This window comes from Streptomyces sp. NPDC036813 (genome assembly GCF_055609245.1).
Window position 1 is genome coordinate 224233 of record NZ_JBVJPV010000002.1, and the last position, 111361, is coordinate 335593.

A 111361-nucleotide genomic window follows, 5' to 3' on the forward strand; every position below is an offset into this window, starting at 1 on the left:
ACCCCATTCACGGGTGTTGAGCAGCACGGTCGTGGTTCTTCCCTTCGTGTGTGCCCGCTCGCGCGGGCGGCTTGTCGCGCCGGGGGGTCAGCGGTGGTGCCCGCTGAGGTACGCCCGCAGCCGGGCGGTGTCCTGGTCGGCGGGCGCGGTCCGGTCGGGTGTGAGGACGCTCAGGGAGACGTGACCCGCGGCGACCGCCGTGCTGTCGGCGTCCTCGCGTGTCTCGGTACGGCACCCGGGGGCCTGCGGGCACAGCGCGCCGCCCACGGTGAAGGTGCCGTCGGCTGCCTGCCGATAGGTGTGCACGGCCACCGTGCCGTCCCCGACCCGGGTCCAGCGCTCCCCCTTCGGCCCCGAACCCGCGGTCGCATCCGGGTAGTTGACGTTCAGCGCGTAGGTGGGGGAGAGCAGGCGGTGCGCGCGCAGCCGGGCCAGCAGAGAGGCGCCGTACCGGGCCGCCGCCTGGTAGGTCGCGTCGCTCGGCAGCGTCGAGCCGTCCGCGACCCAGGCGCTGAACGCCACGGCCGGTACCCGCTCGTCGACTGCGGCCAGCGCGGCTCCGGCGGTCCCCGAGTCGTTCACCTGCGAGCTCACGTTCGGCCCGGAGTTGACCCCGGTGACCACCGCGTCCGGCGCCGTGGTCCAGCCGGTCAGCGCCCGCAGTCCGCCGCGCAGCGCGAATCCGACGGTGTCCGCCGGCGTCGCGCTCGGCGAGGTGGACGTGCAAGCCGGTGTGCCGGCGGTGCGGCACAGGCCGAACACCGCGCCCCCGGTGGGCGCACCGGAGCAGTCTCCGGCGTAGCGGGCGGGCAGCTGCGTACGGCGCTGGGCCGTGAAGGCACCGCTGTTGCTGACGCTCGTGCCGGCGCCGCTCATGTACTGCCACGGCGCGAGCACCACCACATCGGCCCCGGCCGAACACAGCGCCTTGCGTATCTCGTACAGGCCGCGCCCGTCGGCGCCGTCGGCCCGGGCGGCCTGCATCGAGTCGTCGTTGCTCAGCAGGACCCGCATGCCGGTGAGCGGGGGCCGCTCACCGTGCCGGGCAGGGGCGGCGGGGGTGGTGGCCGCGCCCAGCAACAGCGCCGAGCCGAGGGCGGCCGTCACGGCGAGGGCGCGTGCGCCGCGCCGGCGGCCGGCCGGCCGCCGGGGGCGGTGTTTCGTCTGCATGGGTGAGTGTCCGTTCTTGTTCATACGACTGTTTTCCGGGCCGCGAGACCGGTCACCGCACGCTGCGGATCGGGCGCACCGACAGTGCTCCGGCGACGGAGAGGACGGCCGCGGCCACGAACAGAGCGGTGTAGCCGCCGGTGAGGGTGACGATGACCGAGGCGGCGAAGGGCGCCATGATCTGCGGTCCCGCGTTGGCGATGTTCAGCACGCCCATGTCCCGGGCGGCGTCCTCGGCGCTCGGCAGGACCAGCGTGACCAGCGCGGTGTCCACGGCCATGAAGCAGCCGAAGCCGAGGCCCACGACCCCGGCGAAGACGAGCACGGCCGGCCAGGTGGGGGAGAGGGCCGGGACCAGCAGGCCCAGCGCGGACAGCAGCGCCGAGGCGCCGACGAACAGTTTGCGCCGGTCGAGCCGGTCGGATAGGTAGCCGCCGAGCACGGTGGAGAGCATCATCGCGACGCTGGTCACCGGCGTCACCACGGCCACCGCCTCGGCCGGCTCCATCCCGGCGGGCAGGTCGATGTGGTCCTGCAGGATGTAGACCAGGTAGGTGTTGACCAGGAAGTAGCCCAGGACGAGCAGGGCCCGGCCGATGAACGCCCAGCGGAAGTCGGCCACTTTCAGCGCCCCGGCGAACGCCCTGACCTGCGCCGAGACCGGCGTGGACGGCCGCGCGGGCAGCCGCTGTTCCCGTGTACAAGCGGTGAAGGCGACGGCGGTCACGGCGACGAGTGCGCCGAAGAGCAGATAGCCGGTGCGGTAGCGGTCGGTGAAGGCGGCCGCCACCAGCGCGCCGGCGATGCTGCCCAGCGGCAGGCCGAGGCCCACGGCCGCGGAGGCCCTGCCGCGGCTGTGAAGCGGTATCCGGTCGGGGACGACCGAGGTCAGGGCGGCCTGGTAGACGTTCATCACGGCCTGTACCAGGCACCAGCCGATGGTGATGAGCAGGACCGTGTGCACGCTGCCCAGCAGGAACGCGGCGGGCAGCGCGAGCAGTCCGCCGCCCAGGATCCACGGGTTGCGGCGGCCGGTGCGGTCCGACAGGGCCCCGGCGAGCGGATTGAACACGGTCGCGAAGACCGCGGCGATCCCGGTGACGAGCCCCAGGTTGGCCTCCTTGTGGGCCGGGTCGACATGCTCCACCTGGAGGGCGAGCAGGACCCCGGCGACGCCGATGTAGAGCGCGTACATCGCGGTGTTGCCGAGCAGCAGCAGCGGCATCAGACCGCGTGCGGGACGGGCGGGGCCGTCGGGGCGGCCGGCGGCGGTGGCCGCGGGGGACGAAAGGGCCACGGTGCCCTCCTCGATGGTGTGGGCAGGCGGACCCCGGACGTGACGGCAGGCGGGAGACCGTGACGGACCAGGGAGCGGCTGATGAGGGAATTGAACGAGTTACACGTGTCAGTAACTCGTGTGGCTTCATTTCTTAACAGTCGGTCGGTGACCTGAAAAGACCCCCTGCACCCAAAAGATCCGAACGGAAACCAACAAAATGCGAGGTCGCCAGGGAGTGCCGGATCAACGTGGCGGAATGGGAGCGCGCGCGGGGGTTACCCGGCGGGCATGGCGAAGCTGCATCTTCCGGGACGGAAGGAACACGGCGACGGCGAGGCGGAACGCGCGCCCGCACCGGCGCCCGAGGACATGGGTCCCGGGCCCGATGTGGAGCGCCGGGCGCCCGACACCCCGACGAAACTGCCGAAGGGGGCATGGCGGCGGATCCTCAAGGGGAGCCTGCGGGAGTTCAAGGACGACGAACTGACCGACCGGGCGGCCGCCCTGACGTACTACGGGGTACTGGCCCTCTTCCCGGCGCTGCTGGTGCTGGTGTCCATCCTCGGCCTCACCGGCCGCTCGACCACGGACAAGGTGCTGGACAACATCCGCAAGCTCGCGCCCGGTTCGGCGCGCGACATCCTCACCCGGGCCGTCGAGCAGTTGCAGGGGAACGCCGGCATCGGCTCCCTCATGGCGGTCGTCGGCGTGGTGGTCGCGCTGTGGTCCGCTTCCGGTTATGTGGCGGCGTTCATGCGGGCGGCCAACGCCGTCTACGACATGCCGGAGGGCCGGCCCGTATGGAAGATCCTTCCGGTGCGGCTCGGTGTCACGGCCGTGCTGATGGTGCTGGCCGTGGTGAGCGCGCTCATCGTGGTCTTCACCGGAGGCATCGCCCGCAGGGCCGGGGACGCCCTCGGCCTGGGCGACACCGCCCTGACGGTGTGGTCGATCGCGAAGTGGCCGGTGCTGGTCCTCCTGGTCACCGTGATGATCGCGCTGCTGTACTGGGCAGCCCCCAACGCCAAGGTCAAGGGGTTCCGGTGGATCACCCCGGGCAGCTTCCTGGCCCTGCTGATCTGGCTGATCGCCTCCGGCGGGTTTGCCGTCTACGTCGCCAACTTCGCGTCGTACAACAAGACCTACGGCACCATGGCCGGCGTCATCGTCTTCCTGGTGTGGCTGTGGATCGGCAACCTCGCGGTGCTGCTGGGCCTGGAGTTCGACGCGGAGACCGTGCGGCAGCGGGCCATCGCGGGCGGGCTGCCGGCCGGCACCGAGCCGTACACGCAGCCCCGGGACACCCGGACCTGGGACGAGGAGGACCTGCGCCGCTTGGACGACTCCTGACACCGCGGCGGGTGCGCACCTGGCGGCCGGGGCCGCCGTCCGTGACCGACGGGCGGCGGCCTCGTCGTACACATGTCCATGTGCTCACCGTCCGGTGTGGTCCGGCGCGCACCCGCGCCACCGGCGGTGACCACGACCCGTTGGGTAGCTGAGGCGCCGCTTGCAGTGACGGTTCTGCACCCGGGGCGGCCGACCCCCGGGCCGCGGCGCCGACGGTCGCCCATGCCGTACGACGACGGGGAGTCATGCACGTGTGGACAAGTGCCGGCGCGCCAAAGCCGCCGTCCGCGCCCCTGGTCGGCCGCAGCCGCGATGTCGCCCGGCTCACCGGCCTGTTGACCCGCCACCGCCTGGTGACCGTCACCGGCACGGCGGGCCTGGGCAAGAGCCGACTGGCCGCCACCGCGGCCGCCCGGACCGCCGACGCACCCTGGGGACAGGCCGTCACCGTCCGCGTCCAGGGCAGCGGACCGGCCGCCCCCGGCACGCTGACGGCCGCCGTCGTGGAGGCCCTGGCCGGACGAGCACTCACGGCCGCGCCCGGGACGCCGACGGCTACGGTGACGCAGGCCGTGACCGGCCGTCCATCGGCGCACGGTTCCGGGACGCCGGCGCCCGCGGCACCCCAGGCCCTGGCCGGACGAGCGGCCACGGCCCCTGGCCTTGCCACCGTCCTGCCCGTCTCCCCGCTCCTGCTGTTCCTCGACGACGTCGACCCGGCCCACAGCGAGTGCACCGGTCTCGTGCAGCGGTTGCTCATGGCGGCGCCCGCCCTGCGCGTGCTGGTGACCTCGCGCCGACCCCTCGGGCTCGGGGACGAACGCGTCCTGCGCCTCGCCCCGCTGCGTACCGAGGCCCGTGACGGCGCCCCGGCGCCGGCGGTCCGCCTCTTCCTCGACCGCGCCCGGCGGGCAGCACCGGAGTTCGCCCCGGCGGACGGCGACCTGCCGGCCATCGGCGCCATCTGCGGCCACCTGGAAGGCAATCCGCTGGCCATCGAACTCGCCGCGGCCCAGGTCGCCCACCACCCCCTGCGCCGCCTCGCCGCCCTCACCGCGCGTCGCCAGGGCTGGCTGTCCGACGCCGAGGCCACCCTGCGGCGGCACCGCTCGCTGCGCGCGGCCGTTGGCGCCGACTACGTGCTGTGCGACCGGGACCTGCGGATGGTGTGGGGCCGGGCCGGTGTCTTCGCGGGGTCGTTCGCCGAGTCGACGGCGGTGTTCCTGTGTGCGGGCGGTGGCGTGACGCCCGACCAGGTCCCGTCCTGCCTGGCCCGGCTGGCCACGGCCGGCATCCTCACCCCGGTCACCGACCCCGGCGGCGTCGTGCCCGTCCGCTACCGGATGACGCGCGCCGCCCGCGAGTTCGGCACCGAGCGGCTGCGCGAGGCGGGGGAGTACCCGGTCGCCGCGGAACGCCGGGCGATCCACTGCCGCCGCGTGGCCTCCGTCGCCGCGGACCTGTGGCACGCCGGCGGCCAGAGCCAGGCGGCACAGCTCGCGCGGGACGAGCACGCCGACCTCACCGCCGCCGTCCGGCACGCCCTCACCGAGCCCGGACAGGCCGAGACGGCCCTGGAGACGATGCTCGACCTGTGGTTCTGGTGGGGCGTGTACGACCACGCCGAGCAGGGCGGTGACCACCTCGTACGGCTGCTCCCGCTGTGCGACCCCGAGGGCCCTCTCACGGTCCGGGCCCTGTGGCTGACGGCCTGGCTGCGGGCCGGCACCCATCCACGGCAGGCCGGCGAGCTGCTCGCCCGGGCCTGGCCGGCGGCCGTGCGTGCCGGCGACGACGCCACCGTCGGCCGGATCGCCCATGCCCAGGGTGTCCTCGCACTGCACCGGCACGATCTGCGGGCCGCCGCCGAGCACTTCGAGGACGCCGCGCGGATCATTCCGCCCGGAGCCCCCGGCGGCCCCTCGGCGGCGGTCGCCCTGTCGGCCCTGGCCATCGCCCAGGCGGCCTTCGCGCCGGGCGCCGCGCGCCGCAGCGCCCACCGGGCCCTCACCCGGCCCGAGACCCGCGACGACGCCTGGGCGTGTGCTCTCGCCCGCTACGCCCGGGCCTTCGTCGACCACCATCAGGGCCGCACCGCCCGCGCCTGGCGCCGGGCCGGCCGGGCCCTCGCGGACCTGGACGGGCAGCCCCCGCCGCTCGGCGCCGCCGCCCTGCGCCGGCTGCTGGCCGACCTCGAGACGGGAGCCCGGGACACGCCCCGCGCGCCCGTGCCGCGCCCCGCCGGGGAGGCGCCGGAGCGTCCCCCGAATGCAGGCGACATGACACGACCGGCCGCGGAGATGCCCGCTTCATATCGTCACATGATGTAACAGTACGGGCATGAAATCGCTGCAGAGAGTGATGCCCCGTGCCGCCGCCCGCCCGTCCCGCCGCGCGAGGACGGCGCTGGTGCTCGTGACGACCCTGGCCGCGCTGAGCACGGCCGCGACGACCGCCGAGGCCCAGCCGAGGTTCGGAACGGACTGGGACGCCATCGCGGCCTGCGAGTCCGGAGGCAACTGGAGGGCCAACACCGGCAACGGCTACTACGGCGGCCTGCAGTTCAGCCGATCCAGTTGGCGGGCGGCCGGCGGGCTCAGATATGCCCCGCGCGCCGACCTCGCGACCCGGCGTCAGCAGATCAAGGTCGCCCGGCGCCTCGCCGCCCAGCAGGGCATGTCCGCCTGGGGCTGCGCCTGACCCGTCAGCGACGGATCAGGCCCAGATCCGTGGCGACGGCGACCGCGGCGGTGCGCGAGTCCACGCCGAGCTTGGCGTACACCCGCGCCAGGTGCGACTTCACGGTCCCCTCGGTGAGGTGCAGCCGCCCGGCCACGGCCTGGTTCGACAACCCGTCGGCCACCAGGCCCAGCACCTCCGTCTCGCGCCGCGTGAGCGACGTCCCCGGCGTGCGCAGCCGGTGCAGCAGCCGGTCCGCGACCGCCGGGGCGAGCGCCGAACGGCCGGCCGCGGCGGTGCGCACGGCCGCGGCCAGCTCCTCGGGCCGCGCGTCCTTCAGCAGATAGCCGGTGGCCCCGGCCTCGATGGCGGGCAGGGTGTCGGCGTCGGAGTCGTAGGTGGTGACGATGACGACGCGCGGCGCGCCCGGTCGCGCCGTGATCGCGGCCGTGGCCTCGGCGCCGTTCATACCGCCCTTGAACTGCAGATCCATCAGCACCACGTCGATGTCCCCGCCGGCCGCCCGTACGACGGCCTCCTCGGCGGTGGCGGCCTCGGCCACCACGGCAAGACCGGGTTCGGTCTCCAGGACGGCGCGCAGTCCGGCCCGCACCACGGGGTGGTCGTCGGCCAGCAGCAGGCGGATGGGCGCGTCGGTCACGGGCGGGCCTCGGGCTCGGAGTCGGTGGACGGGGTCAGCGGCAGCCGCACGTGCAGGGCGGTGCCCCGCCCCGGCGCGGACGTGAGGGCGAAGGTGCCGCCCAGCTCCTGCACCCGCGCCCGTGCGGCGGCGAGACCGAACCCGCCGCCCTCGGGGTCGGGGACCGGCAGCAGCTGCGGGTCAAAACCGGTGCCGTCGTCGACGACATCCAGGGTCACCTCCGCGCCGAGGTGGCCGAGCGTGATGTCGACACGGGTGGCGCGGGCGTGGCGCACGGTGTTGGACACGGCGGACTGGGCGATCCGCAGCAGCGCCACCTCGTGCCCGGTGGGCAGCGGTGCCGGTGTGCCGGTGCGGTGCAGGCGCGCGGCGAGCGGATGGCGCGCGGACGTGGTGACGCACAGCCGTTCCAGGGCGTCGGCGAGCGTGCTGCCGTCCAGCGCCGGCGGGGCGAGCGCGGCCACGAAACGCCGGGCCTCGGCGAGGTTGTCCACCGCGGCCTGCCGTGCCTGCTCGACATGGCCCGCCGCGACGTCCACGGCGCCGGGCAGCGCCCGCCTGGCCGCGGTCAGCAGCAGCTGGATGCTGGACAGCCCCTGGGCGAGCGTGTCGTGGATCTCGCGGGCCAGCCGCTCCCGCTCGGCCAGCACCCCGGCCGTGTGCTCGGCGGCGGCCAGGTCGGCGCGCGTCGCGGTCAGCTCCTCGATCAGCCTGCGCCGCTGTTCGCTCTCCCGGTACAGGGCCTGATAGCCCCACACCACGGCCACCGCCACGGCCGCGCCGAGCGCCGGACCGATCGCCATCGCGGGGCCGAAAGAGCCCTGGTGTGCGGCGAAGCCGGCGATCGCGGCCGCCGCGGTCGCCGCGACGGCGGCCAGACCCGCACGCCGGGGCAGCAGGTGGAGCTGCAGGAAGTACAGGGGGAACGCCACCCACACCCCGTCGGCGGTCAGCGCCAGCAACCCCAGCCATACGACGCCGACGGCGCCCAGCCAGACCGCGGCCGCCCGGCGCGAGACCCGCACGCGCGGCAGCAGCGGACCGGCCGCGTAGACGAGCCCGCAGAGTGCGGCGACGGCGGTGACCGCCGCGGGACGGGGCCCGCCGGAGGCGACGGCCCGGACGGCGGCCAGTGCGAGCAGCCCGACGACCAGCAGATGCAGGCACCAGGTCAGGACCCGGGTCGTCGGGGTGGTCGGGGGTGAGGTGGTGGCGGTCACGGCCCTTGCGCAGATGTTCACGGTGCTCACGGATCAGGGAGGTCTCCGGGCCACCTTACGGTCCGCACGCCGGGCGCCGCCTCTGTCGAAAGGTGCAAGCGCCCGGACATCTTTCGGCCCGCGAAGTGCACTCCCCGGCCGGATGTGCGCGCACCGGGCCGGGGGAGAAGGTGGGGCCGTTCCCCTTCACCCTCGTGGAAAGGCCTGGCCACAGCCGTGTTCGTCGCCTGGCGGGACCTCCGCTTCGCCAAGGGGCGGTTCGCCCTCATGGGTACCGTCATCGTGCTGATCACCCTGCTGGTCGGCCTGCTGTCCGGACTGACAGCGGGCCTGAGCCGGCAGAGCACCTCAGCGATCACCTCTCTTCCCGCCGACCGCATAGCCTTCGACTCCCCGGCCGGCGGCCGCGGCCTGTCGTACACCGATTCCACCGTCACCGAGGAGCAGTGGCGGCTCTGGGCCGCCACGCCCGGTGTCACGCGTGCCGAACCGCTCGGCATCACCCCGGCCAAGGCCACTGCCGGGACACGCAGCGCCGGGGTGTCCGTCTTCGGCGTGCTGCCCGGCTCCGCCCTCGCACCCGACGGCGACCGCATCGACGACCGCTCGGCGGTGCTGTCGACCGGGGCCGCCGACGATCTCGGTGTCGAGGCCGGCGACACGCTCACGCTCGCCGGGCACCGGCTGACGGTTAGCGCCGTTCGAGGAGACGCGTCGTTCAGCCACACGCCGGTCGTGTGGACCAGCCTCACCACCTGGCGCGGCACCGCACCCCCCAGCGGGGGCGCGGGTACGACCGCGACGGTGATCGCCCTGACCACGGCGCCCGGCACCGACCTGACGGCCGCCGACGCCCGGGCCCACACCGAGACCGTGTCCAAGGACGCCTCCCTGGCCGCGATCGGCTCCTACACCTCCGAGAACGGCTCCCTGCAACTGATGCGCGCCTTCCTGTTCGGCATCTCCGCGCTGGTCGTCGGCGCCTTCTTCACCGTGTGGACCATCCAGCGCAGCGGCGACATCGCCGTCCTCAAGGCCCTCGGCGCCTCCACCGGCACGCTGCTGAAGGACGCTCTCGGGCAGGCCGTCGCTGTGCTGACCGGCGGCACCCTGGTCGGCACGGTCCTCGCCGTCACCGTGGGCGCCCTGGTCGCCGGGCGCGCGGTGCCGTTCGTCCTCACGCCCGCGACGGTCCTCGTGCCCGCCGGTGTCCTGGTTCTGCTCGGTGCGCTCGGCGCCGCGCTGGCCGTCCGCCGTGTCACCTCCGTCGATCCGCTGACCGCCCTGGGGAACGCCCGATGAGCCTGCGTCTCGCCGACATCACCCTCACCTACCCCGACGGCGAGCGCCGCCTGACCGCCCTGGACCACGTCAGCCTCACCGTGCCGAAGGGCAGCCTGACCGCCGTGGTCGGCCCCTCCGGCTCCGGCAAGTCCAGCCTGCTGGCCGTCGCGGCCACCCTGCTGACCCCGGACCACGGCACGGTCACCGTCGACGGCACCGCCACCACCGGCCTGTCCCGGGCCGAGCTGACCGGGCTGCGCCGGCGGCGGATCGGGCTGGTGTTCCAGCAGCCCAGCCTCCTGCCCTCACTGACCGCCGTGGAACAGCTTAAGGTCATGGCGCATCTCGCCGGCCGTCGTCCCGGCGCGGCGCGCGGAAGGGCCCTGGAGCTGCTGGACGCCGTCGGTCTGTCCGGGCAGGCCGCGCGTCGCCCCCACCAGCTCTCCGGCGGCCAGCGCCAACGCGTCGCGATCGCCCGCGCGTTGATGAACGAGCCGACGGTCCTGCTGGTCGACGAGCCCACCAGCGCACTGGACCGGGCACGCGGCGCCGCCGTGATCGACCTGCTCACCCGGCTGACCCGCGAACGGGCCACGGCCACCGTCCTGGTCACCCACGACCCCACCCATCTGGGCCACGCCGACCAGGTCGTGGAGGTCCGCGACGGTCGGCTGCGGGACACCACGCGCACGTGAGCCGCCGTCATGAACGGCGTGTACACGGCCGTCCTGGCCGCCGGGCGTGCTGTGCCTCATCGGCGCCGTACTCGCGGCGGGCGGTGTGCGCCGTAGGCGCGAGACGGGGCCTGGGACGCGCCGTGCTCGCGGCGGCCGGTGCGCGGCGCAAGCGCGAGGCGGCCCGGCATGAGGGACGTCGAGCCCGGTCCCCGGGGCGTGAGCGGTGCCGCGGGAGCCATCGTCAGACCGGGAAGTACGGATCTCAGGCGTGGTCCACCACGACCGCGAGGCCGGCGACGAGCCCCAGGACGGCCAGCCCGGCCAAGGCACAGACGACCAGCACCAGCCAGCCCGTCAGGATGCCCGCCAACGCCAGCCCGCGTCCCTCGCCGCCCGAGCGCCGGCCGCGGTAGCGGCCCACATGACCGGCGGGGATGGCGATCAGCGCGCACAGCACCGCCATGCCGACGAAGACGCCCGGGTTGATCCAGGCGATGCCGGTGGCGAAGTTGCCGAGCGAGGCGACCGCGCCCAGCGCGAAGAAGCCGCTGACGTCAGCGGCCCGGTTGCGGCGCGCGGACGAGGGTGCCGCGCCCCGGGCCGCCGGCCGGGTGCGGTCCGTACTGCTCACGATCGGTTCCCCCTGAGTGTCGTCCGTCTGCCCGCGAGCCGCTCCACCCGTGTCAGACGATGCCATGGCGTCGCGTCGGTCAGAGGTCGAACTCGTGCGGCGGCAGGTCCAGCGCGTAGCACGCCTCGCGGACCACGGCCTGCTCGTCCTTGTCGAAGTCGCCGTCGGCGCCGCCGATGACGATGCCGATCTGGATGACGGCGCGCGCCTCGGCGGGCTTCTTCTTCGCCTTGGCGACCTCCTGCAGCACGCTGACCTTGCCGAAGGCGAAGTCGGCGGTCAGCTTGTTCAGGTTGTCCTCGAACCGGCGGCGCAGGTCGTCCGCCGGGAAGTTCTGCAGCACCTCGTTGGTGCCGATGAGCTGCGCCACCCGCTGGCGCTCCGAGGGGTCGACGGTGCCGTCGGCGGCCGCGACGAGTGCGCACATCGCCATACTGGCGTCGCGGAAGGCGCCGCTCTTCAGGTCGTTCTTCTTCGCCACGAGCTGCGTCTGCATCTGCGACGCCGAGTCCTTGATGCGGTCCCACAGGGCCATGCCGACTCCCTACCAGTGTGAGCTGTCCCCGGCCGGGGAGCGGCCGGAGCTGCACGTGAATTTCTACAACGGTGTAGAAAATATCAGGAGGGAAAGGGGCGGGTCGCGCCGCTTCCCCTCCTTGATACGAACGGCGGTCCCGCGTCGTTCCGGCGTCAGTCCTCGCCGTTGTCGCCTTCGTCGTCGCCCTCGAAGAAGTCCCCGATCTCGTCGACGACTTCGGCCGCGACCATGCCGCCCACGACACCGACCGCGAGACCGGCGGCCCCCGCAGCGACGGCGGTGCCGATGCCGGGACCAGAGTGGTGACCGGTGTGGTGGTGTGCGTCGTGCCCTGGGGCGTATCCCGCGGGTGTGCCGTGTGCGGGCCGCTGCTCGACGAGCCGGCGGATCCAGCCGTCGACCTCCGCGTTCCAGTCCCGCACGTCGTGGTGGCCGACGGTGCAGCGGGTGAGCGCGTCGTGGCCCGAGGAGAACAACCCGCCGCGCTTGTCGGCCTCCAGGACGACTTCCACCCCGGCCGGACCGGCCAGGAAGGTGACCTCGACCTCGTTCACCGCGTGGGCGTACTGCGGCGCCGGTGTCAGCTCGATCTCCTGGTAGAAGGGCAGTTGCTGCCCGGTGCCGCCGATGTGTCCCCGTTCGAGGTCGGCCGAGCGGAAAGAGAAGCCGAGTCGGCCGAAGGCCTCCAGGATCGCCTCCTGGACGGGCAGCGGGGTGACGGCGAGCGGGTCCAGGTCGCCCTTGTCCCGTGCCCCGGCCACCGCCAGCTCGGTGCGTACGCCGAGGACGACGCCCAGCCCTTGCCCGTGCAGTTCGGTGACCGGCGTCTCCCACGGCAGCACCAGGCTGAAGGGCAGGCTGCGCACCTCGTCCGCGCCGAGCCGGAAGCCGCCCCCGACGGTGCGGCGCTCGAAGGCGACCATGCCCTCGCTCTCGCCGTCGGCGTGCTCGGTCTCGACCCGGGCCACCAGCTCCAGGGCGATGTGCTCGACGGTGAACTCGGCGCCACCGCCCCGCAGATGCACCTGCCCGGACAGGACGGAGCCGGGCCGGACCGGTCCGGGGTCGAGAACGGTGTCGACCGTGGGGCCGCCCACGCCGAGCGAACCGAGCAGTCGCTTGAACACCATCGTGGCGTTCACTCCTTCTTGTGCGTCGTTCCTGGCCGGCAAGTTTCTACAGGCGAGTAGAAGAATACGATGCGTGGGCCGGCGCGCGGACGCCATCCGAGGGCGCGTCATACGAACGGCTGGAAAACGACGAGGACGTGCCAGGGGGTGCGCAGGACGGAGCCTGCGCACCCCGGGGTCGGCCGGGTCAGGCGCCGACGGTGATCTGCTGGGCGGGATCGGTCGTGTCGGCCACGGTGTAGGCCAGGTTGACGGTGGAGGTCGTGGCGCTGGTCGGGCAGCCGAACGTGCCGGTGACGGTCACGGGCACGACGGCGTTGGCGAAGGCCAGGCTGGAGGGCGCGCCGTTGGTCCAGCTGCCCGCGATGGGCGCCGGGCCGCTCGGCGCGGAGGTGATCGTGCAGGTGGCCAGGCCGCTCGTCCTGACGACCAGACCGCCCTGGGGGACGGTCAGGGTCGCGGTGCTCGGCGCGCCGTTCTGGACGGAGATGCCCCACGTGCCGCTGGTGGTGACCGTGGGGGTGACGCCGGGCAGGCTGGACGTGCACGAACTGAACGTGGGAGCGGCGAGGGTGGAGGACACCGGGCCGGCGTCGTTGTGGTTGGCGGGCGCGGCGGGGACCTGGCCGGTCGTGGAGGAGACCGAACAGGTGAGGGTCACGGTGCCGGCCTTGAACGTGGCCTTGCCGGAGAGCGTGGCCTTGTAGGCGTGCCCGGCCGGGGTGACCGTGGTCGACCCGGCGGCGGTCTGCGCCTCGGCTGCCGGGCCGGCGAGCAGCAGCGCGCTGGTGGCTGCGGCACCGGTGGCTATGGCGAGGAGCGTCCGGACACTGTGGGGACGTGTCATGGTGTGGATCCCTTTCCGTGCGTATCGGCTGACGGGACGGGAACGGTCGGTGCGATGTGGTGCACGGTGGCGCCTGTGGGGGGTGGCGTACCGGGGGTGCCGAGACGGGACTCGGCGGGCACGGCGGAGTCGGCGGACTCGCCGGAAGCAGCGGAGTCGGCGGGGTTGAGGGACGTGGCGGACTCGCCGGAAGCAGCGGAGCCGGCGGACTCGCCGGAGCCGAGGGGCGTGGCGGACCCGGTGGCGTCCGTGTCCGGCACCGGCTGCCAGGCGAAGATCATCGAGCCGCCGACGATGCCGAGGACGGTGCCGAACAGGAATCCGCCGAGGTTGGACATGACCAGGGCGGCGACGGCCAGCAGGACGGTCAGGACGCCCGCCAGGCCGCGGTGGTGCGGGGCGATCCACGCGGACAGGCCCAGCACGACCATGACCAGGCCGAGCAGGACGGACGGCAGCCCGGCGACGCCCTGTTCGAGCATGACCTCGAGCGGGGCGAGCGGGAGGACGCAGATCTCGGCCCCGGCGACGACGGTGGCCAGACCGCCCCAGAAGGGCCGGCTGCGGCGCCAGGTGCGCCACGCGTGCCGGCTCAGAAACATTCCTTCTTCCCCTTGGCGATCTTCATCTTGAGCCCGGACAACTTGAAGGTGCCGGCGTTGGCCGCCCACGCCACCTGCCTGAGGTTGTCGATCTGCATGTCGTCGGCCTGCTGGGAGAAGGCGTCCTGCATGCCCTGCGCGCCCTCCGGCCCCTTGTCGAGGGTGGAGGCGTCCCGGCCGATCTCGATGGTGTGGAAGGTGGCGTTGCCCTCGAGCTGGGTGGCGTCGAGGAAGAGGTTCTCCGCCTCGACGGGGGTGTCCCCGGCACCGGCGGTCAGGGTGAGCGAGATGTTGCCGAGCACGGGGAGCTTGGTGACCACCGACTGACAGAGGTTGTTGATCTTCGCTGTGCGGATGCCGACGGTCGCGACCGGCAGGAGGTCGCCTCGGGCGTTGGTGTCGATGTTGCCGTACTGGGCGAACCCCTGGCCGGTGAGACTGTCCGCGGACACCTTGAACTGCTGGCCCGAGACGGCGAACGAGGCGGCGACGGCGCCCTGCGCCAGTGCGATGCCGAGCGCGGCGGTGGCCGCACAGCCGGGAACGGCGAGCAGCGCGAACCGCCGCCATCTGATCCGGCCGACCACCTGTCTGCCTTGCTGGTCTTTCATCCTCTTTGTCCTTTCGGTGCGGGTGCGGCGAACGGCGCCCGGGGGCGAGAGGGGTGAGGGACCGGCGGCACGAGCGAGGGCACGCGAAGGCTGTGAGGGACGGTCGCGCCGCAGGCAGTGCGGACTTACTGACGAGTCAGGTTAAAGGCGCCAGCGGCCGTTGGCATAGTTGCCGGAGGAACGCGGTTTCGGTCATGTTTCCGTACGACGAAAACGCGCTGAACGGCCAACTGGGGCCGCTCAGCGCGTAGTTGCTCTCTCGGGTGACCATGGCCGGTTCGCTGCCGCGCGGATCCGGCAAGGTATGCGCTTGCGTCAGCCGAGCGTGGCCAGGGCCTCGCCGACGATCTCCTCCACGGCCGGCAGTGCCGCCTCGCGGTCCTCGGGCACCACTCCGATCCGGGTACGGCGGTCGAGGACGTCCGAGGCGTCGAGCGCGCCCTCGTGGCGCACGGCCCACAGGAGTTCGGCGCCGGTGACCGGGTGGCCGGGCAGGACGGGTTCACCCAGCCGCGGGTCGTGCGCGGCGAGGGCCTGAAGGGCGGCGGCCTCGGTGCCGTACCGCTGGACGAGGCGGCGGGGTGCGGGCAGTGTGCCGAGCCGGGCCGGAGCGGCGGCGCCGACCAGCGGCAGCGCGGCGGTGGGGGAGGGGCCGGCGGGCAGGCGGTGGGTGGCGACGGCGCGGTCGACGGCGTCCTCGGCCATGCGCCGGTAGGTGGTGAGCTTGCCGCCGACGATGGTGACGACCCCGTCGGAGGAGGTCAGCACCGCGTGCCGGCGCGAGATGTCGGAGGTCCTGGCCGACGTGCCGTCACCGGCGGTGTCCAACAGGGGGCGCAGCCCCGCGAAGGCTCCCGCGACATCGTCGCGGTGCAGCGGGGTGTCCAGCGCGGAGCCGAGGATGTCGAGCAGGAAGCCGATGTCCGTCTCCGGGACCTCGGGCACGTCCGGCACCGGCCCCTCGACGGGTTCGTCCGTGAGGCCGACGTAGACCCGGCCGTCGCCCTGCGGCAGGACGAGGACGAAACGGTTGGTCTCGCCGGGGACGGGGATGTGCAGGCCGGCCGGCAGCGGGCCGAGGCGGTCGGCGCGCAGGACGAGGTGGGTGCCGCGCGAGGGGCGGATCCGGATGCCGCCGACCAGGCCGTCCGCCCACACACCGGTCGCGTTGATCACCGCGCGGGCGCGCAGGAAGCCCTCCTCGCCGGTGAGTTCGTCGCGCACCCGGGCGCCCGCACCGGAGAGCTCCAGGGCTCGTACCCGGGTCAGCACGCGCGCGCCGTGCGCCGCCGCGGTGCGGGCGAGGGCGGTGACCAGGCGGGCGTCGTCCGTGAGCTTGCCGTCCCAGGAGAGCAGGCCGCCGCGCAGCCCTTGGGAGCGCAGACCGGGGGCGAGCGTGCGGCTCTCCACCGCGGAGAGGCGGCGCGGCGCCGGCAGTGTGCCACGGGCCGTGCGCGCGGCCAGCCGCAGTGCGTCACCCGCCCGGAACCCGGCCCACGCCAGCGCCGCCTGACCGCGCGACACCAGCGGCGTCAGCGGCAGGACGAACGGCTGGGCGCGCACCAGGTGCGGCGCGGTGCGCTCCATCAGCACGCCGCGTTCCACGGCGCTCTCGTGCGCCACGTCGAACTGCGCGGAGGCGAGGTAGCGCAGGCCGCCGTGGATGAGCTTGGAGCTCCACCGCGAGGTGCCGAAGGCCAGGTCCTGGGCGTCGACGGCGGCCACCGTCAGCCCCCGGGCGGCCGCGTCCAGGGCGACTCCGGCGCCGGTCGCGCCCAGCCCGACGACCAGGACGTCCACCGGCTCGGCGCCGACGGTCGCGGCGAGTTCGCGGGTGCGGCGCGCGGCGGACAGGGACGAGCCGGGATGCGGGGCGTCGGTGATCAAGGCGCTCATGGCGTCAGGGTCCTCTCCAGGATGGTCCGCAACTCCCCGAGGAGGGCGGCGGCGTTGAGGTCCGGGTCGTCCTCGTCGGTCATCGTCCGCAGCGACAGCGTGAACGACTGGACGACCAGCAGCAGGGCGCGGGCCTGGCGTTCGGGGTGACCGGCGCGGACCGACCCGTCGGCGTGACCGTCGCGCACGCCGCCGGCCAGCAGCTCCAGCAGGGCCTCCTGGCTCGCGCCGCGCCGGTCCAGCACGTACGGCAGGAGCAGTTCCGGATCGACGTCGACGATCTTGTTGAAGAGCGGATGGGCGCGGAAGGCCTCGACGCCGTGCACCAGCCCCTCGACGATGAGTTCCCGCGCGCTGCGGCCCGGCGCCCGCTGCGGCATGGCGGCGGTCGCCACGCCGACCCACTCGCGCGTCATCAGGTCTCCGACCAGGGAGCGCACATCGGGCCAGCGCCGGTACAGCGTCATCCGGGAGACGCCCGCGCGGCGCGCCACGTCGGTCAGGGTCGTGCGGCGGACGCCGACGGCCAGAACGCAGTCGCGCACCGCGTCGAGCACCGGATCGTTGTCCCCATCGTTGTGACGAATAGGCGTCATGTGTCACAGTGTAACGCCCGTGCCGCGGTGGCCGCCCCCCGGCGTCCCGCGCCGCGGCGACCGACGCCGACCCGGGCCGACAGATCGATGGATCGACAGATCGATGGATCGAGAGGTCAATCGACCGACAGATGAGGACAAGCGCCGTGGACATGCTGTGGAACGGCTGGGGCGACCCGGCCAAGGCGGCACCGCTGCCCGAGCCGGTGATCGGCCTGCTGCGGGAGATGCTGGGCGTCAAGCCCCGCGAGGCCGAGCCGCCGGGCCTGGCGGACATCGCCGTGCCCGACTCGCCGCTCGATCCGGCCGTACTGCGGGAGCTGGCCGCCGCCGTCGGCGACGAGGCCCATGTCCGCACGGACGCCGAGACGCGGCTGCGGCACACCCGCGGCAAATCCACCCCCGACCTGCTGCGCATCCGTGCCGCCGACGTCACCGACGTCCCGGCAGCCGTCGTACTGCCGGCCGGTCACGACGACGTCGTCGCCGTCCTGCGCGTCTGTGCCGGCCACCGGCTCCCCGTCGTCCCGTTCGGCGGCGGCACCTCCGTCGTCGGTGGCCTCGCCCCCGAGCGGCAGGGTCCCTTCGTCGCCCTCGACCTGCGCCGCATGGACCAGCTGCTCGACATCGACGCCGTCTCGCGCACGGCCACCCTCCAGCCCGGCCTGGGCGCCCCGCACGCCGAAGCCCTGCTGGCCGAGCACGGGTTCACCCTCGGCCACTTCCCCCAGTCCTACGAGTGGGCCACCATCGGCGGCTTCGCCGCAGCACGCTCCAGCGGGCAGGCGTCCGCCGGATACGGCCGCTTCGACGACATGGTGCTGGGACTGACCCTCGCCACCCCCGAGGGCACCCTCGACGTGGGCCGCGCCCCCCGCTCGGCCGCCGGTCCCGATCTGCGGCAGCTCGTCCTCGGCTCCGAGGGCGCCTTCGGCGTGATCACCTCCGTCACCGTGCGCCTGCGGCCCGTGCCGCAGGTCCGCCGCTACGAGGGCTGGCGCTTCGCCTCCTTCGGGCAGGGCGGCGCCGCCCTGCGCCGCCTCGCCCAGGACGGGCCGCGCCCCACGGTGCTGCGGCTGTCCGACGAGACGGAGACTCTCATCGGCCTCGCCCAGCCCGACGCGATCGGCGCGAACGGCCTGCCCGGCGACGCCGGCTGCCTGGCGATCGTCGGCTTCGAGGGCACCGAGGAGGACACCGCGCAGCGCCGCGAGGGCGCCGCCGCCGTCCTCACCGAACTCGGCGGCACCTGCCTCGGCGCGGAACCGGGCGAGCGCTGGGCCCACGGCCGCTACTCCGCCCCGTACCTGCGCGACTCCCTCCTCGACGCGGGCGCGTTCGCCGAGACGCTGGAGACCGCCGCCTTCTGGTCGCGCATCCCCGGCCTGTACGCCGCCGTACGCGACGCTCTCACGGCGACCCTGAGCGACGCGGGCACTCCGCCGCTGGTGATGTGCCACATCTCCCACGTCTACGACAACGGCGCCTCGCTGTACTTCACCGTCGTGTCCGCGCAGGGCGAGGACGACCCGGTGGCGCACTGGACGCGGGCCAAGCACGCCGCCAACGAGGCGATCCTCGCCGCCGGCGGCACCATCAGCCACCATCACGGTGTGGGCACCGACCACCGCGACTGGTACGTACGGGAGGCCGGCCCGCTCGGCGTGGCGGCCCTGCAGGCGGTCAAACGGCGACTGGACCCGGACGGACTGCTCAACCCCGGCGTCCTGCTGCCGACCGACTGACACCCTGTCGGCCGACCCCCTCGGTCACATCCCCTCGGCCCGCCCGCTCGACCGCCCCGGAGGCTCACCCATGCGACAGTTCACCGCCGTCGTCAACCCCACCGCGGGCGGCTCGACCGCCGCGGCCGCGCTGCTGCGGGTCGCCCACGAGCTGCGGGCGGCCGGGGCCGAACTGGACACCGAGTACAGCCGCAGCCTGCCCCACGCGCAGGACATCGCCCGCCGCGCCGGTGAAGCGGGCCGGGTCGTGCTCGCCGTCGGCGGCGACGGCATCGCCGGGGGTATCGGCGGCGCCCTCAGCGGCACCGGCTCGGTGCTCGGGCTGGTCCCCGCCGGCCGTGGCAACGACTTCGCCCGCGCCCTCGGCCTGCCGGCCGAACCCGACGCCCTCGCACGGCTGCTGCTGGAGGGCGAGCCGCGGCCGGTGGACACCATCGAGGTCGAGTCCGCCGTCCATCCCAGGACGGTCGTGCTCGGCAGCGTGTACGCGGGCGTCGACGCGCTGGCCAACCGCCACGCCAACCACTCCCGCCTGCTGCGCGGCTCCGCCTCCTACTACGCCGGCGGGCTGCGCGCCGTGACCACCTGGCGGGCGGCGAACTACCGGGTCACCGTGGACGGTACGGAGCACACCCACCGCGGCTACACCGTCGTCGCCGCCAACTCCCCCTACTACGGCTCCGGCCGCATGATCGCCCCCGGCGCCCGCGTCGACGACGGTCTCCTGGACGTCGTCATGATCGAGCACGCTCCCCGCCGGCTCTTCTTCGCCCTGATGAACGAACTGTCCACCGGCGCCCACGTGTCCCGCCCCCAGGTGCGGGTGGTGCGCGGCCGGGAGATCCGCATCGAGGCCGACCGCGCGGTGCCCTACGGCGCCGACGGCGAGGTGGACGCGGTCCTGCCCGTCACGGCACGCGTGCTTCCCGGGGCGCTGCGCGTGCTGTACTGACGTGTGAGCCCGGTCCCCGCCGTCGTAAGATCACGTCCGTCCTTGATCATCAACGGGAGTCGGCGGGGGAACGGTGGACATGGCCAGGTGGCGGACGACGGCTGCGGTCATCACGGTGGGAGTGCTGGTGGCCGGATGCGGCTCCGCAGCACAGCCGGACGGGAAGGCGAAGCCCTCCGGCACGGCAGCGGCGCCGGCGGCGGAGAAGCTCGCGGCCGATCCCGGTGTCCGCTACACGAAGGTCGTCCCGCCGACGATGGAGGGCCTGGTGTGCGACGAAGGCGACGGCGGCTTCCGGTTCGGCAGCGACCTGGACATCGGTGTCTTCGGCGACGACGGGCTGAAGGAGATCGAGGACGACGGCGGTGACATCGCGGACGAGATCTCGTGCTTCGGCAGCCCGCGGATCATCCTGCGCAAAGGCACACTGACGGCGTCGGCGCCCACCTTCACCGCCCGGACGCGTCTGTACGACAAGGTCGCGGACCCCATGGTCTCCCTCGACACGGCGTTCGAGCACTCCATGAAGCTCGCCGAGGGTTACGGCCGCAACCGCGTCGGCAAGCCCGAGGTCGTCACGAGCCGCACCCTGGCCGTGAAGTGCCAGCAGAACGTCACGGACACCTTCCCCATGACCACGTGCTTCTGGGCGAACTACGGAGCGCTCGGTGCCGTCGACTTCTTCCCGCCCGACGGGCAGTACGTCCCGATCGCGTCGGCCGCCGCGCTGACGAAGGACTTCGTCAGGGGCGCGCTGCCCGGCGCCGGTTCCTGACCTCGCGCCCTAGGGTGGGCCCATGTACACGACCCGGCTCTCCCGGCACGTCCGCGCTCCCCGCTCCTGCGTCTACCGGGCCCTGCTCGATGCGGAAGCGATCGCTCGGTGGCGGGTGCCGGCCGGGATGACCAGCCGGGTCCATGAGTTCGACGCCCGCCCGGGCGGACGCTTCCGTGTGTCCCTCACCTACGACGCTCCCGGAAGGGAGGGCAAGTCCGCCGCGCGCACCGACACCTACCACGGCCACTTCGCCGAACTTGTCCTCGACGAGCAGGTCGTCGAAGTGCTGGAGTTCGAGACCGACGACCCCGCTTTGCGTGGCCGCATGACGATGACGACCACGCTCACCGACGCGGAGGGCGGTGGCACGCACGTGCGCGTCCTGCACGAGGGCATCCCCGACGCCGTACGCCCCGAGGACAACGAGACCGGCACCCGCATGGCGCTCGACCGGCTCGCCCGCCTGGTCGAAGCGGGCAGTGAACCGCCCTCTGGCCAACGCGCGTAGACCTCCGGCATCATCTCCCTGCACCACCTGCACGGTCACCTCACAGGACGCATGACTTCTCGCAGGGAGGTTCCGCGTGGAACACGTGAAAACGCTCATGGGGCTGCGGATCAGATCGATCCTGACCGCCCTCGCCCTCGTCATCGCCCCCGGCGCCGTCGTCCTCGGCACCGCGGGCGACGCGTTCGCCGTCACCAAGATCAGTCACGCCACCGCCACGTCGATGTTCCGCGAGGTCGGCATCACCTGGTCGTCCTCCGGCAACTGCTCCGACCGCAACAACCCGACCTGTACGTCCTTCGAACAGCTCAACCTCGCCACCGCGCAGGGCGCCCAGACCCTGAAGCGGGCCAGCGGATGCGCACTCAACATCACCGGCGGCACCGAGACCGGGCACGCGTCCGGGACGTACTCGCACTGGAACGGCTACAAGCTCGACTACAGCAAGTACACATGCGTCGGGAACTACATCAAGAACACCTTCACCTACATCGGCCTGCGCGGCGACGGCGCCCCGCAGTGGAAGTCCGGCTCCGGCAACATCTACGCCGACGAGGGCAGCCACTGGGACGTCCTCTACTACAACTGCGGCGGCTGCTGACCCGCGTGAGCCCCGGCGCCGTACCCGCCGGGGCTGTCGTCCTTCACGGTGCCGCGATCGGGTGCGGTCATGTCTCCCGTGGCGGGCGTGCCCTCGGCCAGTCCGTAGCGCAGGTACACGGTGCCTTTCGAGCCGGCTGCCGGGGGCGCGAGGAGCGTGACGTTGGTGGGCACCGCGCCGGTGTCGAACACCTTCTTGCCGACGCCGAGCACGATCGGGTGCAGCCAGAGGTCGAGGCGGTCGAAGAGCTTCTCGCGCAGGAGCGTCTGCACAAGGCCGAGGCTGCCGACGACCTTCACGTGCTCATGGCGGTCACGGATCTCGCGCACGGCGCGGGCCAGGTCCGGCCCGAGCTGCGTGGACCCGGCCCACGGGAGGTCGGGCCGGCCGCGGGAGGCCACGTACTTCGGGACGCTGTTGAAGAGCCTGGCGATCTCGTCGTTCTGGCCGCCTACCTGGTGAGGCCAGTAGGCGGCGAAGATGTCGTACGTCCGCCGGCCGAGCAGAAGGGCGTCGGTGCCGTCGTACGCGTCGGCGACCTGCGCCCCGGTGACCTCGTCCAGCAAGGGCGCCTGCCAGCCGCCGAACGGGAACCCCACCGGGTCCTCGTCGGGACCGCCGGGCGCCTGCCCGACGAGGTCGAGGGTCGCGAACAACTCGATGTGGATGAGGCCCATGGCTCAACTCCTGAAGCGCGGGTGTCTCCGTCAAGAGTGGGACCCGCCGACGCCCGCACACTCATCGCCGCGCCTGAATCCGGCCCCGCCCCGCGCCAAGCAAGCCGAGTGGCTGAAAGCAATCCCTCAGCCCCGTACAGACGGCAGGACGTGTCACTGGTGGACGACCGTGCGGCCCCCGATGACCCAGAGGCCGGCCGGGACCGGGGTGCACTTCGTCGCCCGGGCGGGCTTGGTGGGGTCCAGCAGATCGGCGCCCGCCCAGCCGGCCCGGTGCTCGCCGTGCTGGTCGGCCGGGTAGAAGGTGAGCCCTGTCTCGGGGTGCCAGTCGGCCGGCCCGGTGATCGGCGGTCGGCCGACCGGGGTGGCCGTGGCCGTGGCGACCGGTCCGGTGACGGTGACGGCGCCACCGTCGAGGGTCAGGCAGTCGACGTCGAACTCGACCCGGATGGTGCCCTTCCCGATGAACACGTGCTCGACGACGGCGTGCCCGCGTGTGTGGCCGCCGACGGTCCGGGCGTCCACCCGGGCGGTGAGCCGCTCGCCGGGGTTGGCGCCAGGGCCGTGCTCGTTCAGCAGGGTCCAGCTGCGCACGGCCAGGTGCTCGGTGGGCACCTGTGGCGGTGTCGCCGCAGCGGTTCCGGCGATGCCGCCGGTCAGGAGGGCGAGGGCCGCGGTGCCGAGTGCGACGGCGACGACGAGCTTGCGCATGGTCAATCCTCCACGGAAGTAAGGGAGTCGGGCGTTCACCCGCTGCCGCCAAACTCCCATCTCACCCGGGTCCGTGGCCTCACCCTCACGGACGGACCGGCTCCCCCGGACGGCGGAGGCCGTCCTCCTCCGCCCGTCTCGGAGGCATGTCGGCGCATGCCGGGCCGCCGGTGTCACTTGCGGAGCCCCGCGCCTGTCTCGGGAGTGTCGACGGATGCCGGGCCGCCGGTGTCACTCGTGGAGCCCCGCGCCTGTCTCGGGAGTGTCGACGGATGCCGGGCAGGCGGTGTCACTCGCGGAGCCCGCACCCGTCTCAGGGGGCTGTCGGCGCATGCCGGGCTGTCACTCGCGGAAGCCCGCGTCACCGCCCCGCAGCCGGCGTCGACACCGTCGCGAGGAACCGCTCCCGGTCGACGACCGCCCGGTCGATCTCGCCGGTCGCGATCAGGTTGCCCGAGCCGTCGACCGCCTGCACGGCGAAGGTCAGGTGCCGGCCGTCCGCGGTGGACGGCGGCTGTGCGGTGACCTCCACCGGCTCACCCACCCGTGACGCGCGCAGGTGCCTGATCCGTACCGCCGTACCCACGGTCGTACGGCCCGCTCCGGTGAAGGGCGCGGCGGCCTCCGTCGTCGCCGCCTCCATCCACGCGATCAGTCGTGGCGTGGCGAGGACGGGGACATCACCGCTGCCCACCGCCGTCGCGGTGTCGGATTCGGTCACCTCATGGCGCATACCGCCACGCTATCGCGGACGCCCCGCCGAGCCGTACCGCACCGCACCGCACCCAGCCGTACCGCACTCCGCCCGGCCGCACGGCACCCGCTGCGCCGCCCGGGCGCGGCCCGCCAAGACACCAGGCGGCTGAGCGCATCCGCCGGCAGGTGATCGTTCACCACGTGCCCGGTCCCCGGTGGGTGTCAGGGAGCCGATGCCGTGGCCGCGTCGTAGGCGGCGCGGGCGTCGGCGATGTCGGCCCGGTGACGCTCGGCCCACCCGACAAGGCCCGTCAGGGTGGCATGGAGTTCACGGGCCATCGGGGTCAGGCCGTACTCCACCTTGGGCGGCACGGTGGGGTAGACGGTCCGGACGAGCAGGCCGTCGCGTTCCAGCCTGCGCAGGTTCAAGGTGAGCATGCGGCGGCTGATGCCGGCGATCGAGCGTTCCAACTCGGTGAACCGGACCGGCCCGTGCGCGGCGGCGACGAGGATTCCGATGCTCCACTTGCCCGCCACACGGTCGAGGACCTCGGTCAGCGGGCACGCCTCGTTGCTGACCTGGTCGGACACATCGGTGTGACTGCGTGACATGAATGTGCCTCCTTCCGCCACGCGCCATGGTTACAGAAGATGACTGCTGTAACAACTCGTGCACCAATGGAAGGAATCACCGTGCGGAGAACCGACTCATCGGCACAGACGGCACGTTGGCGGGCCCTGGCAGTGCTCTGCGCCGGCCAGTTGATGGTCATCCTCGACGGGACCATCGTGAACGTGGCGCTGCCGTCCATCCAGCAGGACCTCGGCTTCTCCTCATCGGGCCTGGCCTGGGTGGTCAACGCCTATCTGGTCCCCTTCGGCGGCCTGCTGCTGCTCTCCGGACGGCTCGGTGACCTCATCGGGCGCAAGCGGGTCTTCATGGCCGGTCTGAGCCTCTTCACGGCTGCCTCGCTGCTGTGCGGTGTGTCCCAGAGCCCGCAGACGCTGCTCGCCTCCCGGTTCGTCCAGGGCATCGGCGGCGCGGTGACCTCCGCCGTCACCCTCGGCATGGTCGTGACCCTGTTCCCGCAGCCGAAGGAACGGGCCAGGGCCATCGGCATCTACAGCTTCGTCCAGTCCGCCGGCGGCTCGCTGGGCCTCCTCGCCGGCGGCGCCCTGACGCAGGCCATCAGCTGGCACTGGATCTTCTTCGTCAACGTCCCGATCGGCATCGCAGCCGCGCTGACGGCCGGGCGCGTGCTCACCGGCGAGCAGGGTGTCGGCCTCGGCAAGGGGACCGATGCCCTGGGCGCCCTTCTGATCACCTCAGCGCTGATGCTCGGTGTGTACACGATCGTCGGGACCACCGGCCACGGCTGGACTTCCGCACACACGCTGGGCTTCGGCGCCACGGCACTCGCGCTGCTCATCGCGTTCGTCGCCCGTCAGGCGAAGGCGTCCCACCCGTTGCTGCCCCTGCGCGTCTTCCGCTCGCGCAACGTCTCAGGAGCGATGGCCATCCAGGCCCTCATGGTGGCCGGGATGTTCAGCTTCCAATTCCTGTGCGTCCTCTACCTGCAGAAGGTGCTCGGCTTCGACGAGATACACACCGGCCTCGGCATCTTCCCGGTCTCCGTCGCGATCGGCGCGCTGTCCCTCGGCCTCTCGCCCAGACTGATCGCGCGCTTCGGCCCGCGTGCCGCGCTCCTTCCCGGACTCTCGCTGATCGCGGCAGGTCTCGCCGCACTCGGCCGTGTACCGGCGGACGGCAGCTACCTCGGGGACGTCCTGCCCGCGCTGTCGGCCCTCGGCATCGGCTTCGGCCTCGCGATGCCGTCACTGGCCACGCTCGCGATGTCGGCGGCCACACCCGAGGACTCGGGGATCGCCTCGGGCATGTTCAACACCATGCAGCAGATCGGCAGCGCCTTCGGCCTCGCGGTCCTCAGCACGCTCGCCACCTCGCACACGCAAGCCCTGCTGGGCGACGGGGCAGGCATCACCTCGGCCCTCACGGGTGGCTACCGGCTTGCCTTCCGTCTCGGCGCCGGCCTCGTCCTGGTCGCTCTCGTCCTCGGCGTCACGCTGCTGCGCTCGCCCACCGCGGCGCGGCGTCCGGCGGCCGAGAGGAAGCCGGTCGCCGAGCACGCCACCCGTTGACCCGGGCAGCGACACCGGGTCGATCGAGGTGCTGGTGCCCGGCACCGCGGAAGCACCGTGCGCCCCCGCATCCCCCCAGCTCAGGCCCCAGATAAGCGGCGCCTATCACGTGATCGAGAACCCCTCTTTGACACCGCGGCGGCGACGGGACGAAGCTGCCGTGCGGTCATCGCGCAGCCGGCAGAAAGAGGCGGACGACACCATGAGCGGTATCGAGGACCCGAGCGACGATCTGTCGGTCACCCCGCCGAAGCGCTGGGCGACGGGCATGCCCGCGGTGACCCACGCGCTGGAGTACTCACTGGAGCAGACCTCCGTGCGGCGCACCGCGCTGACCCTGCTGAACATCAACCAGGCCAAGGGGTTCGACTGCCCGGGGTGCGCCTGGCCGGAGCCCGCGCCGGGCAAGCGCCACCGCAACGAGTACTGCGAGAACGGCGCCAAGCACATCGCCGACGAGGCCACCACACGCCGGGTCACCGCGGACTTCTTCCGCCGCCACTCGATCGCCGAGCTGGACGCGAAGTCCGACTACTGGCTCAACCAGCAGGGCCGGCTGACCGAACCCATGGTCAAGCGGCCCGGCGCGCAACACTACGAGCCGATCAGCTGGGACGAGGCGCTCGACCTGCTCGCGCGGGAACTGCGGGGACTGGACTCACCCGACGAGGCCCTCTTCTACACCTCGGGGCGGCTGAACAACGAAGCCGCCTTCCTGCTGCAGCTGTTCGCCCGCGCCCTGGGCACCAACAACCTGCCCGACTGCTCCAACATGTGCCACGAGTCCAGCGGCTCGGCCCTGCAGGAAACCCTCGGCATCGGCAAGGGCAGCGTCTCGCTGGACGACATCCACCAGGCCGACCTGGTCTTCGTCGTGGGTCAGAACCCGGGGACCAACCACCCGCGGATGCTCACCGCGCTGGAGGAGACCAAGCGGCGCGGCGGCCGGGTGGTCGCGGTCAACCCGCTGCCCGAGGCCGGGCTGATCCGCTTCAAGCACCCGCAGAAGGCGCGCGGAATCATCGGCCGGGGCACCGCGATCGCCGACCGGTTCCTGCAGATCCGTCCCGGCGGCGACCTCGCCCTCTTCCAGGCGCTGGGCCGGCTGCTCCTGGAGGCGGAGGACGCGGCCCCGGGCTCCGTGCTCGACCACACCTTCATCGACAGCCACACCACCGGCTTCGCCGACTTCGCGGAACACGCGCGCAAGACCGCCTGGGACGACGTCCTCGCCGCGACCGGTCTCACCCGCGAGGAGATCGAGGACGTCCACGACCTCGTGATGCGGAGCAAGAAGATCATCGTGTGCTGGGCGATGGGGCTGACCCAGCACAAGCACGGTGTCCCCACCATCCGCGAAGTCGTCAACTTCCTTCTGCTGCGGGGCAACATAGGCCGGCCCGGCGCAGGCGTGTGCCCGGTGCGCGGGCACAGCAACGTCCAGGGCGACCGCACGATGGGCATCTGGGAGCGGATGCCGCAGTCCTTCCTCGACGCCCTGGGCCGCGAGTTCGGCTTCACCCCGCCGAGCCGGCACGGCCTGGACTCGGTGGACGCGATCCGGGCCATGCGCGACGGCCGGGCGAAGCTCTTCCTCGGCGTGGCCGGCAACTTCGTACGGGCCACGCCCGACAGCCGGGTCACCGAGGAGGCGATGCGCAACTGCCGCCTCACGGCGCACATCTCCACCAAGCTCAACCGGTCGCACACGGTGTGCGGTGAGACGGCGCTCATCCTGCCCACCCTCGGTCGCAGCGACCGCGACGTCCAGGCGACCGGCGAGCAGTTCGTCACCGTCGAAGACTCCATGAGCGAGGTGCACGCCTCCCGCGGGCGCCTGGCGCCGGCCTCGGAGCACCTGCTCAGTGAGGTCGCGATCATCAGCCGGCTGGCCCGCCGCACCCTCGGCGACAGCCCGGACATCCCGTGGGAGGAGTTCGAGGCGGACTACGGCACCGTCCGCGACCGCATCGCCCGCGTCGTGCCCGGCTTCGAGGACTTCAACGCCCGCGTGGGCAGGCCCGGCGGGTTCCGCCTGCCCAACCCCGTCAACCAGGGCGTGTTCCGCACCCCGAGCGGCAAGGCCGTCTTCACCTGCAACGAGTTCACGATGCCGCACGTGCCGCAGGGGCACCTGCTGCTGCAGACGCTGCGTTCCCACGACCAGTGGAACACCATCCCCTACGCGATGAACGACCGCTACCGCGGCATCCACAACGCCCGCCGCGTCGTCCTCGTCAACCCCGACGACCTGACCGCTCTCGGACTCGCCGACCGCGACCTGGTGGACCTGGTGACCGTCTGGCACGACGGGGTGGCACGCCGGGCGGAGGGCTTCCGCGTCGTCGCCTACCCCACCCCCCGCGGCTCCGCGGCCTCCTACTATCCCGAGACCAACGTCCTCGTCCCGCTGGACAGCGTCGCCGACATCAGCAACACGCCCACCTCCAAGGCCGTCCTGGTCCGCCTCGAACCCGCCGTTGCGCATCCCCGCACCGCGGACGGAACGGAGCCCGCATGGGACGCGTGACCGCTCGGCGCAAGGTGCTGCGCATCCGTGACGGTGTCGCCTCGCAGCGCCCGGACACCCTCGCCGCCGAGGAGCCGATGGAGATCCGGGTGGGCGGGCGCCCCCTCGCCGTCACCATGCGCACCCCCGGCGACGACTTCGACCTAGCCGCCGGATTCCTGGTGAGTGAAGGTGTGCTGCACGCCGCCGCGGACGTCGCCGCGATCCGCTACTGCGCCGGTGCCACCGCGGACGGCGGCAACACCTACAACGTGGTGGACGTGTCCCTGGCGCCGGGTGTGCCCGCCCCCGACGCGTCACTGGAGCGCAACTTCTACACCACGTCGTCCTGCGGACTCTGCGGCAAGGCCGGGCTGGACGCGGTCCGCACGTCGGCCGCCTGGACCGTGTCCGGTGACCCGCTGCACATCGGCCCCGACCTCCTGGTGCAGTTGCCCGGCAGGCTGCGGGCGGCGCAGAAGGTGTTCGACAGCACCGGCGGCCTGCACGCCGCGGGCCTGTTCACCGCCGACGGCGAACTGCTGTGCCTGCGTGAGGACGTGGGCCGGCACAACGCCGTGGACAAGGTCGTCGGACACGCACTGCGCGCCGGACTGCTGCCCCTGCGCGGACACGTGCTGATGGTCAGCGGCCGGGCCTCGTTCGAACTGGTGCAGAAGGCGGTGATGGCCGGCATCCCGATGCTCGCGGCCGTCTCCGCACCCTCCTCGCTCGCCGTGGACCTGGCCGAGGAGAGCGGACTGACCCTGGTCGGCTTCCTGCGCGGCGAGTCCATGAACGTCTACGCGGGAGCCGAGCGCTTGGCGCAGCTGTGCTCATGACCGGCCGGGATCGCCGGGCAGGCGTTCCAGGGCGGCGGCGACATCGGTACGCCGGGCGATGTCGAGGAGGGCCCGCGCCATCACCGACCCCGGCTCCCGGGCCATGACGACCAGCCCGACCGGCACCGTCCGGGCCGGCTCGACCAGCGGCACCGCCCGCATCCCGTAGGGCACGCCGAAGACGTGCAGCCAGGCATGTGCCACGATGCTCGCCCACCGGCCCGTCCTGACGTGGGCGAACAACGCCGCCACCGAGTCGGTCTCGACCCGGGGCGAGGGCTGGGTCCCGGCCTCGGCGAACTGCTCGTCGAGCACCCGGCGGCCCTGCATCGACGGGTTCAGCAGACACAGCGGCAGCCGGGACGCCTCCGCCCAGGTCGCGGTCGTGCGATGGGCCAGGGCGTCGGCCGCCGTGAGCAGCAGGACGTAGCGCTCCTCGTACAGCGGGACGGAGTGGAACTGCTCCGGCAGTGCGTCGCGCACATAGGTGAGACCGGCGTCGATCTCGTAGTTCTGCAGTTGCCGCAGGATGTCCACCGACTGCAGGTCCGCGATCACCTCCACAGTGGTCAGCGGATGCGCCGCGCAGAACGGGTCCGTCAGCAGCGAGGCGGCCCCCGACGCGGTCGGCACGGAGCCGATCCGCATCCGCCCGCTGAGCCCGCTGCGCAGGGCGCCTGCCTCGTCCTTGAGGGCGTCGCGGTCGGCAAGGATGCGCTGCGCCCATACGACGATGCGCTCACCCTCCGGGGTGAGGCCCTCGAACTTGCGTCCGCGCCGCACCAGCGGCACGTCGAGTTCCTCCTCCAGCTTGCGGATGGCCTCCGACAGGGCGGGCTGGGAGACGTAGCAGGCCTGGGCGGCACGGGCGAAATGACGTTCCCGGGAGAGGGCCACCAGGTACTCGAGTTGACGAAACAGCACGTCCTCGGTCTACCCGACGCCTCCCCGGAACGCCAATCAGCCCCCCGGCACCGTATCCGTGCTCGCCCCCGCGCTGCCCACACCGACGGCACGGGCCGGGGTCGGCGCGAGCGGTGGAGGGGTGAAAGGGCCCGGAGTATGGTGATTACGGGTACGCCAGTGACCTGTGTGTTCTCCGTTCATGCCGTGGGAGGTCACCATGTCGTCCAAGCGACGCCGGAAGAAGAGGTCCCGCCGCGGTCACGCCGCCAACCACGGGAAGCGCCCGCAGTGCTGACGGTGAGTCAGCTCTCCTGCTGAGTCTCCTGCTCGGCTGCCTTCGTGTCCGCCCCGGTCGTCTCCGGTGCGGCCTCGGAGGCGGTGTAGAACACCGACGAGCCCTGCTTGGAACGCTGGGCATGGTTGCGCGCGACGAGGCTTTCGAGTGTGGTGCGCACGACCGTCGTCTTGATGCTGCGCTCCGGATGCGCCTTGCCGAGCGCCTCGGCGATCTCCGCCGCCGAGCGCGGTTCGTTCTGCTCCGTGAGGTGCTGACGGACGAGGTCGACCAGCTTCGGCGCACCGCCGGCCGCGGGTGTCTTGGCGGCCGGCTTCCTGGCCGCCTGCTTCTTCGCCGTGCTGCGCGTCGCCGCCGGCGCCTCGGCCGTCTTGGCCGCCCTGGCCGTCTTCGCCGTCCTGGTCGCCTTGGTGGTCTTCGCGGTGGTCGCCCGCGCCCGCTTGCCCGCGGCGGGCTTGCGGCTCCCCGCCTTGCGCGGGGCGGGCACGACGGCCGCCTCGGCCGTCTTCTCGGGCGTCACCGGCTCCGTCGCCGCGCGCGCCTCGTCGGCGGCCGAAGCACCCTGGAGCGCCTGGTGCATGTTCTGCAGCACCGCGAAGTCGTGCTGGAGCGCGGCGAGCTGTTCCTGCAGCGCGGTGATCTCCCCGCTGATGCGCTCACGTTCCTTGGTGTTGTGCTCCAGGTCGCTCGTCACCTGGGTGAGGTACTGGGAGGTGAGTTCGGTGGCGGACACACTGCTGTCGGACATGGTGTCGGTTCTCCCTAGGTTTCCTGCGGTGTCACAGCAGGTCTCCCGCCGTGTCACAGCGCGATCAGTTGGGACACAGCATGGGGGGACGGCTCCCCACCCTGCAAGGCCCTCGCCCGAGTCATGATTGTCGTGGTAACGGCTGCCCACATGTCAGGGGGCAACTCATCATGACGACGACACCCACTCTGCGATGACATCGGCGGTCGTCGTCGGCAGTGGCCCAGTACCTGGCGGACCCCTCCCGCTCGGTCGATGACATCCACCCGGTCCGGCCTACGCGCATGTGCCGCACGGCGACCAGGACGCCACGCAGGCGATCCTCGCCCAGCTGGAGCGTGGAGCGCTACCGCCTGCTGTTCGGCGGCCGCGACGACCCCTGCGCCACGGGCCTTGCGGGAGTGTTCCTGTGCTCCGCGACAACCCCGCCGGGGCCGGGCGCCCACGGCATGTGCGGGGCCGGGGTGGCGCAGTCGGCGCTGCGCCACCCCGGCATGCGGCCGTACTGGTGCCGCCCGCGGAGTTCCTTACAGATACGGCCGGGTGATCAGCTCGATCGCATGACCGGCGGGGTCCTTGAAGTAGACGCCCCGGCCGCCGTGTTCGTGGTTGATCTCGTTCGGGCGCTGCATCCGGGGATCGGCCCAGTGCTCGACACCGCGCTCGCGCAGCCGCCGGTACGCCCGGTCGAACAGCGCGTCGTCGATCAGGAAGGCGTAGTGCTGCATCTGGATCTCCACCGGCGGCTCGGCGAACTGCAGCAGGACGCCGTCGGGGAGCTGGATGTTGGTGAACGGGCCCCAGGACGGCGCGGGCGGCACCTCAAGCAGCTCGCGGAAGAAGCGAGCGGATTCCTCACGGTCCTTGGCGGCGATGATGGTGTGGTTGAAGCTGACAGACATGTCTCGGCAGACCTCGTGGTTCGAACGGAACGGATGGGTGCTCGTGGTTCACGAGCACCGGGAGGTCCGCGTGCCGAGGTGTGGGGGTGCCTGTCGGGCACCCGCGGTGGGATCAGCTCTCCACCGGATCGCCGATCCGTGCATGGCGTAGAGCCGGTCCGGTGTTCACGTCCCGGACCCTACGCGATCATGACGCACCCCCACAACTCGGTTTCTCAGACGGCCGGTTCGGCAGCGGGCTCGGTGCCCGCCCGCGGTGCACCGCCCGGCAGTGTGAGCACCGCGAGCACGGCGAGGACAGCCACAGCGGCGAAGAAGTAGAAACCCCACGGATGCCCGATCCCGGCGGCCACCAGCGCCCCGCTGACCGAGGGACCGACGATCGAGCCGATCCTGCCGATGCCGGAGGCCGAGCCGAGCGCGGTGCCGCGCACGGACGCCGGGTAGAAGGCCGTCACATAGGCGTACACCAGCACCTGCGCGGAGAAGACGAACACACCGGTGAGGAACACGACCGTGTCCAGCAGCAGGTCGCCGTCCGTCCTGACGCTCAGCAGCGCCAGCATGACCGCCGCCGTGGCGAACCAGCCCAGCGTGGTGCCCTTGATGCCCCGCCGGTCCGCGACGAAGCCGGCCAGGACGAGACCGACGACTCCGCCGATGTTGAGGACCAGCAGCTGCGTCACGGCCGTCGGCACCGGATAGCCGGCGTCGTTCATCAGCTTCGGCAGCCATGTGTTGAGGCCGTACACCAGCAGCAGCCCCATGAAAGAGGCGAGCCAGACGCCCACGCCCGCCCGCAGGTACGCCGGCTTGAGCAGTTCGGTGAAGGGAACGCGCGCGGTTGCCTCCTCGGCTCTGCGGGCCCGCACGAACGCCTCCGACTCCGGCAGCCGGAACCACTGGACGGCGGCGACGGCGAGGCCCGCGGCACCGAGGACGTAGAAGAGCACCTCCCAGTCGTCGGTGACCTCCAGCGCGAGCAGTGAGGTGATCACGGCGCCGGTGTGGTAGCCGGTCATGGTCAGGGTGCTGGCCCGTGCCCGCCGCTCGGCCGGCATGTGCTCGGCCATCATGGTCAGGGACACCGGCATACAGGCGCCCAGACCCAGTCCCGCCGCGAGCCGCAGCACGGCGAACACGGTGACCGAACCGGCCAGCGGCACCAGGATCGTGAACAGCGAGAACAGCACCACCGAGCCGATGAGTACCGCCCTGCGGCCCAGCCGGTCGGCGAGCGGGCCGACGGACACCGCGCCGATCGCGACACCCACCAGGGACAGCGTGGCGATCGTCGTGGCGTCCCCGGCGGTCATCCCGAGGTGACGGGTCTTCAGAAGGGTGGGGATGATGGCGCCGAGCACCACGAGGTCATAGCCCTCGAGCAGGACGGTGATCCAGCACAGGACGACGGTCCAGGGGCCGCGGCCCGGCAGGGGGGAGGGGTGAGCGGATGTCATGGGGAGGCGTTCTCCTCGAAGGCGGCTGCGGGAGACGGGACGAGCGGGGACGGGTCAGTACGGGTAGTCGGCGATGTCGGGGCGGACGGTGAGCCACTGGGTCTCGGTGAACGCCTCGATGTTCGCGGCGGCACCGCCGAACCGGGACCCCGTGCCGGATGCCTTGACCCCGCCGAAGGGTGCGTTGGGCTCGTCGTCGACGGTCTGTTGGTTGATGTGGACCTTGCCGGAGTCGATGCGGTCGGCGAGCTGCATGGCCGTCCCGACGTCACCGAGGATGCCGACGGACAGCCCGTAGGGGCAGTCGTCGACGATGCGGGCGGCCTCCTCCACCGTGGAGAAGCCCAGGACGGGTGCGACGGGGCCGAAGATCTCCTCCTGCCAGGCCGGCATGTCCGTCGTGAGCGCGGTCAGCACGGTGGCGCGATATCCGGCCCCCACGATCTCGCCGCCCGCCGCGACCTTGGCACCGGCGGCCACGCTGTCCGTCACGATCGTGTGGATCCGCTCCAGCTGGCGGCGGTCGATGATCGGGCCGAGCGCGACCTCCTCGCGCGCCGGGTCCCCGACCTGCAGCGCCTCGGCCTTCGCCGCGAGCGCCGCCACGTAGTCCTCCAGCAGCGACTCGTGCACGATGTGCCGTCCCGTCGTCATGCAGATCTGCCCCTGGTGCAGATACGACCCGAAGGCGCCCGCGGACGCCGCCTTCGCCACGTCGGCACCCGGCAGCACGACCAGTGCGTTGTTCCCGCCGAGTTCCAGGTGTGCCCGCTTCAGCAGCCGCCCGGCCAGCTCGCCGATGGCCCGCCCGGCCCGTGTGGAGCCGGTGAACGACACCACCCGCACCTCGGGCGCCTCCACGACCGCCTGCCCCACCGAGGCGTCACCCGGCAGGACGTGCAGCAGCCCGTCGGGCAGGCCGGCCTCCTCGAAGACCCGCGCGATGACGACGCCGCCGCTGACCGCGGTCCGCGGATCCGGCTTGAGCAGCACCGCGTTGCCCAGGGCGAGCGCCGGCGCCACCGAGCGCAGCCCCAGGACGAGCGGGAAGTTGAACGGCGCGATCACGCTCACCACACCGGCGGGCCGACGGCGGGTCAGGGACCAGCGGGCCTCCTGAGAGGTGAGCACCTCACCCTGCGGATGCGTCGGCAGACCCGCGCACTCGAAGCACTCGCCGATCGCGAGTCCGGTCTCGAAGCCCGCCTTGGCCCGCACCGAGCCGGCCTCCCGCACCAGCCAGCCCTCGATCTCCGCGGTGTGCCGGGTGAACAGCTCACCCGCGCGCCGCAGCACGGCCGCCCGCTGTTGCGGAGAGGTCCGCGCCCACTCCCGCTGCGCCTCGGCCGCCCGGGCGGCGGCCCGGCGTACGTCGTCGGGGGTGGCGACCCCGATCGTGCCGAGCCGGTCACCGGTGGCGGGCTCGAGCACCGGCTGCTCGCAGGCGGAGCTGCGCCAGCCCCCGCTGAAGAACCTTCCGCTCCAGACGTCGCTGTCCAGGAGTGTCATCGGCGGTGCCTTCCTCGTCTTCTCGTCGCGGTCAGTTGGGGGTGGTGAGAGCGGTGTCCACCTGGATCAGCCGCGGTCCGTCGGGGCGTACGGCGAGCAGGGCCCGCAGTTCCTCGACGCCGGACGCGTGGGCGGCCGGGACGCCGTAGCCCTCGGCGATCCGGGTGAAGTCGATGCCGGGGATGTCCAGTCCGGGAGCGTCCGGCACCCCGAGGAGCCCGCTGAACCAGCGCAGTGCCCCGTAGGTGCCGTTGCGCAGCAGCACCACGGTCAGCGGCAGCCGCAGCCGGGCCGCCGTCCACAGGGCGGTGATGCCGTAGTTGGCCGAGCCGTCGCCGGTGACGGCGACGACGGGGCGGTCGGGCCGGGCGAGCGTGACGCCCACCGCGCCGGGCAGCCCGAAGCCGAGCCCGCCGGCCGCCGGGAAGTAGTACGAGCCGGGCCGGCGCAGGTCCATCTGGCGCCACCACGCCGCGTTCGTCGACGTCGACTCCACGACGTACGCCGTGTCCTCGGGCAGCGTCTCGCGCAGCGCGGCGAAGACCTCCTCGGGGTGAAGGCGCGCGTCCTCGGCCTTCCGCGGGGGCGGCACCGGCCGGTAGGGGGCGGCGGGCGCGGCGGGCGCGTCGAGGGAGGCCAGCAGGAGCTCGATCACCGCGCCGGGGTCGGTGACCAGTGCCTCGCCCATCGGCGCGCGTGCCGCGGCCGAGGCATCTCCGGTGATCTGCACCAGGCGGGTGCCCTCGGGCAGATAGCGGCCCGGCAGGTACTCGTGGTAGCGGAAGACGGGCGCGCCGAGGACCAGCACCAGGTCGTGGCCCTCGAAGGCCTCGCGGACCGGCTCGATACCGGCGGGCAGCACACCCCGGAACTGCGGGTGCCGGTTGGGGAAGGGCAGCCGGAACGGCGACGGCGCCGCCCACACCGGGCCGCCCAGGGCCTCGGCCAGCCGCACGGCTGCGTCGAAGTGACCGTCGGTGTCGACGTCACCGCCCAGCACGAGCGCCGGCCGTCGCGCGCGGGTCACCTGGTCCACGAGCCATCGCGCCTGCTGCGCGCCGGGCGCACCGGCCTGCCGCACCTGCCGGTCCAGGACGGCGAGGGCGTTGTCCCCGGCGTCCTCCGCCCAGTCGTCGTACGGAACGGACAGATAGGCCGGACGCCGCTGCAGCCGCGCCTCGAAGACGGCCTGTGCCAGCGCGCGCGGCACGTCCTGCGCGCACGAGGGCTCGGCGGCCCACCCGACGAGGGGCTTCATCAGCGCGGGCGCGTCCACGTTGGTGAGGTGCGCCTCCGGGCCCATGGCCGCGCGCACCTGCTGCCCGGCGACGACCACCAGCGGCGTGCGGGAGACCACGGCGTTCGTCAGGGCGCCCATCGCGTTTCCGGAGCCGGCGGCCGCGTGCAGATTGACCAGCACCGTGCGGCCCGTGGCCTGCGCGTATCCCTCGGCCATGCCGACGACCGCGCCCTCGTGCAGCCCCAGCACATAGCGGAAGCCGTCGGGCAGCTCCGCGAGGAAGGGCAGTTCGTTGGAGCCGGGGTTGCCGAAGATCGTAGTCAGGCCCTGGCGGCGGAGGAACTCGTGGGAGACACGGCGAACGGAGGGCACGGGGACGTTCCTTTCCGAAGTGACGCACGCCACGCTAGGGATCCCGCGACATGGACTCCAATAGATGTTTCCGCGCGTCGATATAGAAGCCGTCGATAGAGTGCCGCGCCATGAGGAACTTCGACCTCAACCTGGCCCGCGTCTTCGTCCTGCTGTACGAGACCGGCAGCGTCACGGCCACCGCGGAGACGCTGCACCTCACCCAGCCGACGGTGAGCTACAGCCTGGCCAAGCTGCGCCGCCACTTCGACGACGACTTGTTCCGGCGCACCGGCCGCGGACTCACGCCGACCGCGGGCGCCCGCCGGCTGTACGAGCCGCTGCAGCGTTCGCTCGCGGAGATAGACGGCGCGGTGCGACAGGCCGACGCCTTCGACCCCGAGACCATGCCGGGCCGCTTCACCCTCGCCCTGTCCGACCTCGGCGAGGCGACCCTGCTGCCCCGCCTGCTCGCGGCGGCCCGGGCGCGGGCCCCGCGCGTGTCGTTCACCGTGCGGGCGCTGGACGTCGAGGAGGCCGAGGACCAGTTGCGCCGCGGCGACCTGGACGCCTTCGTTGCCACCCCGGTGCTGACCTCGCACAGCACCGTGCGCATCCCGCTGTTCGGCGAGCGCTACGTCGCCATGGTCGCCGCCGACCATCCCCGTGTGCAGGGCGACGCCGTGAGCCTCGGACAACTCGCCGCCGAGCACCACGCGACCGTCTACGGGCCCAGCGGCCACGTCGTACCCCGCGAGGTGCTCGCCACGTACGGGCTGCTGGACCGGGTGGCCGTCGACGCCACCCGGTTCTCGATGCTGCCGTACCTGCTGGAGCAGACGGACCTGATCGCGATCGTCCCCGAGTTCGTGGGGGAGGTCTTCACGGCCTCGCGCCGGCTGCGTCTGGTGCGCCTGCCCTTCGAGACCGAGCCGATCGAGGTGGCGCTGTACGCCCGGCACGAGTCCTCGCGCAGCCCCGCACAGCGGTGGCTGGTGCGGTTCATGGCCGAGGTGCTCGGCGAACGCGTCAGCGCGGCCCAGCTGCCGCCGTCCACCGGCCGTTAGCCCGCGGCTCGCCGCACGGTGACGGTCACCTCGCGCCCCGGGACGGCCAGCACCCACGCCCGGCCGGGTGCTGTGCGCAGCACCGTCGCGTCTGCGGTGACGTGCCAGGCGCCCCGGGGCAGGGACAGCTCGGTCAGCCGCGAGCCGTGCCGTGCGGCGCGGTAGACCAGCCGGTACACACCCGCCGCGGGGTCGTACGACGCGGAGCGCACCGTGCCGGCCACGCTCGCCGCGTACGGCTCGGTGGTCAGCTCCTTGTTGACGCGGAACGCACCGGAGTCGTCGAGTGCGCAGTAGCCGCCGCCGTAGCACCACACATAACCCGCCCAGCCGGAGGTGTAGCGGGCCAGGGAGGCCAGCGCGTCGCCGTAGAAACGCCGCATGTTCGGCAGCGAGTTGTTCAGCGGTCCCCACTCGCCCACCACCACCGGCACCTTGTACTGCTTCGGGTACGCGACGACGGCCCGCTCGTACGCCTCGATCCATCCGGCGCTCGGGTCGTAGTCGGCGCCGGCCTCCATGGCGGTGTTGTAGAAGTGCGGGGCGTACACCACCTTCGGGTCGTCGATCCGCCCGAGACCGGTCGGCACACCCTCGCCGACGATCGGCGTGGGCTCGACGAAGACCCAGCCGTCCCGGTCGGCGGAACGCACCGCGTCGGCAAGGCGGTTGTACATCGGGGTGAGCTGCTCGCGCTCGATGCGGCCGGCCGCCGCCGGCAGGTCCTCGCCCTCCTTCAGCTCGCCCATCGGCTCGTTGATCAGGTCGTAGCCGATCACCGCCGGGTGGTGGGCGAAGCGGTGGGCGAGTACCCGCCACGCGTCGGCCTGGGCGCGGCGCAGGTCTGGGTCGTCGTAGAGGTGGGTGAAGGCGCGCTGGACGGCGGGCTCGAAGTACTCGGCGAACCAGTCGCCGGGATGCGGGGTGAACGGCAGGCCGTCGGTCCTGGTCGCCCACTCGGGGATGCCCCGATGGCCGAACGCGGGCCCGAACACGTCCTGGTGGGCGTCGATCACCACCTTGATGTCATAGCGCCCGGCCCAGTCCAGGATGCGCCGGATCTTCTTCAGGTACGCCTCGCTGTACCGGCCCGGCCGTGGCTCCAGATCGTCCCAGAAGACCAGCAGCCGGGCGAAGCCGAACCCGTGGGCGCGCAGGTCACGGAAGTGCCGCTCGGTGATGGCGGACAGCGCCTTCTCGCCCCGGTTCGTCTTGTCCTCGACGTTCCAGCCGCGCAGTGTGAGCACCCGCCCCTGCCGGTCGGTCAGGTGCGGGACGCCCGGCTCCCCCTGCCGGGCCGGGGTGGGGGCCTTGGCGTGTGCCGGGAGGGTGGCGGGGGTGAGCAGTGCGGCCGCAACCACGCTCGCCGTCAGGGTCGTTCGCAGCACGGGCACCTCCGGGGTCGGTGACGCACGAAGCCGCGAAGCGGAACTTGAGACTCCCTCAACTTTACTCGGCAGAGGTATTCCCAAACGCGGCTACCGGCCAGTAAATACCGTGGGTAACCCCACGTCCAGGAGGTGTCATGAGACGCTCCGGGTACCGCATCCGGTGGACCGTCACCACCCTCGCCGCCCTGCTCGGCCTGGCGACGGCCACCCTCCCCGCCACCGCGACCGCCGCCGAAGGCGCCCCGCGGCAGGCGTCCGCCGCCCCGCTGTCCGCCACCCCGCTCCCGCCCGACCTGGAGGCCGTCCGCGCCGCCGAGGCCACCAAGCTCTACGGCGACCCGGCGCAGCGGCCCCTCGCCGACCGCAAGACCGCCCTGATCTCCCTCGGCGACAGCGAGATCTCCGGCGAGGGAGTCGGCACCTACGAGACGCCCACCAACGGCCCCGACAACTGGTGCCACCGCTCACCCGACGCCGCCATCCACCGCACCGGAATCCCCGCCGATCTCACGTACAACGTCGCCTGCTCGGGCGCCTACACCGGCAACATCAGGATCGGCGGCGGCAAGCAGTACGCCGACGAGCTCGTCCAGAGCGACAACCTCGCCGTCAAGGCGCGCAACACCCGCATCAAGATGGTCCTGCTGGTCGTGGGCGCCAACGACGACCTGCAGTTCGGCCCCGTCATGACCGACTGCGTCGAGCGCTACCTGCTCTCCCAGGGCCCCTGCGAGCCGAAGTACGCGCCGGGCTGGCAGGCCCGCGTCGACGCCCTGGTACCCAAGGTCGAGCAGACCGTACGCGACCTGAAGTCCGTGATGCGCGACGCCGGTTACGCCGACGGCGACTACAAACTCGTCCTGATGAGCTACCCCAGCCCCATCGGCCCCGACTTCCGCGACAACCCCGACTTCAGCACCAAGCTCGCCTGCGGCGGCCTCGGTTACGACTCCGACACCGTCTGGGGCCGCAACACCGCCGTCCCCGCGTTCGAGCGCGGCATCCGCAAGGCCGCGGCCGAGACCGGCGCCCTCTACCTGGACAACTCCCGTCTCTTCCACGGCCACGAGGTGTGCACGGAGAACACCTGGGCCCGCGGCCTGTTCATCGACGTGTCCAAGCCCGGCCTGCCCGACGAGAACTCCGTGCGCCAGTCCTTCCACCCCAATGCCCGCGGCCACGCCGCCTTCGCCGCCTGCCTCACCCGCTTCTACGCTGCCGGCCTGCGCGAGGCGTCCTGCGCGGACGTCAACTCCTCCGGCACACCGACGCTCTTCCCCTTCGCCTGGGACGACGTCTACGCCCCGCTGCGCAACGAGGCCACCGGCACCTGTATGGACGTCACGGCCTCCCGGAGCGCGAACGACACCGGCGTGCTCGGCTGGGACTGCACCGGCAACCGCAACCAGCACTGGTGGTACGACGCCGCCCGGCAGACCTACCACACCGAACTCACCCAGGACCGCTGTCTGGACGTCCCCGGCGCCCAGTACCGCGCGGGCGCCGCGCTGATCGTGTGGAACTGCTCCGGCGCGGCGAACCAGAAGTTCGTCCGCGAAGGCGCCACGATCCGCCCGGCCGCCGCGACCGGACTGTGCCTGGCCCAGTCGGCACCGCGCGAGCCGCTGCGCCTGCAGAACTGCGACGGCTCGGCGAGCCAGCGGTTCACGTCGTAGGCCCCGACGGGGGATCCCGGCCGGCCTGGGCAACGCCCCGGCCGGCCACCAACGGCCTGCGCAGGGTGCGGTGTGACCACGAGGCGCACCGCACTCGGCGACGCACCGACGCCCGTCCCCGGGACTCCGCGCGAGCGCCCTCCGCGTGCGCGCCCGGACTCGGGGCATCCGCAAGGCGAAAGAGTGTTTGTTTTTCTCGCGGAAGCGGAAGGGAAGGGCATCGTGCTGGCTGTCGTCTCGGCGGTTCTGTTCTTCATCGCTTTTTTGATCAACGCGGCTGACATCTCCACCAACGACACGTTCACCTCGACCAACATCATGCTGCTCGGCCTCACGGCGCTGGCCCTGCACCTCGCGGGTGTGGGCGGCGGCTGGTCGGTGCGCGGCCGCAGGCGCTGACGTGCCTCGTGCGGCCCGTGTAGCAGCTGGAGCGCCACAACTCCCCGCTCATCACTCCAACGAGTGAATTACAGGATGAATGTCCGGACGTCTCCCGCTTCGTCGGGTGTGCTGAGCCGCGCAGGGTCCGAACCGGACGCGGCCGGCCGACGAGGCAGGGGGAGTGGGGCGTATGCGTCTCATCGTGTGGTGTGCCTGGGTGCTGACGGCCGTTCTGGGCGGCTATCTCGCCACGGTGTGGATCCGCCACGGCGGTCTGCGCCAGCGCACGCCCGGCGTGACCCGGCTGCCGCTGTGGCTGGTGCTCGGACACGTCGCGCTCGCGGTGGCCGGACTCGCCGCCTGGACCGCCTATCTGCTGGGCGGAGTACGCGGTTCGGCGTGGGCGGCCTGCGCGGTCGTCCTCATCGTCGCGGCCTTCGGGTTCATGATGCTGTTGCGCTGGCTGCCCAGCTCCGGCCGGCACTCGAACGCCGGCGGTGCCACCGCCGAGCGGCACTTCCCGCTGACCGCCGTCGTCGCCCACGGCACGAGCGCGGGCGCCACCGTGCTCCTCGTGGTCCTCGTCGTGCTGCGCATGGCCTAGGAGACCGGACGCCCCGCGCGTCCCGGCTCACGCGCCGGGCGCGCGCCGTGAGGGGGCGCCCGCGCGGGTGCGGGAGCGGGTGAACCAGCCGTGGACGGCGTCCCACGCGTGTGCCCGGGCGGCCTCCCAGTCCGGCTCCCAGCCTGGCCGCACCCCGCGCGCCCCCCAACCGTCGGGCCGGCGGCGCGGCACGTCGAGCCCGGCCGCGTGGGCGGCGAGCGCCGCGTCACACACCTCGCGGGCGATCCGCACGGCTTCCCGGCCGCTGTCGGCCTGGCCGGTGAAGACATAGCTGCCCCGCCGCTCGGGCTGGGCCGGGTGCGTGATCGGGACGTCGACCTGGAAGAACGGCTTGGCCACCACGTCCACCTTCCTGTGTCGGTCGGTCGGTGTGACGAACGTATGGGCGATCCGCCGTGCCTGCCATCCGGGGAGGGGGCCCTACGTATACGCAATTAACCCGCTGTGTGCGCCACGGCTCCGGTCGATCCCGACCGGAGTCTTTTGTTCCGCCCCGCCTCGGACGCACAATCGTCGTTCGAACGCTGGCAGATCCGGGGGCCGACGGCTGGAGCAATGTGGTGGCGCTTGGTGACGCTCCGTGGATACACAGGCTGCGGCGGACGCTGGACGGCGAAGCCGGCCGGCCGGTGCTCGTGCTCGTGGAGGGCCCCGCCGGCTTGGGCAAGAGCCGTCTCGTCCGCTGCCTGACCACGGCCCCCTGGGCTGCCCGCACGCCCCGAGAGGTGTGGGCCTGCGGAACGGGCGAGCCGCCCCCGCCCCCCGCCGGGGACGGGCCGCTGCTGCTCGTCGCCGAGGACCTGCACCGGGCGCGGGACCGGGACACGGCATGGCTGCGCGAGGTGCTGGAGGGAGCGCGCCCGGGACTGGCGGCCGTGGTCACCTACCGGCCGGAGGAACTGCCCGAGCCGGGACTGCCGCTGGGCACGCCACCGCCGCACTACCCGCCCCACCTGTCCGTGCGCAGGCACCGCCTGCGGCCGTGGACCGCCGACGACGTGCGCCGGTTCGCCACCGAGGCCCTGGGCAGGCGCTGCACACCGGAGGCGGTCGCGCGGCTGCATGAGCGTTCCGCGGGCGTGCCGCAGGTCGTGGCCGACCTGGTGGAGGCGCTGCGGGACTGCCCCGACGCGCAGTGGTACACCCCGGCCGACGTGGACGCGGCCGGGGTCCCGGTCCGGCTGGCCGATCTCGTGCTGGGCCGTGCCGCCGCGCTCGCGGAGCACCACCGGCCCGTCGTGTGGGCCGCGGCCGTCCTCGAGCGTCCCGCCACCGACACCGAGCTGATCGCCGTGGCGGCCCTCGGAGCGGGGGAGGGCCGTACGGCCCTGGGCGCCGCGCTGGCGTCCGGGTTGCTCGTGGAGGCCGCCGACGGCCGCTACCGGCTGATCTGCCCGCTCGCCGCCCAGGCCCTGCACCAGGTGCTGCCCGGCCCCCTCCGCGCGCACCTGCACGGACGGGCCGCGGACGCGCTGGGCGCCCGGCAGCCGGCGTCCTGGCCGGAACTGGCCCGCCACCGCCGCGCCGCCGGCCGCGTGCGCAGCTGGCTGCGGGCGGTCGAACGGGCCGCGGACGAGGCCCACGCCCTCGGGGAGAGCGCCCGCTACCAGGAGGCCATCGGGCTGCTGGAGCAGGCGATGGCCTCCCCGCTCGTCTCCCCGCAGGCCCGGGCCCGTCTGGCGCCCGTGCTGGCCCGCAGTGCCGTCGACGGGCTGCGCTCCGACCAGACCGTCGAGGCCCTGCAACGGGTGGTGCGGGACGACACCCTGCCGGCCGCGGTGCGCGGCGAGATCCGCCTGGACCTCGGGCTGCTCATGGTCAACCAGGTCGGCGGCGAGGACGGCCGCGCCGTGCTGGAACAGGCCGCGGCGGAACTGCGCGAGGAACGGCCGGCCCTCGCCGCGCGGGCCATGTGCGCCCTCGCCTCACCACGCTGGCCCGGCACCGGCGCCGACGTGCACGAGAAATGGCTGCGGGCCGCAGGCCAGGCCGCCGCCGACAGCGGCGACGAGGCCGCCCGTGCGGCCGTCGCCACGGCCCGGGTCACCCTCGCCACCATGCGGGGCGACCCACGCGGCTGGGCCCTGCTGGAGGACCTGCCCACCACGAGCACGGACGCCCAGGCGCGCCGGCACGCCGCGCGCGGGCTGTGCAACGCCGCCGACGCGGCCGTGTGGCTCGGCCAGTACGAACGGGCCGAGAAACTCCTCGCCGAAGGCGTCGAACTCTCCGTGACCAGCGGCTCGCCGTTCACCGAGCACACGGCGCTCGGGGCCCGCCTGACGCTCGACTGGATGCGGGGACGCTGGCAGGGGCTCGCGGAGCGGTGCGAGACGTTCGTGGCCGCCACCTTCGACATGCCGCTCATCTCCAGCGACGGGCGGCTGGTCCTCGGCCTGCTGGCGCTGGCCCAGGGCGAGTGGGGCCGGGCGGTGTCCTGGCTGTCGGGCGAGCGCGGCACGGCGCCGGAGTACGTCTCGCCGAGCCAGGCCGCCACCATGTCCGGGGCGCTGATCCGCCGCGAACTGGCTCGTGACGAGGTGGCGAACGCGGCCGCCGAGGCCCGCACGGCCTGGGAGAAGGTCGCCCGCAAGGGCATCTGGGCCTGGGCCGCCGAACTGGCCCCCTGGGCGGTCGAGGCGACGGCCCGCGCGGGCCGCCTGCCGGAGGCCCGGTCGATGGTCGACGCCTTCGCCGCGGGACTCGACGGCGTCGACGCGCCCGGCGCCCGCGCCGCCCTGACCTGGACCCGGGCCGCGCTCGCCGAGACCACCGGCGAGGCGTCCGAGGCGACAGCGCTGTACCGCGAGGCGTGTGCGGCCTACGCCGCGCTCGGCCGCCCGTACGCGCGGGCGCTGACCGCCGAAGGCGCCGGACGCTGCGCGCTGACCGCCCGTGACGGCGGCGGCCCCGACTCCACCGCGGCCGAACTCGCCTCCTGCGTCGAGCAGTTCACGCGCCTCGGGGCCACCTGGGACGCCGCCCGCACCCGCGCGCTGCTGCGCGTCCACGGCCCCGCGCCCGAACGGCGCCCGAACGGCCGTCCCGCCTACGGCGACCAGCTCTCCCCGAGGGAGCGCGAAGTGGCCCAGCTCGCCGGCTCCGGACTGACCAACCGGGAGATCGCCGCCACCCTGCACCTGTCGCCGCGCACGGTGGAACAGCACGTGGCCCGAGCCATGCGCAAACTGAACCTGGTCTCGCGGCAGCAACTGGCCGAACCGGGCGACGGCATCTGAAGGCGCGCCACACGGACCGCGACCGCCCGGCCCGCGACGGGGTCAGTCAACCGGCCAGGTGTGCACGGGCGCATTGAGATGCATGTAGTCGATGTACTGCTGTGTCATGCGCCGCAGGGTCTCGTGGCGGCCCATGTGGGCCAGGGAGTCGAGGTGGTGGAACATCTGCGTCTGCCACACCGCACCGTTGCGCCCGGACACACACCGCTGCTCGATGATGCCGAGCAGCGGCTCCCGCCACGCGTCGTCCATGCCGGAGCGCTCCAGACCGCGGTGCGCCATCGGCAGCAGCCGCCGCAGCACCAGTTCCGCCACGGGCACCTCGCCCATGCCCGGCCAGTACAGGCGCGCCTCGATGCCGTCCCGGGCGGCGGTGTGCAGGTTGTCCTCGGCGGCGGAGAAGGACATGCGCGACCACACCGGGCGTTCCTCCTCGACGAGGGCGCGGGTCAGGCCGTAGTAGAAGGCGCCGTTGGCCAGGGTGTCGGCGACGGTCGGGCCGGCCGGCAGCACCCGGTTCTCCACCCGCAGATGCGGCTTGTCGTGGGCGATGGCGTAGACGGGCCGGTTCCAGCGGTAGATCGTGCCGTTGTGCAGGGTGAGCTCGGCCAGGTGGGGGATGTCTCCGCGTTCGAGCGTCTCGGCCGGGTCCTGCTCGTCGCACAGGGGCAGCAGCGCGGGGAAGTAGCGCAGGTTCTCCTCGAACAGGTCGAAGACGCTGGTGATCCAGCGTTCCCCGAACCACACACGGGGCCGCACCCCCTGCACCTTGATCTCCTGCGGTCGGGTGTCCGTCGCCTGCTCGAAGAGCGGGATGCGCGTCTCGTGCCACAGTTCCCGGGCGAACAGGAACGGCGCGTTCGCCGCCAGCGCGACCTGGACGCCGGCGATGGCCTGCGCGGCGTTCCAGTAGTCGGGGAACTCCTGCGGCGAGACCTGGAGGTGGAACTGTGTACTGGTGCAGGCGGCCTCGGGCGTGATCGTGTCCGCGTAGGTGCGCAGCCGGTCGACGCCGCCGATCTCGATGTGCAGGTCCTCGCCGCGGGCGGCGAAGATCTGGTCGTTGAGCAGGCGGTAGCGCGGATTCTCCGACAGCGCGGCAACGCCGACGTCCTGCTGCCGCAGCGTGGGCAGAATGCCGATCATGATCAGGTGGGCGCCGACCGACCCGGCACGCTCCTCGGCGTGGTTGAGCGCGGCACGGATCTCTCCCTCCCAGGCGTCGGGGCCGCCCTCGGTGAGCCTGCGGGGCGGAATGTTGATCTCCAGGTTGAACCGGCCCAGCTCCGTCGACCAGGCCGGATCCGCGATCGCCGCCAGCACGTCGCTGTTGCGCATCGCGGGCTCGCCCCGCTCGTCCACCAGGTTCAGCTCGATCTCCAGACCGACCTGGGGGCGTTCGACGTCGAACCGCGCCTCACGCAGCATCTGCGCGAGGACGTCGAGGCACTGCTGCATCTTGCTCCGGTACCGGCGTCGGTCCTCACGGGTGAAGACCAGCGCCGGGACGTCCCGTCCCATGGGCCCTCCCGGTCGCGCCCTACTGCGCTGCCTCTCACCCCAGAATGGCACCGCGGGCCGAGGGCGACCAAACGGGACGGCGGCGTGCGCACCGGAGCCGGGTACCCCACTGGCTGTACCACCACCGCCCGGCACGGCCCGCCGGTGGAGTACGGCCGGCGCGCGCCGGGGTACGCGTCACGCGTCGGCCGCGCCCCGTCGCACCGGCGCGCGCCGCGCCATCCAGGCGGCCACGAGCGCGCCGGAGACGTTGTGCCACACGGAGAACACGGCGGCCGGCAGCGCGGCGAGCGGTGTGAAGTGCGCGGTGGCCAGTGAGGCGGCGAGGCCGGAGTTCTGCATGCCGACCTCGAAGGCCATCGCGCGCGAGGCCGCCCGGCCCAGCCGGGCGAGGCGGCCGCACCCGTAGCCGAGAGCCAGCCCGCAGCCGTTGTGCAGCACGACCGCCACCAGCACCGTGAGCGCGGCGGACTTCAGCGCGTCGGCGCTGCCCGCTACCACCACGGCGACGATCACCGCGATGGCCAGGGAGGACAGCCACGGCATGGCTCCCAGGACGCGCTCGATCCACCGCCCGGCGACCAGCCGCACCACGAGCCCGGCGACGACGGGCAGCAGTACGGTCTTGAGGATGTCGGTCACCATCGACCCCGCGTCCACGGGCAGGTACTGACCCGCGAGCAGCAGCGTCAGCGGTGGTGTGAGGAGTGGCGCGAGCACGGTCGAGACGGTGGCGACGGACACCGACAGCGCGACGTCTCCCCGGGCGAGGTAGGTGACGACGTTGGAGGCGGTGCCGCTGGGCGCGCAGCCGACGAGGATCACCCCGGCCGCGAGCGCGGGCGACAGGTGCAGCAGATGGGCGATGAGCCAGCCCAGCCCCGGCATGATCACGTAGTGGGCCACGAGGCCGAGGAGCACCACCCACGGCCGGCGGGCCACGCCCGTGAAGTCCTCCAGGGACATGGTGAGCCCCATGCAGAACATGACCACGCCGAGCAGATACGGCACCCAGGGGCCGTAGCCGGTGAACGTGCCGGGGGAGGCCAGAGCGACGGCGCCCGCCGCGAGGACGAGGACGGGGAAGACGGTGACGGCCCGCCGGGCGGCGCGGTCCGCGGGGCCGGGGCCGGTCGTCTGCGGGGCGGGACCGGTGGTCGTGGTCGGAGTGTCAGGGCTCTGCATGGGAAACATGTAAAGGCCATGCATCCCGCTTCGGCAACGTCGTCTCGCGATCCGGGCCCACCGACTCCACAGTTCGCGGCACACCGGAGGCCGGCGGCTTGTCCCGAACGGCCGGCGTGGGAGGGACGAGAATGCAACCGGCGCAAAATACAGGGGAGTTCCCGAGTGACGGGGACCTCGTGACCTGTCCGCTGGTCACGGTGACCGAGAGGGGACGGCAGGACGATGGGTGACTTCTTCGAGCGGATCGTGGACGTCGAGGTGAGCGGCGAGGAGGCCGGCCCGCTCGCGCGGCGGACGGTCGACTGGCTGGTGACCGAGGGGCTGATCACCCGCGAGACGTCCGGCGACGGGGTGTACAGCCTGCATGCGGACGAGGGCCATGTGCCGGGCCCGCACTGGACGCGGGCCGTGGCCGACGCGTCGGACACGACCTGGCTGCCGGGCCCCGTGGCCGTCGTCGTCGGGCGCCACCACCACGTCGGGGGCCAGGGACAGGACGAGGCGGCGTACGTCGTCTGCCCACGCTGCCGGACCCGGACGGTCGTCATCGACTATCCGCAGGCATGGGAGGCGGACGAAACGATCTGGCGGCCCTTCAAGGAGGGCATCGCCGCCTGGGAGGAGACAGGAGAGGGCACCGCGCCCTGCTCCGCGTGCGGCGCCGGTGTCCCGGTCACCGAGTGGCAGTGGGAGGACGGCTTCGCGCTGGGCGCCCTGGCCTTCGAGTTCTGGGGCTGGCCCCCGCTCGCCACCGACTTCGTCGAGCGGTTCGGCCGGCGGCTGGGTCACCGCATCGCCCACCACATGGGCAAGTTCTGACCCGTCCCGCGACCACCCCGCCTGTCCCGCGCCCTTTAGTCGTACTCGAGTTGGTCGTACTCGAGCACCCCGCCGTACCCGCGTACGACGACGGGGCGCGGCCCGGCCGGCCGCGCCCCGTCATCCGGTGGTCCCTCAGCGCACCGCCGCGGACACCACGGCCCCCACCCCGGTGGCGAAGGCCAGGACGGCCGACCCCAGGAGGGCGTGCCAGGTCAGCAGGCGCTGCCGCAGCTGGTCGTAGCGGGCCTCGTACTCGCGCCGCAGCTCGCCGGCCCGCCGCAGCGTCAGGCGCAGCCTCTCCCGGGTGAGTTCGATGTGCTGTTCGGCATAGAGCCGGGCGACCTCCTCGGCCTGCGCGGTGGTCAGCCACGGCAGGCCGGCGCAGAAGGCCTCGGCCGCTCGACGCGCCTGCTCCCGGTCGGCCTCGGCGAGGAGAAAGCCCTCGATCTCGTCGGCGAGCGACGCCCCCTGCTGCCGGGCGAGGGAGCGCGCCGGATCCGTCATCACCGCTCGCCTTCGTGTCCGGCGGCGTCGATTGCGTCACGCCGGCCCGTGAGCTCCTTCTGGTCCAGTTCGGAGATCTCCGGGTGGTGCAGGTCGAACGCCGGGGACTCGCTGCGGATCCGCGGCAGAGTGAGGAAGTTGTGCCGCGGCGGCGGGCAGGAGGTCGCCCACTCCAGAGAACGGCCGTAACCCCACGGGTCGTCGACACCGACGTGCTTGCCGTGCTTCGACGTCTTCCACACGTTGTACAGGAACGGCAGCATGGACAGGCCGAGCACGAAGGACGCGATCGTCGAGATCGTGTTCAGGGCCGTGAAGCCGTCCACCGCCAGGTAGTCGGCGTAACGACGCGGCATGCCCTCCGCGCCCAGCCAGTGCTGTACGAGGAACGTGCCGTGGAAACCGACGAACAGCAGCCAGAAGGTCATCTTGCCCAGGCGCTCGTCGAGCATCTTGCCGGTGAACTTCGGCCACCAGAAGTGAAATCCCGCGAACATGGCGAACACGACGGTGCCGAACACCACGTAGTGGAAGTGCGCCACCACGAAGTACGAGTCCGAGACCTCGAAGTCCAGCGGCGGTGAGGCAAGGATGACGCCGGTCAGGCCGCCGAACAGGAAGGTGACGAGGAAGCCGGTCGCCCACAGCATCGGTGTCTCGAAGGACAGCGCGCCCTTCCACATCGTGCCGATCCAGTTGAAGAACTTCACACCGGTCGGGACCGCGATCAGGAAGGTCATGAAGGAGAAGAACGGCAGCAGCACGCCCTGGGTGACGTACATGTGGTGCGCCCACACGGTCGCGGACAGGCCGGCGATCGCGATGGTGGCGGCCACCAGGCCCATGTAACCGAAGATCGGTTTGCGGGAGAAGACCGGGATGACCTCGGTGACGATGCCGAAGAACGGCAGGGCGATGATGTACACCTCTGGGTGCCCGAAGAACCAGAAGAGGTGTTGCCACAACAGTGCGCCGCCGTTGGACGGGTCGTAGACGTGGGCGCCGAACTTGCGGTCCGCCTCCAGGGCGAACAGCGCGGCCGCGAGGACCGGGAAGGCCAGCAGGACCAGGACACCGGTCAGCAGCACGTTCCAGGTGAAGATCGGCATGCGGAACATCGTCATGCCCGGAGCGCGCATGCAGATGATCGTGGTGATGAAGTTGACCGAGCCGAGGATGGTGCCGAAGCCGGAGAACGCCAGGCCCATGATCCACATGTCGGAGCCGATGCCCGGCGAGCGGATCACGTCCGACAGTGGCGTGTAGGCGAACCAGCCGAAGTCCGCCGCACCCTGCGGGGTGAGGAAACCGCCCACCGCGATCAGCGAGCCGAACAGGTACAGCCAGTACGCGAACATGTTGAGCCGGGGGAAGGCGACATCCGGCGCACCGATCTGCAGCGGCATGATCCAGTTGGTGAACCCGGCGAACAGCGGCGTCGCGAACATCAGCAGCATCACGGTGCCGTGCATCGTGAACGCCTGGTTGAACTGCTCGTTCGACACGATCTGCAGACCCGGGCGGGCCAGCTCGGCGCGCATGAGCAGCGCCATGACGCCGCCGATCAGGAAGAAGCCGAACGACGTCGACAGGTAGAGAGTGCCGATCGTCTTGTGGTCCGTGGTCGTCAGCCACTTCACCACGACATTGCCGGGACGCTTGCGCCGAAGCGGCAGCTCGTCCTGGTAATAGCCCTCTTCGGCTGGGGAACCTTGGGGTTCGTTGAGGATGCTCACAAGCTGTGTCTCTCTCGAAAGACCGGCTTCGCCACGTCAGTCAGGCCATCCTTGCCGGACGCAGACCGGGGCGTCGCCCGGAAGCAGCGACACGCGGCTGTTCACGTGACGATCGCACACGAACGGAGCAGTGGACGCGGGGCGGATGCGGGGGAGCGGGGCACCGGCGACGCGGGCGGTGGGCTGGGCCGCGTGGGTGACAGCCGGCGCGGCCCAGGAGGGGGCGGCAGCGAGATCCGGCGTGGCGGCCTGACGCGGTGCCGCGTCACAGTTCGCGTGCCGGCCAGCGCCGATGACGGCGGTCTGCCGCTTGCAGCGGTGCGCCGGGTCGGCGGGATCGGCGCCGCTGAGGTGGATGCGTTCCAGACGGTACGTCATGGCGCGCACTCCGAAGGAGAGCTGCCGGGCGGCCTCGGCGGCGGCGCAGCCCGAGTCGAAGCAGACCGTCGGACGTCCGCAGCAACGGCTCGGGCCCGGCGCGCGCCGCGGAAAGCGAACCGAGCGCGCTCAAGGACCAGGTCGGCCATGGCCGGCCGGTCACGGGTCGGCACGGGATGGACCAGCAGGTCGGTGGCGTACGGCACCGGTCGTCCAGATCGAGGCGCCGGCCGAGCGGGTGGCGGCGGTGGAGACGGCCCTCAACCGCGCGGGCCAGCCCCGCGACCCGGACTTTTGAACATGTTCAATTCCCGGCGTATGCTGCCGCCATGAGTGATGTGAGCGGCAGAGCCGCCCTGTTGAGGGACGTGCGCGCCTGGCTGGTCCTCTTCGTCGTCTGCCTGGTGCTCAGCGGCGCCACGGCCTTCCCGCTGGTGCACGAACTGCGCTGGACCGAATCGGCGCTGCGGGCGCTGTCCGTGCCGGAGCATCTGCCGGGCCTGATGCGGTGGATCGAGCGGGTGCGCGACGGCCTGGACGCCACCGACGCCCGCTACCCCTTCCTCCTCTACGGCACCGACTGGCTGGCCTTCGCCCACCTGGTCATCGCTGTGGCCTTCTACGGCCCCTACCGCGACCCCGTCCGCAACATCTGGGTCGTCGAGTTCGGGATGATCGCCTGCGCCGGCATCATCCCGCTGGCCCTGATCTGCGGCCCGCTGCGCGGAATTCCCTTCTGGTGGTCGGTCATCGACATGTCGTTCGGCGTGTTCGGAGTGATCCCGCTGTACGTCGTGCGCCGCAAGATCAAGCGGTTGGCGGCGATGACTCCGAACGCACAGGTGGTCACGGTCACCTGACCGCCTGCTCCTACAGCGCTCGCGCCACCAAGAGGGCCACGTCGTCGTGGTCGTCGGGGTGGCGCAGTCCGTAGAGGAGGAGGTCGCAGGTGTCCTCCAGGGGACGTTCGGGTTCGTCGAGGAAGCCGAGGAGGGCGTTGAGGCGGTCGTCGATCGGGTGCTGGCGGGTTTCGACGAGACCGTCGGTGTAGAGCACCAGCAGGTCGCCGGGGTGCAGCTCGGCCGTGGTGGTCTCGAACCGGATGCCGCCTATGCCGAGCGGGGCACCGGAGGGCACTTCGAGCAGCGTCGGTGGTTCGCCGACGCGGGCCAGCGCGGGCGGCATGTGACCGGCGTTGGCGATGCAGCACTGTCTGGTGTGCGGGTCGTACACGATGAAGACGCAGGTCACGATGTAGTGCTCGAGATCGCAGGTGATCTTGTCCAGATGGCGGAGCACTTCGCCCGGGTGCAGGTCCAGATCTGCGTACGCGACGGTCGCCGTCCGCAGCCGTCCCATCGTGGCGGCGGCGTCGATGCCGTTGCCCATGACGTCACCGACGACCAGGGCGGTCTTGTCGCCGGACAGCTTGATGACGTCGTACCAGTCGCCGCCCACCTCGCTGGTCGCCTGTGCCGGCTGGTAGCGGGAGGCGAGCTCCAGACCCGTGTGGTGCGGCGGATGGTCGGGCAGCAGGCTGCGCTGCAAGGTCAGGGAAGTGTTGCGCACGCTCTGGAACCAGCGCGCGTTGTCGATGGCGATCGCGGCCCGCCCGGCCAGCTCGCCGGCCAGGATGACGTCGTCCTCGTCGAAGGGGACCGGATTGCGGGTGCGCTTGAGATCGAGGGCACCGAGCACCTCGCCGTGGGCGATCAGCGGTACGGCGAGATAGGAGTGGACCCCCGCGCGCGCGAGCAGCGCGGCGGCCTCGGCGTCGCGGGCGATCCGCGGCAGGTCCTCCTCACCGACGTGCCGCACGAGCACCGGCCGGCCCGTGTGGACGCACAGGGTGACCAGGCGGTCCCCCTCGTAGGCGGCGAGCTCACCGGGGGCGTCCGCGGCACGGAGCGCCACGGAGGGCTGGGCCGCCTTCAGAGCGAGGGCCCGGAACAGCTCCGGACCGTTGTCCGGCTCGCGCATCCGGCGGCAGGCCAGAGCGGAGTCCAGCACGTCGACCGCGACCACGTCGGCCAGCGCCCCGCTGGCTATCTCGGCCAGCTCGGCGGCGGTCTGCTCCACCTCCAGGGTGGTGCCGACACGGGTGGAGGCGTCCGCGATCAGGGCCAGCCGGCGCCGGGCCCGGTCGGCCTCGGCCGCCGCGCGGTGCCGCTCGGTCACGTCGACGACCGAGATGGCCGCGCCGAGCACCCGCCCGCCCGGGTCCTCCAGACGGTAGAAGGACAGGGACCAGGCGCGCTCGTGCTCGGGGTCGGAGCGGGGCCGGCCCACGTGGTACTGGTCGAGCAGCGGTGTACCCGTGGTGAGCACCTGCCGCAGCGCCGACTCGACGGTGTCGACGTCGGCGAAGGGCAGCGTCTCGCGCAGATGACGGCCGATGTGGTCCTCGGCGGGGATGCCGTCGATCCGCTGCAACGCCGGATTGACCAGGAGGTACCGCAGGTCGGGGTCCAGCAGGGCCAGACCGATCGGGGACTGGTTGATCAGCCGCTCGCACAGTGCCAGATCGGTCTCGACCCGTTGCAGCAGGCTGTGATCGGCGGCGAGACCCAGGGCGTAGACATCCCCGAGGTCGTCGAGCAGCCGCATGTTGCGGAACTCCATCAGCCGCGTGCTGCCGTCCTTGTGCCGGACCGGGAACGCGCCCGCCCAGCTGCGGCCCGTCTCCAGGACCTCCGCGAACAGCTTGAGCACCCCGTGCAGATGCTCGGGGTGGATGATCAGCCGGGCCGCGGGCCTGCCCAGCGCCTCGGCCGCGGAGTAGCCGAACAATTCCTCCGCCTGCGGCGTCCAGAACACGATGCGTCCCTCGACGTCGAGCACCAGAGCCGCCACGCTCAGCACATCCAGCAGGCTGGTCTGCCGGTGCGGCTCGGTGCCGTACCGATCACCGTCGGGCGGGAAGGTCTCGGCAGTCATCCCTGCGCCTCCTGTACCGGTCGGCAGCACCCGCCGGCCTTCGCCGTCCTCGCCGTACGGCGGTGAACCCGGCCCCTCCATGCTCCCTCGCCTCCCCGACGAGGGCGACACAGCCCCGTAAGGCCTCCGGCTGCCCTCAACCGGACCGGGCGGGAGCGCCGCCGGGCCATGCACATCCGGCGGACAAGCAGCACCATGGTGCTGTAAGCGGACAAACGGGATCACCGTCCTTCACGCGGACGAGAAGGCCCCCGTGATCCTGCCGAAGGACGCACGACATGGACTCTGCGCGAAACGGCTCCGATCCCCCCGCGGACGCGGGGGCGCGCGCCCTCTTCGACGCGTCCACCGACGCGGCCGCCGTGCTGTCCGGGCACGGCGTGGTGCTCGGCTGGACCCGCGCCGCCGAGCACCTGCTCGGCTACCCGGCGTCCGAGGTCGTCGGCCGGCCCGCCAAGCGGCTGGCCGCCCTGCCCGGCGACCCGGTACGCGTCGCCGCGGTCGCCGAACGCTGCCGGGGCGGCATGGGCTGGAACGGCGCCATCCCGCTCAGGCATCGCGACGGGCACCGCATCCAGACCGACCTCAGGGTGTCCGCGGCCTTCCGTCTCGCCGGCGAGGAGTGCTTCCTGCTCTCGGCGCGCGAGCGCAGGCTGCGGTGGGGAGTGGGGGAGTCGGTCCTCGACGGGTTCCTGACCCGCTCGCCCGTCGGCATGGCGGTGATGGACCGCGGGCTGCGCTACGTATGGCTGAACGACACCCTGGAACGCATCGGCGGCATCCCCCGCGAACAGCGGCTCGGACGCCGGCTCGGAGAGCTGCTGCCCGGCTTGCAGACCGACACCCTCGAAGGGCTGATGCGCAAGGTCATGCAGACCGGGGTCCCGGTCACCGACTACGAGTACGTGGGCTGGAGCTGGTCCGACCCACACCGCCGGCACGCCTACTCCACGTCCTTCTTCCCCCTCGTGGACGCGGACGACATGGTCACCGGCGTGTGCTACATGGTGCTGGACGTCACCGAGCGGTGGAACGCCCGCGAGCTCCTGTCGCTGGTCAACGAGGCCGGTGCGAGCATCGGCAGGACGCTCGACGTGATGCGTACGGCCCAGGAGCTCGCCGACTTCGCCGTGCCGCGCTTCGCCGACTTCGTCGTCGTCGACCTCCTGGAACCCGTCCTCAGTACGGCGGGACACGGCGCCTGGCTGACCGACGCGGGGCCGGCGCCGGCCCGGACGGTGATGCGGCGCGCCGGGATGCGCTCGGTGCGGGAGGGCTGTCCGGAAGCCGTGGCGGGCATCGGCGACCGGGTGGACTTCCCTGCGCCGACCCGGGACATGGACATGCTCTTCACCGGTGAGCCGAACTTCGTCCCCGTGCTGGACCCGTCCGACGAGCAGTGGGCGGTCCGGCAGCCCGGCAGGGCCGCGCGCATCCGGGAGTTCGGTCTGCACTCCCTCATCTCCGTGCCGATGCGGGCCCGCAACACCGCCCTGGGCCTCACCACCTTCGTCCGCTCCCTCAACCCGGTGTCGTTCCAGCCCGACGACGTCCTGGTGGCGCAGGAGCTCGTGGCGAGGGCGGCGCTGTGCGTCGACAACGCCCGCCGCTACACCCGGGAGCACACGGCGGCCGTCACCCTCCAGCGCAGTCTGCTGCCGCACGCCCTGAGCGGGGGCACCGCGCTGGACGTGGCTTCGTACTATCTGCCCGCCGACCCGACGGGCGGGGTCGGCGGCGACTGGTTCGACGTGATCCGGCTGTCCGGCGCCCGCGTCGGCCTGGTGGTCGGCGACGTGGTCGGCCACGGCATCACCGCGGCCGCGGCGATGGGCCGGTTGCGCACCGCCGTACAGACGCTCGCCGACATGGAGATGCCGCCCGACGAACTGCTCGCCCACCTCGACGACCTGGTGCTCCGGCTGAGCGAGGAGGAGACCGCGGGCCTGCGCGACGGGACGACCGCCGGCCTGAGCGACCGGGCGACTGCCGGCCTGGGCGACGAGACGTCTCCCGCTCGGGGTGGCGGGGCGAACCCCGGCCCCGGCGCGGCGCGGGCCTGGACGGCCATCGACCGCGACGAGCCCGCCGGCCGGCCCGCGACCACCGACCGCGACAACGTCACCCGCCGCCCCGCCGCCGCCGACCGTGACCCACTCACCGAGCGCGACAGGGCCACCCACCGCACCGAGGCCGCCGACCGTGACCGGCTCACCGACCGTGTCCGGCCCGCGGAGCGCGCCGAGCCCGCCGACCACGGCGCCACCGCCTTCCTCGGCGCGTCCTGCCTGTACGCGGTGTACGACCCTGTCACCCGGCGCTGCACGATGGCCCGCGCCGGTCATCCGCCGCCCGTCGTCGTGGCACCGGACGGCGAGGTGCACTTCCCCGCGCCGCCCGCCGGTCCGCCGCTGGGCCTCGGCGGGATCGGCTTCGAGACCGGCGAGATCGAACTGGCCCCCGGCAGCCTCCTCGGTCTGTACACCGACGGTCTGATCGTGGGCGCCGACCGGGACATGGAACGCGGCATGTCCCGGCTCGGCGAGGCCCTCGCCCGGCCCGGCGCCGACCTCGGCACCCTGTGCCGGAGCGCCGTCCAGCGCCTCGTGTGCACCCCTCAGTCCGACGACGTCGCCCTGCTCCTCTCCCGCACCCACGCGCTGGGTCCCGACCAGGTCGTCTCCTGGGACGTGCCCGTCGATCCGGCCGCCGTCGGCGACGTGCGAGGCCGCGCCACCCGGCAGGTGGAGGCATGGGGTTTCGAGGGGCTGGCCATGGCGACCGAACTGATCGTCAGCGAACTCGTCACCAACGCGATCCGCTACGCCGCACCGCCCATCCGGCTGCGCCTCGTCCGCGACACCCGCCTGACCTGCGAGGTCGCCGACGGCAGCAGTACCGCTCCCCGGTTGCGACACGCCCGCAGCACGGACGAGGGCGGCCGTGGCCTGTTCCTGGTGGCCCAGCTCGCCCACCGCTGGGGAGTCCGCTACACACCCGAGGGGAAGATCATCTGGGCCGAGCAGGAGATCCCCTGAGACCGGCCGGGCCGATGTCTCCGCGCCGTTCGCGCCGACCGGTCAGTGGACGGGACCGCCGTTCGTAGCCCCGGCAGTGGCGGTGGACCAGCCGTCCCACGCCCGTCGCGGCGGACAGGGCGGCCACCGCGATCCCGGCGGCGGCCCATCTGCTGCCCGCGAGCCGCAGGTCGGCGAAGAAGAGGGCGACGGTGACCCCGACGGGGCCCGGGGTCGGGACGCACCTGACGCAGCAGTGAACGCGGCAGCGACCGTACGGAGGACGGGGGCGCCGGCTGCGGCATCGTCGTCTCCGGGGCCGCGTGGCGAGGACCGCAGCACGTTCCACACGGCGACCGCCGTAGGGGGATCGGCGTTCCCGGGGTGCGCCATGGGTGGCATGCAAGGGGTCCGGCACCCGGCCGGCGGTCGCTCACGGCCGGGCGCCGGACCGCGTCACCCGCTCGGCCCACCCCACATGGCCGCACGGCCCCGGCGGCCGGACGCTACTAGCGCCGGCAGATCTCCTGGTCTGCGACGTCACGGCGGTTCCCCGGGCGGCGACGCCGCGGAAGCCGCCGGGCAGGAGAAAGGACCCACATGAGCCAGGCCGCACAGTCGAACCGATCGGACCGCCCCTGGCCGCCGGAGGCGGCCGACAGAAGCGGCGGCTGGGCCGCGGGCGGGGTCGTCTTCGCCGCCGTCATGCTGCTGTGCAGCGGAGTCCTCGCCGTGCTCCAGGGCATCGCGGCGGTTGCCAAGGACGATGTGTACGCCCGCGTCGGCACCTATGTCTACGAGATCAACCTGACCGGCTGGGGCATCATCCACATCGTCATCGGCGCCCTCGTCGCCCTCACCGGAGCGGGCCTGCTCAAGGGCATGGCCTGGGCGCGCTTCGCCGGCATCTTCCTGGCCTCGCTCAGCCTGATCACGCAGTTCCTGTTCCTGCCCTACCAGCCCGTCTGGTCCCTGGTCATGATGGCGATCGACGTCTTCATCGTCTGGGCGCTGGCCAGCCACCGGGAAGCGACGAGCTGACACCCGGGCACGCGTGCGACGCTACCCGCCCATCGCCGACCACGGCCTCGTCGGAGACCTCCAGACCGTCGCGCTGGTCTCCTCCGAGGGCGTGGTCGACTGGCTGTGTGCTCCCCGGTTCGATTCGCCCAGTGTCTTCGGCGCCCTCCTCGACCACGACCGCGGCGGCCACTTCGCGATCACCGTGGACGGCCCGGACGTCACCACCCGCCAGCTGTACTTCCCGGACACCGCGATCCTCGTGACCCGGTTCCTCACCCCGGAGGGCGTCGGCGAGGTCGTCGACCTCATGCCCCTGGACCAGCCGCCGACGCCGAGCTCCCGGCACCGGCTGATCAGGGTGATGCGGGTGCCGCGCGGGCGGGTCCGGTTCCGCCTGACCTGCCGCCCGCGCTTCGACTACGGCCGGGCGCGGCATCGTCTGGAACTCCACCAGGGCGTCGCCCGTTTCGCGGGCCCCGGCACACACGCCCTCCTCCAGCCGCTGGGCGCCGTACGCCTGGAACGGGACGGCGACGACGTGTGCGCCGATGTCGACCTGACGCGGGGGCAGACGGCCGCGGTCGTCCTGACACTGGACGCCACGGGGGCGCCGCCCGAGCCGGCGTTCACCCTCGAGCAGGTGCAGGACACCTTCGACGCCACCCGCGACTTCTGGCACGGCTGGGTCCGGCGCAGCCGCTACCGGGGCCGCTGGCAGGACGCGGTGAACCGCTCGGCGATCACCCTCAAGCTGCTCACCTACGCCCCCACCGGCGCCCCCGTCGCGGCGGCCACCACGGGCCTGCCCGAACAACTCGGCGGCGAACGCAACTGGGACTACCGCTACACCTGGGTGCGCGACGCCTCCCTGTCCGTCCACGCCCTGCTCGACCTGGGTCACGAGGAGGAGGCGCACGCCTTCCGCCAGTGGCTGGGCATGCGCCTGCGCGAGCAGCGGACGGTCACCGGCGAACCCCTGCAGATCATGTACCGGGTGGACGGTGACCCCCACCTCGCCGAGGAGATCCTTCCCCACTGGGAGGGTTACCGCGGCTCGGCGCCCGTCCGCATCGGCAACGGCGCCGCCGGTCAACTCCAGATGGACATCTACGGTGAGGCGGCCTGGGCCCTCACCCGCGTCCACGACGCCCAGTGGTCCGGCTACGGCTACGACGGCTGGCTCGGCCTGTCCGACACCCTCGACTGGCTCACCACCCACTGGGACCGCCCCGACGAGGGCATCTGGGAGACGCGCGGCGGCGGCCATGACTTCACCTACAGCCGGGTGATGTGCTGGGCCGCCTTCGACCGCGGCATCACCCTCGCCACCGCGTTCGCCCGTCCCGCCGACCTGGCCGCGTGGACGGCGGCGCGTGACGCGATCTTCCGGCAGATCATGGACCGCGGCTGGAACGCGGAGCGCGGGGCCTTCGTCCAGCACTACGGCAGCGACATCCTCGACGCCTCCCTCCTGCTGATGCCCGCGGTGCGTTTCATCGCGCCCAGGGACCCGCGCTGGCTGTCCACCCTCGACGCGATGGACACCGAACTCGTCTCCGACGGCCTGGTCCACCGCTACAACCCCGCCGCCTCACCCGACGGCCTGCGGGGCAGCGAGGGCACCTTCTCCCTGTGCAGCTTCCTGTACGTGAACGCCCTGGCCCGCGCCGGCCGCCTGGACCAGGCCCGCTACGCCTTCGACAAGATGCTGACCTACGCCAACCACGTCGGTCTCTTCGCCGAGGAGATCGGCCCCCTGGGCGAACAACTGGGCAACTTCCCGCAGGCGTTCACCCACCTCGCCCTGATCACCGCGGCGACGGCACTGGACGAGGCACTGGACCGGGCCGAGGGCTGACCCTCCTCCGGGCGGGGCCGAAGACGAGGGCCGAGGAGTGAGAACGGGCCCGGCGCGGCCGTTCGCGTGTCGCGACGCCGCGGGGCGGCCGTGCGCGGGCGGCCCGCGTCCCGGTGACCGTGAGGTGAATCAAGGCCGGCCCAGCGACCTCCAATGACGGTGCCAATCGCATCCTATGGAGGAGCAAAGAATTCCGTGCGGTACTGCCGGTCCGCGCGCTTCGGACTTATGTTCCTCCCGCACCCTGTCATGTAATTCTCAACCAGCATGCGGGGCTGAGTGTCATGCTCATGACTGCGTCGTTCTGCCGCCGCTGCGCGCGTCACGGGCCTGCCCACCCAGTGCGATCCCCACCTCACAACGGAGGCAGTACCCCATGCGTGAGTCACGCCCGAGCGGGCGCCGGCCGAGTCTGCGAAGACTCGTCGCCGTCGCTTTCCCCGCGCTCGCCCTCACCGTCACCGGACTCGTGGCGGCACCGACGGCAGGGGCGGCCCAGACCGCCGCTCCCACGCCGCACACCACCAAGGTCGCGCAGAACCACAAAGCGCTGACCGCACCCGAGCGGCAGACCTACCACTCCACCGGCAAGGCCGGCCAGAAGGTGCCCACCACGCACCTGTGCGCCACCGCCGAGCCGGGACACGCGTCGTGCTTCGCGCAGCGCCGCACCGACATCAAGCAGCGGCTCACCTCGGCCCTCGCCGCCGCGACCCCGTCGGGCCTGTCCCCGGCGAACCTGCACAGCGCCTACAACCTGCCCACCACGGGCGGTACCGGCATGACGGTCGCCATCGTCGACGCCTACAACGACCCCAACGCCGAGGCGGACCTCGCGACCTACCGCTCCACCTACGGCCTGTCCTCCTGCACCAAGGCCAACGGCTGCTTCAAGCAGGTCAGCCAGACCGGCTCCACCACGTCGCTGCCGACCAACGACACCGGCTGGGCCGGTGAAGAGGCCCTCGACCTCGACATGGTCAGCGCGGTCTGCCCGAACTGCAGCATCATCCTCGTCGAGGCCAACTCCGCGAACGACACCGACCTCGGCATCGCCGAGAACGAGGCCGTCGCGCTCGGCGCCAAGGTCGTCTCCAACAGCTGGGGCGGTTCCGAGGCCTCCTCGCAGACCACCGAGGACACCCAGTACTTCAAGCACCCCGGCGTCGCCATCACCGTCTCCTCCGGTGACTCCGCCTACGGCGCCGAATACCCGGCGACCTCCCAGTACGTGACCGCCGTCGGCGGCACCGCCCTCACCGCCGCCTCCAACTCCCGTGGCTGGAGCGAGTCGGTGTGGCACACCAGCTCCACCGAGGGCACCGGCTCCGGCTGCTCCGCCTACGACCCGAAGCCGAGCTGGCAGACCGACACCGGCTGCGCCAAGCGCATGGAGGCCGACGTCTCCGCCGTCGCCGACCCGGCCACCGGTGTCGCGGTGTACGACACCTACGGCGGCTCCGGCTGGGCGGTCTACGGCGGCACCAGCGCCTCCGCCCCGATCGTCGCCGGCGTCTACGCCCTCGCGGGCACCCCGGGCACGACCGACTACCCGGCGAAGTACCCCTACCAGCACACCGGCAACCTGTACGACGTGACCAGCGGCTCCAACGGCTCCTGCTCCACCTCGTACTTCTGCACCGCGGGCGCCGGCTACGACGGCCCGACCGGCTGGGGCACCCCGAACGGCACCGCCGCCTTCACCGCCGGCACCAGCACCGGCAACACGGTGACGGTCACCAACCCCGGCAGCCAGTCCAGCACCACCGGAGCCTCGGCGAGCTTGCAGATCCACGCCACCGACAGTGCGGGCGCCGCCCTCACCTACAGCGCCTCCGGCCTGCCGACCGGCCTGTCCATCAACAGCTCCACCGGCCTGATCTCCGGTACGGCGTCCACCGCCGGCACCTACCAGGTCACCGTCACCGCGAAGGACTCCACCGGCGCCTCCGGCTCGACGTCCTTCACCTGGACCGTGGGCTCCTCCGGCTCCACCTGCTCCTCCTCCCAGCTGCTGGCCAACCCGGGCTTCGAGTCCGGCAGCACCGGCTGGAGCTCGACCAGCGGTGTCATCACCAACGACACCGGTGAGGCCGCCCACGGCGGTTCCTACAAGGCCTGGCTCGACGGCTACGGCTCCTCGCACACCGACACCGTGTCCCAGTCGGTGACGATCCCGGCCAGCTGCAAGGCCACGCTCACCTTCTACCTGCACATCGACACCGCCGAGACCGGCAGCACCGCCTACGACAAGCTGACGGTCACCGCCGGTTCGACGACCCTGGCGACGTACTCGAACGTCAACGCCGCCTCGGGCTACGCGCAGAAGACCTTCGACCTGTCCTCGCTGGCGGGCCAGACGGTCACCCTGAAGTTCAACGGCGTGGAGGACTCCTCCCTGCAGACCAGCTTCGTCGTGGACGACACCGCCCTGACGACCAGCTGACACCCCCCGCCACCGAGCGCCGTCCCGCACGCGGAAGCTGTCCGCGTGCGGGACGCACCCGTCCAGTCACCGACTTGCCGCGGTGTGCGACCCCGCGGGAGTTGTCCTCCACGGTGAACGGCCCCGCACTGCGTTGCCCGGACACGCCGTCGCGGGCCGCCCATGCCCACGAAGCCACACCACCGGGGGCCGCGCTGTCCTCCCCGCCGAACCGGCTGTACCGGGACCCACGCAGACCGCCTCGCCCGCGGCGACGGTCAGGGCTTTGGCAGGGAAGTACCCGGCAGATGCGGCGAACGCCGCCGGCCTTGCGTGACCGCACACATCATCGCCGCCCAAGCGGACGCGAGTTCATGTGATGCTCCGTGATCGCTCCATCCGGCGGATGATCCCCCCGGTGCGACGAACGGCGCGGCGGCATCGGCCCGGCGTCCGAAGACTGTTGCCGGTCAGCAGTGGGCGTGCGCAGGCGTACCGTTGCATCCGGTTTCCGGCGTCGTCGGCAGGGCGAGCGAGCCCCGGGGCGGCCGCCGGGCATGTCCGGCCCTTCGGCGGGAAGACGTGGGCTCATGAACGGGGGAACGCGAATGGACCCGGTGGATTCAGCGCCTGGCGGTGAAGGTGTGGCCGGCCGTGAGCCGATGCAGGAGATCGTCGCGCTCGACGGAGCGGGCGAGAGCATCGCCGAGGCTCGCCGTCATGCGGCCGGCTTCCTGGCCCGGGTGCAACGGGAGTACGGGCTGCCGGTGTCGGCGCGCGCGATGGACGTGACCCGGCTGGTGGTGAGCGAGTTGGTCACCAACGCCCGCAAGTACGCCCCGGGACCGGTGCTGATGGAGCTGCGTGTCGTCGGTGGCCTCGTGGAGGTCGTCGTCTGGGACAGCGATCCGTCGCTGCCGGTGGCCCGGGCCGCCGATCCAGGACGTGTCGGACAGCACGGGCTGGAGATCGTGATGGCGGTCGTGCAGGGGTTCGAGGTGCAGCGGGAGCCGCTCGGCAAGCGCGTCACCGCCCGTATCACGCTCGCCGATCCGCCGGAGGAGCGCCTCAACGGACCTCGCTAGCGTGACCGCCTCCCGAGGCTCGGACGCGGGGACCCGGCACCGCTGTTCAGCGGGCTGTCGTGGTCCCGTGCCCGCGCCGACCCCGGCGGCCATGGGCCGACGGGGCCGGTCGCCCGGGTTCATGCATGGCGTCGGGCCCACAGCGGGGTGACGAAGGCGATCAGGACCGCCGCGACGCCGATCTGGAGGATGTGGCGGATCCAGTCGATGCCGCCCGTGTCCCGCACGCCGAAGGCGCTGGCGAGCGCGTTGCCGGCGACTCCGCCGAGGATACCGAGGATGACCGTCAGCCACAGCGGGATCGGCTGGCGGCCGGGAATGACGAGCTTGGCCAGCAGACCGATGATGAGGCCGGCGACGATGGCCCAGAGGAACGACACGTTCTTTCTCCCTCCCTGTTCACCGGTGAGGTTCACCCGTGAGTTCGTGGATCGGTGGTGCATCTCCCGAATGCCCGCACTGGCGGTCCGTACGCCTGCGCGGTTCCTTCCGCCTCAGACACCGTCCGCACGCATGGCCTGCGCACGCGAGTCGGTGACCGTGAAGTGGTCCCGGGTGCCGGTGAGGGTGAAGAGCCGCTCGACGGGCGGGCGGAAGGGGCCGAGCAGGATCAGTTCACGGCCGTCGGCCCGGTGCTGGTGCCACGCCTCGAGCAGCGCGTTGAGCAACCCGCTGTCGGCGAACGTGACCTGGGACAGGTCCACCACGGTCACCGGGCGTGCCGACTCCTCGGCCTCCGCCCAGGCGGCCTGCAGCAGGTCGTCCTCGTCGTAGTCGACCTCGCCGCGCACGCTGATCTCGAAGACTCGGTCATGGCAGGTCACCTTCACGGTCGCCCTGTTCTCCCACTGCATCCGTCGTCCTCGTGCCCCTGGTCCGCTCGCGCGACGGCGCTGATGCCGTCTGCTCCTGTGATCCTCTCCTACCCCGTCCGGGCGATGAGTTGCCTGGCGAAAGAGGTCAGGTGGCGTGGGCCCCGCCGGCGTCGTCGTCCTGGCCCGCCAGGGCGGTGAGGTGACCGAGCGTGCCGGTCTGGCGCAGCATGCGGTCCAGTACGGCGGAGCGGTCGTCGATACGGAGGACGGAACCGGCGGCGCAGACACGCCGGTGCACCATGAGCAGCGCCGACAGGCCGACGGAGTCGATCCAGGACAGCCGGGCGCAGCTCAGGCGCACCACGCGCACGTCCCCACGCCGGATCAGATGGTCGCTCACCGTGTCGACCAACTGGTCGCCGGTGTCGAGAAAGAGGTCGCCCTCCACGTCGACGGTCAGCTCGTGGGACCGGTGGGTGACGGTGAGGCGCAGGGGGGTGGGCGGCAGGTCGGTCATATGCCGTTGAGGGGGCCGGCTAGGGGGGACAGGGCGCGGGCGGCCAGGGCGGTGGTCCCGTCGTGGAGCAGGCGCAGGGCGCGGGGGAAGTCGCGCAGCCGGCCGCCGAGTACGTCGAGGGCGACGATCACGGAGTGCGGGGGAACCCGCCGTGCGTCAAGGACGTCGGCGGTCCAGGTGAGGAACGTCGTGAAGAGGTCCGCGTCGTCGACGTAGAGGGCGGTGGCCAGGAAGCCGACGATGTGTGCCAGGTCCTCCGCGGTGCGCTCGCGCTGCTCGCCGCTGTACCCGCGCAGGGCCGGGAAGCGGCCCTCCAGGTCCGCCAGCGTCTGCCTGACGAGACGGCTGCGTGACTGGACGACGAACGTGTACTCCTGGTCGGCCAGGTGCGGCAGGTCGTCCACCGCCTGGCGGACCGTCGCCGGGTCCGGCGGCGGCAGCCCCTCGTCCAGAACGGCTGCCGCGGCGCGCGCGTCCGCGGCCCAGCGGTCGGCGCCCAGCGCGCGGGCGTAGCGGCCGTCCGGTCCGAAGGCGCGACCGCCCGTCATGACCGGGACACCGACGGCCTGGCAGGCGGTGACGGCGGCGTGCGCGGTGGGCAGGTGCGTGGGCAGCGAACCGGACAGCAGCACCGCCTGCGAACCGGTGTGGTGCAGATGCGAGACCAGATGCGCGGTGGGTGTCTGCGCGCCGAGGTAGTCCACGTGCCAGCCCCGTATCCGCAGCACCTCGGCGACCAGCCGGGCCGGCAGGGCGTGCCACTCGCCGTCCACGCAGCTGACCGTGACCCGGCCCTTGGCCGCGTCCGGGCGCCCGCTCGCAGGGGGCCGGCCGTGCACCAGGGTGGTGATGACCCGTTCGCTGATGGCGGTCGCCGCGTGTTCCTGCGCCACGGTCAGGCGGTCCGCGGCCCACTCGACGCCCACCCGGTGCTGGACGGCGGCGATCACGTCGAGCAGCAGGGTCTCCTCGTCGATCCCCTCGGCCCGTGCCCGGTGGGCCAGGTCGACGGCCGCGTACTCGTCGCCGTGCGCCACGGCCTGCCACAACGCGTCCACCAGGGTGTCCAGGGCGGTCACCGGGGGAGCGCTCACCCCTTCCTCCTCGCCGGCGTCGAGCCCGTGCGGCCCTGACCGCCCACCACCGTCGGTTCCGCCGACCGCGGCGCGGTGATGGCGACGGTGGCGATGTCGTCATGACTGCCCGATCCCACCCACTGGGCGGTCAGCATCTGGATCCGCTCGACGACGGCCTCCGCCGGCATGCCCGCGCACTCGGCGAGGGCCCGCTTGAGCCGGTGGTCGCCGAACAGTTCGTCACCGAGCGGGCCGCCGCGGGCCTCACTGACCCCGTCGGTGTACAGCACGCAGGTGTCCCCGGGACGCAGGGTCACTTCGGCGCTGACGGAGGTGACCCGGGGCAGGGCCCCGATGAGTGAGCCGTGCGTGTCGGCCTCCTCGACGGTGCCGTCCCGGCGGACGATCAGCGGGGCGAGATGGCCCGCACTGGTCAGCCGCAGATCCGCCGTGCCGCCGCGGCGGCGGACCGACGCCAGCACCAGGGTGGCGAACCGGGTGTGATGGGAGGACAGCAACGCCCCGTTGAGCAGGGTCAGCATGCGTGCGTGGTCGGCGGCCAGCGGCAGCAGCGCGTGCAGCGTGTTACGGATCTTGCCGGTGAGCACGGCGGCCTCCAGGCCCTTGCCGGCCACGTCCCCGAGCACCACCAGGGTCTCCTCGGCGGGATCCGCGCCGGGATGCACGTCGTAGAAGTCGCCGCCGATCCGTTCGTTGTCGCGCGCCGGGCGGTAGGCGCCGGCGTAGTCCACGCCGTGCACGCTGCGCAGGGTCGGCGGCAACAGTTCCCGCATCAGGGTGGTGGTGATGGCGCTCTGTTCGGTGTAGAGACGCGCGGCGGACAGCGCAGCCCCGGCGCGGGCGGCGAAGAGGCGCGCGAAGAGCTCCTCGTCCTCGCTGAAGGCCCGTTCGCGGCCGGATCGCAGGAGGATCAGCGCACCGGCGGGTACGCCGTGCCCCGGCAGCGGGGTGACGATGACGGAACCGATCGGTTCGGTGAAGTCCGGCGGGTGTACCCACTCGGGCAGGACGGCCGGGTCGATCCAGCGCGCCGGGACGGGAGGGAACCCCTGGAGGGCCTCGGCGAGACCGGGCACGCAGTGCGCGTCGACCTGCGCGGTCACCTGCGTCACCGGCCCGCCGCGATGCGCGGACGTCAACGCGTGACGGTGGCCCTGGGGCGGGGCGACGAGCAGGGCGGCCTCGGCGAGATGGTCGGTGGCCATCCGCGCGGTCATCTCCATGCAGCGCGTCAGGTTCAGCGTCGACAGCAACTGGCCTGCCACATCGGACAGCAACGCGGACCGCCGCCGGGCGTCGGCCAGCGCGGTCTCGGCGATCCGCCGGTCGGTGTCGTCGACGAGCCACCACGCCACACAACCGTCGCCCGACAGGGTCGGACGGGCCTCGAAGTGGCGGTCCGCGATCGCCCCGTGCGCCGGCAGCGCGCCGACGCGGGTTCCGGTGGCGAGCCGGGTGTGCGCGTCGGCCAGCCAGGACGGTGCCGTGTCGCGCCATCGGTCACCGGCAGCGGCCCGCGGCCACAACATCCGTGCGGCGTCGTTGAGTTCCACCACACCGCCGTCCCGGTCGGTGACGATCACCGGGAACGGGGACAGGTCCCGGGCCGCGCCGCCGTGGACCACGGCGCCGGAAGGATGGGCGGGGGTGCCACTGGCATCGAACACACGCGGGGGCGCGCCGTAGGCGCACCCCACCACCTCTCTACGACAGGAAACAGATGTCCTCCGGCAACAGTCCCGCATGCTGGCTTACGACGCAAGCGCCTTGGGGACGACCCGCGCACCGACAGTCCTGTACCGACGGCCCTGAGCGGGCCGCCCGGTTCGCGCGGCCGCGAGCCGCCCCTGGCCGACGGCAGCGCCTCGAGCGGGCCTTTCGGCGCCGCCCCGCCACCGGCCTGACAGTCGGTCAGAGATCGCCGCCGCGAGCCGCGCCCTGCTCCTCCGTCCTCGCCCCGTCGGTCGCCAGCGAACCGCCCGCGCTCTCCAGATGGGCGCGCACGAACCACTGGAACTGCTCCAGGTCCCGCAGCTGCTCGATGAGCAGGTCCTCCGTGGCGGGGTCGATCTCTCCGGCCTCCTTGACCGCGGCGCGCACGCCCTCGATCACGCCCGTGTAGACGACGTCGAGCGCGCCGAGGTGGGCGAGCGCGTCGGCACGGCCGATCGAGTAGTCGTCCCACTTGCGTTCCGCGACGAGCGCGCCGGGCGTGCCCTGGGCGACGCCGCCGAGCGCCGCGATGCGCTCGGCCACGTCGTCGGCCATGTCACGCACCCGGTCGACCTGCGGGTCGACCATCTCGTGCACGGCGATGAAGTGCGGGCCGACCACGTTCCAGTGAATGTGCTTGAGGGTGAGGTGCAGGTCGTTGAGCGCGTGCAGGCGCAGGCGGAGGAGGCCGATGAGCCGCCCGGCGGCCTCGCGCTCGATGCCGGGAACCGTGTAGCGGGGGGTCAGATCCTTGGGCACGTGTAGCTCCTTCGTCGTGCGGTGTCGTGCACAAGGACCGGTACGGCCGCGCCGGACCGGTCCAAGATCGTGTTGCATTCCTCTGCCCCGTTCTTCGCGATCCATGACTCCCTCGGATGCACGGCGCCGCCGGGGTTCCGGCAGGTGCGGGCCGGCCGGGGGAGCGCGGGTCGTACGGCGAACGGCCCAAGGGAAGACCACTCGCACGGGCGACGTGTGCGCTCCGCGAACGGAGGCACACGGAAAGTGCGCGCGTGTGGCCGCCTGCATCCTCCTCCGAGCAGCCAGCGTCCCGTCCGCGCCGCGGTCCGGCGCCGACCGATCCTGCCCACGACCGGGTCGGCGCCGGACCACCAACCCCACCCTCGGCACGCTCCTCCGGCCCCCGGCCCGGCTCGAAACCTGCTCCCCCCGCTGTGACCAGGGGGCCCGGTTGGACCCGTGAGGTGGGGGCACTCGGCAGCGGCCGGTCGCCCGACCGGCCTTCCGTACCCCTGGAGGCGCACGTGGCCGTACGTCACCGTCTGATCAATGCCCGCCCCGGCGACGTGTGGGAGGTGCTGGCCGACGGCGGAGCCTATCCGCGCTGGGTGGTGGGGCCGTCCGCCGCGGAGCCCGTGCGCGGCCAGTGGCCGCACCAGGACGCCGCGATCCGCTACGAGGTGCCGCTCGGCCCGCTGCGCCTGTCCAACGAGACGATCGTGCGCCGCTGCCAGGAGGGTGCCGCGCTGGAACTGGAGGCGCACGCGGGCCCGCTGGGCACGGCGCGCATCGCGATCGAACTACGGCCGTGGGGCGAGGGGTGCCTGGTCATCGTCGACGAGCATCCCCTGCAAGGGGCGGGCGGCCTGCTGCACAACGCGGGCTTCGAGGTCCTGATCCAGCTGCGGCACCGCGCCATGCTCAACCGTCTCGCCAAGCTCTGCGAGGCCCGCGCCCGAGGCGAGGAACGCGGCGGTGCAGGCGGCCTGGCCGCGGCCTCCGCCGCGCACGGGTCGGGTCATGCCTGACGCCGTGGTCGTCGGGGCCGGGCCCAACGGGCTGGTGGCCGCCAACGTCCTGGCCGACGCCGGGTGGAACGTGCACGTGCTGGAGGCACAGCCGGAACCGGGCGGCGCCGTGCGCCACGACCGGGGCGTGGACCCGGACTTCGTGAACGATCTCTTCAGCTCCTTCTATCCGCTCGCCGCCGCGTCCCCCGTCCTGGCCGCACTGCGGCTGCAGGACCACGGACTGCGGTGGAGCCACGCCCCCAGCGTCGTCGCCCACCCCCTCACCGACGGCAGCTGCGCCCTCCTCGACCGGAACCTCGACACCACGGCGGAGTCCCTGGACACCTTCGCACCGGGCGACGGGGCCGCCTGGCGGCGGCTGCACGAGCTGTGGCAGCGTCTTCAGCCCGACCTGCTGGACACCCTGTTCACCCCCTTCCCGCCGGTGCGGGCCACGGCACGGCTCGCCGTCCGGCTCCGCGCGGCCGGCGGCCTGCGGGCGGCGCGCTCCCTGTTGCTGCCGGTGCGCCGGATGGGGGAGGAGGAGTTCCGCGGCGAGGGCGGCCGCGTCCTGCTGGCCGGCAACGCGCTGCACGCCGACCTCGCCCCCGAGTCGGCCGGCAGCGCGGGCTTCGGCTGGCTGATGGCGATGCTGGGCCAGTCCCACGGCTTTCCCGTGCCCGTCGGCGGCTCCGGCGCGCTGACCGAGGCCCTCGTCCGGCGACTGCGCTCACGCGGCGGCCAGGTGCGTTGCGGACAACGCGTCACGCGGATCGTCGTACGCGGCGGGCGGGCCGTCGGCGTACGCACCGCGGGCGGGGAGACCGTCACCGCGCGCCGGGCGGTGCTGGCGGATGTGTCGGTGCCCGCGCTGTACGGCGAGCTGGTTGCTGCCGAACATCTGCCCGCGCAGCTCATGAACGACCTGAAGCGCTTCCAGTGGGACTTCGCCACGTTCAAGGTCGACTGGGCCCTCGACGGCCCCGTCCCCTGGCAGGCGGAGCCGGCCTCGCGGGCCGGGACGGTGCACCTGGCGGACGGAGTGGACGAACTCACCCGGTTCGCCGCCCAGATCGCCATGCGGCAGGTGCCGGACCGCCCCTTCCTGCTGTTCGGCCAGATGACGACCTCGGACGCCACCCGTTCCCCGCGCGGCACCGAGTCCGCGTGGGCCTACACCCACATCCCCCACGACATCCGCGCCGACGCCGGCGACGAGGGCATCACCGGGCAGTGGAACGCCAAGGAGCAGGAGCTCATGGCCGACCGCGTGGAACGCCAGGTGGAGCGCTTCGCACCGGGCTTCCGCTCGCTGATCCGCGCCCGGCGCGTCCTGGCGCCCCCGACGCTGCAGTCGCTCGACGGCAATCTCGTAGACGGTGCCATCAACGGCGGTACCACCGCACTCCACCAGCAGCTGTTCTTCCGGCCCCTGCCCGGCACCGGACGCCCCGAGACCCCCGTCCCGGGCCTGTACCTGGCCTCCTCCGGAGCCCACCCCGGAGGGGGAGTGCACGGTGCCCCCGGCGCCAACGCCGCACGGGCCGCCCTGCGCCGCCATCGCCCGCCGGGGCGCGCCGCGCTGCAGCGGCTCCTCGCACACCGCGACCGCACCGGCGCCCCACGCTGATCATCCGCCGCCGACCCCAACGGCCCGTCCCCGTGGAGGACCCCGTGAACGAGCACCTGGACGGCCCCGCCGGCCACCACCGCCGCCCCGCCGGCCTCAGCGACAAGACCGTCGAGGCCCTCGGTGCGCTCTCCAAGGCCCTGGAGACCACCGAGCGGGCCAGGGGCCGCCTGTACGACTTCCACCAGCTGACCGGCACCGCCGACTTCCAGCTGGACCGCGCCGTGGAACTCCTGCACGAGGCGGGCCACCCGGAGTGGGCGGAGAAGGTCCGTGCGGAGATCCTGGGCCGCAACGTCATCCCCGGACACTGGACGTTCCAGATCGTCGAGGCCTACAACACCACCTACTACCGGCCTTTCCGGCAACTGGAGGAGAGCGCCGTGCAGGAACTCGCGCAGGGGCGCGACCACCTGCTGGAGGCGGAGCTGAAAGAGGACCGCCGAACGCCCGGCCACCCGCACCACACGGCACGACCGCCCGAGCCGGAGGAATGACGGGCTTCGGCGGCGTGAGACCCGGTCGGTCTTCGGTGGGGCCCCCTCGGGTCCGGCCACAGCCGTCACGGCTGCACGCGCCCGGACACCACGGCGCCGAGCGACGCCCGCGCCCATCCGGCGGCCACCGTCCAGGCACCCCGGCCGGGCCGCATCCGGTCGAGCCCGTCGTCCGGAACCAGTGGCGGAACCTGTGAACAGCCGGGAAGGAAGGCCACCGATGGACAGCAGCCCGCTCGCCGGCCGGACCGTGGTGGTGACCGGAGCCGCCCGGGGGCTCGGCGCCGCCCTGGCGCGCGAGGCGGCCCGGCGCGGTGCCCGGGTCGCCGCGCTCGGCCACGAGCGGGACGCCCTGGAGGCGCTCGCGGCGTCCCTGCCCGGCCCGGCGCTCGCCCTGGAAGCCGACGTCACCGACCCGGAGGCGCTCACGGCGGCCGCCCGTACCGTACGCGCCCGCCTCGGTCCGGCCTCGGCCGTCGTCGCGAACGCCGGAATCGCCGAGGGCGGCCCGTTCCTCGCGTCGGACCCGGTGACCTGGCGACGTGTGATCGAGGTGAACCTCGTCGGCAGCGCGCACACCGCCCGGGCCTTCCTGCCCGACCTGCTGGCCACGGCCGGCCACTACCTCCAGGTGGCGTCCCTGGCCTCGCTCGGCGCGGCCCCCCTGATGAGTGCCTACTGCGCGGCCAAGGCCGGCGCGGAGGCCTTCGCCCACAGCCTGCGCGCCGAGGTGGCCCACCATGGCATCAGCGTGGGCATCGCCTACCTCAACTGGCTCGACACCGACATGGTGCGCGACGCCGACCGGTACGCCGTACTGCGCGAGCTGCGCGCGCACATGCCGCCGCCCGCCCGCCGGGTGTACAGCGCCCAGGAGGCCGCCGTGCGGCTGACCCGGGCCGTGGAGCGCCGCCGTACCGCCGTCTACCTGCCGGGCTGGCTGCGCCTGGTGCAGCCGGTGCGTGCCGCCCTGCCGCCCGTCGTGGTGCGCGTCGCCCGCCACGAACTGCCCCGGCTGGAGGCCGAGGCGCCTTTCCACGACACCGGCCCGCTCGGCGCGGGCGGCCTGGCCGACCGGGCGGCGCACCGGCCGAGCGGCTGACCTCTGCACCACCTCGGAGAACGGAATGCCATGGCACGCGCGAAGAAGAAGTCCGACGACCGGCTCGACAAGGGCGACGAGGTCACCTGGAAGAGCCACGGCAGCAGTACGCACGGCACGGTGGAACGCGAGATCACCCGCCGGACGAAGGCCGCCGGCCGCACGGTGGACGCCTCCCCGGACGACCCGCGGTACGAGGTGCGCAGCGAGAAGTCCGGCAGAACCGCGGTGCACAAGCCGTCCGCGCTGCGCAAGAAGAAGCACTGAGACGAAAGACCGCGGACGCCGACCGTGCAGACGTTCCTGACCCGCCCCGACTTCCGGGAGTCGGCGCACGATCTCGACCGGCGCCGGCTCGGCAAACAGCGCGTCGAGGCCCTCCAGGTCCTGCGCGGCCTGACGGTGCCCGGCTACGGCTGGCGCCGCCACCCCGCCGTACGGATGTGGACCGGCTACGAGGAGGCGCTGGTGCGGTACGGCCTGGAGATCTGCCGGGTGTGGCGGGACCTGGGACACCAGGACAGCTGCGCCGCCTCCCTGGTCGCCGGTTTCGCCGCGCGGCACCCCGGCGCCCCGGTGCGCGGTCAGGAGGACCTGGCCCGGGCCGGAGAGCTGCCCCCGTGGCTGGGGGACGCCGCCTTCCACCGCAGCCACCAGTCGGCTCTGGTGCGCAAGGCCCCCGAGTTCTACGCCGCCCGCTTCCCCGGCGTACCCGACGACCTGCCGTACGTCTGGCCGGCCTCCGACCGCGAGGCACCGGCCGGCTGAGAGGGCCCCACTGTCACCCGACCGGCGCGGGCCGCGGGCGCATCCGCCCGGAAGTCAGCCAGCGTAGAGAGCGCACAGGCACCTGCGACGGCGACCGGCGAAGGCGGGCTCATGCACGACGACCACCCCACCACCACACCGAGCGGTGCGGCGAGCCGTGAACCGCTCGTCTGCCTGGTGACCGGCGCCAGCGGCTACATCGGCGGCCGGCTCGTGCCGGAACTGCTGGACGCGGGCCACCGGGTGCGCTGCCTGGTCCGCACGCCCCGCAAGCTGCGCGACCACCCCTGGGCGGACCGCGTGGAGATCGTCCCCGGCGACGTCACCGACGCCGACTCCGTGGCGCGGGCGATGGCGGGCGTGGACGTCGCCTACTACCTCGTGCACGCGCTCGGCAGCGGCCGTGACTTCGAACGGACCGACCGGGCCGCGGCCGGCGTCTTCGGCGAGCAGGCCCGCGGGGCCGGCGTGCGCCGCCTCGTGTACCTCGGCGGACTGACCCCGCAAGGCGTCCCCGTGGCACGACTTTCCCCGCACCTGCGCTCCCGGGCCGAGGTCGGCCGCATTCTCCTCGGCTCGGGTGTGCCGACCGCCGTGCTGCGCGCCGCCGTCATCATCGGGTCGGGCTCGGCCAGTTTCGAGATGCTGCGGTACCTGACAGAGCGGCTGCCGGTGATGGTCACACCGCGCTGGGTGCACACCCGCATCCAGCCCATCGCCGTACGGGACGTGCTGCGCATCCTGGTGGGCTGCGCGGGACTGCCGCAGGACGTCAGCCGCACCTTCGACATCGGCGGACCCGACGTCCTCACCTATCTGGAGATGATGCAGCGGTACGCGGCCGTGGCCGGACTGCCCCGCAGGCTCGTCGTCCCGGTGCCCGTGCTCACGCCCGGCCTGTCCAGCCACTGGGTCGGCCTGGTCACCCCCGTGCCGGCCTCCATCGCGCGTCCGCTGACGGAGTCCCTGCGCCACGAGGTGGTCTGCCGCGAGAACGACATCGAGCGGTACGTGCCCTGCCCGCCCGGGCACCCGCTGCGCTTCGACCGGGCCGTCGCCCTCGCCCTCGAAAGGGTGCGCGAGGCGCAGGTCAGCACCCGCTGGTCCTCGGCCGCGGTGCCCGGCGCGCCCAGCGACCCGCTGCCGACCGACCCGGACTGGGCCGGCGGCAGCCTGTACACCGACGTACGGGAACGCGCAGCGGACGTGGCGCCCGACGCGCTGTGGCGGGTCATCGAGGGGATCGGCGGGGAGAACGGCTGGTACTCCTTCCCGCTGGCCTGGGCGGTGCGCGGCTGGCTCGACCGGCTCGTCGGCGGTGTCGGCCTGCGCCGGGGGCGGCGGGACGCGCGGCGGCTGCGGGTGGGCGACTCGCTGGACTTCTGGCGGGTCGAGGAGATCGAACGCGGCCGGCTGCTGCGGCTGCGCGCCGAGATGCGGCTGCCCGGCCTGGCCTGGCTGGAGATGCGCGTGGACGGCGACGGCGGCGGGCCCGTCCGGTACCGGCAGCGGGCGCTGTTCCACCCCCGCGGACTGGCCGGCCATCTCTACTGGTGGAGCGTGTCGCCCTTCCACGCGGTCGTCTTCGGCGGCATGGCCCGCAACATCGTCCGCGCGGCGGGCCGCGTCCGGGACGAGCAGGCGCGGTCCTCCGGCACATCCACCGCGCCCGCTCCGGGCGCCAGGGGCGCATCCGCACCCAGCGCCCGAGCGGAAGACAGCTACGACCGTCGTCACCCACCGCGGGGGAGCTGACACCCATGCACGTCTCGGTCGTCCTGTTCACCTCCGACCTGCGCCTGCACGACCATCCGCCGCTGCGGGCGGCGCTGGAGGCCGCCGACGCGGTCGTCCCGCTCTTCGTGCGCGACCGGGCGGTGGCGGCCGCCGGGTTCGGCGCGCCCAACCGCAGCGCCTTCCTCGCCGACTGCCTGGCCGACCTGGACGCCTCCCTGCGCGAGCGCGGCGGACGGCTCGTCGTGCGCTCCGGCGACCTGGTGGAGGAGGTGTGCCGCACGGTGACCGAGGCGGACGCCGACGAGGTGCACATGGCGGCGGCGCACAGCGCCTTCGCCACCCGCCGCGAGGACCGGCTCCGCCGCGCCCTGGAGGCCTGCGGCCGCCGCCTGTTCGTGCACGACGCGGTCACCGTGGCCGTACCGCCGGGCGAGGTGACCCCGTCCTCGTCGGACCACTTCGCCGTCTTCACGCCGTATCACCGGCAGTGGGCGCAGGTGCGTCTGCGGGCCCTCGCCACCGCCCCGCGCCGGGTGCCGGTGCCCGACCAGGTGCACGGCGAGCCGCTGCCCGGCCGCGGAGAGGTGGCCGGTGTCTCGCCCGCGCTGGCGCGCGGCGGCGAGAGCGAGGGCCGCAAGCGGGTGGCCGCGTACTGGCGGCGCGGCCTGGACGCCTACGACGACACACGGGACGACCTGGCCGCCGACACCACTTCCCGGCTCTCCGCGCATCTGCACTTCGGCACCCTGTCCGCGGTGGAACTGGTCCACCGCGCCCGCCGGCGCGGCGGGCCCGGCGCCGAGGCACTGGTACGGCAGCTCGCCTGGCGCGACTTCCACCGCCAGGTGCTCGCCGCCCGCCCCGCCGCAGCCCACGCCGACTACCGCACCAAGCACGACCGCTGGCGCTCCCGGCGCACCGCGCGGGCCGACATCGAGGCATGGCAGGAGGGCCGCACCGGCTACCCGTTGATCGACGCGGCGATGCGGCAGCTGCGCCACGAGGGCTGGATGCACAACCGGGCCCGGCTGCTGACCGCGAGCTTCCTCGCCAAGACGCTGTACGTCGACTGGCGCATCGGCGCTGCCCACTTCCTGCACTGGCTGGTGGACGGCGACGTGGCCAACAACCAGCTGAACTGGCAGTGGATGGCCGGCACCGGCACCGACACCCGGCCGAACCGGGTCCTCAACCCCGTCACCCAGGCCAGGCGGTACGACCCCGACGGCACCTACGTCCGCCGCTGGGTGCCCGAACTGCGCGGCCTGGACGCCCCGGCGCTCCACGAGCCGTGGAAGCTGCCCGCTCCCGAGCGGGCGGCCCTCGACTACCCGGACCCGGTGGTGCGGTTGGCCGAGGGCCTGGAGCGGTTCCGGCGCGCCCGCGGCGGCGACCACCAGGCCACCCCGCGCCGACCGGCGGTGGGATGAGGAGCCGCCCTGACGAGCACCTGGCCCGCGCCGTGGGGCGAGCAACCGGCCTGATCAGCACCTGGCCCCTCCACCTCGGGCGGACAGCCGCGAAGACGCGCGCCCGCCGGTCTCAGCGCGCCCGCGGCGGGTGTACGCCGCTGTCGTCGGCGTACGGACGGCTCAGTGCCTCGACGGCGTCCCGCAGTCCGGAACAGCGCGGGAAGCCCGCGGACGCCCGCCGGTCCCAGCCCGGTCCGACCGGCAGCACCACGGGCCGCCTGCGCGCGCCCGCCGCCCCCCACTCCAGTCCGGCGAGATGCCGGGCCAGCGGCATGGAGGCGGTGGAGCGGGTCTGCGACCACAGGACGATCGCGGCGGCACCGGTGCGCCGCACGCAGGCCAGCAGGGCCTCCGCGGGCACCGCGGCGCCCAGCATCCGGGTCGGCACGCCGCGCTCGCCCAGTGCGGCGGTCAGCGCCTCCAGGGCCAGCGAGTGCTGTTCGCCGGGGGTACAGGCGAGCACCACGGGTGGCGCCCCGGTGCGGGGCTCGGGGCGTGGCAGGAGCAGGGGAGCGCTGCGCAGGGTGCTGGAGACGTGCCACGACAGCAGGTGTTCGACCTCCACATAGCGGTCGCCGGACGACTCCCATTTGCGGCCCACGGCCCGCAGGGTGGGCACCATCACCTCGTCCCACGCCACTGCCAGGCCGTGCTGTACGACGCTCTCCGCCAGCCGGCGTTCCAGCTCCGGCGCGTCCAGCCGCACCGCGGCACGGGCCAGGCCGCGGCACTCCTGACGCACGTCGCCGAGCGGCAGCCCGCTTCCGGCGCCGCCCGGCCGGGCGGCAGCAGGGGAGGAGGGCGGCGGTGTGGTGACCGGCGTGGGCGCGGGGTTCGGGTGCGGCGCGGCGGTCCCGGCGGACGGGGCCGCCGAAGTCACGGGGCCGTCTTCGGCGAAACGCAGCCGGGCGACCCGCGCCGCCTCGGCAGGCGGGGCGCCCGCCGCCGTCAGCCGGCACATCTCCTCCACCATCGCGATGTCCCGGGGCGCCCAGCGACGGTGCCTGCCCTGGCCCCGCACGGCAGGGCCGAGTCCGTAGCGCCGGTCCCAGGAGCGCAGGGTGGTCGGGGACACGCCGAGCCTACGGGCGAGCGCCCCCGTCGTCATGCCGGCGGCGGCGGAGGTCCGGTGCTCGGGCCCGGTCCCGTCGGGAACCGGTCCGTTGGTGGTGGTGGTGGTGGCGGGCAGGACGGACCCCTTTCGTCGGGGCTTCTTCCGAGGGCGACCCGATGCCCGGGGAGCAGGCAGGTCCCATGACTTAGTGATGCGCTATCGATGCAAGTTGTTCCCATGGTCCTCGTCGGCGCAGGGTGAGGCAAGACCCAGGGCTCCCACCCGTGGCTTCGTACAGGAGGCTCGACATGAACCCGCTCCCCTCCGCGCCCGGCTCGACCGCGCTGCTCGAAACCGGCGACCGGGACGCCGGCGACGCCTGGACGCTGCTGCACCGGCAGTGGTCGGGGCTCGTCCACGGTCTGGCCCGGCAGGCGCTCGGGGATCCCCGGGAGGCGGAGGACGTGACGCAGCAGGTGTTCACCGCGGCCTGGCGCGGGCGCGCCGGCTACGCCCCGGAGCGGGGGTCCTTCCCCGCGTGGCTGGTCGGCATCACCCGGCGCAAGGTGGCGGACGCCCTCGCCGCCCGGACCCGGCGGGCGGAACTGATCACGGCGGCGGCCCGCCGGGCTCCGGCGCCGGAGGACCGTGCCGGCGTCGACCCGGAGGCCGCACTGGATCGTCTGGTCGTCGGACGGGCTCTGGAAAGGCTCAGTGAGCCGCAGCGCCGCGTCCTGCGGCTCGCCTTCTACCAGGACCTGACCCAGACCCAGATCGCCCGCGTCACGGGATGGCCGCTGGGGACGGTCAAGAGCCACACCCGGCGCGGCCTGGACCGCTTGCGACGCAGCCTGCTGGAGCAGGGGGTGTCGGCCATCTGACCGGGTGGTGACCTTTCGATGCGCTATCGATGCAACCGAAGTCGAGTGAGTTCGGCGGTCCGGGTGCCGGATGTGCCGGTGTCCGTCGAAGTCCGCGAAAAACAAACAGTTCTATATCTGGACAAAGTCGTCAGCGGTACATAGCTTGAGTGCCACCTCTGCCGGGTGCACGACGCACGACATCCCGGACGGCCCGTTCAGCCGCGCGGCTGCCGGTTCGCCGCCGGGCGACCCGCCATGGGGAGGACCCCGTGAACTGGCTCGACCTTGCCGCCTGCCGCTTCGAGGACCCCGAACTCTTCTTTCCGCTCACCGAGGACGGGGCGTCCCTGCCCCAGATAGAACGGGCCCTGCAGATCTGCCACCGCTGTCCCGTCATCCGCGAGTGCCGCACCTCGGCGGTACGGCACGGCGAGAGCGACGGCGTGTGGGGAGGGCTGACGGCCCGTCAACGCAAGGCGCTCTCCGCGAGGACGACGGACCGGCGAGCCGGTGGCCCCGGCGCCACCGGCTGAGCCCGGCGTCCGCCGCAGCCGCCGGTCAGAGGTCGTGCCCCGGTTCGTCGGCGTGCGCCGCCACCGGGTGTCGGCGGCCCGACAATCGGTACCCGAACTCCATGGTCGACCGCGCCGTGTCGTCGACGCCGGCACCTCAGCCGCGTTCCGGTCGATCGCCGTGGCATGCTCGCCGGGCGACGACGTACGGTTGGCGGTCAGCGAGCCTACGAGGCGCCATGGACCCGGGGGCCGCACGGAGAAGCCGAGGGAGCCGTCACATGGCAGGGCCCAGACACACGGAGCGGGCGAGTGCGTCGCCGGGACCCGCGGTCCCGGCCGGGCTGGTCGCACAGCTCGATGCCATAGGGACCGGCGCCTACGTCGTGGACGCGGAGGGCTGCATCGTCGCCGCCAACACGCGTGCCGCGGGGTTGCTCGCCCTGCCCGTGGAACGTCTCATAGGCCAGGACGCGCACGACCTGCTCCACCGCGACCTGCACGGGCAGCCGATCGCCAGGACGCAGTGCGCCATGCGGCACGCCTTCCTCGAAGGGCGCCCGGCGCAGGCGGAGCGCGACTACTTCGCCCGCGGGGACGGCGTCCTGCTGCCGATCGGCTGGCACATCACGCCGTACTACCTCGACGAGGAGCTGACCGGGACCCTGGTCCTCTTCCACGCCTCGGGCCGCACCGTGGCGAGCGGGCCGGCGGCGGAGACGGCCGGCGGGTCGCTCTCGGAGCTGGAACGGCTGGCGCTGCTGGCCGAGACCACCACGCAGCTGACCTCCACCCTCGACGTCGACGAGGCGCTGGACCGGTTGGTGCAGCTGGTCGTGCCCCGGTTGGCGGACTGGGCCGTCATCGATCTGATCACCGAACGCGACGAGGTCTGGCGCAGCGCGGTGGTGCACGGGGACGGCGACCGCCTGACCCATCTCGAGGAACTCCAGGGACCGATGCCGCCGGTACCCGACGAGTCGCCCATGCCGCTGTCCCGGGCCCTGCGCGGCGTCTCCTCCACCGTCGCCGGTCCGCACACCTACCAGGGCGAGCCGGACTCCGGCATCGCGGTCGAGCAGCGCCGCCTGTTCGAGGCCACCGGAATGCACTCCGCCGCCATCGCGCCCATCCGCAGCACCCGCGAGGTCCTGGGCGCCCTGACCCTCGGACGGGCCGGCAATCCGCTGCCCTTCACCGCGTCCGACCTGCCGCTGCTGGAGGACATCGCGCGCCGCGCCGGACTCGCGCTGGACAACGCCCGCCTGTACCAGCGCCAGCGCAAGGTCGCCGAGACGATGCAGAAGCATCTGCTGCCCCAGATGCCGCATGTGCCGCACCTGCGGATGACCGTGCGTTACCTGCCCGCCCCGCACGCCTCGCAGGTCGGCGGCGACTGGTACGACGCCTTCCCGCTGTCGGACGGCGCCACCGCCCTGGCGATCGGGGACGTCGTCGGCCACGACCTGGAGGCCGCCGCGGGCATGGCGCAGGTGCGCAACATGCTCCGGGCCTACGCCTGGTCCCAGCAGGAGCCCCCCAGCCGGGTGGTGCAACGTCTGGACCGGGCGGTGCAGTACATCACCGAGGTCACCATGGCCACCCTGCTCTTCGCCCGGCTCGAACGGGCGGACGCCGGCCACTGGGAGCTGACCTGGACCAACGCCGGTCACCCGCCACCCCTGCTGCTGAGCCGCGACGGCGTGGCCGACTACCTCACCGGCGCGCACGGCATCCTGCTCGGCACCACCGGCGCCGCCCCGCGTACCGACGCCAAGGTGACCCTCCCGCCCGGCAGCACCCTGGTCATGTACACCGACGGCCTGATCGAGGAACGGGGCCACTCCCTCGACGAAGGGCTCCAGCGCCTGCGCCGCCACGCCGCCGCCCTCGCCCACCGCCCGCTCGACTCCTTCACCGACCAGCTGCTGCGTCGCGTCCGCCCGGCCGACAACGACGACGACGTCGCGCTCCTGGCGCTGCGCACCCCCCTGCACGGCGAGGACGATCCGATGTGGACGGAGCGTCGCCCCTCGGGTGAGTGATCCACCGGGTGCGTCCACCGGGTGCGGACGGGGCGTCATCACCACACGGGGCCGTCATCACCTCGGTCTTCTCAGGCCGAGGGCGCGGAACCGCCTCCCGAGGGGAAGCGGCGTAGCGGAGCCAGCTGGTCGAAGCAGTAGTAGACGGCGAGCACGGCGTGCGTGGCGAGCATGGCGACGGGGCTGACGTAGGCGAGGGCGAGGGTCGCCAGGTAGCACACCCCTCCGACGCCGAAGCGGCCCAGCGCGGCGCGCAGATCCGCCGGTGCGACCGGTGTGCCCAGAGCCCGCGCGTCACCCGTGAAGGACAGCAGGAGCAGGGAGAAGGCGATCCCCATGACGACCATGGTCGCGGCGTAGACCGCGGCGGCGGTGTGCGCGTCGGCGTCCCGCCCGGTCAGATACGTGGCGAGCAGGCGGGTGGGGAACGGGATGACGGACACGGCGAGCAGCAGGAAGAGGTTGGCGAACAGTGTCCGGCGGTCCACCCGGCGGGCCAGACCGCACACGGCGTGGTGGTTGATCCAGATGATGCCGATGACGAGGAAGCTGACCAGGTAGGCGAAATAGGCGGGCCACTGATGGGCGAGCGCGTGGGCGAGCGACTCGCCGTGCAGGGCGTCCGGCTCCGGCACCCGCAGGTCCAGCACGAGCAGCGTGATGGCGATGGCGAACACGCCGTCGCTGAACGCCTCCAGACGCGCGGTACTGAAGTCGGCCGCGCTGCGGCGCTCGGAGACGCCCGGCTCGGTGGTCATGAAGGCTCCGGAGAATAAGGGGAACGGGGTGGATCTCGGTCCACCCTTCCCAGCCGGGGGCCCGCGGAACCACCGCGCCGGTGCCCCGTTCACCACTCCCGGCCGACGCGGATGCGGTGAAGTCGCGCTGCGGGGGTACCGGCAGAGGACGTGTACATGTCTGCCCGGGAGGGGCCGATGGAAGCGATGAAGCAGTTGCGGCAGCTCAGGACCGTGTATGCCTGGGGCGCGGCCGCCTGGACCGGGTGTCTGCTGCTCACCTTCGTGGGGGAGCGCGGAACGACCCGGCAGACGGTGCTGCTGCTGGTGCTCCTCGCCGCCTTTCTGACCCTGCTGCTGTGGTCGACCTGGTGCCTGTGGGAGTCCGGGGCGACGCACGCGGCGAAGCGGCGCGCCGAGACCGTGAGCGGTACGGCGCCGCCGGGCCGGGCAGGCGAGAGGTGACCGAGGGAGGATCACCATGACGACGTACGTCATCTCCGTGCCGGGGACGTTCACCGGCGGAACCGGACCCGGCGTGCGGGACGAGCTGGTGCGCGCGCTGCGCCCGGCCGACCCGCACCACACGCACCTGGGAGAGCGCGAGGACATCGACATCCTCACCGTCCATGACGACGACACCTTCACCGTCCGCCTCACCGTGGAGGCGGACAGCGGCCCCGAGGCGGAAGGCAAGGCCCGCCGGCTCACCGAGTCCGCGCTGACCGCCGTGGGCCTGGACGACGGCACCGCGCCCCTGGGCCCGGCGGTGGTCACGGGCATCGACACGCAGGAGTGAGGCGGCGACCGCTCACGCGGCCCACCTCACGAACCCCCGCCCGTCGAGCGCGTCAGACCCGCGCTTGTCACACGTTCGGGTGAAGGAGGGCTCCCCGCCTTCGCTCGCCGCATGACCGCGGCCGCTCGGGGGATGACCTCGTCAGCGCTGCCGGAGCGGCGAACGAAGGGAGCCTGCTGCGTGAGCGACATCGTCTTCGTCGCGGACTTCGCCTCCGACCGTCAGTGGGTCGCGGGGCGGTCCTGGGCCTACCCGGACGGCGGCCCCACCAACCCGGGCGACGACAAGCTCGACCATCTCACCGCCGACCCCGCCCACTCCCGCACCGGCACCTTCCGCGCCACGCGCCGGTCGGACGGGCTGTGGGACACGGGCCTGCTGACCACGGAGGACAGCGCCGAGGGCTTCATGGTGCGCACCGGCGACCGCCTGGAGACCAGGGTCCGGCTGCCCGTCGGACTCGGCGCCTGGCCGGCGATCTGGACCTGGCGCGACGGCGGCAACGAGGTGGACGTGTTCGAGTACCACCCGGACAACCCCGACCTGCTGGAGCTCACCAACCATGTGCGCGCCGGCGGCGGTTACGTCCACGACGACGCCGTCCGCCCCGGAGAGATCGTCGACCTCGCCGTGACGTTCGGCAGACGTGACGTGGTGTGGTGGCTGAACGGCCGCGAGGTGCTCGCCGACGGCCGCGGGGTGGGCTCCCACTGGCACGCCCACCTGATCGTCAACCTCTCGGTCTGCGCGGGCCGCTACCATCCCCCGCCCGAACCGACGGCGGGGGAGCTGTCGTACGAGGTGGAGAGCCTGGTCGTACGCCGGTGACGGGGGCGTCTCGGTAGGGTGGGGGACCGCCGATCCAGGAGTTGCCCGTGGCCGTCCGCCCCCGTGTGCTGTTCGTGACCGACCTCGCCTACCCGGCCCGCGGGCGCCGCTACTGCGACGAGGACATCTTCCTCTCCGCACGGCTGCGGGCCGACTTCGACATCGCGCTGTGCCACCCGCTGGACGCCGCCGCTCTCATGGACGCCTTCGACGCGGTCGTCGTCCGCAACAGCGGCCCCGTGCTGCACTACCAGAAGGAGTACGACGCCTTCCGCGAGCAGGCGCTCGCCCGCGGCACCCGGGTGTACAACCCGCTGACCGGCCGCGGGGACATGGCCGGCAAGCAGTACCTGCTGGAGCTCACGGCGGCCGGATTCCCGGTCATCCCCACCGTCGACCGGCCCGAGGACGTCCCCGCGCTGCCGGACACCGACCGGTACGTGGTCAAGCCGAAGGCGGGCGCGGACTCCATAGGCCTCACCGTGGTGCCCCGGGACGGGCTGCACGACCTGACCCACGGCGACGTCCTGATCCAGCCCCGCGTCGACTTCCGCCACGAAGTGTCCTTCCTGTACGTCGACGACGCCTTCCAGTACGCCCTGTACGCCCCCGACCCCGACCGGCGCTGGGTTCTCGAGCCCTACGAGCCCAGCGCGGCGGACCTCGACTTCGCCCGTCGCTTCATCGACTGGAACCCCCTCGCCCACGGCATCCAGCGGGTGGACGCCTGCCGTACCCAGGAGGGGGACCTGCTGCTGGTGGAGCTGGAGGATCTCAACCCCTACCTGTCGCTGGACCGTGTGGACGAGCCGGTCCGCGACGCCTTCGTCAGCAGCATGACGGCCTCCCTACGGCGTCTCCTCGACTGAGGGCCGCGCCAGGCGTTCAGCCGGGGAAGCGGCCGGTGGACCGCAGTTCCCAGCGGCGTTCGGCGTACGCGAGGTCGTCGCGCCACAGGCGTCCCGACGCCGCGCGCATCAGCGGGCGCAGCAGCGGGGCCGCCCGCCGGGCGACGACGAAGCCACGGCGGTCGGAGGCGGCCAGCACGGCCTCCACGACCGCCGTACGCGGCCGGCCGTGCTCGTCCACGCCGAGGGGAGTGGCGTGCGTCTCCACGACGGACCCTTCGCCCTCGCCCCGCGTGATGTGCATGACGACGGTGCGCGGTTCGGGAGCGGTGAACACGGCCCGCACCGGCACGACCAGCCGCCCCGCGACCTTGAACGAGACGTCGACGGTGAAGGCGTCGTCGCCGTCCTCGGGGGCGCCGACCACGCTGAGGTCGACGAACGAGTACGGGTGGAACCAGGCCCCGTGCCACGGGTCCAGACGGTTGGCCAGCACGTCCTCGGGTTCGCAGCGGCCCGTGCCGGTGTAGACGGCCGTCAGCGCGTGCTCGTGCCCCGGGCGCCGGGGCACGACCGGCGCGTCCGTCGGCGGCTCCCCGCCGGCGGCGTCGAGGCGCACCCACACCAGGACGCCGTCGTCGTGCACCGGCAGCGGCGTCCACCCCGCGTAGGGCCGGCCGTCGAGAGCCAGCCCGTGCCAGTGACACACGAGCGCGCCGCAGCGCACCGGGCTGTCGCGCAGCGGCGCCCCCAGATGCGGGCACATGCCGGGGCCGCCCACGAGCCGGCCGTCGGCGCCACGCCAGACGACCACCTCCTGACCCGCGACCGTCCGCGCCAGCGGGCGGTCACCGCGCACCGCGGCGGACGCGCCGACGACGTACCAGTTCCCCGACGGACGCGCCTGGGCGCGCTTCAACGCCTGCGCGATCACGGCCGGTCTGGCCTCGCGCCAGGTGGGCCGCTGCCTGTCCCACGGCACGGGGCTGCGACGCAGCGACAGGGGGATACGGCGGGGGCTCACGCGACCTCCTCCGTGTCGGGCCGGGCCGCCCGCACGGGCGTGACGGCGGGCAGGGGCGTCGGCGCCTGGGGCAACGGGTGGCGGGACCGGCTGCGGGCACGCAGCCGTGCGAGGGTCACCCGGGTCAGCCCGTCGGCGGCCACCACGGCACGGTGCCGTCGCGGGACCACCGCACGGCGGTGCAGCACGGCGTAACCGTCCCGGGCCACGGCGTCGAGGATGCCGCCGTACAGGACGAACGCGGTGCGGATGCAGGGGCGGGAGACCGGGTCGAGCATGGCGATGCCCGGCGCGGCCTGCCGGTACACGCCCCGGGTGAGCGCCGCGAACTCCTCCAGGGCGGCGGTGATCCGGCGGTCGCGGCGACCCGAGTCCCGGCTCCAGCCCAGCAGTTCGCGGTCGACGCCGTGGCCGGCGAGCAGGTCGGCGGGCAGATAGACCCGGCCGCGGTCCAGGTCCTCGCCCACGTCCCGCAGGAAGTTGCTCAACTGGAAAGCGACCCCGAGCGCGGCGGCGTGCGGCGCCGCCACCTCGCGCGGCACCACCGTGCCGAGGACCGGCAGCATCTGCAGACCGATCACTGCGGCGGACCCGTGCATGTAGCGGCGCAGATCCGCGTAGGTGGGGTAGTCCGTGACCGTGAGGTCGCTGCGCATCGCGGTCATGAAGTCGCGGAAGTGCGCGTGCTCGATGCCGTAGCGGCGGGCGGTGTCGGCGAGGGCGAGCACCACCGGTTCCTCGCTGTGTCCGCCCCGCAGCCCCGTGGCCAGGGCATGGTCGAGCTGTGCCAGTGCCTCGACGCGGACGGCGGAGTCCGTGCCGGGATCGAGCGAGTCGACGATGTCGTCCGCCCAGCGCGCGAATCCGTACAACGCGTGGACGGCGGGCCTGCGCTCGACGGGCAGCAGCCGGGTGGCGAGGAAGTACGTCTTGCCGTGCCGCGCGTTGAGGATGCGGCAACGACGGTACGCCGCGCGCAGCACCGGGTCGCCGATGCCCGCCGCGTCCAGTTCCCGGTCGGTCATGCGGCTGTCTCCTTCGACGGGGCCGGGCGGGCGCCGGCCGGGATCCGGGCCGGTCGGCCGGTGACGCGGGCGGCGGCGAGCTTCCCCGACACGAGCACGGTCGGCACGCCGACGCCCGGGGTGGTGCCGCAGCCGGCGAGGACGGCGTTCTCGGTGCCGCGCACCAGGTTGCGAGGCCGGAACGGGCCGGTCTGGGCGAAGGTGTGGGCAGCGGAGAAGGGCGTACCGGCGGCGTGGCCCTGCGCCTGCCAGGCGGCCGGAGTGACCAGGCACTCCTCCTCGATCGCGTCCCCGATGCCGTCCAGGCCGCGCCGCTCCAGCTCCCGCAGCAGCGTCGCCCGGTAGCGCGGGGCGAGGTCACCCCACGCGGCGGCGCCCGGGCCGATGTCGGTGTTGGGACACGGCGCGAGGATGTAGTGCAGGTGGCGGCCGGGCGGAGCGAGCCCCGGATCGGTCGCGGTGGGACGGGTGACGAGCAGGGACGGATCGCTCATCAGCCGCCCGGTGCGCGTCAGCTCGTCGAAGGTGCCGCTCCATGCCGCCCCGAACGACAGGGTGTGGTGGGCCAGCCGAGGCCAGGTGCGGTCCGTGCCGGCGTGCAGCACCACCGCGGACGGGGAGTGCCGCAGCCGCACCGGACGCCTGGGCCGGCGGCCGAGCAGGCGGTAGGCGACGGGCAGATCAGGGGTGAGGACGACCGCGTCGCAGGGGATGCGGTCCTGGTCGGTGACGACCGCGGTGACCCGCGCGCCGGACCGCTCCAGCCGGGTCACCTCCTGGCCGAACCGCAGCTCTGCGCCCGCGTCGGCGGCCGCGTCCGCCATCGCCTGGGGCAGGGCGTGCATCCCGCCCCGCGGGAAGTACACCCCGGCGACGGTGTCCATGTAGGCGATGACGGCATACGCGGCCAGTGCTCGCGCCGGCGGCACGCCCGCGTACAGCGCCTGGAAGGAGAAGACCCGCCGCAGCCGCTCGTCCTGCAGGAAGCGGCCGATCCGGGCGTCGAGGCGGCCGAAGCCGCCGAGCGCCGCCAGTCGGGCCAGGTCGGCGTTGAGCAGGCCGAGGGGCGAGTCGAAGTTGGCGTCGATGAAACGGCCCATCTGCGCCCGGTACAGCCGCTCCAGCCAGGTCCGCAGCCGCCGGTACCCGGCCGCCTCACGGGGTCCGGCGAATCGTTCCACCTCCGCTGCCATGGCGTCCGCGCCGGTGTGCACGTCCAGGGTGCTGCCGTCCGCGAAGCAGGCCCGGTACGCCGGATGCAGGGCGATCAGCTCCACGCGCCGGTACAGGCTGTCGCCGACGGCGGCGAACGCCTCGTCGGCCAGGTCCGGCATCGTGAGCACGGTGGGCCCGGTGTCGATCCGGTAACCGCCGAGGTCGAGGCGTCCGGCCCGGCCGCCGGGCAGCGCGTCCCGTTCCACGACCGTCACCCTGCGCCCGGCACCCAGCAGGTGAAGGGCGGCCGAGAGCCCGGCGAGGCCGGCCCCCACGACCACGACGTGATCCGTACGACCGGGCAGCCGGCGTGTCATCGTCCGGACTCCCGTCCCGTGAGGCCGGGCGCCTGAGCCGTGCCCGCGCCGCCCTCGGACGCACGCCGGAGCAGTTCCCGCAACCGGCTCCCGGCCTCGGGGTCGAGCGGCGCGCCGTCGAAGTGCCGCAGCCCCCGCGCCACCAGGCGGCCGACCTTCGTCTCGACGACGGCCCGGGCGCCCGTCGCCTCCAGCACCTCCCGCACCTGCGCAAGGCCCGCCTCCGTCAGGCCGGTGTCGCCGAGCGACCTCTCCAGCACGGCCAGAGCGCGGTCGTCGCCGGCTGCCGCCGCCCGCGCCCGGGCCAGCGCCGTCAGAAACGTCGGCTTGCCCTCACGGATGTCCGCGCCGCCGCTCTTCCCGGTACTGCCGGGGTCACCGAACACGTCGTTTAGGTCGTCGCGCAACTGGAACGCCATGCCGACACAGCGCCCCGCGGCGTCCAGCACCCGCACCGTCCGGTCGTCGGCGCCCGCGAGTGACGCACCCAGCGCCAGCGGGCGGGCCACCGAGTACAGGGCGCTCTTGAGGCATGCGGTGTGCAGGGCGCGTGGCAGCCCCTGCGCGGAGGTCACCTGGCCGTGCACGTCCAGGTACTGGCCCGCGACCATCTCGGTGCGCATGTCGCTCCACAGCCGCCGCACCGGCCGTACCGCCGACGCGGGGAGGGCTGTCTCGGCGACCAGGTCGTCCGCCCACGCGAGCGCCAGATCACCGGCCAGGATCCCGGCCGCCTCGCCGAACCGCCCGGCGCGCCCGGCGGGGACCGACCCGGCGTACCGGGCGCTCAGGTCCGCGTGCAGCGCGGGCCGGCCCCGCCGCAGCAGGGCGCCGTCCATGACGTCGTCGTGCACCAGGGCGCACGTCTGCAGCAGTTCCAGCGCCGCGCCGACGCGCAGGGCCGCCTTGACGCTCGCCCGGTCTTCGCCGCCGCACGCGCGCAGCGACCACCACAGCAGCCGGGACCTGGTGCGCTTGCCGCCGGCCCGGGTGAAGTCGGCGACGCGCGCCGCGAGATCCGTGGCGAACCGCTCGTCCACGGCGTGCGCGCGGGCCACGCGCTCGTCGAGGACACCGTCGAGGACACGTCCTACGGCGGCGGACACGTCGGCGTCGACCTGACGCGCGTCACAGGTCTCCGCCGGGCAGGCGGCCCCCGTCTGGTCCGCGTGCACGTGGCCGCTCGACTCGTCGGGGCGCGTCCGTCCGGGCGATCCCGGCACCGGAAGCAGGCGCGGGACGGGCGGCGGCGCGGCGCCGTGGTGTTCCTTCGCCTGTGTGGGGCTCATCCCGCTTCCTCTCGTCGTGATCCCGATGCACTCGTCGCCACATGCTTCGGCGGGTCCGCCGCACCTGGATGCGCAGCCGGCCGGCGACGTGTGCGCCGCTCGCCGCACGATGTCCTTTCCCCGTCCGCCGCCGGGGCAACGGCGGGGCACGCACACGAGTGACCCGCATCCGTTCGGGCACACGGGCGGGAACACCGGCCGGCGGCCGCACGGGTCGGGCACACGGCCGGAACACCGGCAGGCGGGTCGGGCGGGACTCGGTCAGGAGGAGGCGTGGTGCTGGAGGCGGAAGTGGCGGTGGTCGGTGCCGGGGCCGCGGGGTTGTCCCTGGCCCACCGCCTGAGCGGGCACGCGCCGGGACTGCGGACGCCGTCCGTGCTGCTGCTGGACGCCCCGCCCGGCCCGCTGCGCCCGCCGAGCCGCACCTGGTGCTTCTGGGAGCGCGGCCGGGGCCGGTTCGACGCCGCGGTCACGGCCTGCTGGGAGCGGCTGCGGGTGCGTCCGCCCGCGGGGGCCCCGATCGAGGACGGCCTCGCGCCCCTGCGCTACAAGATGATCCGCTCCGACGACTTCGAGGACCTGGTCGGCCGGGACCTGGCGCACAGCCCCAACGTGCGCCGTCTCCAGGCCACCGTGGAGACGGTGGAGGACGTCACCGGCGGAGCCCGTCTGCACCTGCGGGACGCCGACGGCACCCCTCGCGTCCTGCACACCCGCTGGGTCCTCGACTCCCGCCCCCTGGGCAGCCTGCCGGCCGCGCGCACCACCCTCCTCCAGCACTTCCACGGCTGGTTCGTGCGCACGTCCCGGCCGGCCTTCGACCCCGCCGTCGCCGACCTGATGGACTTCCGCACCCCACAGCCCGCCGATGGCCTGTCCTTCGGCTACGTCCTGCCCACCGGACCGCACGAGGCGCTGGTCGAGTACACCGAGTTCTCACCGCGGACCCTGACCGCGAGCGGCTACGAGGCGGCGGTACGGCACTACGCCGACGACGTCCTGCGCCTCGGTGAGAGGAGGATCCTCGCCACCGAGACCGGCGTCATCCCGATGACGGACGCCCCGATCGCCCGGCAGACCGGCGCGTCCGTCTTCCGTATCGGCGCCGCCGGTGGCGCCACCCGCCCCGCCACCGGGTACACCTTCGCGGGCCTGCAACGCCAGACGCGGGCCGTCGCCGCCGCGTTGCGCGCAGGGCGCCGCCCGCTGCCGCCGCCCGCCCACTCCGCGCGCTCCCGCGCCATGGACGCCGTACTGCTGCGTGCCCTCGCAAGCGGCCGGGTCGACGGGCCCGCCCTGTTCAGCCGGCTCTTCGCCCGGGTCCCCATGGCCCGGCTGCTGCGCTTCCTCGACGGCGACACCCGCCTGCACGAGGACTTCGCCATCGGCCTGCGCACCCCGATCCGGCCGATGCTCCACTGCGCCCTCGAGCTTCCCTCCCTGCCCCGCCGCCCCTTCGACTGACGCCCCGACAGCAGCCCCCCTCGGCCCCCTGGAGACCGCATGACCCTGCTGCGCGACGAGGACCTCGCCGCCGCCTTCGACCACGCCTCCCGCAGCTACGACGCGCTGGTGGCCGCCAACCCCGGCTACCACGCCCACCTGCGGCGCTCGGTGCGCCGGCTCGGCCTGCCCGGGCACGGCGAAGGACTGCGCCTGCTCGACCTCGGCTGCGGCACCGGCGCCTCGACCGCCGCGCTGCGCTCCGCCCTGCCGGCCGCGGACATCACGGCCGTCGACGCCTCCGCCGGCATGCTGGAACGGGCCGCCGCCAAGCCTTGGGCGGACGGCGTGACCTTTGTGCACGCGCCGGCGGAACGGCTGGCCGAGGCGGGCGTCACGGGACCGTTCGACGCGGTCTTCGCGGCCTACCTGCTGCGCAACGTCGACGACCCCGACGCCGTGCTGGCGGCCGTGCGCGAGCTGCTGGCGCCCGGCGGACGGCTCGGCGTGCACGAGTACACGCTCAGCGGACGTCGCGTGGACCGCGCGGTGTGGACCCTGGTGTGCCGCGGCGTCGTCCAGCCCGCGGGGGCGGTCCTCGGCGACGGCGCCCTCTACCGTCACCTGTGGCGCAGTGTCGTCGACTTCGACACCGCCGGCGGCTTCGCGGACCGGCTGCGCACGGCCGGCTTCGACCACGTGCGGGCCCTGCCGCTGCCGGGCTGGCAGACCGGCATCACCCACACCTTCGTCGCGCGCCGCCCGAAGGACACGCGATGACCGGCGATCCCCGCATCACCGGCGGTGCGGCTGCGGGCGGCGACTGCCGGGCGGCCGGTGATGCGGCAGCGGGCGGCGACCGCCGCACGACCGGGGACCCGGCAGCGGCCAGGGGCCGCGCAATGCCCGGCGGTCGCCCGGCGCCCCGTACGGCGGGTGCCCGGAGAGGGCGGGACCGGCGTGCCCGCGTCCTGCCCGGCCCGCGGGGGAGGCGGCGCGCCGAGGGCGCCCGCCCCACGGCGGCCGTCGTGGGCGGCGGCATCGCCGGGCTGGCAGCGGCCACGGCACTGGCCGAACGCGGCGTGGCCGTCACCCTGTACGAGCGGCAGCCCTACCTCGGCGGGCGCGTCGGGGGCTGGCCCACCCACCTGTCGGACGGCACCCCGGTGACGATGAGCCGGGGCTTCCACGCCTTCTTCCGCCAGTACTACAACCTGCGCGGACTGCTGCGCCGTACCGATCCCGCGCTGGAGCGGCTCACCGGCCTGCCGGACTATCCGCTGCTGCACGCCGGCGGGACCAGGGACGGCTTCCGCCGCGTCCCGCGCACCCCGCCGTTCAGCGCGCTCGGCTTCGCCCTGCTCAGCCCGTCCTTCGGGCTGCGCGACCTGCGGGCGCTGGACCCGGTCGCTGCGCTGCCCCTGTTCGACGTGCGCGTGCCCGACGTGTACACCCGCCTCGACGACATCAGCGCCCACGACTTCCTGGACGCCGTCCGCTTCCCGGACCGGGCCCGCCATCTGGCCTTCGAGGTGTTCTCCCGCAGCTTCTTCGCCGACCCGCGCCGGCTGTCGGCGGCCGAACTGGCGCTGATGTTCCATATCTACTTCCTCGGGTCCGCCGAGGGCCTGCTGTTCGACGTGCCCCGCGCCCCCTTCCCGGCCGCCCTGTGGAACCCGCTCGCCGACTACCTGCGGCGGCACGGTGCCGCAGTGCGCACGGGCACATCCGTCGACCACGTGGCTCCCGTGCGGGACGGCGGCCACCGGATCACCACCGACCAGGACGAGACGCACCACGACGGCGTCGTCCTCGCCCTCGACACCGCCGGACTGCGCTCCCTCGTCGCCCGCTCGGACCGGCTGGGCGACGCCCCCTGGCGTGAGCGGATCGCACGGCTGCGCACCGCCCCGCCCTTCCTGGTCACCCGCATGTGGCTGGACCGGCCCGTCGCCGCCGACCGGCCGGGCTTCCTGGGCACCAGCGGGTTCGGCACCCTCGACAACATCAGTGTCCTGGAACGCTGGGAGGACGAGGCCGCCCGCTGGGCCGCGCGCACCGGAGGATCCGTGGTGGAACTCCACGCCTACGCGGTACGCCCCCAGGCACCCCGCGACGTGGAGGAGAAGCGCCTCGTCGAACAACTGCACCGGATCTACCCGGAGACACGGGCGGCCACGGTCGTCGACAGCCGCCACGAGTGGCGCGAGGACTGCCCGCTGTTCCCCGTGGGCGGCTACCGCGACCGCCCCACCGTGCGCACCCCCGACCCTCGCCTGACGGTGGCCGGCGACCTCGTGCGCACCGACCTCCCGGTGGCGCTGATGGAACGAGCGGCGACGACCGGCTTCCAGGCCGCCAACGTCCTGCTGGGGCAGTGGGGTCTGCGGGGCCAGACCCTCTGGACGGTCCCGGACCGTGGCCGCAACACCGTGCTGCGGGGGCTGGCGCGATGGGTGAGCGGATGAGGGAGCGGCCTGAAGGGCCGGACGGCGTCTTGTAGGGTCCGCTCCGTGGGAACGGACATCGACGGAGTGATCGAGTGCCGCGCGCACGGGCACGGCTGGCGGGTCGAGGCCGACGTGCTCGACTTCCGGCCGGGACGCGACTACGACGCGTGGGGGTGCCTCTTCGACGTCCGCGGATCCGAGAGCATCGACAGACCGCTCTTCGCGCACCACGGACTGCCGGACGACGTCTGCGACGTGGTACGGGAAGCCGCCGCCGGCGACTGCCTGCACGGGCACACCCATGCCACCTGGGCCGACGTCAAGGCGGCCGACTGGGACGCCCCGGTCATCGACCGGCCCGCCTGGTACTGGGCCGCCGAGTGGCGGGAGGGTGAACACGGACTCGTCTTCCACGACGTCGTCCGGGCAACGCCCCGCCTGGGTGACGCGGCGGCCGACACCTTCGGCGGCCACGCCCTGCTCGCCCCCGCCGAGTGGCCGCCGGGCGGCGAGGTGCGGCTGGACGGCGCGGTGTACCGCCCCGTCGTCCTGACGGCCCGGATGCTCGCGCCGCCGGACGAGGAGCCGTGGGACCGGCTCTGGGGGGCCATGCGCGACCTCGCCGGCGTCCACGGGGACGACAACGTGCGACTGGTCGTCTGGTTCGGATGACTGGTCGTCCGGTTCGGATGACGGGCCGGGCCGTGGGCCGCGGCCCGTCGGCGTGGCCGGCGGCTCTCAGCCCGCCGACCGGGCGGCGTGGGCGCGCACGTCGCCGCCCCGGGACCTGAGCGGCACGCCCGCTTCGCCGAGGACGCGGTGCACGAAGCCGTACGAGCGGCCGTGGGCCTCCGCGATCGCGCGGATCGAGCGGCCCTCCTCGTACTCCTTCTTCATCACCTCGGCCAGCTCCCTGCGCGCCGCACCCGTGATCCACTTCCGCTTGTCCACGACGATCTCCTTTCGCGACGTCGAACGTGATCACCGGTTGCCCGCGCCGGCGCGATCCATGTCGCCGCTCCGGCGTCGGGCCCCGGCTAGAAGGCGTACCGGATCCGCAGCCAGGGTGCATGCGCGGCGACGAGCCCACGGAGGGAGTCCACCGCCTGCGCCTTGACGACGGTGTGGTAACGGACGTTCAGGGCGCCGTTCTGCGAGCGTTTGGCCTGCTGGAGGCCGGGCTGCCAGAGCAGTTCCTCGCCCTGGGGGTGCCAGCCGAGGTTGACCTCGTGCAAGTCCTCGTTGTGGGTCAGCATGATCACCTCGGCCGCCGCCTGTCGCTTCACCGCCTCCGGCAGTACGTCGTCGAGATGCCTCAGCAACTCGGCCCACGCCGCCTGCCAGCCGGGGCGCAGCACGACGGGGGAGAGATTGAAATGCACCTCGTAGCCCGCCTCCAGGAAGTCCCCGGCGGCCGCGACGCGGTCGGCGATCGGCGAGGTGCGCAGGTCCAGGAGGCGGGAGTCCTCCGCCGGCATCAGGGAGAACCGGATCCGGGTACGGCCGCGCGGGTCGTGGGCCAGCAGGTCGGGATTGACGAACTTGGTCGCGAAGGACGCCTTGGCCGTGGGCCAGTGCCGGAAGGCGTGGACCAGGTCGGCGGTGTTGTCGCAGATCAGGGCGTCCACCGAGCAGTCGCCGTTCTCCCCGATGTCGTAGACCCAGGCCGTGTCGTCGCACTGGTTCGGCTCGGGCTTCCTGCCCTGGCGTGCGATGTGCCGGCCGAGATGCGCGATGATCCGGTCGATGTTGGTGAAGACGGTGATCGGATTGGCGTACCCCTTGCGGCGTGGCACATAGCAGTACGCGCAGGCCATCGCGCAGCCGTTGGAGGGTCCCGGGGCGATCCAGTCGGCCGAGCGGCCGTTGGGACGGGTGGTGAGTGTCTTCTTCTCGCCCAGGACCAGGGTCTCGCCCTTGACGCGGACCCAGCGCTCGACGTTGCCCTCGTTGCCGTGCAGACCGGGGATGCCCCAGTGGGACGGCACCTCGGTCACGCGGGCCTGCGGGAACCGGTCCAGGATCTGCCGGCCCCGGGGGGAGGCGGCCGCGGCCGGCTCGGCGTAGATCTGCCGCACGGGCAGCAGCCGACGGGCCGTGACGCCGCGCCGGAAGGTGCCGGCCCCCGAGCCTGTGTCCCGGTCGGGCTGGGCGGCGCCGGGTGCGCCCAGGGCCTCCAGGCCGAACAGGGCGTCGGAGCCGTCGTCCGGTGCGGCGTGGGTCATCGAGGGGCTCCGGGAAGTGGCTCGGCCGCTGCGGCGCGTGGGTGTCGATGCTGGTCGCTCCACTGTATGGCCGTCATGCGCGTGGTGCGGTGCCACACGGTGACACGCGCGTGGTGCGGCGCCACGTGGTCACACGCGCGTGGGGCATCGCCGGGTGGTCATGACCGCAGGGGTCTCCTACGAGGTCACGCGTGCCTGGGGCGGCGCCGGCACGGGACGCCGCTCGGCCCGGCGCCCCGCCCGATCGCCGAGCGCCGGGCAGCGCCCGGCTGAACACGCGACGCGCGGGTAGACGAGCGCCACGAGCCCGGCGCCGCCCGCGGTCCGGGACACGACGGACGACAAGGACGACAAGGAGTGTCATGGCCGGAGTGATGGAGCGGATCAAGCAGTTCGCGCGCAGCCCGCAGGGGCGCCGCACGATGGAGCAGATACGGCGCCAGGCCGCCGACCCGCGACGGCGCGCCCAGGCCCAGCGCCTCCTCGAGCGGCTCCGCTCCCGCCGATGACGCGAAAGTGCAAGGAGTGACGGCAGTCACGTTTGCCGTACGCTGGGGGCATGACTCGCGCAACGCCGGGTAACGGCCCGGCAAGGACGGCCCGGGGGTACGGAGCGGGCCGGCACGATCAGGGAGGGTTCGAGATGGCGACGCGCGTCGGCACGAAGACGGACACCGGCACACCACTGCCGCAGATCACCGACCCGCAGAAGATCGCCCCTCAGGACGCCCGCACCCTTACCCAGGTGTTCCTCGCACGGCTCGCGGACCTCGAGGAGGGCACCGCCGAGTACCAGTACGCCCGCAACACGCTCATCGAGATGAACATGTCGCTGGTGCGCTACGCGGCCGGCCGGTTCCGCAGCGGGAACGGCCAGACGATGGAGGACGTCGTCCAGGTCGGCGTCATCGGGCTGATCAAGGCCATCGACCGGTTCGAGATCTCCCGCGAGGTGCAGTTCACCAGCTTCGCCGTGCCGTACATCGTCGGTGAGATCAAGCGGTTCTTCCGTGACACCTCCTGGGCCGTGCACGTGCCGCGCCGTCTGCAGGAGGCCCGCGCCGAACTGGCCAAGGCCACCGAGGAACTCCACACCCGGCTCGGCCGCGCGCCCCGGGTCGCCGAACTGGCGGCGCTGATGAACCTCAGCGAGGACGAGGTCGTCGAGGCGCAGATCGCGGCGAACGGATTCACCTCCGCCTCCCTCGACGCGAGCATCAGCCAGGATCCGGACGACCACGAGACCGCCCTGGCCGAGGTCATCGGGGTGGAGGACCCGGCCTTCGAACTCGTCGAGAATTTCCACACCCTGGCCCCGCTCATCGCCGAACTCGGCGAGCGCGACCGGCTGATCCTCCATCTGCGGTTCGTCGAGGAGCAGACGCAGGCGCAGATCGGGGAGCGGCTGAACATCTCCCAGATGCACGTCTCCCGGCTGATCTCCCGCATCGTCGCCGGGCTGCGGTCGCGGATGCTGGTCACGCACTGAGACAGGGCTGAACCCCCGGGGCGGGGGTGCCGGCGTCCGCCGCCGGTACCCCCGCCCTCCGCATGCCCTCCATCACGGCGGCCCCGCTCCCTGCCTTGAAGTCCAACTCGCCCATGTCCGCGGTGTGTTCGGACGAATCCGGGGCAATCGGGACGGCATGACGGCGGCCGGCCGGCAGCCGCACGGGTCGAGAGGGGGAAAGGGGAATCATGCGGAACGCGTGGACGAGGTCCGGTGCGCTCCTGGTGGCCACGGCCGTGTTGGGCGGCGTCCTGGCCGGCTGCGGAACCGACGACGGGGCAGGCATGCCGGGAAAGGCCGGCCGGTCCGGCGCCGCGCCGGAACAGGGCGCCGCGGCCGTGCGCGCCGCCTACGACAGGACGGCCGAGGCCGACACGGCGAAGCTGACGGTACGGGTCAGGGCCACGGCGGACGGGCAGACGGCCGTCTCCGACGGACGGGGCGTCGTCGACCTGGAGGACGGCGACAGCGCGCTGACGGTGACCGCCGAGGGCCGTCCGGTCGAGCAGCGCGTGGTGGACCGGATCCTTTACCAGAAGGTGCCGGGCGCCCGTACGCCGGCCGGCAAGCCCTGGGTGCGGGTCGACCTGAAACGGCTGGCCTCACAACAGGGCCTGGGCACCCAGGGGATCGGCGATCCGGCCCGCTCCGCCGCGTTCGCCAAGGCGGTCACGGACCGGGGGGTGGCCAAGGCCGGCCGGGAGACCGTCAAAGGCGTGGCCACCACCCGCTACCGGGTCACCGTCGATGTGGCCGCCCTGCCCGACGGGGCGAACCTGCGCCGGCAGCTGGGCCCGACCGTGCCGATGCAGCTCTGGCTCGACGACGACGGAAGGATCCGGCGCCAGCAGATCGAAACGGCCGTCAAGGCGCCGATCCCGGCGTCCGCCTCGGCCTCCGGGCAGAGCGCGGCCCCGCAGCAGCTGAGGATCGTCACGGTCCTGGAGTACTCCGACTTCGGTACGGACGTCGATGTCGAGGCGCCGCCCGCCGGGCAGGTGACCGACCTGACCGACCGTGCGCCGCGGGGCGGCGGCACCCCGCGCGGCTGACACCCGTGAACCGGTCCTCGGGGCGATCGCTTGAGCGGGCCGATCGCGGGCATCCGCGACACTGCCGACTCACGTCGCCAGGGGAGGATCTTCATGAGCCGAGGAAGCCGCATACTCACCGCTCTGCACGCAGCCGTCGGCGTGTGGCTGGTCTACTGCACCGTCCGCACCTGGGGCGCCGCGACGACATGGAGCAGTGTGATCATGGCCGCGGCCGCCGTCACCGTGCTGGTCGGGGTCGTCCGCCCCCTCGTCGCCGACCGGCGTCGTGCCGGGCGTGAGCGGGACGCGCGGCACGGGACGCGGCGCGCGGAGGTTGCCGAGGCGCTCGCCCAGCGGGAACTGTCGGCCGCGTGCTGCGAGCGCTGGTGGACCTCGCTCGGAGCCGACCACGACACCGCCTGCGCCCGCCGGACGCCCCGCAGCAGCGCCGCGTGACGTCCGCCGGCCGAGGCGTACCCGCCGCGGGGGGTCAGCGCATACGGCGGTGACGGCGTCCCCCGCGGCGGAACCGCAGGACTCCGTAGACGAGGTCGGCCACCAGGACGACGATGCCGATGATCAGCAGGTAGAGGAGGCCGTGGACGACCGCCCCGATGATGCCCAGGATCAGGGCCACGATGATCAGCAGCAGGAACAGGCTCATCCTGTCCTCCCGGTTCGGGGCGGGCCGGTCAGCGACGGGCCAGGCGCCGTTCGCCGCCGACTCCAGGGGTGTACTCGATTTCGTAGTGGGCGAAGACGGAGGGTTCGTCCTCGGCCGGGAGCACTCCGTCGACGTCGATGGACGGAGCCTTCTTGATCACGTTCTTGGAGTGGGTGACCCTGAGGTAGCCGGGTCCGACGGTGGCGCCGGTGAGCGGAACGAACACCAGGCGGCGGCGGGTGGGCAGGCCGACGGTGACGGTCGCGAAGAACGGCTGGTCGGTCGATGTGTCCACATAGACCGACTCCAGGGCTCCGATCTTGTGGCCGTCGCCGTCGACGACGTCGTGTCCACGCCAGTTACGGATGTCGTCCGCCTCGAACATGTACGGCCTCCCGCTCCAGGCCCTTCTTCATCTTGCCCCGGCGTCCGGCCGCGACGAGGTGCGGTCGTGGCACTTGGGTGAAGCGACTCCATGCCGGTACCACCGAGTGGTGCGTCTCACACCCGCCGGGGAAAGAAACCCATCAAGTTGACCGTTCAACTTGATGCGGGTGCGGAGGGGACAGTGTCCCCGGGCCTCACCTATCGCCCGTGGGGACGATCGTTCGGCTGAAGCCCCACGGAGTCACTCGCCGAGAGGCGACCGCCCTCCGCCCCGCCCCTGACCGCCCCGGTCGGCCTCCCCCCGAGCCGGCCGGGGCTTCTCACGCGGTGACGCCTCGGTCCCTCGCATCCCGGTGATCGCTCAACTTCGGCACGGACCGGCCTGTTTGAGTCGCTCCGGCTCACCGGCGGCTGTCGCGACGGCCCCTTCGCCCCTGGCGAATCCTTCTAGCGGATCGACGGAGTGAACCGGACCGGCAGGGTCGTCAGCCCGCGCATCCAGATCGACGGACGCCAGGTCAGCTCCTTGGTGTCGACCGCGAGCACCAGGTCCGGCAGATGCTCCAGCAGTGTCTCCACCGCGGTACGCGCCATGACGTCCGCCAGCAGCGGGGCCGGATAGGGGCAGCGGTGCTCGCCGTTGCTGAAGGACAGGTGCGCGGAGTTCTCCTGGCCCACATGCGCCTCGGGCCAGATCTGCGGATCGGTGTTGGCCGCGGCGAGGCCCAGGACGAGGCAGTCGCCCTCGCGGATGAGGCGTCCGCCGAGCTGCGTGTCGCGCACGGCCCACCGGCCGATGAACGCCTGCGTCGGCGTGTCCAGCCACAGCACCTCGTTCAGCGCGTCCCCGACGCTGACCCGGCCGCCCGAGACGTTCACCGCGAAGCGCTCGTCCGTCAGCAGCAGCCGCAGGGTGTTGCAGATCCAGTGGGAGGTCGGCTGCTGGGCCGCGGCGATCACGGTGATCAGATCCTGCGCGATCTCCTCGTCACCGAGCCCGGCCGGATGCAGCAGCATGCGGGAGACGACATCGGGCCCGGGACGCTCCCGCTTCTCCCTCACCAGCCGGGCCAGGCGCTCACCGACCCGCACATACGCCGCGACCGCGTCGTCGCCCTCACCGGCGTCGAGCGAGATCCGCAGATCGTCGACGAGCTGCTCGGTGTCCGCGCTGCCCGACTCCACACCGCACATCCACAGCACGCCGCGGGCCGGCAGGACATGGGCGTACATGCTCATCAGCTCGGCCTGGCCGCTGCCCGCGAAGCCCGCGATCAACTGCTCGGCGATCGACTGGCACTCGCGGGCCAACTCGAACTGATCCACGCCCTCGAGCGCCTGGGTGATCACACCGGCGCGCCGCTGGTGCTCCGGCCCCTCGGTGAACAGCACCGACGGCTGGTAGCCGACGAACGGCAGCAGGGGCCAGTCCGCGGGGATGTGGGGCCACTGGTTCCATCGCCGGGAGTCGCGCGCGAACAACTCGTCGTGGCTGGTCACATAGCAGACCTCCGGGTAGCCCAGCACGAACCAGGCCGGGATGCCGCCCTCGAGCAGGACGGGCGCCACAGCTCCGTGCTCCTGGCGCAGGGCACGGTACAACTGTGCGGGGGTCTGCTGGTATTCGAGGCCGCCCAGCCGCACGGCGGCGGCGTGCGCGGGGCAGCCGGGTGCGGGCGCGCCGGCGTGGGGGAAGCCGGTGGTGTCGCTCACGGTGTTCTCTCCTGGGACAGGGCCAATGCGTACAGATGGTCCACCAAGGTGATGAGAACGTCCTTGCCGGAGGACCTGACCCGCGCGTCGCAGTCGACCATCGGCACGTCCCGGTTCAGGGCGAGGGCCTGCCGGATCTCCTCCAGCGAGAAGCGGTTCTCGTCACCGTCGAAGCGGTTCACGGCCACCACAAATGGGGTGTTGTGGTGTTCCAGCCGGTCTATCGCGTACCAGGACTCCTCCATACGACGGGTGTCGACCAGGACGACCGCACCCAGCGTGCCGGAGAACAGCCGCTCCCACAGGAACCAGAACCGCTCCTGCCCGGGCGCGCCGAACAGGTACAGCACCATGCGCTCGTTGAGCGTGATGCGCCCGAAGTCGAATGCGACGGTCGTGGTGTTCTTCCGCTCCACTCCGGCCGTCACGTCGACGCCCTGCCCCGCCTGCGTCATCAACTCCTCGGTGTTCAGCGGCCGGATCTCGCTGACCGACCGCACCAGGGTGGTCTTGCCGACGCCGAACCCTCCCACGACCACGATCTTCAGACCGGTGTCGACGGCATCGGCCAGCGGCGGGCGCTGGGAGGGCAGCTCAGAGGTTGCGGAGCCCATGGAGCACCTCCTGGAGCAGTGCGGTTTCGGGGAGGGACGCGACGGACGGGGCCGCGCGCGGGTGCCTGACGCTGATCTGGCCGGTGCTGTGAAGATCGCCGAGCAGGATCCGTACGACCGTGATCGGCAGTTTCAGCTCGGCGGCGATCTCGACCAGTGCCGCGGGATGCCGGCACAGGTCGAGGATCCGCGCATGCTCGGACTGCATCCCGGCGCTCGGCTCGCACTCGCTGACGATCAGCGTCACCAGGTCGAAGCTCTCGTCGGCTTCGCTCCGGCCGCCCGTGACCGTGTAGAGCCGGTCCGGATCGCCGACGTCCACCGGGTGGTGCATCACGCGGTGGTGCCCCGGGCGACCGCGGCGCGGGGCTCCGCCCGCAGGTGCTCGCCGATCTGCTCCACCATCTCCGTCATCTGGTGCCCCACGATGCCCGGATCGGCGCTCTCCTGGGCGACGACCGCCAGATGCGCGCCCTGACCCGCCTGCACGATGAACAGCAGACCTCCGTGGAACTCGGTCATGGAGTGCCGGACGCCGCCCGATCCGTCGCCGAACTCCATGGACGCGCCCTGGGCGAGGGCCTGGATGCCGGAGCAGATCGCGGCCAACTGGTCGGCCTGGTCCAGCGTCAGATGATCCGTCCAGCACAGCTTCAGACCGTCCCGGGAGAGGACGAGCGCGTGGCGCGTGCCCGGCGTGCGCTCCAGGAGGTTCTTCAGGAGCCAGGTGAGGCTGTTGTCAGTGGTCTCCATGGTGGGTGGGCGGGGCGACCGGTCGGCGGTCGTCCGGCCCCTTCCTCCAATCCAACGAGGTGCTGTGAATCGGTGCGGGGTCAGGCAGTTGGAGTCGCACGGAAGGTGCGTGGCCCGACCCTAGTCGTCGGCCGTGCCGTCGGGCTGGTGGTCGGCGCCGGGCGTGGCGGCGGGGTCGGCGGCGCCCTGCCGGCCCCGGTGAAAGGCACCGAACCGGCTCCCGGCATCGCGTGCCACCCGCCCCGGATCCGCCTCGGCCGCGGCAACACCGGTCCCCGGCTGCTGCCGTGTCCGCTCCGCCTCCGCCATCGTGCGCCCCGGCGATCTGACCGGCAGCCCGTTGGGCGTGGCGGCGCGGTGGCGGGGCACATCCGCGCGCCGCCCGGTCACGCCGTCGGGTGAGGAGACCGGTGGCTGCCGTACCGGGAGGGGCGTCTCGGTCGCCGGAGCAGGCACCGCCGCCTCGGCCGCGACCGGCTCGCGCTGCTGGGCCACCAGCTGAGGCGGCACGAGGACGACGACACCCGTCCCCCCACGGGAGGACGGACGGTAGTTGACGCTGATGCCGTACTTGGCTGCGATCCGGCCGACGACCGCCAGCCCGAGCCGTGTGCCCTGCAGCGAGGCGAGGTCGGTGACCTCGCCCGACACCGAGTCCTCCGCCCTGCGCAGGGCGGCGTCGGACATCTTCAGCCCGCTGTCCTCGATGGTGATGACGACACCGGCGCTGCGCTCCTCGACGTACACGTGGACCTCGTCGATGGGTGGCGAGAAATTGGCGGCGTTGTCCATGAGTTCGGCCAGCAGGTGCATCACGCCCTCGGCCGCGAAGCCGGCGATGGCGGCCTTGCTGGAGGAGTGCAGACGCACCCGCCGGTAGGCGGCGATCCGGCCGACGGCCCCGCGCAGGATGCTCTCCATGACGATCGGCTTGTTCCAGACGCGGCTGGGACGGCCGCCCATCAGCAGCGCCAGCCGGTCGGTCATGAGCCCCAGCTGGGAGGTGCTGTGGTCCAGGCGCAGCAGGTCGCCGAAGACCTCACCGGTGTGCCGTTCCTGCATCTCCCGCAGCGCCGCGAGCATGCTGACCGTCTTCGCCTGGACCCGGCTGAGCGCCTTGACGGAAGCGGCCTGGGCGGCGGCCGATCGCCGCTCGCTGTAGGCGAGTTGGCGGACGAACCACTCGGCGGGCCCTTGCAGCAGAGGGCTGCGCGGCCAGTCGAACCGGGCGAGGACGGTGTCGGCGGAGCTTCCCTCCCGCAGCAGTGCCATCGCGGTGGGCAGGGTCTCGCCGGTCAGCCGCTCGAGTTCCGCCGTGCCCTGGGCCAGTTCGCTGCGCGCGGCCTGCGCCGAGGCCTGAGCGTCGGCCCCCCGCCGAACCGATTCCGCGAGCTCGGCGACGACCAGGTGCAGCAGCCGGCTCTGGAGCGGGTCGGACGGCACGGCGACGCGCGAGAGAATCTCGTCCGCGCTCGCCCCGCTCTGCAACTGCTTGGTGACGGCCGGCAGCGTCACGTTGACCAGCTGCGCCGTCCCGGCGCTGTGCTGCGTCCAGTTCCGCCTGACCAGCTCCAACTCCTCGGCACGCGCGGCGGCCCGGCGGCGCGCGCGCAGCAGCAGCCGGGTGGCGGAGCCGGCGACCGCCGCCACGCAGCCGAATCCGGCGATCGCCGTCCCCAGCGCCCATGTCCGCGCAGTGGCGGGGGCCAGGGCGGCTACGACGGCGACCCCCAGGGCCGAGACCGACAGTGCCACCGCCGCCAGAGCCGGCGAGGAGCGTGCCCCTTCGGCGGATCGACGCTGGCGGGGAGGGGGAGGCACTGGCATTCCGCGGTTCCTCGGTCGGTGCGAGCGGGACGTGCGGGCACGTCGGGGACGATCGCTGCGATCCGTGGCCGGTTCGGCCGGGGCTCCGGGCGACAGGCACCCTTCCGGACCCTTCCGGACCTTTCCGGATCAAGCGCGCCGCTCATGCTAGCCACGCCGTGGTGTACCGGTATGCGTGTAACCGGACCGCCCCACGCACGAGTTCACTTCGTCGGAAAACAGCCGAAGCGTCCCATGCCTGTGCTATGCGGCCTCCGTCGCAGAGGGCCGCACGGGCCCGCTCGCGGGCCTCCGGTGGCCGACTCCCGGGGAGGACGGGCCCTCCGCCACGCAGTGCGGTGTCCCGTGGCCACCCGCGAGGAGGACCCGGTTTTGGCCAACCGGACGGAGCCGACAGGAGCCTCGGCCCCTCTCACGCACCCGTCCCTCAGTCACGTCCAGCGTCCCCAGGGCCACCGGCTCGCCACCCCACAGCAGGTGACGGCGGCTCAGCAGATCACGTCGTCGTCCGCGGCGGCGTTCCCCGCGAGCACCCAGGGAACCGGTCCGCTGCCGTCGCTCCAAGAGTGCAGTGCCGACCGGTCGACGCACACGATGCCGCACTGTTCGGCGTACTCGGCGGCCGGTGCCGTGAAGTCGCTCGTGGTCACCAGGACGGCGACATCGGCCTCGTGCACGGTGTAGCAGGTGCCGCCGAACCGCTGGAGGTCCTGGGAGCCGACCCGGTGTTCGCCGCTGTAGTGCTTGCACTGGATGACCACCCGCCGTCCGTCCGGCGTCACGGCCAGAACGTCCGCGCCCAGATCGCCGGCACCGCCGACGACTTCGACCCCGGTGCACCCGTCCCGTTCGCACAGTGCGGCCACGGCCTGCTCGAACTCGTCTGCGTCCAGGGCGTCGTAGTCGACAGGGCTTTCGCGCGGCAAGGTCTCGCCGATCCTTGGATCCGGCAAGGCATCCCCGACCCTTGGGTGCGGCAAGGTCTCGCCGGCCTGCCGTGGTACGAGCGGCGACTGCGGGGCAGGTGTCTCCAGAGCCTCCAGCGCGGTGTCCGTCGCGGCTTCCAGTGCCGCGGCGGCCCGCCGAGCGGTGCGCACGGCGGTGGTGCGGCGCCTGCGCCGACGCAGTGCGAGGAGTGCGGAGACGGCCACGAGGCACAGGGCGGCCTGCCAGACCGGCCGCCGCGCAGCGGCCGCGATCACGGTGCGGACGACGAACCCGAGGGCGCACACGACGAGGGCGAGAAGGCCGAAGTACACGGCGGTGGCGCGCAGGTCGAACCGGCGGCCCCCGGTGCGGCGTATGCGGCGTGCGGGTGTGGTCACGGTGGTGCGTTCCCCCTCCTGTAAGTAACGCGATCGACTCCCGCCTTGTGCCCGCGATCAGCGAGTTCACCGGTCGGCATCACCGGTCGGCATCACCTGCGGCGAGGCTTGACGGACGGGTGCGCGCCCCGTGGATACGCTCACCGGTAAGAGCGCCGCAGGAGGTTCCCATGCAGGTGTCGTCCCAAGTGATCCGTGCCGCGCGTGCCTTCGACGGGGAACGCGTTCAGTCCGACGGTGTGGCCGTGTTCGTGCGGGACGGGCGGATCGCCGGCGTCGAGGCCGCTCAGGCGCCGGTCCCGGACGGCTGGGAGGTGGTCGACCACCCCGACGCGACGCTGCTGCCCGGGCTGATCGACCTGCACTGCCATCTCGGCGCGGACAGCCACGACGGGGCTCTGGAGCGGATGGCCACCGACTCGCAGGCACGACTGGAGGAGGTCATCGACGACTCCTTGCGGCGTCAGCTGGCGGCGGGCGTCACCACGGTGCGGGACCTGGGCGACCGTGACTGGTCCGTCGTCCGCCGTCGCGACCTGGCCCGCAGCCCCGCCACGACGGGCGTGCCGACTCCCGAAATCCTCGCCGCCGGGCCGCCGATCACCACCCACGACGGCCACTGCGCGTTCATGGGCGGCGGCGCCGAGGGCCCGGAGCAGTTGCGCGCGGCGGTGCGCGAGCGCGTCGAGCGGGGTGTCGACGTCGTCAAGGTGATGGGCAGCGGCGGGGTGCACACGCCGGGTACCGACGTGGCGCGCTGCCAGTTCACCGTGGACGAGCTGCGGCTCGTCGTGGACGCCGCGCATGCGGCGGGCCTTCCGGTGACCGTGCACGCGCACGCCCTCGTCGCCGTGGAACAGGCGCTGGACGCCGGGGTGGACGGTATCGAGCACTGCACGTGCCTGACCGCCGACGGCGTCCTGATCCCCGACGAGCTGCTGGAACGCCTGGCCCGGCAGAACACGGCGGTGTGCCCGACGCTCGGCAAGACGGCCGAGGGCGTGCCGCCGCCACAGGTGCAGGCGGTCATGGACCGCTTCGGCCTCGGCCTCGAACAGCGGCAGCAGGCGGCCGCACGGATGCACCGCGCGGGCGTCCGCCTCGTCTCGGGTTCGGACAGCGGTATCAACGCCGCCAAGGCCCACGGTGTCCTCCCCGCGGCCGTGGCCGAACTGACCGCGGGGGGCATTCCCGCGGACGTCGCGCTCGCCACCGCCACCTCGCTCGCGGCGGACGCGTGCGGCGTCGGTGACCGCAAGGGCAGGCTCCGCCCGGGACTCGACGCCGACCTGCTCGTCGTACGGGGCGACCCGACCGCGGACATGGCGGCCCTCGCCGATCCGGTCGCGGTGGCGGTACGCGGGTCGTGGGCTTTTCCTGGGCGGTGACCACCGGCTGAGCGACTCCGTGGCCGATCGACCCCCCTTCCCGCAGTGGCCGAAAGCGCAGCCGCCCTTCCGCATGGCCGAAACGAGGGAGGCGCGGCGTGCGGGAGTGGTGGAGTCTGGGCGCGAGGGAAATCGTGCCGAAGGAACCGTGCCCAGACGGAACGGAGAGCGGACGATGGCCACCACAGCGGGTGCAGAGCGGGCGGTCGCGGCACCGGGCAGTCTTCAGCTGCCGGGGATCATCCTCGGCGTCGGGCTCGGCGGCTTCGCGGACGGGATTCTGCTGCACCAACTCCTGCAGTGGCACCACATGCTCACCAGTACCGATCACGACCACATCGGGGTGAAGTACTACGACCCCCACACCGTCTCCGGACTGGAGATGAACACCGTGTGGGACGGCATCTTCCACACCGTGTGCTGGCTCGCCGTCCTGCTGGGCCTGGCCGTGCTCTACTCCCGCGTCACCCACCGGCGGCGGGCCGTGTGGACCTCGAGGGTGCTGTGGGGATGGATCCTGGCCGGCTGGGGCCTGTTCAACCTCGTCGAAGGTCTCCTGGACCACCAGATCCTCGGCATCCACCACGTCCGCGGCGGCCCCCACCAGGCCTGGTGGGACGCCGGCTTCCTCGTACTGGGCGCTGCGCTCGTCGTCGGCGGCTACTTCCTCCAGCGCGGCGGACGACCCTTCGAGCCCGAGGTGGCGCCCGGTGCCGAGCGGGCCGGAGGCCACGCCTGATGCACCACACGCACCCCGGCAGCGGCCAGGCCGGCGTCGACGGACCGGCGAGTGTCCTGATCGTCCTCGCACTGCTGAGTACCGCCGCCGGCTACCTGCTCGCCGCCCGGCGGGTCCGGCGCCGCAATCCCGCCCGGGGCTGGAGCCGCCTGCGGACGCTCTCCTTCCTCGCCGGGCTGGCCCTGCTGGCCGTGGCCCTGCTCCCACCGCTGGCGCCGGCCGCGCACACCGACTTCCGCGGCCACATGACCCAGCACCTGCTCATCGGCATGTACGCGCCGACGGCACTGGTCATGGCCGCCCCGGTCACCCTCCTGCTGCGCACGCTGCCACCGGCCAGGGCCCGCAGGGTGACAGCCCTCCTGCACAGCCCGCCCGCACGGCTGCTCGCGCACCCCGTCGTGGCGCTGACGCTGAGCACCGGCACGCTGGCGCTGCTGTACTTCACGCCGCTGTACAACACCGCCATGGCCCACCCTGCGGGGCACGGGCTGATGCACGCGCACTTCCTCGCCTCGGGGTTCCTCTTCGCCTACGTCGTCGCGGGCCCCGACCCCGCGCCCGCCCGGCCCGGCGTGCGCCCCCGGCTGGTCTGCCTCGGCATCGCGATCGCCGCGCACGCGCTGGTCGCCCAGGCCATGTACGGCGGCTTCTTCGTCGACATCCACGCCCCCATCGACCAGGTGCAGCGAGGCGCGGAGATCATGTACTACGGCGGTGACATCGCCGAACTCCTCCTGGCGGCCGCGCTGGTGGCCACCTGGCGACCCGAGCGCCGCACCCCGCTTTCAGCGCTGCGGGCGAAGGACGGCATCGCGGGTCCGGCCGGAACGGCCGGTGCGAGTCCCGCGCGGTGAAGCCCGGCCCCGGTCGCGCTCAGCCGTTCGCCACGCCGTGCAGGAGATTGCGGACCAGCTGTGTCGCGAAGTCCTCGCTGAGGGGCAGGTTGGGCAGCAGCAGCCGGTGGTAGCAGGCACCCCACAACTGGTCGACCAGCACCTGCGGGTCGACGCCGGCGCGCAGCTCGCCCCGTTCCTGAGCGCGCCGTATGGCCTGGACGGCCAGGTCGCGGCGCGGTCCGGAGTAGTGCTCCAGGAGGGCCGCGGACAGGTCGGGGTCGGTCTGGGCCTGGCCGATGAGTTCGGCCATGACCCGGCCGGCCGGCGTTTCGGTCAGCAGCCGGACGAATGCGCGTACCTGCGCGGTGAGGTCGGCCTCGATGTCACCGGTGTCGGGGAAGGCGAGAGTGGACTCCACGGCGTGGAAGTAGCCGTCGAGGGCGAGCGTGCCGCGCGAGGGCCACCACTTGTAGAGGGTCGTCTTGCTGACGGCGGCCTCCTGCGCGACCCGTTCGATGGTGAAGGCGGCCATGCCCTCGCGCAGCAGCAGGGCGCCGGCCGCGGCGAGCGCGTCGGCCCGCACCTCGTCCGCGGGCCGGCGGCCCCGCCCGCGCCGCACCGGCGCGCGTCCCGTCTGCTCCTGCATCGCGCTGCCTCCGACCGCTCCGGCGTGTTCCTCGCGCATTTCTCTCACGCATCCTTCGACGACGAACACTCACTGTGACATATGGACGGCGCGTCCACCATCTGCTTAAATGGACGTACCGTCCATTAACGAGGCGGGTTCGCTTCAGGAGGTGGCATCCTCATGTCCCACGTCACACGTGTCGCGCTGGTCACCGGAGCGTCCGGCGGCATCGGCCGCGCCGTCGCCGAGCGCCTCGCCGCCGCCGGCCTGGCGGTCGGCGTCCACTACGCCGGCAACGCCGCCGCCGCGCAGGAAGTCGTCGACGCCATTCAGCGGGACGGCGGCCGGGCCGTCGCCGTCCGCGGCGACGTCGCCGACGAAACCGCCATGAGCGAGGCCTTCGACACGGTCGAGAAGGAGTTCGGCGGGGTCGACGTGGTAGTCCACACCGCCGGGGTGATGATCCTCGGACCCGTCGCCGAGTTCGACCTCGACGCGCTGGACCGCATGCACCGCACCAACATCCGCGGCACCTTCGTCGTCGCCCAGCAGGCCGCACGCCGGGTCCGCACCGGAGGCGCCGTCATCACCTTCTCCACCTCCATCACCCGCCTCGCCACGCCCGGTTACGCCGCCTACGCCGCCAGCAAGGGCGCCGTCGACGCGATGACGCTCGTCCTGGCCCGTGAGCTGCGCGGACGCGACATCACCGTCAACGCCGTCGCCCCCGGGCCCACGGCCACCCCGCTCTTCCTCGACGGCAAGGACGAGGCGACCGTGCAGCGACTGGCGGCGCAGGCCCCGCTGGAGCGTCTGGGCACCCCCGCCGACATCGCCGAGACGGTGGCCTTCCTGGCCGGCCCCGGCCGCTGGGTCAACGGTCAGGTGCTCTACGCCAACGGCGGCATCGCCTGACGGCGCCTGCGACACCCCGGCGCCCGACGACGCCGTACCGCCTCAGCCAACGGCGGCATCGCAGGACGCCGTCTGCGACACCCCGGCGCCCGACGACGCCGTACCGTCTCTCCGCTCGGTGTGCGACCGGGCGGCCGGCGGCGGCCGCCGAGACCGGGCCGGCGAGCCGGCCGGCGCAGGGGGCGCGCGCTGTCGGCGGCTGCGAGGATCACGAACCCTCGGTGGCCGGACGGGAGCGGGCCCGGAAGGTGCGGCGGTAGCCCGTGGGGGTGATGGCGGCGTCCCTGGCCAGATGCAGGCGGAGGTTGGCCGCGGTGCCCAGGCCGCAGCGGCGGGCGATCTCCTCGACAGGCAGGTCGGTGACCTCCAGCAGACGGCGCACCTCGTGCAGGCGCTGCGCGGTCAGCCAGCGCAGCGGGGTCGTGCCCGTCTCGGCGGTGAAGCGGCGGGCGAACGTGCGCGGGGAGACGCCGGCCCGGCGCGCGAGATCGGCCACCGTGAGCGGCTGGTCGAGACGCTGGAGCGCCCAGGCGCACACCGCGGCCATGCCCGTGCCGGCGCTGGGCATGGTGCGCGTCAGATACTGGGCCTGCCCGCCCTCCCGGTGGGCCGGGACGACGAGCCGGCGGGCCAGCCCGGCGGCCGCCTCGGCACCGTGGTCCTCGCGCACCAGGTGCAGGCACAGGTCGATCCCGGCGGCGAAACCGGCACTGGTCAGGACGGGTCCGCGGTCGGTGTAGAGCAGGTCCGCGTCGACGTCGACCTCGGGATGGCGCAGGGCGAGCTCGTCGGCGTCCATCCAGTGCGTGGTGGCACGCCGGCCGTCGAGCAGTCCGGCCGCCGCGAGCGCGAACGCGCCGGTGCACACCGAGACCATACGGGCGCCGCGTGCCGCCGCGGCGCGCAACGCGTCGAGGACGGGCGGCGGCGGGGAGATCAGCGGGTCGTAACCGGGGACGACCACGGTGTCCGCCTCGGCGAGTGCCTCCAGACCGCGCGGTGCGACCACGTCGAAGCCTGTGGTGGTGGGGACCGGTCCGGGCGCCGCCGCGCACAGGGTGAACCGGTAGGAGCCCGGCCCGTTCGGATCGCCGAAGATCTGCGCGGGGATGGCGAGGTCGAAAGCCACCACGCGGGCCAGGGCGAGGGCCACCACATGATGCATGGCAGCAATCTTACGGAAGGCGGCATTGCTGCCACTCGCGCCGTACCCGCCGCAGAGGAGAGGGTGAAGCGTCCCGCACCGGCGGGGACAGCCGACCTCACACCTGTGGAGCAGCCCCATGCGTTTCCTTCAAGCCGCCGAGCACACCGCCGACCGTCCCTGGGGCGCCGTCGACCTGGCGGAACTCGACACGGCGACGGTCCGCCTGCACTGGACCGACCAGCCCTACGTCTGGCACGTCAACGAAGATCCGGAGGTCTTCGTCGTCCTCGACGGGGCTGTCGACATGCACTACCGGGAAGACGGCGTCGAACGCGTCGAGCGGCTGACGCCCGGGAGGGTGTGCCTCGTCGAGCCCGGCGACGCCCATGTGGCACATCCCAGGCCGCAGGCGCGGATCCTCGTGGTGGAGCGCAAGGGCAGCGTGTGAACCGTTCCGCACGGCCGATGAGC

Annotated in this window: 108 protein-coding genes and 1 pseudogene (1 of these 109 cut by a window edge); 54 read left to right on the forward strand and 55 right to left on the reverse strand. The window is 73.0% G+C overall.

Annotated features, from left to right (window positions below):
• The 3 genes in view from ACZ67Q_RS05055 to ACZ67Q_RS05065 are tightly spaced (at most 60 nt apart) and all read right to left on the reverse strand, a layout consistent with a single transcriptional unit that may run on beyond the window.
• A protein-coding gene (locus ACZ67Q_RS05055; RefSeq protein WP_471176528.1) for an alpha/beta fold hydrolase crosses the window boundary here: on the reverse strand, positions 1-27 show its 5' end (the start). The gene continues 672 nt to the left of window position 1, outside the view; the window shows 27 of its 699 coding nt (coding positions 1-27); the start codon lies at positions 25-27; the stop codon falls past the left edge of the window.
• A 60-nt stretch (positions 28-87) separates the two neighbouring features.
• Positions 88-1170, reverse strand: coding sequence for a 5'/3'-nucleotidase SurE (locus ACZ67Q_RS05060; RefSeq protein WP_471176531.1), 1083 nt, complete (start codon positions 1168-1170; stop codon positions 88-90).
• 52 nt (positions 1171-1222) lie between these two features.
• Complete coding sequence (locus ACZ67Q_RS05065; RefSeq protein ID WP_471176534.1) at positions 1223-2467, reverse strand: MFS transporter; 1245 nt, start codon at positions 2465-2467, stop codon at positions 1223-1225.
• Positions 2468-2737: 270 nt separating this feature from the next.
• Here ACZ67Q_RS05065 and ACZ67Q_RS05070 point away from each other — a divergent pair, with 270 nt between their 5' ends.
• The 3 genes from ACZ67Q_RS05070 (at position 2738) to ACZ67Q_RS05080 (ending at position 6499) form a co-directional block, all read left to right on the forward strand.
• Complete coding sequence (locus ACZ67Q_RS05070) at positions 2738-3799, forward strand: YihY/virulence factor BrkB family protein (RefSeq protein ID WP_471176536.1); 1062 nt, start codon at positions 2738-2740, stop codon at positions 3797-3799.
• A 245-nt stretch (positions 3800-4044) separates the two neighbouring features.
• Complete coding sequence (locus tag ACZ67Q_RS05075) at positions 4045-6129, forward strand: ATP-binding protein (RefSeq protein ID WP_471176539.1); 2085 nt, start codon at positions 4045-4047, stop codon at positions 6127-6129.
• Between the two features lie 10 nt (positions 6130-6139).
• Positions 6140-6499, forward strand: coding sequence for a transglycosylase family protein (locus tag ACZ67Q_RS05080; protein ID WP_471176541.1), 360 nt, complete (start codon positions 6140-6142; stop codon positions 6497-6499).
• A 4-nt stretch (positions 6500-6503) separates the two neighbouring features.
• On the opposite strand, the gene ACZ67Q_RS05085 is transcribed toward ACZ67Q_RS05080, so the two are convergent.
• Positions 6504-7139: a response regulator gene (locus tag ACZ67Q_RS05085; protein ID WP_471176544.1), complete on the reverse strand. Its 636-nt coding sequence runs from the start codon at positions 7137-7139 to the stop codon at positions 6504-6506.
• Positions 7136-8380 (reverse strand): sensor histidine kinase, encoded by a 1245-nt coding sequence (locus ACZ67Q_RS05090; protein ID WP_471177696.1) that lies wholly within the window; start codon positions 8378-8380, stop codon positions 7136-7138. Before ACZ67Q_RS05090 ends, ACZ67Q_RS05085 begins: the two co-directional genes overlap by 4 nt.
• Positions 8381-8575: 195 nt before the next feature.
• Between ACZ67Q_RS05090 and ACZ67Q_RS05095 the strand changes: the two genes are divergently transcribed.
• Positions 8576-9661 (forward strand): ABC transporter permease, encoded by a 1086-nt coding sequence (locus ACZ67Q_RS05095; protein WP_471176546.1) that lies wholly within the window; start codon positions 8576-8578, stop codon positions 9659-9661.
• The gene (locus ACZ67Q_RS05100) at positions 9658-10338 is read left to right on the forward strand and encodes an ABC transporter ATP-binding protein (RefSeq protein WP_471176549.1); all 681 of its coding nucleotides are present in this window, start codon (positions 9658-9660) and stop codon (positions 10336-10338) included. Before ACZ67Q_RS05095 ends, ACZ67Q_RS05100 begins: the two co-directional genes overlap by 4 nt.
• Before the next feature lie 244 nt (positions 10339-10582).
• Here ACZ67Q_RS05100 and ACZ67Q_RS05105 read toward each other — a convergent pair whose 3' ends face one another.
• The 8 genes from ACZ67Q_RS05105 to ACZ67Q_RS05140 form a co-directional block, all read right to left on the reverse strand.
• Entirely contained in the window at positions 10583-10951 is a 369-nt protein-coding gene (locus ACZ67Q_RS05105) for a DUF4190 domain-containing protein (protein WP_471176552.1), read from the reverse strand.
• A 79-nt stretch (positions 10952-11030) separates the two neighbouring features.
• Positions 11031-11486, reverse strand: a complete 456-nt coding sequence (locus ACZ67Q_RS05110; RefSeq protein ID WP_361638487.1) for a tellurite resistance TerB family protein — start codon at positions 11484-11486, stop codon at positions 11031-11033.
• A 155-nt stretch (positions 11487-11641) separates the two neighbouring features.
• Positions 11642-12619, reverse strand: a complete 978-nt coding sequence (locus ACZ67Q_RS05115; RefSeq protein WP_471176554.1) for a sporulation protein — start codon at positions 12617-12619, stop codon at positions 11642-11644.
• A gap of 187 nt (positions 12620-12806) precedes the next feature.
• Positions 12807-13466: a hypothetical protein gene (locus ACZ67Q_RS05120; RefSeq protein ID WP_471176557.1), complete on the reverse strand. Its 660-nt coding sequence runs from the start codon at positions 13464-13466 to the stop codon at positions 12807-12809.
• A complete protein-coding gene (locus ACZ67Q_RS05125; RefSeq protein WP_471176560.1) occupies positions 13463-14068 on the reverse strand; it encodes a DUF6114 domain-containing protein in 606 nt (201 codons plus the stop codon). Before ACZ67Q_RS05125 ends, ACZ67Q_RS05120 begins: the two co-directional genes overlap by 4 nt.
• Positions 14059-14679 (reverse strand): DUF6230 family protein, encoded by a 621-nt coding sequence (locus tag ACZ67Q_RS05130; RefSeq protein WP_471176562.1) that lies wholly within the window; start codon positions 14677-14679, stop codon positions 14059-14061. The genes ACZ67Q_RS05125 and ACZ67Q_RS05130 overlap by 10 nt, the downstream gene beginning before the upstream one ends.
• 315 nt (positions 14680-14994) lie before the next feature.
• Entirely contained in the window at positions 14995-16575 is a 1581-nt protein-coding gene (locus ACZ67Q_RS05135; protein WP_471176564.1) for a glycerol-3-phosphate dehydrogenase/oxidase, read from the reverse strand.
• The gene (locus ACZ67Q_RS05140; RefSeq protein ID WP_471176567.1) at positions 16572-17171 is read right to left on the reverse strand and encodes a TetR/AcrR family transcriptional regulator; all 600 of its coding nucleotides are present in this window, start codon (positions 17169-17171) and stop codon (positions 16572-16574) included. Before ACZ67Q_RS05140 ends, ACZ67Q_RS05135 begins: the two co-directional genes overlap by 4 nt.
• A gap of 152 nt (positions 17172-17323) precedes the next feature.
• Between ACZ67Q_RS05140 and ACZ67Q_RS05145 the strand changes: the two genes are divergently transcribed.
• The 5 genes from ACZ67Q_RS05145 to ACZ67Q_RS05165 all read left to right on the forward strand — a co-directional run bounded on the left by ACZ67Q_RS05145 (position 17324) and on the right by ACZ67Q_RS05165 (position 21755).
• Positions 17324-18916: an FAD-binding oxidoreductase gene (locus ACZ67Q_RS05145; RefSeq protein WP_471177699.1), complete on the forward strand. Its 1593-nt coding sequence runs from the start codon at positions 17324-17326 to the stop codon at positions 18914-18916.
• 70 nt (positions 18917-18986) lie between these two features.
• The gene (locus ACZ67Q_RS05150; protein ID WP_471176570.1) at positions 18987-19868 is read left to right on the forward strand and encodes a YegS/Rv2252/BmrU family lipid kinase; all 882 of its coding nucleotides are present in this window, start codon (positions 18987-18989) and stop codon (positions 19866-19868) included.
• A gap of 79 nt (positions 19869-19947) precedes the next feature.
• On the forward strand, positions 19948-20643 hold the full coding sequence (locus tag ACZ67Q_RS05155) for a hypothetical protein (protein WP_471176572.1): 696 nt from the start codon (positions 19948-19950) through the stop codon (positions 20641-20643).
• A 22-nt stretch (positions 20644-20665) separates the two neighbouring features.
• Positions 20666-21154, forward strand: a complete 489-nt coding sequence (locus tag ACZ67Q_RS05160) for an SRPBCC family protein (RefSeq protein WP_471176574.1) — start codon at positions 20666-20668, stop codon at positions 21152-21154.
• Positions 21155-21251: 97 nt separating this feature from the next.
• A complete protein-coding gene (locus ACZ67Q_RS05165; protein ID WP_471177702.1) occupies positions 21252-21755 on the forward strand; it encodes a hypothetical protein in 504 nt (167 codons plus the stop codon).
• On the opposite strand, the gene ACZ67Q_RS05170 is transcribed toward ACZ67Q_RS05165, so the two are convergent.
• From ACZ67Q_RS05170 to ACZ67Q_RS05185, 4 genes are all read right to left on the reverse strand, one after another.
• Positions 21734-22432: a dihydrofolate reductase family protein gene (locus ACZ67Q_RS05170; RefSeq protein ID WP_471176577.1), complete on the reverse strand. Its 699-nt coding sequence runs from the start codon at positions 22430-22432 to the stop codon at positions 21734-21736. The two genes, ACZ67Q_RS05165 and ACZ67Q_RS05170, sit on opposite strands and share 22 nt — an antisense overlap.
• A gap of 153 nt (positions 22433-22585) precedes the next feature.
• On the reverse strand, positions 22586-23143 hold the full coding sequence (locus ACZ67Q_RS05175) for a hypothetical protein (protein ID WP_471176579.1): 558 nt from the start codon (positions 23141-23143) through the stop codon (positions 22586-22588).
• A gap of 361 nt (positions 23144-23504) precedes the next feature.
• Positions 23505-23876, reverse strand: coding sequence for a thioesterase family protein (locus ACZ67Q_RS05180; RefSeq protein ID WP_471176582.1), 372 nt, complete (start codon positions 23874-23876; stop codon positions 23505-23507).
• 185 nt (positions 23877-24061) lie between these two features.
• The gene (locus ACZ67Q_RS05185; protein ID WP_471176585.1) at positions 24062-24451 is read right to left on the reverse strand and encodes a winged helix-turn-helix transcriptional regulator; all 390 of its coding nucleotides are present in this window, start codon (positions 24449-24451) and stop codon (positions 24062-24064) included.
• A 66-nt stretch (positions 24452-24517) separates the two neighbouring features.
• On the opposite strand from ACZ67Q_RS05185, the gene ACZ67Q_RS05190 reads away from it, so the two are divergent.
• The 3 genes from ACZ67Q_RS05190 to fdhD all read left to right on the forward strand — a co-directional run bounded on the left by ACZ67Q_RS05190 (position 24518) and on the right by fdhD (position 29350).
• Entirely contained in the window at positions 24518-25999 is a 1482-nt protein-coding gene (locus ACZ67Q_RS05190; RefSeq protein WP_471176588.1) for a DHA2 family efflux MFS transporter permease subunit, read from the forward strand.
• Between the two features lie 202 nt (positions 26000-26201).
• Positions 26202-28529 (forward strand): FdhF/YdeP family oxidoreductase, encoded by a 2328-nt coding sequence (locus ACZ67Q_RS05195; protein WP_471176591.1) that lies wholly within the window; start codon positions 26202-26204, stop codon positions 28527-28529.
• The gene (gene fdhD / locus ACZ67Q_RS05200; RefSeq protein ID WP_471176593.1) at positions 28517-29350 is read left to right on the forward strand and encodes a formate dehydrogenase accessory sulfurtransferase FdhD; all 834 of its coding nucleotides are present in this window, start codon (positions 28517-28519) and stop codon (positions 29348-29350) included. The genes ACZ67Q_RS05195 and fdhD overlap by 13 nt, the downstream gene beginning before the upstream one ends.
• On the opposite strand, the gene ACZ67Q_RS05205 is transcribed toward fdhD, so the two are convergent.
• A complete protein-coding gene (locus ACZ67Q_RS05205; RefSeq protein ID WP_471176596.1) occupies positions 29345-30274 on the reverse strand; it encodes a LysR family transcriptional regulator in 930 nt (309 codons plus the stop codon). The genes fdhD and ACZ67Q_RS05205 overlap by 6 nt on opposite strands.
• Positions 30275-30473: 199 nt before the next feature.
• Here ACZ67Q_RS05205 and ACZ67Q_RS05210 point away from each other — a divergent pair, with 199 nt between their 5' ends.
• Entirely contained in the window at positions 30474-30551 is a 78-nt protein-coding gene (locus ACZ67Q_RS05210) for a 50S ribosomal protein bL37 (RefSeq protein ID WP_471177704.1), read from the forward strand.
• A gap of 7 nt (positions 30552-30558) precedes the next feature.
• On the opposite strand, the gene ACZ67Q_RS05215 is transcribed toward ACZ67Q_RS05210, so the two are convergent.
• The 5 genes from ACZ67Q_RS05215 to mdlC form a co-directional block, all read right to left on the reverse strand.
• A complete protein-coding gene (locus ACZ67Q_RS05215; protein WP_471176599.1) occupies positions 30559-31299 on the reverse strand; it encodes a hypothetical protein in 741 nt (246 codons plus the stop codon).
• A gap of 527 nt (positions 31300-31826) precedes the next feature.
• Positions 31827-32201, reverse strand: coding sequence for a VOC family protein (locus ACZ67Q_RS05220; RefSeq protein WP_471176601.1), 375 nt, complete (start codon positions 32199-32201; stop codon positions 31827-31829).
• 215 nt (positions 32202-32416) lie between these two features.
• Complete coding sequence (locus ACZ67Q_RS05225; protein WP_471176604.1) at positions 32417-33661, reverse strand: MFS transporter; 1245 nt, start codon at positions 33659-33661, stop codon at positions 32417-32419.
• Positions 33662-33715: 54 nt separating this feature from the next.
• Entirely contained in the window at positions 33716-35170 is a 1455-nt protein-coding gene (locus ACZ67Q_RS05230) for a benzaldehyde dehydrogenase (protein ID WP_471176606.1), read from the reverse strand.
• 31 nt (positions 35171-35201) lie between these two features.
• Complete coding sequence (mdlC, locus tag ACZ67Q_RS05235; RefSeq protein WP_471176608.1) at positions 35202-36782, reverse strand: benzoylformate decarboxylase; 1581 nt, start codon at positions 36780-36782, stop codon at positions 35202-35204.
• 110 nt (positions 36783-36892) lie between these two features.
• Between mdlC and ACZ67Q_RS05240 the strand changes: the two genes are divergently transcribed.
• Complete coding sequence (locus tag ACZ67Q_RS05240) at positions 36893-37828, forward strand: LysR family transcriptional regulator (RefSeq protein WP_471176610.1); 936 nt, start codon at positions 36893-36895, stop codon at positions 37826-37828.
• On the opposite strand, the gene ACZ67Q_RS05245 is transcribed toward ACZ67Q_RS05240, so the two are convergent.
• On the reverse strand, positions 37825-39216 hold the full coding sequence (locus ACZ67Q_RS05245; protein ID WP_471176612.1) for a cellulase family glycosylhydrolase: 1392 nt from the start codon (positions 39214-39216) through the stop codon (positions 37825-37827). The genes ACZ67Q_RS05240 and ACZ67Q_RS05245 overlap by 4 nt on opposite strands.
• Before the next feature lie 137 nt (positions 39217-39353).
• Here ACZ67Q_RS05245 and ACZ67Q_RS05250 point away from each other — a divergent pair, with 137 nt between their 5' ends.
• The 3 genes from ACZ67Q_RS05250 (at position 39354) to ACZ67Q_RS05260 (ending at position 41880) form a co-directional block, all read left to right on the forward strand.
• Positions 39354-40895 carry a ricin-type beta-trefoil lectin domain protein gene (locus tag ACZ67Q_RS05250; protein WP_471176614.1) on the forward strand — a complete coding sequence of 514 codons (1542 nt, stop codon included), beginning with the start codon at positions 39354-39356 and terminating at the stop codon, positions 40893-40895.
• A 222-nt stretch (positions 40896-41117) separates the two neighbouring features.
• On the forward strand, positions 41118-41294 hold the full coding sequence (locus tag ACZ67Q_RS05255; protein WP_471176615.1) for a hypothetical protein: 177 nt from the start codon (positions 41118-41120) through the stop codon (positions 41292-41294).
• 172 nt (positions 41295-41466) lie between these two features.
• Complete coding sequence (locus ACZ67Q_RS05260) at positions 41467-41880, forward strand: hypothetical protein (protein WP_469927835.1); 414 nt, start codon at positions 41467-41469, stop codon at positions 41878-41880.
• Between the two features lie 27 nt (positions 41881-41907).
• Here ACZ67Q_RS05260 and ACZ67Q_RS05265 read toward each other — a convergent pair whose 3' ends face one another.
• Positions 41908-42240: a hypothetical protein gene (locus ACZ67Q_RS05265; protein ID WP_471176617.1), complete on the reverse strand. Its 333-nt coding sequence runs from the start codon at positions 42238-42240 to the stop codon at positions 41908-41910.
• Positions 42241-42560: 320 nt separating this feature from the next.
• Between ACZ67Q_RS05265 and ACZ67Q_RS05270 the strand changes: the two genes are divergently transcribed.
• Positions 42561-45140: a helix-turn-helix transcriptional regulator gene (locus ACZ67Q_RS05270; RefSeq protein ID WP_471176620.1), complete on the forward strand. Its 2580-nt coding sequence runs from the start codon at positions 42561-42563 to the stop codon at positions 45138-45140.
• Between the two features lie 42 nt (positions 45141-45182).
• Here ACZ67Q_RS05270 and ACZ67Q_RS05275 read toward each other — a convergent pair whose 3' ends face one another.
• Both ACZ67Q_RS05275 and ACZ67Q_RS05280 read right to left on the reverse strand, forming a co-directional pair.
• Positions 45183-46661, reverse strand: a complete 1479-nt coding sequence (locus ACZ67Q_RS05275; RefSeq protein ID WP_471176622.1) for a glutamate-cysteine ligase family protein — start codon at positions 46659-46661, stop codon at positions 45183-45185.
• A 177-nt stretch (positions 46662-46838) separates the two neighbouring features.
• On the reverse strand, positions 46839-47846 hold the full coding sequence (locus ACZ67Q_RS05280) for a bile acid:sodium symporter family protein (RefSeq protein WP_471176625.1): 1008 nt from the start codon (positions 47844-47846) through the stop codon (positions 46839-46841).
• A 225-nt stretch (positions 47847-48071) separates the two neighbouring features.
• Between ACZ67Q_RS05280 and ACZ67Q_RS05285 the strand changes: the two genes are divergently transcribed.
• The gene (locus ACZ67Q_RS05285) at positions 48072-48668 is read left to right on the forward strand and encodes a hypothetical protein (protein ID WP_471176627.1); all 597 of its coding nucleotides are present in this window, start codon (positions 48072-48074) and stop codon (positions 48666-48668) included.
• 135 nt (positions 48669-48803) lie between these two features.
• On the opposite strand, the gene ACZ67Q_RS05290 is transcribed toward ACZ67Q_RS05285, so the two are convergent.
• The 3 genes and pseudogenes from ACZ67Q_RS05290 to ACZ67Q_RS05300 form a co-directional block, all read right to left on the reverse strand.
• Positions 48804-49175 (reverse strand): hypothetical protein, encoded by a 372-nt coding sequence (locus tag ACZ67Q_RS05290; protein ID WP_471176629.1) that lies wholly within the window; start codon positions 49173-49175, stop codon positions 48804-48806.
• Positions 49175-50911 (reverse strand): aa3-type cytochrome oxidase subunit I, encoded by a 1737-nt coding sequence (gene ctaD / locus ACZ67Q_RS05295; protein ID WP_471176632.1) that lies wholly within the window; start codon positions 50909-50911, stop codon positions 49175-49177. Before ctaD ends, ACZ67Q_RS05290 begins: the two co-directional genes overlap by 1 nt.
• A gap of 285 nt (positions 50912-51196) precedes the next feature.
• Positions 51197-51498: pseudogene (locus ACZ67Q_RS05300) on the reverse strand (helix-turn-helix domain-containing protein); the annotation flags it as partial.
• A 129-nt stretch (positions 51499-51627) separates the two neighbouring features.
• Between ACZ67Q_RS05300 and ACZ67Q_RS05305 the strand changes: the two are divergent.
• Positions 51628-52149: a hypothetical protein gene (locus ACZ67Q_RS05305; RefSeq protein WP_471177707.1), complete on the forward strand. Its 522-nt coding sequence runs from the start codon at positions 51628-51630 to the stop codon at positions 52147-52149.
• 10 nt (positions 52150-52159) lie between these two features.
• On the opposite strand, the gene ACZ67Q_RS05310 is transcribed toward ACZ67Q_RS05305, so the two are convergent.
• The gene (locus tag ACZ67Q_RS05310; RefSeq protein WP_471176634.1) at positions 52160-54226 is read right to left on the reverse strand and encodes a SpoIIE family protein phosphatase; all 2067 of its coding nucleotides are present in this window, start codon (positions 54224-54226) and stop codon (positions 52160-52162) included.
• A 278-nt stretch (positions 54227-54504) separates the two neighbouring features.
• Here ACZ67Q_RS05310 and ACZ67Q_RS05315 point away from each other — a divergent pair, with 278 nt between their 5' ends.
• The 5 genes from ACZ67Q_RS05315 to ACZ67Q_RS05335 all read left to right on the forward strand — a co-directional run bounded on the left by ACZ67Q_RS05315 (position 54505) and on the right by ACZ67Q_RS05335 (position 63634).
• Complete coding sequence (locus ACZ67Q_RS05315) at positions 54505-57264, forward strand: SpoIIE family protein phosphatase (protein ID WP_471176637.1); 2760 nt, start codon at positions 54505-54507, stop codon at positions 57262-57264.
• A gap of 579 nt (positions 57265-57843) precedes the next feature.
• Positions 57844-58284, forward strand: a complete 441-nt coding sequence (locus tag ACZ67Q_RS05320; protein WP_471176638.1) for a DUF7144 family membrane protein — start codon at positions 57844-57846, stop codon at positions 58282-58284.
• A 13-nt stretch (positions 58285-58297) separates the two neighbouring features.
• A complete protein-coding gene (locus tag ACZ67Q_RS05325) occupies positions 58298-60124 on the forward strand; it encodes a glycoside hydrolase family 15 protein (protein WP_471176640.1) in 1827 nt (608 codons plus the stop codon).
• Between the two features lie 376 nt (positions 60125-60500).
• Complete coding sequence (locus ACZ67Q_RS05330) at positions 60501-62570, forward strand: putative Ig domain-containing protein (RefSeq protein WP_471176643.1); 2070 nt, start codon at positions 60501-60503, stop codon at positions 62568-62570.
• Between the two features lie 587 nt (positions 62571-63157).
• Positions 63158-63634, forward strand: coding sequence for an ATP-binding protein (locus tag ACZ67Q_RS05335; protein ID WP_471176645.1), 477 nt, complete (start codon positions 63158-63160; stop codon positions 63632-63634).
• Between the two features lie 119 nt (positions 63635-63753).
• Here the strand turns inward: ACZ67Q_RS05335 and ACZ67Q_RS05340 are convergent, their stop codons facing one another.
• The 6 genes from ACZ67Q_RS05340 to ACZ67Q_RS05365 form a co-directional block, all read right to left on the reverse strand.
• Complete coding sequence (locus ACZ67Q_RS05340; protein WP_471176648.1) at positions 63754-64014, reverse strand: GlsB/YeaQ/YmgE family stress response membrane protein; 261 nt, start codon at positions 64012-64014, stop codon at positions 63754-63756.
• 114 nt (positions 64015-64128) lie between these two features.
• The gene (locus ACZ67Q_RS05345; protein ID WP_361637161.1) at positions 64129-64488 is read right to left on the reverse strand and encodes an STAS domain-containing protein; all 360 of its coding nucleotides are present in this window, start codon (positions 64486-64488) and stop codon (positions 64129-64131) included.
• 106 nt (positions 64489-64594) lie between these two features.
• Positions 64595-64966 carry an STAS domain-containing protein gene (locus ACZ67Q_RS05350; protein WP_471176651.1) on the reverse strand — a complete coding sequence of 124 codons (372 nt, stop codon included), beginning with the start codon at positions 64964-64966 and terminating at the stop codon, positions 64595-64597.
• Entirely contained in the window at positions 64963-66060 is a 1098-nt protein-coding gene (locus tag ACZ67Q_RS05355; RefSeq protein ID WP_471176654.1) for a cobalamin B12-binding domain-containing protein, read from the reverse strand. Before ACZ67Q_RS05355 ends, ACZ67Q_RS05350 begins: the two co-directional genes overlap by 4 nt.
• Complete coding sequence (locus tag ACZ67Q_RS05360; RefSeq protein ID WP_471176656.1) at positions 66057-67730, reverse strand: PP2C family protein-serine/threonine phosphatase; 1674 nt, start codon at positions 67728-67730, stop codon at positions 66057-66059. The genes ACZ67Q_RS05355 and ACZ67Q_RS05360 overlap by 4 nt, the downstream gene beginning before the upstream one ends.
• Before the next feature lie 244 nt (positions 67731-67974).
• Positions 67975-68535, reverse strand: coding sequence for a Dps family protein (locus ACZ67Q_RS05365; protein ID WP_471176658.1), 561 nt, complete (start codon positions 68533-68535; stop codon positions 67975-67977).
• A gap of 506 nt (positions 68536-69041) precedes the next feature.
• Between ACZ67Q_RS05365 and ACZ67Q_RS05370 the strand changes: the two genes are divergently transcribed.
• The 8 genes from ACZ67Q_RS05370 (at position 69042) to ACZ67Q_RS05405 (ending at position 76691) form a co-directional block, all read left to right on the forward strand.
• Entirely contained in the window at positions 69042-69545 is a 504-nt protein-coding gene (locus ACZ67Q_RS05370; RefSeq protein WP_471176661.1) for an SRPBCC family protein, read from the forward strand.
• Positions 69538-71157 carry a phytoene desaturase family protein gene (locus ACZ67Q_RS05375; protein WP_471176663.1) on the forward strand — a complete coding sequence of 540 codons (1620 nt, stop codon included), beginning with the start codon at positions 69538-69540 and terminating at the stop codon, positions 71155-71157. The genes ACZ67Q_RS05370 and ACZ67Q_RS05375 overlap by 8 nt, the downstream gene beginning before the upstream one ends.
• 44 nt (positions 71158-71201) lie before the next feature.
• Positions 71202-71654 carry a hypothetical protein gene (locus tag ACZ67Q_RS05380; RefSeq protein ID WP_471176666.1) on the forward strand — a complete coding sequence of 151 codons (453 nt, stop codon included), beginning with the start codon at positions 71202-71204 and terminating at the stop codon, positions 71652-71654.
• A 220-nt stretch (positions 71655-71874) separates the two neighbouring features.
• Complete coding sequence (locus tag ACZ67Q_RS05385; RefSeq protein ID WP_471176669.1) at positions 71875-72756, forward strand: short-chain dehydrogenase/reductase; 882 nt, start codon at positions 71875-71877, stop codon at positions 72754-72756.
• Between the two features lie 30 nt (positions 72757-72786).
• Positions 72787-73023 (forward strand): hypervirulence associated TUDOR domain-containing protein, encoded by a 237-nt coding sequence (locus tag ACZ67Q_RS05390; RefSeq protein WP_471176672.1) that lies wholly within the window; start codon positions 72787-72789, stop codon positions 73021-73023.
• A gap of 24 nt (positions 73024-73047) precedes the next feature.
• Positions 73048-73524, forward strand: coding sequence for an MSMEG_6728 family protein (locus ACZ67Q_RS05395; RefSeq protein ID WP_471176675.1), 477 nt, complete (start codon positions 73048-73050; stop codon positions 73522-73524).
• Positions 73525-73635: 111 nt separating this feature from the next.
• A complete protein-coding gene (locus ACZ67Q_RS05400; protein WP_471176678.1) occupies positions 73636-75279 on the forward strand; it encodes an SDR family oxidoreductase in 1644 nt (547 codons plus the stop codon).
• A 5-nt stretch (positions 75280-75284) separates the two neighbouring features.
• Complete coding sequence (locus ACZ67Q_RS05405; RefSeq protein WP_471176681.1) at positions 75285-76691, forward strand: cryptochrome/photolyase family protein; 1407 nt, start codon at positions 75285-75287, stop codon at positions 76689-76691.
• A 112-nt stretch (positions 76692-76803) separates the two neighbouring features.
• On the opposite strand, the gene ACZ67Q_RS05410 is transcribed toward ACZ67Q_RS05405, so the two are convergent.
• Complete coding sequence (locus ACZ67Q_RS05410) at positions 76804-77841, reverse strand: MerR family transcriptional regulator (RefSeq protein ID WP_471176684.1); 1038 nt, start codon at positions 77839-77841, stop codon at positions 76804-76806.
• 254 nt (positions 77842-78095) lie between these two features.
• Here ACZ67Q_RS05410 and ACZ67Q_RS05415 point away from each other — a divergent pair, with 254 nt between their 5' ends.
• From ACZ67Q_RS05415 to ACZ67Q_RS05425, 3 genes are all read left to right on the forward strand, one after another.
• Positions 78096-78668: a sigma-70 family RNA polymerase sigma factor gene (locus ACZ67Q_RS05415; protein ID WP_471176687.1), complete on the forward strand. Its 573-nt coding sequence runs from the start codon at positions 78096-78098 to the stop codon at positions 78666-78668.
• 251 nt (positions 78669-78919) lie between these two features.
• Complete coding sequence (locus tag ACZ67Q_RS05420) at positions 78920-79183, forward strand: WhiB family transcriptional regulator (protein WP_471176690.1); 264 nt, start codon at positions 78920-78922, stop codon at positions 79181-79183.
• Between the two features lie 260 nt (positions 79184-79443).
• Positions 79444-81207 carry a PP2C family protein-serine/threonine phosphatase gene (locus ACZ67Q_RS05425; RefSeq protein ID WP_471176692.1) on the forward strand — a complete coding sequence of 588 codons (1764 nt, stop codon included), beginning with the start codon at positions 79444-79446 and terminating at the stop codon, positions 81205-81207.
• Positions 81208-81278: 71 nt separating this feature from the next.
• On the opposite strand, the gene ACZ67Q_RS05430 is transcribed toward ACZ67Q_RS05425, so the two are convergent.
• The gene (locus ACZ67Q_RS05430) at positions 81279-81965 is read right to left on the reverse strand and encodes a TMEM175 family protein (RefSeq protein WP_471176694.1); all 687 of its coding nucleotides are present in this window, start codon (positions 81963-81965) and stop codon (positions 81279-81281) included.
• Positions 81966-82121: 156 nt separating this feature from the next.
• On the opposite strand from ACZ67Q_RS05430, the gene ACZ67Q_RS05435 reads away from it, so the two are divergent.
• From ACZ67Q_RS05435 to ACZ67Q_RS05450, 4 genes are all read left to right on the forward strand, one after another.
• Positions 82122-82409, forward strand: a complete 288-nt coding sequence (locus tag ACZ67Q_RS05435; protein ID WP_471176697.1) for a hypothetical protein — start codon at positions 82122-82124, stop codon at positions 82407-82409.
• A gap of 16 nt (positions 82410-82425) precedes the next feature.
• Positions 82426-82743, forward strand: a complete 318-nt coding sequence (locus ACZ67Q_RS05440; RefSeq protein ID WP_471176700.1) for a hypothetical protein — start codon at positions 82426-82428, stop codon at positions 82741-82743.
• 180 nt (positions 82744-82923) lie between these two features.
• Positions 82924-83571, forward strand: coding sequence for a beta-glucanase (locus ACZ67Q_RS05445; RefSeq protein WP_471176703.1), 648 nt, complete (start codon positions 82924-82926; stop codon positions 83569-83571).
• A gap of 47 nt (positions 83572-83618) precedes the next feature.
• On the forward strand, positions 83619-84440 hold the full coding sequence (locus tag ACZ67Q_RS05450; protein ID WP_471176706.1) for an ATP-grasp domain-containing protein: 822 nt from the start codon (positions 83619-83621) through the stop codon (positions 84438-84440).
• Between the two features lie 16 nt (positions 84441-84456).
• Here ACZ67Q_RS05450 and ACZ67Q_RS05455 read toward each other — a convergent pair whose 3' ends face one another.
• Genes ACZ67Q_RS05455 through ACZ67Q_RS05470 form a run of 4 tightly spaced genes read right to left on the reverse strand, consistent with a single transcriptional unit; the run spans position 84457 to position 89289 of the window.
• Entirely contained in the window at positions 84457-85443 is a 987-nt protein-coding gene (locus tag ACZ67Q_RS05455) for a DUF5914 domain-containing protein (RefSeq protein WP_471176709.1), read from the reverse strand.
• Positions 85440-86468, reverse strand: coding sequence for a phytoene/squalene synthase family protein (locus ACZ67Q_RS05460; protein ID WP_471176712.1), 1029 nt, complete (start codon positions 86466-86468; stop codon positions 85440-85442). The genes ACZ67Q_RS05455 and ACZ67Q_RS05460 overlap by 4 nt, the downstream gene beginning before the upstream one ends.
• A complete protein-coding gene (gene crtI, locus ACZ67Q_RS05465; protein ID WP_471176715.1) occupies positions 86465-88000 on the reverse strand; it encodes a phytoene desaturase family protein in 1536 nt (511 codons plus the stop codon). Before crtI ends, ACZ67Q_RS05460 begins: the two co-directional genes overlap by 4 nt.
• A complete protein-coding gene (locus tag ACZ67Q_RS05470; RefSeq protein WP_471176718.1) occupies positions 87997-89289 on the reverse strand; it encodes a polyprenyl synthetase family protein in 1293 nt (430 codons plus the stop codon). Before ACZ67Q_RS05470 ends, crtI begins: the two co-directional genes overlap by 4 nt.
• A gap of 276 nt (positions 89290-89565) precedes the next feature.
• Here ACZ67Q_RS05470 and ACZ67Q_RS05475 point away from each other — a divergent pair, with 276 nt between their 5' ends.
• From ACZ67Q_RS05475 to ACZ67Q_RS05490, 4 genes are all read left to right on the forward strand, one after another.
• Positions 89566-90753: a lycopene cyclase family protein gene (locus ACZ67Q_RS05475; protein WP_471176721.1), complete on the forward strand. Its 1188-nt coding sequence runs from the start codon at positions 89566-89568 to the stop codon at positions 90751-90753.
• Positions 90754-90792: 39 nt separating this feature from the next.
• A complete protein-coding gene (locus ACZ67Q_RS05480; protein ID WP_471176724.1) occupies positions 90793-91512 on the forward strand; it encodes a class I SAM-dependent methyltransferase in 720 nt (239 codons plus the stop codon).
• Between the two features lie 122 nt (positions 91513-91634).
• On the forward strand, positions 91635-93200 hold the full coding sequence (locus ACZ67Q_RS05485) for an FAD-dependent oxidoreductase (RefSeq protein ID WP_471177710.1): 1566 nt from the start codon (positions 91635-91637) through the stop codon (positions 93198-93200).
• A gap of 45 nt (positions 93201-93245) precedes the next feature.
• Positions 93246-93854, forward strand: a complete 609-nt coding sequence (locus ACZ67Q_RS05490; RefSeq protein WP_471176727.1) for a hypothetical protein — start codon at positions 93246-93248, stop codon at positions 93852-93854.
• Positions 93855-93920: 66 nt separating this feature from the next.
• On the opposite strand, the gene ACZ67Q_RS05495 is transcribed toward ACZ67Q_RS05490, so the two are convergent.
• Together ACZ67Q_RS05495 and ACZ67Q_RS05500 are read right to left on the reverse strand one after the other, a co-directional pair.
• Positions 93921-94133 carry a helix-turn-helix domain-containing protein gene (locus ACZ67Q_RS05495; protein WP_471176730.1) on the reverse strand — a complete coding sequence of 71 codons (213 nt, stop codon included), beginning with the start codon at positions 94131-94133 and terminating at the stop codon, positions 93921-93923.
• Positions 94134-94219: 86 nt separating this feature from the next.
• Complete coding sequence (locus ACZ67Q_RS05500) at positions 94220-95407, reverse strand: spore photoproduct lyase family protein (protein WP_471176733.1); 1188 nt, start codon at positions 95405-95407, stop codon at positions 94220-94222.
• A 362-nt stretch (positions 95408-95769) separates the two neighbouring features.
• Here ACZ67Q_RS05500 and ACZ67Q_RS05505 point away from each other — a divergent pair, with 362 nt between their 5' ends.
• The 4 genes from ACZ67Q_RS05505 to ACZ67Q_RS05520 all read left to right on the forward strand — a co-directional run bounded on the left by ACZ67Q_RS05505 (position 95770) and on the right by ACZ67Q_RS05520 (position 98407).
• A complete protein-coding gene (locus ACZ67Q_RS05505; protein ID WP_471176736.1) occupies positions 95770-95916 on the forward strand; it encodes a hypothetical protein in 147 nt (48 codons plus the stop codon).
• A gap of 134 nt (positions 95917-96050) precedes the next feature.
• Positions 96051-96896, forward strand: coding sequence for a SigB/SigF/SigG family RNA polymerase sigma factor (locus tag ACZ67Q_RS05510; protein ID WP_471176738.1), 846 nt, complete (start codon positions 96051-96053; stop codon positions 96894-96896).
• A gap of 209 nt (positions 96897-97105) precedes the next feature.
• Complete coding sequence (locus ACZ67Q_RS05515) at positions 97106-97969, forward strand: SCO4651 family lipoprotein (protein WP_471176741.1); 864 nt, start codon at positions 97106-97108, stop codon at positions 97967-97969.
• 93 nt (positions 97970-98062) lie between these two features.
• The gene (locus ACZ67Q_RS05520; protein WP_471176743.1) at positions 98063-98407 is read left to right on the forward strand and encodes a hypothetical protein; all 345 of its coding nucleotides are present in this window, start codon (positions 98063-98065) and stop codon (positions 98405-98407) included.
• Between the two features lie 34 nt (positions 98408-98441).
• Here ACZ67Q_RS05520 and ACZ67Q_RS05525 read toward each other — a convergent pair whose 3' ends face one another.
• From ACZ67Q_RS05525 to ACZ67Q_RS05560, 8 genes are all read right to left on the reverse strand, one after another.
• The gene (locus ACZ67Q_RS05525; protein ID WP_471176745.1) at positions 98442-98615 is read right to left on the reverse strand and encodes a hypothetical protein; all 174 of its coding nucleotides are present in this window, start codon (positions 98613-98615) and stop codon (positions 98442-98444) included.
• 28 nt (positions 98616-98643) lie between these two features.
• Positions 98644-99000, reverse strand: a complete 357-nt coding sequence (locus tag ACZ67Q_RS05530; RefSeq protein ID WP_471176747.1) for a PRC-barrel domain-containing protein — start codon at positions 98998-99000, stop codon at positions 98644-98646.
• Between the two features lie 449 nt (positions 99001-99449).
• Positions 99450-100715 (reverse strand): cytochrome P450, encoded by a 1266-nt coding sequence (locus ACZ67Q_RS05535; RefSeq protein ID WP_471176750.1) that lies wholly within the window; start codon positions 100713-100715, stop codon positions 99450-99452.
• A complete protein-coding gene (locus ACZ67Q_RS05540; RefSeq protein WP_471176752.1) occupies positions 100712-101329 on the reverse strand; it encodes a GTP-binding protein in 618 nt (205 codons plus the stop codon). Before ACZ67Q_RS05540 ends, ACZ67Q_RS05535 begins: the two co-directional genes overlap by 4 nt.
• Positions 101310-101666, reverse strand: a complete 357-nt coding sequence (locus ACZ67Q_RS05545) for a DUF742 domain-containing protein (RefSeq protein ID WP_471176755.1) — start codon at positions 101664-101666, stop codon at positions 101310-101312. The genes ACZ67Q_RS05540 and ACZ67Q_RS05545 overlap by 20 nt, the downstream gene beginning before the upstream one ends.
• Positions 101663-102082 carry a roadblock/LC7 domain-containing protein gene (locus tag ACZ67Q_RS05550; RefSeq protein ID WP_361638086.1) on the reverse strand — a complete coding sequence of 140 codons (420 nt, stop codon included), beginning with the start codon at positions 102080-102082 and terminating at the stop codon, positions 101663-101665. Before ACZ67Q_RS05550 ends, ACZ67Q_RS05545 begins: the two co-directional genes overlap by 4 nt.
• Positions 102083-102202: 120 nt before the next feature.
• Positions 102203-103909 carry a sensor histidine kinase gene (locus ACZ67Q_RS05555; protein WP_471176758.1) on the reverse strand — a complete coding sequence of 569 codons (1707 nt, stop codon included), beginning with the start codon at positions 103907-103909 and terminating at the stop codon, positions 102203-102205.
• Between the two features lie 488 nt (positions 103910-104397).
• Positions 104398-105234 (reverse strand): restriction endonuclease, encoded by an 837-nt coding sequence (locus tag ACZ67Q_RS05560; protein WP_471176761.1) that lies wholly within the window; start codon positions 105232-105234, stop codon positions 104398-104400.
• A gap of 170 nt (positions 105235-105404) precedes the next feature.
• Here ACZ67Q_RS05560 and ACZ67Q_RS05565 point away from each other — a divergent pair, with 170 nt between their 5' ends.
• From ACZ67Q_RS05565 to ACZ67Q_RS05575, 3 genes are all read left to right on the forward strand, one after another.
• Positions 105405-106622 (forward strand): amidohydrolase family protein, encoded by a 1218-nt coding sequence (locus tag ACZ67Q_RS05565; RefSeq protein ID WP_471176763.1) that lies wholly within the window; start codon positions 105405-105407, stop codon positions 106620-106622.
• A gap of 175 nt (positions 106623-106797) precedes the next feature.
• On the forward strand, positions 106798-107361 hold the full coding sequence (locus ACZ67Q_RS05570) for a DUF2243 domain-containing protein (protein ID WP_471176766.1): 564 nt from the start codon (positions 106798-106800) through the stop codon (positions 107359-107361).
• Entirely contained in the window at positions 107361-108218 is an 858-nt protein-coding gene (locus tag ACZ67Q_RS05575) for a cytochrome c oxidase assembly protein (protein ID WP_471176768.1), read from the forward strand. The genes ACZ67Q_RS05570 and ACZ67Q_RS05575 overlap by 1 nt, the downstream gene beginning before the upstream one ends.
• 19 nt (positions 108219-108237) lie before the next feature.
• Here ACZ67Q_RS05575 and ACZ67Q_RS05580 read toward each other — a convergent pair whose 3' ends face one another.
• Complete coding sequence (locus ACZ67Q_RS05580; protein ID WP_471176771.1) at positions 108238-108885, reverse strand: TetR/AcrR family transcriptional regulator; 648 nt, start codon at positions 108883-108885, stop codon at positions 108238-108240.
• 123 nt (positions 108886-109008) lie between these two features.
• Between ACZ67Q_RS05580 and ACZ67Q_RS05585 the strand changes: the two genes are divergently transcribed.
• Positions 109009-109743 carry an SDR family oxidoreductase gene (locus ACZ67Q_RS05585; protein WP_471176773.1) on the forward strand — a complete coding sequence of 245 codons (735 nt, stop codon included), beginning with the start codon at positions 109009-109011 and terminating at the stop codon, positions 109741-109743.
• 208 nt (positions 109744-109951) lie between these two features.
• On the opposite strand, the gene ACZ67Q_RS05590 is transcribed toward ACZ67Q_RS05585, so the two are convergent.
• Entirely contained in the window at positions 109952-110908 is a 957-nt protein-coding gene (locus tag ACZ67Q_RS05590) for a GlxA family transcriptional regulator (protein WP_471176775.1), read from the reverse strand.
• Between the two features lie 118 nt (positions 110909-111026).
• On the opposite strand from ACZ67Q_RS05590, the gene ACZ67Q_RS05595 reads away from it, so the two are divergent.
• Positions 111027-111338, forward strand: a complete 312-nt coding sequence (locus tag ACZ67Q_RS05595; protein ID WP_471176778.1) for a cupin domain-containing protein — start codon at positions 111027-111029, stop codon at positions 111336-111338.
• The last annotated feature ends 23 nt before the right edge of the window (positions 111339-111361 follow it).

Bases quoted from the DNA above. Each gene is read 5' to 3' on its own strand.
- ACZ67Q_RS05315 (WP_471176637.1), top strand. From the start codon at position 54,505: ATGGACTCTGCGCGAAACGGCTCCGATCCCCCCGCGGACGCGGGGGCG.
- ACZ67Q_RS05120 (WP_471176557.1), bottom strand. From the start codon at position 13,466: ATGACACGTCCCCACAGTGTCCGGACGCTCCTCGCCATAGCCACCGGT.
- crtI (WP_471176715.1), bottom strand. From the start codon at position 88,000: ATGACACGCCGGCTGCCCGGTCGTACGGATCACGTCGTGGTCGTGGGG.
- ACZ67Q_RS05225 (WP_471176604.1), bottom strand. From the start codon at position 33,661: ATGACATCCGCTCACCCCTCCCCCCTGCCGGGCCGCGGCCCCTGGACC.
- ACZ67Q_RS05135 (WP_471176564.1), bottom strand. From the start codon at position 16,575: ATGAGCGCCTTGATCACCGACGCCCCGCATCCCGGCTCGTCCCTGTCC.
- ACZ67Q_RS05080 (WP_471176541.1), top strand. From the start codon at position 6,140: ATGAAATCGCTGCAGAGAGTGATGCCCCGTGCCGCCGCCCGCCCGTCC.
- ACZ67Q_RS05290 (WP_471176629.1), bottom strand. From the start codon at position 49,175: ATGACGGATCCGGCGCGCTCCCTCGCCCGGCAGCAGGGGGCGTCGCTC.
- ACZ67Q_RS05075 (WP_471176539.1), top strand. From the start codon at position 4,045: ATGCACGTGTGGACAAGTGCCGGCGCGCCAAAGCCGCCGTCCGCGCCC.
- ACZ67Q_RS05175 (WP_471176579.1), bottom strand. From the start codon at position 23,143: ATGCGCAAGCTCGTCGTCGCCGTCGCACTCGGCACCGCGGCCCTCGCC.
- ACZ67Q_RS05070 (WP_471176536.1), top strand. From the start codon at position 2,738: ATGGCGAAGCTGCATCTTCCGGGACGGAAGGAACACGGCGACGGCGAG.
- ACZ67Q_RS05335 (WP_471176645.1), top strand. From the start codon at position 63,158: ATGGACCCGGTGGATTCAGCGCCTGGCGGTGAAGGTGTGGCCGGCCGT.
- ACZ67Q_RS05585 (WP_471176773.1), top strand. From the start codon at position 109,009: ATGTCCCACGTCACACGTGTCGCGCTGGTCACCGGAGCGTCCGGCGGC.
- ACZ67Q_RS05470 (WP_471176718.1), bottom strand. From the start codon at position 89,289: ATGAGCCCCACACAGGCGAAGGAACACCACGGCGCCGCGCCGCCGCCC.
- fdhD (WP_471176593.1), top strand. From the start codon at position 28,517: ATGGGACGCGTGACCGCTCGGCGCAAGGTGCTGCGCATCCGTGACGGT.
- ACZ67Q_RS05525 (WP_471176745.1), bottom strand. From the start codon at position 98,615: ATGAGCCTGTTCCTGCTGCTGATCATCGTGGCCCTGATCCTGGGCATC.
- ACZ67Q_RS05060 (WP_471176531.1), bottom strand. From the start codon at position 1,170: ATGCAGACGAAACACCGCCCCCGGCGGCCGGCCGGCCGCCGGCGCGGC.
- ACZ67Q_RS05280 (WP_471176625.1), bottom strand. From the start codon at position 47,846: ATGCAGAGCCCTGACACTCCGACCACGACCACCGGTCCCGCCCCGCAG.
- ACZ67Q_RS05375 (WP_471176663.1), top strand. From the start codon at position 69,538: ATGCCTGACGCCGTGGTCGTCGGGGCCGGGCCCAACGGGCTGGTGGCC.
- ACZ67Q_RS05185 (WP_471176585.1), bottom strand. From the start codon at position 24,451: ATGTCACGCAGTCACACCGATGTGTCCGACCAGGTCAGCAACGAGGCG.
- ACZ67Q_RS05320 (WP_471176638.1), top strand. From the start codon at position 57,844: ATGAGCCAGGCCGCACAGTCGAACCGATCGGACCGCCCCTGGCCGCCG.
- ACZ67Q_RS05160 (WP_471176574.1), top strand. From the start codon at position 20,666: ATGTACACGACCCGGCTCTCCCGGCACGTCCGCGCTCCCCGCTCCTGC.
- ACZ67Q_RS05425 (WP_471176692.1), top strand. From the start codon at position 79,444: ATGGCAGGGCCCAGACACACGGAGCGGGCGAGTGCGTCGCCGGGACCC.
- ACZ67Q_RS05100 (WP_471176549.1), top strand. From the start codon at position 9,658: ATGAGCCTGCGTCTCGCCGACATCACCCTCACCTACCCCGACGGCGAG.
- ACZ67Q_RS05350 (WP_471176651.1), bottom strand. From the start codon at position 64,966: ATGACCGACCTGCCGCCCACCCCCCTGCGCCTCACCGTCACCCACCGG.
- ACZ67Q_RS05170 (WP_471176577.1), bottom strand. From the start codon at position 22,432: ATGGGCCTCATCCACATCGAGTTGTTCGCGACCCTCGACCTCGTCGGG.
- ACZ67Q_RS05130 (WP_471176562.1), bottom strand. From the start codon at position 14,679: ATGAAAGACCAGCAAGGCAGACAGGTGGTCGGCCGGATCAGATGGCGG.
- ACZ67Q_RS05575 (WP_471176768.1), top strand. From the start codon at position 107,361: ATGCACCACACGCACCCCGGCAGCGGCCAGGCCGGCGTCGACGGACCG.
- ACZ67Q_RS05550 (WP_361638086.1), bottom strand. From the start codon at position 102,082: ATGGAGACCACTGACAACAGCCTCACCTGGCTCCTGAAGAACCTCCTG.
- ACZ67Q_RS05405 (WP_471176681.1), top strand. From the start codon at position 75,285: ATGCACGTCTCGGTCGTCCTGTTCACCTCCGACCTGCGCCTGCACGAC.
- ACZ67Q_RS05400 (WP_471176678.1), top strand. From the start codon at position 73,636: ATGCACGACGACCACCCCACCACCACACCGAGCGGTGCGGCGAGCCGT.
- ACZ67Q_RS05520 (WP_471176743.1), top strand. From the start codon at position 98,063: ATGAGCCGAGGAAGCCGCATACTCACCGCTCTGCACGCAGCCGTCGGC.
- ACZ67Q_RS05415 (WP_471176687.1), top strand. From the start codon at position 78,096: ATGAACCCGCTCCCCTCCGCGCCCGGCTCGACCGCGCTGCTCGAAACC.
- ACZ67Q_RS05220 (WP_471176601.1), bottom strand. From the start codon at position 32,201: ATGTCTGTCAGCTTCAACCACACCATCATCGCCGCCAAGGACCGTGAG.
- ACZ67Q_RS05310 (WP_471176634.1), bottom strand. From the start codon at position 54,226: ATGACTGCCGAGACCTTCCCGCCCGACGGTGATCGGTACGGCACCGAG.
- ACZ67Q_RS05480 (WP_471176724.1), top strand. From the start codon at position 90,793: ATGACCCTGCTGCGCGACGAGGACCTCGCCGCCGCCTTCGACCACGCC.
- ACZ67Q_RS05590 (WP_471176775.1), bottom strand. From the start codon at position 110,908: ATGCATCATGTGGTGGCCCTCGCCCTGGCCCGCGTGGTGGCTTTCGAC.
- ACZ67Q_RS05180 (WP_471176582.1), bottom strand. From the start codon at position 23,876: ATGCGCCATGAGGTGACCGAATCCGACACCGCGACGGCGGTGGGCAGC.
- ACZ67Q_RS05145 (WP_471177699.1), top strand. From the start codon at position 17,324: ATGCTGTGGAACGGCTGGGGCGACCCGGCCAAGGCGGCACCGCTGCCC.
- ACZ67Q_RS05155 (WP_471176572.1), top strand. From the start codon at position 19,948: ATGGCCAGGTGGCGGACGACGGCTGCGGTCATCACGGTGGGAGTGCTG.
- ACZ67Q_RS05580 (WP_471176771.1), bottom strand. From the start codon at position 108,885: ATGCGCGAGGAACACGCCGGAGCGGTCGGAGGCAGCGCGATGCAGGAG.
- ACZ67Q_RS05260 (WP_469927835.1), top strand. From the start codon at position 41,467: ATGCGTCTCATCGTGTGGTGTGCCTGGGTGCTGACGGCCGTTCTGGGC.
- ACZ67Q_RS05390 (WP_471176672.1), top strand. From the start codon at position 72,787: ATGGCACGCGCGAAGAAGAAGTCCGACGACCGGCTCGACAAGGGCGAC.
- ACZ67Q_RS05115 (WP_471176554.1), bottom strand. From the start codon at position 12,619: ATGGTGTTCAAGCGACTGCTCGGTTCGCTCGGCGTGGGCGGCCCCACG.
- ACZ67Q_RS05210 (WP_471177704.1), top strand. From the start codon at position 30,474: ATGTCGTCCAAGCGACGCCGGAAGAAGAGGTCCCGCCGCGGTCACGCC.
- ACZ67Q_RS05275 (WP_471176622.1), bottom strand. From the start codon at position 46,661: ATGGGACGGGACGTCCCGGCGCTGGTCTTCACCCGTGAGGACCGACGC.
- ACZ67Q_RS05150 (WP_471176570.1), top strand. From the start codon at position 18,987: ATGCGACAGTTCACCGCCGTCGTCAACCCCACCGCGGGCGGCTCGACC.
- ACZ67Q_RS05540 (WP_471176752.1), bottom strand. From the start codon at position 101,329: ATGGGCTCCGCAACCTCTGAGCTGCCCTCCCAGCGCCCGCCGCTGGCC.
- ACZ67Q_RS05215 (WP_471176599.1), bottom strand. From the start codon at position 31,299: ATGTCCGACAGCAGTGTGTCCGCCACCGAACTCACCTCCCAGTACCTC.
- ACZ67Q_RS05165 (WP_471177702.1), top strand. From the start codon at position 21,252: ATGGGGCTGCGGATCAGATCGATCCTGACCGCCCTCGCCCTCGTCATC.
- ACZ67Q_RS05140 (WP_471176567.1), bottom strand. From the start codon at position 17,171: ATGACGCCTATTCGTCACAACGATGGGGACAACGATCCGGTGCTCGAC.
- ACZ67Q_RS05240 (WP_471176610.1), top strand. From the start codon at position 36,893: ATGAGGAACTTCGACCTCAACCTGGCCCGCGTCTTCGTCCTGCTGTAC.
- ACZ67Q_RS05555 (WP_471176758.1), bottom strand. From the start codon at position 103,909: ATGCCAGTGCCTCCCCCTCCCCGCCAGCGTCGATCCGCCGAAGGGGCA.
- ACZ67Q_RS05595 (WP_471176778.1), top strand. From the start codon at position 111,027: ATGCGTTTCCTTCAAGCCGCCGAGCACACCGCCGACCGTCCCTGGGGC.
- ACZ67Q_RS05195 (WP_471176591.1), top strand. From the start codon at position 26,202: ATGAGCGGTATCGAGGACCCGAGCGACGATCTGTCGGTCACCCCGCCG.
- ACZ67Q_RS05515 (WP_471176741.1), top strand. From the start codon at position 97,106: ATGCGGAACGCGTGGACGAGGTCCGGTGCGCTCCTGGTGGCCACGGCC.
- ACZ67Q_RS05570 (WP_471176766.1), top strand. From the start codon at position 106,798: ATGGCCACCACAGCGGGTGCAGAGCGGGCGGTCGCGGCACCGGGCAGT.
- ACZ67Q_RS05330 (WP_471176643.1), top strand. From the start codon at position 60,501: ATGCGTGAGTCACGCCCGAGCGGGCGCCGGCCGAGTCTGCGAAGACTC.
- ACZ67Q_RS05110 (WP_361638487.1), bottom strand. From the start codon at position 11,486: ATGGCCCTGTGGGACCGCATCAAGGACTCGGCGTCGCAGATGCAGACG.
- ACZ67Q_RS05230 (WP_471176606.1), bottom strand. From the start codon at position 35,170: ATGACACTCCTGGACAGCGACGTCTGGAGCGGAAGGTTCTTCAGCGGG.
- ACZ67Q_RS05530 (WP_471176747.1), bottom strand. From the start codon at position 99,000: ATGTTCGAGGCGGACGACATCCGTAACTGGCGTGGACACGACGTCGTC.
- ACZ67Q_RS05190 (WP_471176588.1), top strand. From the start codon at position 24,518: ATGGAAGGAATCACCGTGCGGAGAACCGACTCATCGGCACAGACGGCA.
- ACZ67Q_RS05410 (WP_471176684.1), bottom strand. From the start codon at position 77,841: ATGACGACGGGGGCGCTCGCCCGTAGGCTCGGCGTGTCCCCGACCACC.
- ACZ67Q_RS05500 (WP_471176733.1), bottom strand. From the start codon at position 95,407: ATGACCCACGCCGCACCGGACGACGGCTCCGACGCCCTGTTCGGCCTG.
- ACZ67Q_RS05345 (WP_361637161.1), bottom strand. From the start codon at position 64,488: ATGCAGTGGGAGAACAGGGCGACCGTGAAGGTGACCTGCCATGACCGA.
- ACZ67Q_RS05430 (WP_471176694.1), bottom strand. From the start codon at position 81,965: ATGACCACCGAGCCGGGCGTCTCCGAGCGCCGCAGCGCGGCCGACTTC.
- ACZ67Q_RS05505 (WP_471176736.1), top strand. From the start codon at position 95,770: ATGGCCGGAGTGATGGAGCGGATCAAGCAGTTCGCGCGCAGCCCGCAG.
- ACZ67Q_RS05460 (WP_471176712.1), bottom strand. From the start codon at position 86,468: ATGACCGACCGGGAACTGGACGCGGCGGGCATCGGCGACCCGGTGCTG.
- ACZ67Q_RS05435 (WP_471176697.1), top strand. From the start codon at position 82,122: ATGTCTGCCCGGGAGGGGCCGATGGAAGCGATGAAGCAGTTGCGGCAG.
- ACZ67Q_RS05565 (WP_471176763.1), top strand. From the start codon at position 105,405: ATGCAGGTGTCGTCCCAAGTGATCCGTGCCGCGCGTGCCTTCGACGGG.
- ACZ67Q_RS05250 (WP_471176614.1), top strand. From the start codon at position 39,354: ATGAGACGCTCCGGGTACCGCATCCGGTGGACCGTCACCACCCTCGCC.
- ACZ67Q_RS05485 (WP_471177710.1), top strand. From the start codon at position 91,635: ATGCCCGGCGGTCGCCCGGCGCCCCGTACGGCGGGTGCCCGGAGAGGG.
- ACZ67Q_RS05285 (WP_471176627.1), top strand. From the start codon at position 48,072: ATGGGTGACTTCTTCGAGCGGATCGTGGACGTCGAGGTGAGCGGCGAG.
- ACZ67Q_RS05385 (WP_471176669.1), top strand. From the start codon at position 71,875: ATGGACAGCAGCCCGCTCGCCGGCCGGACCGTGGTGGTGACCGGAGCC.
- ACZ67Q_RS05510 (WP_471176738.1), top strand. From the start codon at position 96,051: ATGGCGACGCGCGTCGGCACGAAGACGGACACCGGCACACCACTGCCG.
- ACZ67Q_RS05440 (WP_471176700.1), top strand. From the start codon at position 82,426: ATGACGACGTACGTCATCTCCGTGCCGGGGACGTTCACCGGCGGAACC.
- ACZ67Q_RS05125 (WP_471176560.1), bottom strand. From the start codon at position 14,068: ATGTTTCTGAGCCGGCACGCGTGGCGCACCTGGCGCCGCAGCCGGCCC.